Origin of the sequence: Pseudomonas salomonii, from assembly GCF_900107155.1 — a bacterium.
Classification (GTDB): Bacteria; Pseudomonadota; Gammaproteobacteria; order Pseudomonadales; family Pseudomonadaceae; genus Aquipseudomonas; species Aquipseudomonas salomonii.
In genome coordinates this window covers 1-111,598 of sequence record NZ_FNOX01000003.1, presented here as the reverse complement: position 1 = coordinate 111,598, position 111,598 = coordinate 1, and the positions used below count along the sequence as shown (strand labels likewise).

At 60.9% G+C, this 111,598-nt stretch carries 105 protein-coding genes, 4 tRNA genes and 2 pseudogenes (1 of these 111 cut by a window edge); 69 read left to right on the top strand and 42 right to left on the bottom strand.

The genetic code is table 11. The features are described 5' to 3' along the window. On the bottom strand, nt 1-190 hold the 5' portion of the coding sequence (locus BLV67_RS07750) for a DUF6124 family protein (protein WP_065912433.1). 86 nt of this gene lie to the left of the window's left edge; 190 of the gene's 276 nt are visible here — the first part of the coding sequence; the start codon lies at nt 188-190; the stop codon falls past the left edge of the window. Between the two features lie 590 nt (nt 191-780). On the opposite strand from BLV67_RS07750, the gene phnC reads away from it, so the two are divergent. From phnC to phnP, 13 genes are all read left to right on the top strand, one after another. Next, entirely contained in the window at nt 781-1,614 is an 834-nt protein-coding gene (gene phnC / locus BLV67_RS07745) for a phosphonate ABC transporter ATP-binding protein (RefSeq protein ID WP_069788718.1), read from the top strand. A 32-nt stretch (nt 1,615-1,646) separates the two neighbouring features. Beyond that, nucleotides 1,647-2,648, top strand: a complete 1,002-nt coding sequence (gene phnD / locus BLV67_RS07740) for a phosphonate ABC transporter substrate-binding protein (RefSeq protein WP_065912436.1) — start codon at nt 1,647-1,649, stop codon at nt 2,646-2,648. 101 nt (nt 2,649-2,749) lie between these two features. Next, complete coding sequence (phnE, locus tag BLV67_RS07735; RefSeq protein WP_065912438.1) at nt 2,750-3,532, top strand: phosphonate ABC transporter, permease protein PhnE; 783 nt, start codon at nt 2,750-2,752, stop codon at nt 3,530-3,532. A 36-nt stretch (nt 3,533-3,568) separates the two neighbouring features. Then, a complete protein-coding gene (phnF, locus tag BLV67_RS07730) occupies nt 3,569-4,273 on the top strand; it encodes a phosphonate metabolism transcriptional regulator PhnF (protein WP_074854437.1) in 705 nt (234 codons plus the stop codon). 3 nt (nt 4,274-4,276) lie between these two features. Further along, entirely contained in the window at nt 4,277-4,714 is a 438-nt protein-coding gene (gene phnG, locus BLV67_RS07725) for a phosphonate C-P lyase system protein PhnG (RefSeq protein ID WP_065912483.1), read from the top strand. Beyond that, nucleotides 4,714-5,304 (top strand): phosphonate C-P lyase system protein PhnH, encoded by a 591-nt coding sequence (phnH, locus tag BLV67_RS07720; protein WP_065912440.1) that lies wholly within the window; start codon nt 4,714-4,716, stop codon nt 5,302-5,304. The genes phnG and phnH overlap by 1 nt, the downstream gene beginning before the upstream one ends. Beyond that, on the top strand, nt 5,304-6,380 hold the full coding sequence (locus BLV67_RS07715; protein WP_069788719.1) for a carbon-phosphorus lyase complex subunit: 1,077 nt from the start codon (nt 5,304-5,306) through the stop codon (nt 6,378-6,380). The genes phnH and BLV67_RS07715 overlap by 1 nt, the downstream gene beginning before the upstream one ends. Further along, nucleotides 6,373-7,239 carry an alpha-D-ribose 1-methylphosphonate 5-phosphate C-P-lyase PhnJ gene (locus tag BLV67_RS07710; protein WP_069788720.1) on the top strand — a complete coding sequence of 289 codons (867 nt, stop codon included), beginning with the start codon at nt 6,373-6,375 and terminating at the stop codon, nt 7,237-7,239. The genes BLV67_RS07715 and BLV67_RS07710 overlap by 8 nt, the downstream gene beginning before the upstream one ends. Continuing rightward, entirely contained in the window at nt 7,200-8,009 is an 810-nt protein-coding gene (gene phnK / locus BLV67_RS07705; protein ID WP_167365877.1) for a phosphonate C-P lyase system protein PhnK, read from the top strand. Before BLV67_RS07710 ends, phnK begins: the two co-directional genes overlap by 40 nt. Then, nucleotides 8,006-8,728, top strand: coding sequence for a phosphonate C-P lyase system protein PhnL (phnL, locus tag BLV67_RS07700; protein WP_069788722.1), 723 nt, complete (start codon nt 8,006-8,008; stop codon nt 8,726-8,728). The genes phnK and phnL overlap by 4 nt, the downstream gene beginning before the upstream one ends. Next, complete coding sequence (locus BLV67_RS07695) at nt 8,718-9,863, top strand: alpha-D-ribose 1-methylphosphonate 5-triphosphate diphosphatase (protein WP_069788723.1); 1,146 nt, start codon at nt 8,718-8,720, stop codon at nt 9,861-9,863. Before phnL ends, BLV67_RS07695 begins: the two co-directional genes overlap by 11 nt. Continuing rightward, a complete protein-coding gene (phnN, locus tag BLV67_RS07690) occupies nt 9,863-10,435 on the top strand; it encodes a phosphonate metabolism protein/1,5-bisphosphokinase (PRPP-forming) PhnN (RefSeq protein ID WP_069788724.1) in 573 nt (190 codons plus the stop codon). The genes BLV67_RS07695 and phnN overlap by 1 nt, the downstream gene beginning before the upstream one ends. Then, the gene (gene phnP / locus BLV67_RS07685) at nt 10,426-11,175 is read left to right on the top strand and encodes a phosphonate metabolism protein PhnP (protein WP_065912452.1); all 750 of its coding nucleotides are present in this window, start codon (nt 10,426-10,428) and stop codon (nt 11,173-11,175) included. Before phnN ends, phnP begins: the two co-directional genes overlap by 10 nt. 132 nt (nt 11,176-11,307) lie before the next feature. Here phnP and BLV67_RS07680 read toward each other — a convergent pair whose 3' ends face one another. Continuing rightward, nucleotides 11,308-12,039 carry an ArsR/SmtB family transcription factor gene (locus BLV67_RS07680; RefSeq protein WP_069788725.1) on the bottom strand — a complete coding sequence of 244 codons (732 nt, stop codon included), beginning with the start codon at nt 12,037-12,039 and terminating at the stop codon, nt 11,308-11,310. A gap of 74 nt (nt 12,040-12,113) precedes the next feature. Between BLV67_RS07680 and BLV67_RS07675 the strand changes: the two genes are divergently transcribed. The 3 genes from BLV67_RS07675 (at nt 12,114) to BLV67_RS07665 (ending at nt 13,955) form a co-directional block, all read left to right on the top strand. Beyond that, nucleotides 12,114-13,235 carry a cytochrome P450 gene (locus BLV67_RS07675; protein WP_069788726.1) on the top strand — a complete coding sequence of 374 codons (1,122 nt, stop codon included), beginning with the start codon at nt 12,114-12,116 and terminating at the stop codon, nt 13,233-13,235. Between the two features lie 115 nt (nt 13,236-13,350). Beyond that, nucleotides 13,351-13,539 carry a type II toxin-antitoxin system HicA family toxin gene (locus BLV67_RS07670; protein ID WP_065912457.1) on the top strand — a complete coding sequence of 63 codons (189 nt, stop codon included), beginning with the start codon at nt 13,351-13,353 and terminating at the stop codon, nt 13,537-13,539. An 11-nt stretch (nt 13,540-13,550) separates the two neighbouring features. Further along, nucleotides 13,551-13,955, top strand: a complete 405-nt coding sequence (locus BLV67_RS07665; protein WP_065912459.1) for a type II toxin-antitoxin system HicB family antitoxin — start codon at nt 13,551-13,553, stop codon at nt 13,953-13,955. Here BLV67_RS07665 and BLV67_RS07660 read toward each other — a convergent pair. Continuing rightward, nucleotides 13,952-15,148 (bottom strand): MFS transporter, encoded by a 1,197-nt coding sequence (locus tag BLV67_RS07660; protein ID WP_065912461.1) that lies wholly within the window; start codon nt 15,146-15,148, stop codon nt 13,952-13,954. The two genes, BLV67_RS07665 and BLV67_RS07660, sit on opposite strands and share 4 nt — an antisense overlap. A 178-nt stretch (nt 15,149-15,326) precedes the next feature. On the opposite strand from BLV67_RS07660, the gene BLV67_RS07655 reads away from it, so the two are divergent. Beyond that, nucleotides 15,327-15,941, top strand: a complete 615-nt coding sequence (locus BLV67_RS07655) for a DUF5666 domain-containing protein (protein ID WP_056857120.1) — start codon at nt 15,327-15,329, stop codon at nt 15,939-15,941. A gap of 62 nt (nt 15,942-16,003) precedes the next feature. Here BLV67_RS07655 and BLV67_RS07650 read toward each other — a convergent pair whose 3' ends face one another. The 8 genes from BLV67_RS07650 to gcl form a co-directional block, all read right to left on the bottom strand. Beyond that, a complete protein-coding gene (locus BLV67_RS07650; RefSeq protein ID WP_065912463.1) occupies nt 16,004-17,008 on the bottom strand; it encodes a sulfate ABC transporter substrate-binding protein in 1,005 nt (334 codons plus the stop codon). 96 nt (nt 17,009-17,104) lie between these two features. Further along, nucleotides 17,105-17,929, bottom strand: a complete 825-nt coding sequence (locus BLV67_RS07645; RefSeq protein WP_069788727.1) for an ion transporter — start codon at nt 17,927-17,929, stop codon at nt 17,105-17,107. 31 nt (nt 17,930-17,960) lie between these two features. Then, nucleotides 17,961-18,845 (bottom strand): urea transporter, encoded by an 885-nt coding sequence (locus BLV67_RS07640; RefSeq protein ID WP_069788728.1) that lies wholly within the window; start codon nt 18,843-18,845, stop codon nt 17,961-17,963. A gap of 126 nt (nt 18,846-18,971) precedes the next feature. Beyond that, complete coding sequence (gene pyk, locus BLV67_RS07635) at nt 18,972-20,387, bottom strand: pyruvate kinase (protein WP_065912470.1); 1,416 nt, start codon at nt 20,385-20,387, stop codon at nt 18,972-18,974. Further along, complete coding sequence (locus BLV67_RS07630) at nt 20,377-21,657, bottom strand: glycerate kinase type-2 family protein (RefSeq protein WP_069788729.1); 1,281 nt, start codon at nt 21,655-21,657, stop codon at nt 20,377-20,379. The genes pyk and BLV67_RS07630 overlap by 11 nt, the downstream gene beginning before the upstream one ends. Before the next feature lie 167 nt (nt 21,658-21,824). Next, nucleotides 21,825-22,715, bottom strand: coding sequence for a 2-hydroxy-3-oxopropionate reductase (locus BLV67_RS07625; RefSeq protein ID WP_026013623.1), 891 nt, complete (start codon nt 22,713-22,715; stop codon nt 21,825-21,827). Between the two features lie 171 nt (nt 22,716-22,886). Further along, on the bottom strand, nt 22,887-23,669 hold the full coding sequence (hyi, locus tag BLV67_RS07620; protein WP_069788730.1) for a hydroxypyruvate isomerase: 783 nt from the start codon (nt 23,667-23,669) through the stop codon (nt 22,887-22,889). Between the two features lie 10 nt (nt 23,670-23,679). Further along, nucleotides 23,680-25,455, bottom strand: coding sequence for a glyoxylate carboligase (gcl, locus tag BLV67_RS07615; protein ID WP_017136240.1), 1,776 nt, complete (start codon nt 25,453-25,455; stop codon nt 23,680-23,682). Between the two features lie 256 nt (nt 25,456-25,711). On the opposite strand from gcl, the gene BLV67_RS07610 reads away from it, so the two are divergent. Next, on the top strand, nt 25,712-26,152 hold the full coding sequence (locus tag BLV67_RS07610) for a GlcG/HbpS family heme-binding protein (RefSeq protein WP_065912473.1): 441 nt from the start codon (nt 25,712-25,714) through the stop codon (nt 26,150-26,152). A gap of 127 nt (nt 26,153-26,279) precedes the next feature. Here the strand turns inward: BLV67_RS07610 and BLV67_RS07605 are convergent, their stop codons facing one another. Both BLV67_RS07605 and BLV67_RS07600 read right to left on the bottom strand, forming a co-directional pair. Next, entirely contained in the window at nt 26,280-26,738 is a 459-nt protein-coding gene (locus tag BLV67_RS07605; RefSeq protein ID WP_069788731.1) for an REP-associated tyrosine transposase, read from the bottom strand. A gap of 204 nt (nt 26,739-26,942) precedes the next feature. After that, nucleotides 26,943-27,548 carry a TetR/AcrR family transcriptional regulator gene (locus BLV67_RS07600; protein WP_056857111.1) on the bottom strand — a complete coding sequence of 202 codons (606 nt, stop codon included), beginning with the start codon at nt 27,546-27,548 and terminating at the stop codon, nt 26,943-26,945. Nucleotides 27,549-27,681: 133 nt separating this feature from the next. On the opposite strand from BLV67_RS07600, the gene BLV67_RS07595 reads away from it, so the two are divergent. Further along, the gene (locus BLV67_RS07595) at nt 27,682-28,587 is read left to right on the top strand and encodes a DUF808 domain-containing protein (protein WP_069788732.1); all 906 of its coding nucleotides are present in this window, start codon (nt 27,682-27,684) and stop codon (nt 28,585-28,587) included. Between the two features lie 60 nt (nt 28,588-28,647). Here the strand turns inward: BLV67_RS07595 and BLV67_RS07590 are convergent, their stop codons facing one another. Then, the gene (locus tag BLV67_RS07590; RefSeq protein WP_056857109.1) at nt 28,648-29,436 is read right to left on the bottom strand and encodes an MlaA family lipoprotein; all 789 of its coding nucleotides are present in this window, start codon (nt 29,434-29,436) and stop codon (nt 28,648-28,650) included. Further along, complete coding sequence (locus BLV67_RS07585; protein ID WP_065929489.1) at nt 29,429-30,727, bottom strand: serine/threonine protein kinase; 1,299 nt, start codon at nt 30,725-30,727, stop codon at nt 29,429-29,431. The genes BLV67_RS07590 and BLV67_RS07585 overlap by 8 nt, the downstream gene beginning before the upstream one ends. Nucleotides 30,728-30,961: 234 nt before the next feature. Between BLV67_RS07585 and BLV67_RS07580 the strand changes: the two genes are divergently transcribed. Continuing rightward, nucleotides 30,962-31,333 carry a hypothetical protein gene (locus BLV67_RS07580; RefSeq protein WP_065929490.1) on the top strand — a complete coding sequence of 124 codons (372 nt, stop codon included), beginning with the start codon at nt 30,962-30,964 and terminating at the stop codon, nt 31,331-31,333. A 110-nt stretch (nt 31,334-31,443) separates the two neighbouring features. On the opposite strand, the gene BLV67_RS07575 is transcribed toward BLV67_RS07580, so the two are convergent. Further along, complete coding sequence (locus BLV67_RS07575) at nt 31,444-32,997, bottom strand: glycoside hydrolase family 17 protein (protein ID WP_065929491.1); 1,554 nt, start codon at nt 32,995-32,997, stop codon at nt 31,444-31,446. Nucleotides 32,998-33,329: 332 nt separating this feature from the next. Between BLV67_RS07575 and BLV67_RS07570 the strand changes: the two genes are divergently transcribed. The 3 genes from BLV67_RS07570 to BLV67_RS07560 all read left to right on the top strand — a co-directional run bounded on the left by BLV67_RS07570 (nt 33,330) and on the right by BLV67_RS07560 (nt 36,434). Continuing rightward, a complete protein-coding gene (locus BLV67_RS07570; protein ID WP_056859736.1) occupies nt 33,330-34,181 on the top strand; it encodes a glycine betaine ABC transporter substrate-binding protein in 852 nt (283 codons plus the stop codon). Nucleotides 34,182-34,467: 286 nt separating this feature from the next. After that, nucleotides 34,468-34,779, top strand: coding sequence for a DUF485 domain-containing protein (locus BLV67_RS07565; RefSeq protein ID WP_065929492.1), 312 nt, complete (start codon nt 34,468-34,470; stop codon nt 34,777-34,779). Continuing rightward, nucleotides 34,776-36,434: a cation acetate symporter gene (locus BLV67_RS07560; protein WP_065929493.1), complete on the top strand. Its 1,659-nt coding sequence runs from the start codon at nt 34,776-34,778 to the stop codon at nt 36,432-36,434. Before BLV67_RS07565 ends, BLV67_RS07560 begins: the two co-directional genes overlap by 4 nt. 324 nt (nt 36,435-36,758) lie before the next feature. Here the strand turns inward: BLV67_RS07560 and gltA are convergent, their stop codons facing one another. Continuing rightward, nucleotides 36,759-38,048 carry a citrate synthase gene (gene gltA, locus BLV67_RS07555; protein WP_003210575.1) on the bottom strand — a complete coding sequence of 430 codons (1,290 nt, stop codon included), beginning with the start codon at nt 38,046-38,048 and terminating at the stop codon, nt 36,759-36,761. A 365-nt stretch (nt 38,049-38,413) separates the two neighbouring features. Here gltA and sdhC point away from each other — a divergent pair, with 365 nt between their 5' ends. The 11 genes from sdhC (at nt 38,414) to BLV67_RS07500 (ending at nt 52,409) form a co-directional block, all read left to right on the top strand. Beyond that, nucleotides 38,414-38,788, top strand: a complete 375-nt coding sequence (gene sdhC, locus BLV67_RS07550) for a succinate dehydrogenase, cytochrome b556 subunit (RefSeq protein ID WP_016979564.1) — start codon at nt 38,414-38,416, stop codon at nt 38,786-38,788. After that, complete coding sequence (sdhD, locus tag BLV67_RS07545) at nt 38,782-39,150, top strand: succinate dehydrogenase, hydrophobic membrane anchor protein (RefSeq protein WP_003233245.1); 369 nt, start codon at nt 38,782-38,784, stop codon at nt 39,148-39,150. Before sdhC ends, sdhD begins: the two co-directional genes overlap by 7 nt. A 3-nt stretch (nt 39,151-39,153) precedes the next feature. Continuing rightward, a complete protein-coding gene (gene sdhA, locus BLV67_RS07540) occupies nt 39,154-40,926 on the top strand; it encodes a succinate dehydrogenase flavoprotein subunit (RefSeq protein WP_017134444.1) in 1,773 nt (590 codons plus the stop codon). Nucleotides 40,927-40,937: 11 nt separating this feature from the next. Beyond that, nucleotides 40,938-41,642 (top strand): succinate dehydrogenase iron-sulfur subunit, encoded by a 705-nt coding sequence (locus BLV67_RS07535; RefSeq protein WP_003172807.1) that lies wholly within the window; start codon nt 40,938-40,940, stop codon nt 41,640-41,642. A gap of 261 nt (nt 41,643-41,903) precedes the next feature. Beyond that, nucleotides 41,904-44,735 (top strand): 2-oxoglutarate dehydrogenase E1 component, encoded by a 2,832-nt coding sequence (locus BLV67_RS07530; protein WP_069788733.1) that lies wholly within the window; start codon nt 41,904-41,906, stop codon nt 44,733-44,735. 44 nt (nt 44,736-44,779) lie between these two features. Then, nucleotides 44,780-46,006: a 2-oxoglutarate dehydrogenase complex dihydrolipoyllysine-residue succinyltransferase gene (gene odhB, locus BLV67_RS07525; RefSeq protein ID WP_058421396.1), complete on the top strand. Its 1,227-nt coding sequence runs from the start codon at nt 44,780-44,782 to the stop codon at nt 46,004-46,006. A 99-nt stretch (nt 46,007-46,105) separates the two neighbouring features. Then, on the top strand, nt 46,106-47,542 hold the full coding sequence (lpdA, locus tag BLV67_RS07520; protein WP_056859732.1) for a dihydrolipoyl dehydrogenase: 1,437 nt from the start codon (nt 46,106-46,108) through the stop codon (nt 47,540-47,542). 204 nt (nt 47,543-47,746) lie between these two features. Beyond that, nucleotides 47,747-48,913, top strand: a complete 1,167-nt coding sequence (sucC, locus tag BLV67_RS07515) for an ADP-forming succinate--CoA ligase subunit beta (RefSeq protein ID WP_003210567.1) — start codon at nt 47,747-47,749, stop codon at nt 48,911-48,913. Continuing rightward, nucleotides 48,913-49,794 carry a succinate--CoA ligase subunit alpha gene (gene sucD / locus BLV67_RS07510; protein ID WP_065929498.1) on the top strand — a complete coding sequence of 294 codons (882 nt, stop codon included), beginning with the start codon at nt 48,913-48,915 and terminating at the stop codon, nt 49,792-49,794. Before sucC ends, sucD begins: the two co-directional genes overlap by 1 nt. 328 nt (nt 49,795-50,122) lie before the next feature. Next, entirely contained in the window at nt 50,123-51,436 is a 1,314-nt protein-coding gene (gene brnQ / locus BLV67_RS07505) for a branched-chain amino acid transport system II carrier protein (protein WP_056859730.1), read from the top strand. 232 nt (nt 51,437-51,668) lie between these two features. Further along, nucleotides 51,669-52,409, top strand: coding sequence for a DUF599 domain-containing protein (locus BLV67_RS07500; RefSeq protein WP_056859729.1), 741 nt, complete (start codon nt 51,669-51,671; stop codon nt 52,407-52,409). Nucleotides 52,410-52,505: 96 nt separating this feature from the next. Here the strand turns inward: BLV67_RS07500 and BLV67_RS07495 are convergent, their stop codons facing one another. After that, a complete protein-coding gene (locus BLV67_RS07495) occupies nt 52,506-52,763 on the bottom strand; it encodes a hypothetical protein (protein ID WP_056859728.1) in 258 nt (85 codons plus the stop codon). 157 nt (nt 52,764-52,920) lie between these two features. Here BLV67_RS07495 and BLV67_RS07490 point away from each other — a divergent pair, with 157 nt between their 5' ends. From BLV67_RS07490 to BLV67_RS07475, 4 genes are all read left to right on the top strand, one after another. After that, nucleotides 52,921-53,397, top strand: a complete 477-nt coding sequence (locus tag BLV67_RS07490) for a PaaI family thioesterase (RefSeq protein ID WP_065929499.1) — start codon at nt 52,921-52,923, stop codon at nt 53,395-53,397. Then, nucleotides 53,394-53,846, top strand: a complete 453-nt coding sequence (locus tag BLV67_RS07485; protein WP_065929500.1) for a PaaI family thioesterase — start codon at nt 53,394-53,396, stop codon at nt 53,844-53,846. The genes BLV67_RS07490 and BLV67_RS07485 overlap by 4 nt, the downstream gene beginning before the upstream one ends. Nucleotides 53,847-53,935: 89 nt before the next feature. Continuing rightward, complete coding sequence (gene htpG, locus BLV67_RS07480; RefSeq protein WP_065929522.1) at nt 53,936-55,840, top strand: molecular chaperone HtpG; 1,905 nt, start codon at nt 53,936-53,938, stop codon at nt 55,838-55,840. Between the two features lie 66 nt (nt 55,841-55,906). Continuing rightward, complete coding sequence (locus tag BLV67_RS07475; protein WP_069788734.1) at nt 55,907-56,635, top strand: dienelactone hydrolase family protein; 729 nt, start codon at nt 55,907-55,909, stop codon at nt 56,633-56,635. Nucleotides 56,636-56,753: 118 nt separating this feature from the next. On the opposite strand, the gene BLV67_RS07470 is transcribed toward BLV67_RS07475, so the two are convergent. Beyond that, nucleotides 56,754-57,620 (bottom strand): pirin family protein, encoded by an 867-nt coding sequence (locus BLV67_RS07470; RefSeq protein ID WP_065929502.1) that lies wholly within the window; start codon nt 57,618-57,620, stop codon nt 56,754-56,756. Between the two features lie 64 nt (nt 57,621-57,684). Further along, complete coding sequence (locus BLV67_RS07465; protein WP_069788735.1) at nt 57,685-58,101, bottom strand: OsmC family protein; 417 nt, start codon at nt 58,099-58,101, stop codon at nt 57,685-57,687. A gap of 205 nt (nt 58,102-58,306) precedes the next feature. Between BLV67_RS07465 and BLV67_RS33640 the strand changes: the two are divergent. Both BLV67_RS33640 and BLV67_RS33635 read left to right on the top strand, forming a co-directional pair. Then, nucleotides 58,307-59,077: pseudogene (locus BLV67_RS33640) on the top strand (MCP four helix bundle domain-containing protein); the annotation flags it as partial. After that, entirely contained in the window at nt 59,069-59,932 is an 864-nt protein-coding gene (locus BLV67_RS33635; RefSeq protein ID WP_371919102.1) for a methyl-accepting chemotaxis protein, read from the top strand. The pseudogene BLV67_RS33640 and the gene BLV67_RS33635, both read left to right, overlap by 9 nt. 176 nt (nt 59,933-60,108) lie before the next feature. On the opposite strand, the gene fabB is transcribed toward BLV67_RS33635, so the two are convergent. The 5 genes from fabB to BLV67_RS07435 form a co-directional block, all read right to left on the bottom strand. Continuing rightward, on the bottom strand, nt 60,109-61,329 hold the full coding sequence (gene fabB, locus BLV67_RS07455; protein WP_012723103.1) for a beta-ketoacyl-ACP synthase I: 1,221 nt from the start codon (nt 61,327-61,329) through the stop codon (nt 60,109-60,111). An 11-nt stretch (nt 61,330-61,340) separates the two neighbouring features. Next, on the bottom strand, nt 61,341-61,856 hold the full coding sequence (gene fabA / locus BLV67_RS07450; RefSeq protein ID WP_003210552.1) for a 3-hydroxyacyl-[acyl-carrier-protein] dehydratase FabA: 516 nt from the start codon (nt 61,854-61,856) through the stop codon (nt 61,341-61,343). Between the two features lie 249 nt (nt 61,857-62,105). After that, a complete protein-coding gene (locus BLV67_RS07445; protein WP_056859721.1) occupies nt 62,106-64,007 on the bottom strand; it encodes an ATP-binding protein in 1,902 nt (633 codons plus the stop codon). Further along, the gene (locus tag BLV67_RS07440; RefSeq protein ID WP_065929505.1) at nt 64,004-64,933 is read right to left on the bottom strand and encodes an ABC transporter substrate-binding protein; all 930 of its coding nucleotides are present in this window, start codon (nt 64,931-64,933) and stop codon (nt 64,004-64,006) included. The genes BLV67_RS07445 and BLV67_RS07440 overlap by 4 nt, the downstream gene beginning before the upstream one ends. Before the next feature lies 1 nt (nt 64,934). After that, on the bottom strand, nt 64,935-67,055 hold the full coding sequence (locus BLV67_RS07435) for a TonB-dependent receptor plug domain-containing protein (RefSeq protein WP_341865569.1): 2,121 nt from the start codon (nt 67,053-67,055) through the stop codon (nt 64,935-64,937). A gap of 193 nt (nt 67,056-67,248) precedes the next feature. Between BLV67_RS07435 and BLV67_RS07430 the strand changes: the two genes are divergently transcribed. The 9 genes from BLV67_RS07430 to BLV67_RS07390 all read left to right on the top strand — a co-directional run bounded on the left by BLV67_RS07430 (nt 67,249) and on the right by BLV67_RS07390 (nt 75,095). Further along, entirely contained in the window at nt 67,249-68,274 is a 1,026-nt protein-coding gene (locus BLV67_RS07430) for an NAD(P)H-dependent glycerol-3-phosphate dehydrogenase (RefSeq protein ID WP_056859718.1), read from the top strand. Between the two features lie 11 nt (nt 68,275-68,285). Continuing rightward, entirely contained in the window at nt 68,286-68,633 is a 348-nt protein-coding gene (locus tag BLV67_RS07425; RefSeq protein WP_069788738.1) for a DUF4389 domain-containing protein, read from the top strand. After that, nucleotides 68,630-69,079: a phosphohistidine phosphatase SixA gene (gene sixA / locus BLV67_RS07420; RefSeq protein WP_069788739.1), complete on the top strand. Its 450-nt coding sequence runs from the start codon at nt 68,630-68,632 to the stop codon at nt 69,077-69,079. The genes BLV67_RS07425 and sixA overlap by 4 nt, the downstream gene beginning before the upstream one ends. A gap of 85 nt (nt 69,080-69,164) precedes the next feature. After that, complete coding sequence (locus tag BLV67_RS07415) at nt 69,165-70,814, top strand: AMP-binding protein (RefSeq protein WP_069788740.1); 1,650 nt, start codon at nt 69,165-69,167, stop codon at nt 70,812-70,814. Between the two features lie 30 nt (nt 70,815-70,844). Next, a complete protein-coding gene (locus BLV67_RS07410) occupies nt 70,845-71,288 on the top strand; it encodes a hotdog fold thioesterase (protein ID WP_069788741.1) in 444 nt (147 codons plus the stop codon). Between the two features lie 97 nt (nt 71,289-71,385). Continuing rightward, the gene (locus BLV67_RS07405; protein WP_069788742.1) at nt 71,386-72,189 is read left to right on the top strand and encodes an alpha/beta fold hydrolase; all 804 of its coding nucleotides are present in this window, start codon (nt 71,386-71,388) and stop codon (nt 72,187-72,189) included. Beyond that, on the top strand, nt 72,186-73,040 hold the full coding sequence (locus tag BLV67_RS07400; protein ID WP_065929512.1) for an alpha/beta hydrolase: 855 nt from the start codon (nt 72,186-72,188) through the stop codon (nt 73,038-73,040). The genes BLV67_RS07405 and BLV67_RS07400 overlap by 4 nt, the downstream gene beginning before the upstream one ends. Nucleotides 73,041-73,142: 102 nt before the next feature. Further along, nucleotides 73,143-73,961 (top strand): DUF4892 domain-containing protein, encoded by an 819-nt coding sequence (locus BLV67_RS07395; RefSeq protein ID WP_069788743.1) that lies wholly within the window; start codon nt 73,143-73,145, stop codon nt 73,959-73,961. 72 nt (nt 73,962-74,033) lie between these two features. Continuing rightward, a complete protein-coding gene (locus BLV67_RS07390) occupies nt 74,034-75,095 on the top strand; it encodes an AI-2E family transporter (RefSeq protein WP_069788744.1) in 1,062 nt (353 codons plus the stop codon). Here the strand turns inward: BLV67_RS07390 and BLV67_RS07385 are convergent. After that, nucleotides 75,092-76,126 carry a sensor histidine kinase gene (locus tag BLV67_RS07385; protein ID WP_069788745.1) on the bottom strand — a complete coding sequence of 345 codons (1,035 nt, stop codon included), beginning with the start codon at nt 76,124-76,126 and terminating at the stop codon, nt 75,092-75,094. The genes BLV67_RS07390 and BLV67_RS07385 overlap by 4 nt on opposite strands. Continuing rightward, entirely contained in the window at nt 76,126-76,890 is a 765-nt protein-coding gene (locus BLV67_RS07380) for a response regulator (RefSeq protein WP_056859738.1), read from the bottom strand. Before BLV67_RS07380 ends, BLV67_RS07385 begins: the two co-directional genes overlap by 1 nt. Before the next feature lie 261 nt (nt 76,891-77,151). Between BLV67_RS07380 and pyrF the strand changes: the two genes are divergently transcribed. Then, on the top strand, nt 77,152-77,850 hold the full coding sequence (gene pyrF, locus BLV67_RS07375) for an orotidine-5'-phosphate decarboxylase (RefSeq protein WP_065929516.1): 699 nt from the start codon (nt 77,152-77,154) through the stop codon (nt 77,848-77,850). A 111-nt stretch (nt 77,851-77,961) separates the two neighbouring features. Here pyrF and BLV67_RS07370 read toward each other — a convergent pair whose 3' ends face one another. Further along, on the bottom strand, nt 77,962-78,969 hold the full coding sequence (locus BLV67_RS07370) for an NADP-dependent oxidoreductase (RefSeq protein ID WP_065929517.1): 1,008 nt from the start codon (nt 78,967-78,969) through the stop codon (nt 77,962-77,964). 228 nt (nt 78,970-79,197) lie between these two features. Between BLV67_RS07370 and BLV67_RS07365 the strand changes: the two genes are divergently transcribed. From BLV67_RS07365 to BLV67_RS33625, 4 genes and pseudogenes are all read left to right on the top strand, one after another. After that, nucleotides 79,198-79,959 carry an SDR family oxidoreductase gene (locus BLV67_RS07365; RefSeq protein ID WP_065929518.1) on the top strand — a complete coding sequence of 254 codons (762 nt, stop codon included), beginning with the start codon at nt 79,198-79,200 and terminating at the stop codon, nt 79,957-79,959. Nucleotides 79,960-80,162: 203 nt separating this feature from the next. Further along, a complete protein-coding gene (locus BLV67_RS07360; protein ID WP_069788758.1) occupies nt 80,163-81,575 on the top strand; it encodes an aminotransferase-like domain-containing protein in 1,413 nt (470 codons plus the stop codon). Nucleotides 81,576-81,689: 114 nt separating this feature from the next. Continuing rightward, a pseudogene (locus BLV67_RS33630) lies at nt 81,690-82,799 on the top strand (HAMP domain-containing protein); the annotation flags it as partial. Continuing rightward, nucleotides 82,776-83,657, top strand: a complete 882-nt coding sequence (locus tag BLV67_RS33625) for a methyl-accepting chemotaxis protein (RefSeq protein ID WP_425272301.1) — start codon at nt 82,776-82,778, stop codon at nt 83,655-83,657. The pseudogene BLV67_RS33630 and the gene BLV67_RS33625, both read left to right, overlap by 24 nt. Before the next feature lie 27 nt (nt 83,658-83,684). Here BLV67_RS33625 and BLV67_RS07350 read toward each other — a convergent pair whose 3' ends face one another. From BLV67_RS07350 to BLV67_RS07335, 4 genes are all read right to left on the bottom strand, one after another. Beyond that, nucleotides 83,685-84,497, bottom strand: a complete 813-nt coding sequence (locus BLV67_RS07350) for an alpha/beta fold hydrolase (protein ID WP_069788760.1) — start codon at nt 84,495-84,497, stop codon at nt 83,685-83,687. A 315-nt stretch (nt 84,498-84,812) separates the two neighbouring features. Next, nucleotides 84,813-85,070: a hypothetical protein gene (locus BLV67_RS32305; protein ID WP_143039891.1), complete on the bottom strand. Its 258-nt coding sequence runs from the start codon at nt 85,068-85,070 to the stop codon at nt 84,813-84,815. Nucleotides 85,071-85,126: 56 nt separating this feature from the next. Next, a complete protein-coding gene (locus BLV67_RS07340) occupies nt 85,127-85,420 on the bottom strand; it encodes a transposase (RefSeq protein ID WP_064452164.1) in 294 nt (97 codons plus the stop codon). A 182-nt stretch (nt 85,421-85,602) separates the two neighbouring features. Beyond that, on the bottom strand, nt 85,603-86,361 hold the full coding sequence (locus tag BLV67_RS07335) for a hypothetical protein (RefSeq protein WP_244160703.1): 759 nt from the start codon (nt 86,359-86,361) through the stop codon (nt 85,603-85,605). A 383-nt stretch (nt 86,362-86,744) separates the two neighbouring features. Between BLV67_RS07335 and BLV67_RS07330 the strand changes: the two genes are divergently transcribed. The 5 genes from BLV67_RS07330 to gltS all read left to right on the top strand — a co-directional run bounded on the left by BLV67_RS07330 (nt 86,745) and on the right by gltS (nt 88,746). Next, nucleotides 86,745-86,820, top strand: a tRNA-Glu gene (locus BLV67_RS07330). Nucleotides 86,821-86,823: 3 nt separating this feature from the next. Then, nucleotides 86,824-86,899: transfer RNA gene (locus BLV67_RS07325), tRNA-Gly, on the top strand. Between the two features lie 105 nt (nt 86,900-87,004). Then, a tRNA-Glu gene (locus BLV67_RS07320) sits at nt 87,005-87,080 on the top strand. Nucleotides 87,081-87,084: 4 nt separating this feature from the next. Continuing rightward, a tRNA-Gly gene (locus BLV67_RS07315) sits at nt 87,085-87,160 on the top strand. Between the two features lie 374 nt (nt 87,161-87,534). Further along, complete coding sequence (gene gltS, locus BLV67_RS07310; RefSeq protein ID WP_074854436.1) at nt 87,535-88,746, top strand: sodium/glutamate symporter; 1,212 nt, start codon at nt 87,535-87,537, stop codon at nt 88,744-88,746. A 470-nt stretch (nt 88,747-89,216) separates the two neighbouring features. Here gltS and pdxR read toward each other — a convergent pair whose 3' ends face one another. Continuing rightward, nucleotides 89,217-90,698, bottom strand: coding sequence for a MocR-like pyridoxine biosynthesis transcription factor PdxR (gene pdxR / locus BLV67_RS07295; protein ID WP_069788764.1), 1,482 nt, complete (start codon nt 90,696-90,698; stop codon nt 89,217-89,219). A 77-nt stretch (nt 90,699-90,775) separates the two neighbouring features. Here pdxR and BLV67_RS07290 point away from each other — a divergent pair, with 77 nt between their 5' ends. From BLV67_RS07290 to BLV67_RS07280, 3 genes are all read left to right on the top strand, one after another. Continuing rightward, a complete protein-coding gene (locus BLV67_RS07290; RefSeq protein WP_069788765.1) occupies nt 90,776-92,437 on the top strand; it encodes an NAD(P)H dependent flavin oxidoreductase family protein in 1,662 nt (553 codons plus the stop codon). A gap of 126 nt (nt 92,438-92,563) precedes the next feature. Beyond that, nucleotides 92,564-92,818 (top strand): hypothetical protein, encoded by a 255-nt coding sequence (locus BLV67_RS07285; protein WP_065931700.1) that lies wholly within the window; start codon nt 92,564-92,566, stop codon nt 92,816-92,818. Nucleotides 92,819-92,838: 20 nt separating this feature from the next. Then, nucleotides 92,839-93,387, top strand: a complete 549-nt coding sequence (locus tag BLV67_RS07280; RefSeq protein ID WP_069788766.1) for a hypothetical protein — start codon at nt 92,839-92,841, stop codon at nt 93,385-93,387. Between the two features lie 72 nt (nt 93,388-93,459). Here BLV67_RS07280 and BLV67_RS07275 read toward each other — a convergent pair whose 3' ends face one another. The 6 genes from BLV67_RS07275 to BLV67_RS07250 form a co-directional block, all read right to left on the bottom strand. Next, nucleotides 93,460-95,199 (bottom strand): dipeptidase, encoded by a 1,740-nt coding sequence (locus tag BLV67_RS07275; protein ID WP_069788767.1) that lies wholly within the window; start codon nt 95,197-95,199, stop codon nt 93,460-93,462. Nucleotides 95,200-95,381: 182 nt separating this feature from the next. After that, nucleotides 95,382-96,599, bottom strand: a complete 1,218-nt coding sequence (locus BLV67_RS07270; RefSeq protein ID WP_065931703.1) for a phospholipase D-like domain-containing protein — start codon at nt 96,597-96,599, stop codon at nt 95,382-95,384. Nucleotides 96,600-96,654: 55 nt separating this feature from the next. Further along, complete coding sequence (locus tag BLV67_RS07265) at nt 96,655-97,302, bottom strand: MotA/TolQ/ExbB proton channel family protein (protein WP_069788768.1); 648 nt, start codon at nt 97,300-97,302, stop codon at nt 96,655-96,657. 25 nt (nt 97,303-97,327) lie between these two features. Continuing rightward, a complete protein-coding gene (locus BLV67_RS07260; RefSeq protein WP_069788769.1) occupies nt 97,328-99,613 on the bottom strand; it encodes a TonB-dependent receptor in 2,286 nt (761 codons plus the stop codon). A 23-nt stretch (nt 99,614-99,636) separates the two neighbouring features. After that, a complete protein-coding gene (locus tag BLV67_RS07255; protein WP_069788770.1) occupies nt 99,637-100,371 on the bottom strand; it encodes an energy transducer TonB family protein in 735 nt (244 codons plus the stop codon). A gap of 2 nt (nt 100,372-100,373) precedes the next feature. Then, nucleotides 100,374-100,781 (bottom strand): ExbD/TolR family protein, encoded by a 408-nt coding sequence (locus BLV67_RS07250; protein WP_056859640.1) that lies wholly within the window; start codon nt 100,779-100,781, stop codon nt 100,374-100,376. Nucleotides 100,782-100,971: 190 nt separating this feature from the next. Here BLV67_RS07250 and BLV67_RS07245 point away from each other — a divergent pair, with 190 nt between their 5' ends. After that, complete coding sequence (locus BLV67_RS07245; RefSeq protein ID WP_069788771.1) at nt 100,972-101,526, top strand: GNAT family N-acetyltransferase; 555 nt, start codon at nt 100,972-100,974, stop codon at nt 101,524-101,526. Beyond that, nucleotides 101,523-103,097 carry an alkaline phosphatase D family protein gene (locus BLV67_RS07240; RefSeq protein WP_069788772.1) on the top strand — a complete coding sequence of 525 codons (1,575 nt, stop codon included), beginning with the start codon at nt 101,523-101,525 and terminating at the stop codon, nt 103,095-103,097. Before BLV67_RS07245 ends, BLV67_RS07240 begins: the two co-directional genes overlap by 4 nt. A gap of 155 nt (nt 103,098-103,252) precedes the next feature. On the opposite strand, the gene BLV67_RS07235 is transcribed toward BLV67_RS07240, so the two are convergent. Further along, nucleotides 103,253-103,879 (bottom strand): alanyl-tRNA editing protein, encoded by a 627-nt coding sequence (locus BLV67_RS07235; protein WP_069788776.1) that lies wholly within the window; start codon nt 103,877-103,879, stop codon nt 103,253-103,255. 89 nt (nt 103,880-103,968) lie between these two features. Between BLV67_RS07235 and BLV67_RS07230 the strand changes: the two genes are divergently transcribed. Next, complete coding sequence (locus tag BLV67_RS07230; RefSeq protein ID WP_069788773.1) at nt 103,969-104,901, top strand: LysR family transcriptional regulator; 933 nt, start codon at nt 103,969-103,971, stop codon at nt 104,899-104,901. A gap of 57 nt (nt 104,902-104,958) precedes the next feature. Here the strand turns inward: BLV67_RS07230 and BLV67_RS07225 are convergent, their stop codons facing one another. Both BLV67_RS07225 and BLV67_RS07220 read right to left on the bottom strand, forming a co-directional pair. Continuing rightward, the gene (locus tag BLV67_RS07225; RefSeq protein ID WP_065931709.1) at nt 104,959-105,366 is read right to left on the bottom strand and encodes a PA2817 family protein; all 408 of its coding nucleotides are present in this window, start codon (nt 105,364-105,366) and stop codon (nt 104,959-104,961) included. Nucleotides 105,367-105,441: 75 nt separating this feature from the next. Continuing rightward, nucleotides 105,442-107,889 carry an acyl-CoA dehydrogenase gene (locus tag BLV67_RS07220; protein ID WP_069788774.1) on the bottom strand — a complete coding sequence of 816 codons (2,448 nt, stop codon included), beginning with the start codon at nt 107,887-107,889 and terminating at the stop codon, nt 105,442-105,444. A gap of 178 nt (nt 107,890-108,067) precedes the next feature. Here BLV67_RS07220 and BLV67_RS07215 point away from each other — a divergent pair, with 178 nt between their 5' ends. From BLV67_RS07215 to BLV67_RS07200, 4 genes are all read left to right on the top strand, one after another. Then, nucleotides 108,068-108,739, top strand: coding sequence for a transglutaminase-like domain-containing protein (locus tag BLV67_RS07215; protein ID WP_069788775.1), 672 nt, complete (start codon nt 108,068-108,070; stop codon nt 108,737-108,739). Nucleotides 108,740-108,795: 56 nt separating this feature from the next. Next, nucleotides 108,796-109,413: a glutathione S-transferase family protein gene (locus BLV67_RS07210; protein ID WP_065931712.1), complete on the top strand. Its 618-nt coding sequence runs from the start codon at nt 108,796-108,798 to the stop codon at nt 109,411-109,413. 134 nt (nt 109,414-109,547) lie between these two features. Continuing rightward, nucleotides 109,548-110,480 (top strand): ABC transporter ATP-binding protein, encoded by a 933-nt coding sequence (locus tag BLV67_RS07205; protein ID WP_056859647.1) that lies wholly within the window; start codon nt 109,548-109,550, stop codon nt 110,478-110,480. Further along, nucleotides 110,477-111,256, top strand: a complete 780-nt coding sequence (locus BLV67_RS07200) for an ABC transporter permease (protein WP_058420148.1) — start codon at nt 110,477-110,479, stop codon at nt 111,254-111,256. Before BLV67_RS07205 ends, BLV67_RS07200 begins: the two co-directional genes overlap by 4 nt. Nucleotides 111,257-111,598 lie beyond the last annotated feature (342 nt).

The following is a 111,598-nucleotide window of genomic DNA, read 5'->3' as shown; positions in this document are numbered from 1 at the left end:
TGCGGCTTGAGCCATCCAAGTGCTCGGCACAGTCGTAGGCACACACCGTCGCCGATTCCAGCATCTCGCTGGCATTGCTCAAGGCTACTTCAGTGCTGAGGCCGGGGCGGACGGTGAAGATGAGGTTGGGCGGGGTTTGTGGGGTGTCATCCGAGGCGGATGGCGGGGGATTGGGCGTGACTTTTTTCATGGTGAAGCTCCTATGAATGAGCACCTCCATCTCGCTACCACACGATGTAAGGAGGCGACTGTACACGGGGTGGTAGACCGGTCATAGAAACCCGGCAGGCCGAAGCCTCCCGTGCACAGCCGCCACAAAGCAGCCCGCACAAAAAAACGCCCGTAAGCGTTTTGGGGATCTATGAAAGAACCGGGCTACCACACCCGTTCGCTGATTTTGCAGCGACCCGCGAAGGTTAGCGGCGAGGTTGCTCGGACGCAACCCGAAATCTGTGTAGGGCATGTCCTAACAAGAGGGCTGCTAAGAAGAGAGAGCCATACGCAGGCTACCGATCGTTCCCACGCTCTGCGTGGGAATGCATCCCGTGACGCTCTGCGTCACCCCAGCGCAGGGTTCGGGACGCGGAGCGTCCCAGGCGGCATTCCCACGCAGAGCGTGGGAACGATCGGTCAGACAGCATTCCAACCTTTCACAAAACCTTCATCAATCCGCCGCCCGCCAGTCATGTGCAAGTAATAGCACTGACACCTCCCGCGCCTACTGTCGTTTGAACTCAACCGCAGCCCTTGTGTGGCTGTTCAAACCAGACAGAGAAGCCCATGACTCACGCTATCCATGTCGATCACTTGAACAAGACCTTTGCGAAGAAATCCGCATTGGTCGACCTCGAACTCACCATTGCCGCAGGTGAGATGGTCGCGCTGATTGGCGCTTCCGGTTCCGGCAAGTCCACCTTGTTGCGCCATTTGGCGGGCCTGGCCTGTTGCGACAAGAGCAACGGCGGCAGCGTCAAGGTGCTGGGCCGGGAGGTGCAGGCCAGTGGACGCTTGAATGGCAAGGTGCGGCGGTTGCGCGCAGACATCGGCTACATCTTCCAGCAGTTCAACCTGGTCAACCGCCTGAGCGTGATCGACAACGTACTGCTCGGCTGCCTGGGCCGCATGCCGCGCTGGCGCGGCAACCTCGGTTTGTTCAATGCCGAGGAAAAGGCCTTTGCCCACGAATCCCTGGCCCGCGTGGGCTTGGCCGACCTCGCCGGGCAGCGTGCTTCGACCTTGTCCGGCGGCCAGCAGCAGCGTGTGGCGATTGCCCGCGCATTGACCCAGCGCGCCGAAGTCATCCTCGCCGATGAGCCTATTGCCTCGCTGGACCCGGAGTCGGCGCGCAAAGTCATGGAGATCCTCGCCGACATCAACCGCCGCGATGGCAAGACCGTGGTGGTGACCCTGCATCAAGTCGACTACGCCATGCGTTATTGCCCGCGTGCCGTGGCCCTTAAAGGTGGGCGCATTCATTTCGACGGGCAGGGCAGCGCCATGAGCAGCCAGTTCCTCAACGATTTGTACGGTGCCGACGTCGACACCAGCCTGATGTTTTCCGACCAGACCCGCACTGCCGTCGCCACGCCTCGGCTGGCCATGGCGCGCGCTTGAAACCCTACTCACTACCCACAGGAATCCCGTCCATGTTGAACCGTATCGGCCACGTGTTTCTGTCTGCAGTGTTGCTGGCCGGCGCCGCCATGGGCACTGCCCAGGCCGCCGACAAAACCATCAACTTCGGCATCATGTCCACCGAGTCTTCGCAGAACCTCAAGAGCATCTGGCAGCCGTTTCTGGATGACATGCACAAGAAGACCGGCCTGACCATCAACGCCACCTTCGCCTCCGACTACGCCGGGTTGATCCAGGGCATGCGCTTTAACAAGGTCGACGTGGCGTGGCTGGGCAACAAGGCCGCGATGGAGGCGGTGGACCGTTCCAACGGCGAGATCTTCGCCCAGACCGCCGCCGCCAACGGCGCCGCCGGTTACTGGAGCGTGCTGATCGTGCGCAAGGACAGCCCGATCAACAACGTCGACGACATGCTCAAGAACGCCAAGAACCTGACCTTCGGCAACGGTGACCCGAACTCCACCTCGGGTTATCTGGTGCCGGGCTACTACGTGTTCGCCAAGAACCATGTGGACGCCGCCACCGCGTTCAAACGCACGCTCAACTCCAGCCATGAGGTCAACGCACTCAGCGTGGCCAAGGGGCAGTTGGACGTGGCCACCTTCAACACCGAAAGCTGGGACCGCCTGGAAGTCACCCAGCCGGACAAAGCCGCGATGCTCAAGGTGATCTGGAAATCGCCGCTGATCCCGGCCGACCCGATGGTGTGGAGCAAGGCGCTGACGGACAGCGAGAAAACCAAGATCCGCGACTTCTTCGCCCACTACGGCGACACCGATGAAGAGAAGGCGGTGCTCAAGAACATGCAACTGGGCAAGTTCCTCGCCTCCAACGACGACCAACTGCTGCCGATCCGCCAGCTGGAGCTGTTCAAGCAGCGCACCACCATCAGTGCAGACGACAAGCTGGAAGCGGCCGACAAGGCCAAGAAGCTCGCCGACATCGACGCCGACCTGGCCAAGCTGCAACAGCGCATCTCCGAGCTGGACAAGAAAACTGCGGCAAACGGCTAACCCCCTGTAGGCACCGGGTCAATGTGGGAGCGAGCAAGCCCGCTCCCACACAAGCCCGCTCCCACATCAGGTCCAGTTCCAACCTTTACCGAGAGTGACCCATGACTACCTTGCATGCTGAAGCAGTGGGTAAAAGAACCTGGCCGCAATACCTCGGCTGGGGCCTGTTTCTGGTCCTGCTGGCCTGGGCCTGGCACGGTGCCGAGATGAACCCGCTGGCGCTGTACCGCGATTCCGGAAACATGGCGACCTTCGCCGCCGACTTCTTCCCACCCGACTTCCACGAATGGCGCGCCTACCTCAAGGAGATGATCGTCACTGTACAAATCGCCCTGTGGGGCACAGTGCTGGCCATCGTCTGCTCGGTGCCGTTGGGCATCTTGTGCGCCGACAACATCACCCCGTGGTGGGTCCACCAACCGCTGCGCCGGGTGATGGATGCCTTCCGCTCGATCAATGAAATGGTGTTTGCCATGTTGTTTGTGGTCGCCGTCGGCCTCGGTCCTTTCGCCGGTGTTTTGGCCTTGTGGATCAGCACCACCGGCGTGCTCGCCAAGCTGTTTGCCGAAGCCGTCGAAGCCATCGACCCAGGCCCGGTAGAAGGCGTGCGAGCCACCGGCGCAAGTGCCTTGCAGGAAGTGATCTACGGCGTGATCCCGCAAGTGATGCCGCTGTGGGTGAGCTACGCGCTGTACCGCTTCGAAGCCAATGTGCGCTCGGCGACGGTGGTGGGCATGGTCGGCGCGGGCGGTATCGGCGTGATCCTCTGGGAAAACATTCGCGCCTTCCAGTTCGTACAAACCTGCGCGGTGCTGCTGGTGATCATCGTGGTGGTGAGCGGTATCGACGTGCTGTCCCAACGCCTGCGCAAGCAGTTCATCTGACGCCTGAGGGGTGCCCGCGCGGCGCTTTTTTTAAGCATGCAGTTGTCTAGACAAGATGAGCCGGTGTACCGCGAACTCGCGGACATCCTGCGCCGCGAATTGAGCAGCTACCAGGCCGGTGACTTCCTGCCCGGCGAGGTGCACATGGCCGAGCGCTTTGGCGTCAACCGCCACACCTTGCGCCGTGCCATTGACGAACTGGTGTTCGAAGGCAGCCTGTTGCGCCGTCAGGGCAAGGGCACCCAGGTGCTCGACCGCCCGCTGATTTACTCGATGGGCGCCGAGACTTCCTACAGCCAATCGCTGTCGGCCCAGGGCGTGGGCGTTGAGGCGGTGTTGCTCAAGCGCCGCTACTGCTACGCCAGCCGCGACGAAGCCGAGCATTTGGGCATCGCCGAGATGGCGCCGATGATCGAGCTGCAAACCCTGCGCAAGCTCGACCACCAGCCCGTCAGCCTGATCCGCCATCGCTACTGCGCCAGCCGTGCGCCGTTGCTGGCCGATTACACCGGCGGCTCCCTGCGCCAGTACCTGCGTGAACGAGCGCTGCCGCTGACCCGCACCCAAAGCCTGATCGGTGCGCGGTTGCCCAACCGTGATGAAGCCGCGCTGCTGATGATGCCTCGGCACTTGCCGGCCCTCACGGTGTTTACCCTTTCCTGCGATCGCGACGGCCGCCCGGTGGAGCTGGCGCAGTCCACCAGCCGTTCGGATCGCTTTCAGTACCAAGTGGTGACTTGAATGATGAATGTGTCCCCGCGACAACATTGGATCGGCGTATTAGCCCGCGCCCAGCTCAATGAACTGCAACCCCACGCAGCGGCCTTGAAAGACGCCGAATACCAACTGATCCGCGCCCCGGAAATCGGCATGACCCTGGTGCGCGGGCGCATGGGCGGTGACGGCGCGGCCTTCAACGTCGGCGAAATGAGCGTGACCCGCTGCGTGGTGCGCCTGGCCGACGGCCGCACCGGCTACAGCTACCTGGCCGGGCGCGACAAGCTGCATGCCGAGCTGGCCGCATTGGCCGATGCGCATCTGCAAGGCACGCAACCGAACCTGTGGCTCAGCGACTTGATCACCGCATTGGCCACTGCCCAAGCCAAACGCCGCGCCGAAAAACAAGCCGACACCGCTGCCACCAAGGTCGAGTTCTTCACCCTGGTGCGAGGAGAAAACTGATGAACGCTCACCTGTTGCAACCGGCGTTTGTCGAGCCGGTGCTGGATGCCCAACGCGGTTTTCGTGCGGCCCTCAAGGCGCTGGCCGAACCCGGTTTGCTCCAGCATCTGCCGTCCGCCCCACGCCTCGACGGCCTGGCGCCCGCTACTTACGCGCTGTGCCTGGCCCTGCTGGATAGGGACACGCCGCTGTGGCTGGCGCCGAGCTTCGACACGCCGCTGATCCGCGCCAACCTGGCCTTCCACTGCGGTTGCCCGCTCACCGATAAACGCGAAGACGCGGTGTTCGCGCTGCTGGGCGAGCAAGACCTGCTCGACCTCGGCGGCTTTGACCACGGCAACGACCGTTACCCGGATCAGTCCTGCACCTTGCTGGTTCAGCTTACCGACCTGGAATCCGGTCGCGGCCTGCACTGGCGCGGCCCAGGAATCAAAACCCAGCGCCTGGTCAACCTGCCGGTGCCGCAAGCCTTCTGGCCGGAGCGCCAACGCCGCGAAGCCTTCCCGCGTGGCCTGGACCTGTTGTTCACCGCCGGCCACCACCTGATCGGCCTGCCGCGCAGCAGCCGCATAGCACAGGAGCACGCCTGATGTACGTAGCCGTCAAAGGTGGCGAACAGGCCATCGACAATGCCCACCGCCTGCTGGCGAAAAAACGTCGGGGCGATACTGCGATTCCCGAGTTGAGCGTGACGCAAATCCGCGAGCAATTGCCGCTGGCGGTGGCGCGGGTAATGACCGAAGGCTCGTTGTTCGACGAAGAGCTGGCGGCGCTGGCGATCAAGCAGTCGGCAGGGGATTTGGTCGAGGCGATCTTCCTGCTGCGCGCCTACCGCACCACGCTGCCGCGCTTCAGCCCGAGCCTGCCGATTGATACCGCGCAGATGTCCTTGAGTCGGCGCCTGTCAGCCACCTTCAAGGATGTGCCCGGCGGCCAACTGCTCGGCCCGACCTTCGATTACACCCACCGCCTGCTGGATTTTTCGCTGCTGGCCGAAGGTGAATACCCAGGCCCGCAGACCACGGCCGATGCGCAGATTGACGCCTGCCCACGGGTGCTCGGTTTGCTCGCCAAAGAAGGCTTGATCAAAAACGAAGCCGACGACAACGCCAGCGTCGCCGACATCACCCGCGACCCGTTGGAATACCCGGCCAGCCGTGCCGAACGCCTGCAAGCTCTGGCCCGTGGCGACGAGGGTTTTCTGTTGGCGCTGGGCTATTCGACTCAACGCGGTTACGGCCGCAACCACCCGTTTGCCGGTGAGATTCGCATCGGCGACGTCGAGGTGTGGGTCGACCCCGAAGAGCTGGGCTTTCCCATCTGCCTGGGCAGCATCGAAGTCACCGAGTGCGAGATGGTCAACCAGTTTGTCGGCTCGGCCACTGAGCTGGCGCAGTTCACCCGTGGCTACGGTTTGGCGTTCGGGCATGCCGAGCGCAAGGCCATGGGCATGGCGCTGGTCGACCGCTCGCTGCGCGCCGGGGAATACAACGAAGAAATCATCTCACCGGCCCAGCGCGAAGAGTTTGTGCTGGCCCACTGCGACAACGTCGAGGCGGCGGGGTTTGTCTCGCACCTCAAATTGCCTCACTACGTGGACTTCCAGTCCGAGCTGGAACTGATCCGCAAACTGCGCCGACCGGCCGAGGGCAACCGCCATGAATGACTTGACCCAACCGGCTGTGCGCGACCCGGCGTACAACTTCGCCTACCTCGACGAACAGACCAAACGCATGATCCGCCGCGCCTTGCTCAAGGCCGTGGCGATCCCCGGTTACCAAGTGCCGTTTGGCGGCCGCGAAATGCCATTGCCCTATGGCTGGGGCACCGGCGGCATGCAATTGACCGCCGCGATCCTCGGTGATGATGACGTGCTCAAGGTGATCGACCAGGGCGCCGACGACACCACCAACGCCGTGTCGATCCGGCGCTTTTTCGCCCGCACGGCGGGGGTTGCCACCACCGAAGCCACGCCCGACGCCAGCGTGATCCAGACCCGCCACCGCGTCCCGGAAACGCCCTTGCAGGCCGGTCAGATCATGGTTTACCAAGTGCCGATCCCCGAGCCGCTGCGCTTTATCGAACCCTCGGAAACCGAGACCCGCACCATGCACGCCCTGAATGATTACGGGGTGATGCACGTCAAACTCTACGAGGATATCGCCACTTTCGGCCATATCGCCACCAGCTACGCCTACCCGGTGATGGTCGATGAGCGCTACGTGATGGACCCGTCGCCGATCCCCAAATTCGATAACCCCAAACTCGACATGAGCCCGGCGCTGATGCTGTTCGGTGCCGGTCGCGAAAAGCGCCTGTACGCGGTGCCGCCGTACACCCAGGTCACCAGCCTGGACTTTGAAGACCACCCGTTCGAAGTGCAGCAGTGGGCGCACAACTGCGCCATTTGCGGCAGCCACGAATCCTTTCTCGATGAGCTGATTCTCGACGACGCAGGAACCCAGAGTTTTGTGTGTTCCGACACCTGGTATTGCGCCCAACGGGTCAAGGAGAACAACCAGTGAGCCAGCCGTTATTGCAAGTGCGTGACCTGTCGCTTTTGTATGGCCCGGAGAAGGGCTGCCAGGGCGTGAGCTTTGATCTGTACCCCGGCGAAGTGCTGGGCATCGTCGGCGAGTCGGGCTCAGGTAAATCCACCTTGCTCTCGCTGCTGAGCGGACGTTTGCCGCCGCAAGCGGGGAGCATCGGCTACCGCAGCAAGGACGGCGAATGGCTGGATTTGTACAGCGCCAGTGAAGCCGAGCGCCGCACCTTGTTGCGCACCGAATGGGGTTTTGTCGAACAGAACCCACGGGACGGCCTGCGCATGGGCGTGTCAGCCGGTGCGAATATTGGCGAACGCCTGATGGCCCAAGGCGTGCGCAACTATGCGCAACTGCGCGGCGCCGGTTTGGATTGGCTCGGCCAGGTGGAAATCGACCCGCAGCGCATCGACGATTTGCCGCGCACCTTCTCGGGCGGCATGCAGCAGCGCCTGCAAATCGCCCGCAACCTCGTCTCCAGCCCGCGCCTGGTGTTTATGGACGAACCCACCGGCGGCCTGGACGTGTCGGTGCAAGCGCGCCTGCTCGACCTGTTGCGCAGCCTGGTACGTGAGCTGGATCTGGCGGTGGTGATCGTCACCCACGACCTGGCCGTTGCGCGCTTGCTGGCCGACCGCCTGATGGTGATGCGCCGCTCCCGCGTGGTGGAAACCGGGCTCACCGACCAGATCCTCGACGATCCACAGCACCCTTACTCTCAATTGCTGGTGTCCTCGGTATTGCAGCCATGACAAATGCCTTGATCGAGGTCCGTGACCTCTCGAAAACCTTCACCCTGCATCAGCAACACGGCGTGGTGCTCAACGTGCTGCGCGGTGTGAATTTCAGCGTGCGGGGCGGTGAATGCCTGGTGCTGCATGGCCAGTCCGGCGCGGGTAAAAGCACCTTGCTGCGCACGCTGTACGGCAACTATTTACCGGCGGGCGGCAGTATTCGTGTGCAGCATGCCGGTGAGTGGCTGGAACTGGTCGGCGCCGAGCCGCGTGACATTCTTCAGGTGCGCCAGCAGACCCTTGGTTACGTCAGCCAGTTTCTGCGCGTGATCCCCCGCGTGGCCTGCGTGGACGTGGTGATGGAGCCGGCCCTGGCGCGTGGCTGGGCCAAGGCCGATGCGCAAGCCCGTGCCGAACTCCTGCTCACGCGCCTGAACATCCCGCAGCGCTTGTGGCAATTGGCGCCCGGTACGTTCTCCGGTGGCGAACAACAGCGCGTCAATATCGCCCGCGGCTTCATGGTCGCCTGGCCGGTGATGTTGCTGGATGAGCCCACCGCGTCCCTGGACGACAGCAACCGCCAGGTGGTGCTGGAACTGATGAACGAAGCCAAGGCCGCCGGCGCGGCGCTGATCGGCATCTTCCACGACCGCACCGCCCGTGAAGCGGTCGCCGACCGCCATTTCGACATGACCCCTGCAGCCGTTGCCGAAGAGGAGTACGCCCATGCCCGCTGAACAGATCCTCACCAATGCCCAGGTCGTCACGGCTGAGCGCATGTTTCTGGGCACGGTGGTGCTGCGCGACGGCAAGCTTGTCGACCTCGCCGAAGGCCGCAGCCAGTTGCCCCAGGCCCAGGACCTGGGCGGCGATTGCCTGCTGCCGGGCCTGGTAGAGCTGCACACCGACAACCTGGAAAAACACATGACCCCGCGCCCCGGCGTGGACTGGCCGTCGATCTCGGCGGTGCTCAGCCATGATGCGCAAATCATCGCGGCGGGGATCACCACGGTGTTCGACGCGGTGTCGATCGGCGATGTGAACCCCAAGGGCAACCGCATGAAGAAGCTGCCGGCGATGCTCGATGCGATCGCCCAGGCTGAAGACGCCGGCTTGACCCGCGCCGAGCACCATCTGCACCTGCGCTGCGAGCTGTGCCACCCGGACACCCTCAGCGTGTTCCGCGACCTGGTGGAAAACCCGCTGGTGCGTCTGGTGTCGGTGATGGACCATTCGCCGGGCCAGCGCCAGTTCGTGCTCGAATCCAAGTACCGTGAGTACTACATGGGCAAGTACCACCTCAACGACGAAACCATGGATGCATTCATCGTGCTGCAAATGGCCAACTCCAAGGCGTACAGCGACCGCTATCGCGCGGCCATTGTTGCGCATTGCCTGGAGCGCGGCCTGTCGGTGGCCAGCCATGACGACGCGACGCTGGCGCATGTGGAGGAGTCGGCGGGCTATGGCATGACCATTGCTGAATTCCCCACCACGCTGGAGGCGGCCAAGGGCTGCCAGGCGCTGAACATGAAAGTGCTGATGGGCGCGCCGAACGTGGTACGCGGCGGGTCGCACTCGGGTAATGTGGCCGCCGCCGGCCTGGCTGCCGAGGGATTGCTGGATATACTTTCCAGTGATTACTACCCGGCCAGCCTGTTGCAGGCGGCCTTTGTGCTGGCCGATCAACAGGATGGCGGCGACCTGTCGCGGGCCGTCAAGATGATCAGCCTGGCGCCTGCGCACGCGGCGGGCCTGACGGATCGCGGTGAAATTGCGATTGGCCTGCGAGCGGATTTGGTGCAGGCCCGTCGCTGCGAGGGGCTTCCTGTAGTGCAACAAGTCTGGCGACAGGCGAAGAGGGTGTTTTGATGGCAGGCAGGTTGATCTATCTCATCGGGCCATCCGGTTCGGGCAAGGACAGCCTGCTGGATGCCGCACGCCCACGCTTGGCCGAGCGCGGTTGCCGCATTGTGCGCCGCGTCATCACCCGCTCGCCGGAAGCGGTGGGCGAGGCCGCGCAGGGGGTGAGCCCCGAGCAGTTCGCCGCGCTGCTGGCCGAGGGCGCATTTGCCCTCAGTTGGCAGGCCAATGGCTTGTCGTATGGCATTCCCAAGGCCATCGACGAATGGCTGGCGGCGGGGGACGATGTGCTGGTCAATGGTTCGCGTGCGTATCTGGCGCAAACCCGTGAGCGCTATCCAAGCTTGCTGGTGCTGCTGTTGACGGTGGATCAGGCCGTATTGCGCCAGCGCCTGATGGCGCGCGGGCGCGAGTCCCAGGCCGATATCGAGGAACGCCTGGCGCGCAATGCGCGGTTCACCGCCGATTTGATCGCGGGCAATGGCGCCGGCTTGTTCGTGCTTGACAATTCCGGCCCGCTGGAAAACACCGTCGCGCGTTTGCTCTGCTGCCTCGATCATGGGCATACCGCATGCGCCTGACCTTGCTGGGCACTGGTGACGCGCGGCAAGTTCCGGTGTATGGCTGCGAGTGCGCGGCGTGCGGTCTGGCGCGCCGCGATGCCAGCCTGCGCCGCCGCCCGTGCAGCGCGTTGATCGAGTGCGGCGACCAGCGCTGGTTGATCGACAGCGGCTTGCCCGACCTCTGCGAACGCTTCCCGCCGCGCAGTTTCAATGGGATTTTGCAGACCCACTATCACGCCGATCACGCTCAGGGTTTGTTGCACTTGCGCTGGGGCCAGGGCTTGATCATTCCGGTACACGGCCCCGCCGACCCGGAGGGTTTGTCCGACCTTTACAAACATCCGGGCATTCTCGATTTCAGCCAGCCGTTTGCCGAGTTTGAAACACGCACGTTCGGTGAACTGCGCGTCACCGCATTGCCGCTGCAACATTCAAAGCTGACCTTGGGTTATCTGCTGGAAGGCGAGGGGCGGCGCATCGCCTACCTCACCGACACGGTGGGCTTGCCGCCGGCCACGCGGGCCTGGTTGCAACGTGAACCGTTGGACGTGTTGGTACTCGACTGCTCCATGCCGCCGCAGCCGCAAGCGCCGCGTAATCACAATGACCTGACGCTGGCGTTGCAGAGCATCGAAGAAACTGGCGCGCAGTTGGGTGTGCTGACCCATGTGGGGCACACCTTGGATGCGTGGCTGCTGGAGCACCGACGCGAGTTGCCACGGCATGTGACGGTGGCCTGGGATGGCCGGATTATTTGAACAGCGCATAACCCTGTGGGAGCTGGCTTGCCTGCGATAGCATCAACTCGGTGTGCCTGATGTACCGAGGTGCCTGCATCGCAGCGATGCGGCGACCCGACAAGCCCGCTCCCACATTTAGACTGTGTTGCATCAGGTAGATAGGCTTTTGCTTTGCACTTGATCTGGCTCTTGCTTCAACCACTCTACTCCAAAGCGCGCTGCAAACGCCTTGCGCCCCTTGGCCGTGACACCCAGCGCGCGGCTGTCCAGATCCTGGGTGACCCATCCGCGATGGATCGCGCACTGCAAAACCGCTGCGCCCAACGCCCCGGCCAAATGCGGGCGGCGCATGCTCCAGTCCAGGCAGGCGCAGGCGAAACGCCGACGCTGCGCACGCACCGCAGGCAGATCCAGCCCCAACGCGATCATCGCGGTTTCGCCGGGGGCCGTCAGTGCGTAGGTGCCGTCGCCAACTAGCCAACCAGAGGCGATGAAATGGTCGTGCAATTGCACCGCCAGCGTCCCGGCCATGTGGTCGTAGCAGGTGCGTGCGAGCTGCAGGCGGTTGGGCGTGTTGGGCACAAATGCCTGGGCGGTGTTGCGGCTGATCACCATCAACCCTTCGATGGCCTGGGCCACGTGCGCGCCGGCGAGGCTGTAGTAACGATGGCGGCCCTGGGTGTGCAGCTTCAGCAGGCCATCGTCCTTGAGCCTGGCCAAGTGGGCGCTGGCCGTCGAGGTGCTGACGCCGGCGATCACGGCCATCTCGGTGCTGGTGCGCGCATGGCCATCCATCAGCGCGCAGAGCATTTTTGTGCGCGCAGGCTCTGCTATCGCACCGGCGATTTGTGAGAGTGCTGCGTCATCATCAAAGGCGTTCATATTTCGTTCCTGAACGAATCATTGCCGCGTGGGAGCGCCGATAGTATCGCTTCTTCAAGCACAGGACGTCCCGGATGACACCGCTGCAAGCTGCTACTCATGTTGATCCCTACCCGTATTACGCCAGCCTGAGGCGCCATGAAGAACTGCTGTTCGATGCCGAGCTGGGCCTGTGGATCGCCAGCCGCGCCAAGACCGTAGAGGCGGTGCTGGCACACCCGGACTGTCACGTGCGCCCGTTACACGAGCCGGTGCCCAAGGCGATTGCACAGGGCGCGACGGGGCAGGTTTTTGCGCGGTGGATGCGCATGAACGAAGGCCCGGCGCATCGATGCCCACGGGCGGCGATTGAGCCGGCGTTGGCGGTGGTGGAGGCGTCGGCCATCGCCGAGCGGGTCGCTCGGTTGATCGACAGCGTGCAGAGCCTGGATGCGCTGATGTTTACCTTGCCCGTCGCGGTGGTCGCGTCGCTGCTGGGGTGCCCGGCGCCACAGTTGGCGCGTGTCGCTGGGCTAACGCGGGCGTTGGTCGCCGGCCTTTCACCGCTGAGCAGTGAAGCACAGTTGTGCAATGCGCAGTCCGGTGCGTCGCAGTTGCAGCAGATGTTCCGTGATGTCTTGGAGGAAACCGCGCTGCTGGCCCATATCCGCAGCGGCAACTGGGAGGACACGCAGGTATTGGCGGCCAATCTGATCGGGCTGTTGTCGCAGACCTGTGAAGCCAGCGCCGGGTTGATCGGCAACTCGCTGGTGATGCTCGCGCGGCACCCTGAGCGGGTTGCGCAGATTGTGCGCACGCCAGCCCTCGCCACGGCACTCGTGGAGGAGGTGGCGCGTTACGATTCACCGGTGCAAAACACACGGCGATTCGTGGCGGCGCGCTGCACCATTGGCAACCAGGTGTTGGCGACGGGAGAGAGTGTTTTAGTCCTGCTGGCATCGGCCAATCGGGACGCTGAGGCCAACCCCAATCCTGACAGCTTCCTATTGGAGCGCACGCAACGGCGCCTGTTCAGCTTTGGTATAGGGCGCCATCAGTGCCCAGGCCAACAGATGGCGTTGACGATCGCCGCGCAAGCGCTGTTGGCCTTGCTGCGTTATCAGCCCGATTTGCTGGCTGACGCTGGCCGGTTTTGCTACTGGCCCTCGCTTAACGGCCGTATCCCCAGGTTCAGTGCTGCGACGCTAAGCCAGTAACCCTTCTGCATTTCAATATTCAGCAAAACACCCGGCAGTCCGACTAACAAAAACTGTGCTTGAGTAAAGATAACTCTAGGGTTACTTTTATTCAGGCCAAGCCAAGGAGGCAGGGGTGCAAAGCAGGCTATTGATCAAGGAGCTGCAAGAGGCGGGTTGGGTGCTGGATCGAGTCACGGGCAGTCATCCTATTTTTACCCACCGCTATAACCCGTACACGATCCCGGTGCCCCATCCCAAAAAGGACCTGCCTCAGGGCACCGTCCGCAGCATCAGAAAGCGCGCCGGGCTGTTTCAGTTTTAAGGAGAGCATGCATGCAATACCCAATGTGTATCGAATGGGGCGATGACTTCACCGCCACCGGTATCCAGATCCCCGATATTCCAGGCGCGGTCACCGCCGGGGACAGTTTTGAAGAGGCCTACAACGCTGCGGTAGAAATCGCCCACATCATGCTGCAAGAAATCGCGGCCGAAGGCGGGGTGATTCCGATGCCGACATCGGTGGCCAACCACCATGCCCACGAAGACTACGCAGGCATGGGCTGGGGCATGTTGGAGCTGGATATCTCGCCCTATCTGGGCAAGACCGAGAAGGTCAATGTGACCTTGCCCGGTTATGTCATTCAGCGTATCGACCGTTATGTGCGCGAGCACAAGGTCAAAAGCCGCTCGTCATTTCTGGCGGATGCGGCGTTGGAGAAGTTGGTGCGTTCTTAAGCGGTAGCCACCGCAGCCTGGCGCGAAGCGCTCAGGAACCGTACCAATGCCACCAGCGGGAATGCACTGCCCACCAGCATCACACCCAGCCAGCCGCCGTGTTCATACACGCTGCTGGCAATCGCCGAGCCGAAGGCGCCGCCGATGAAAATGCTGGTCATGTACAACGCGTTCAGGCGGCTGCGGCTGTTGGCGTCGAGGGCGTAGATGGCGCGTTGGCCGAGGACCATGTTCATCTGCACGCAGAAGTCCAGGACCACGCCGGTCAACGCCAGGGCGATCACGCTGTACAACGGGTGTACAAAAGCCGGCAGGAAGCTCAACGCGGCAAACACCATGGCCAGCAGCGAGGCGCGGTGCGTGTGCCCGGCATCGGCCAGGCGCCCGGCGATAGGCGCAGCGATGGCGCCCAAGGCACCGACCAGGGCAAACAGGGCTATTTCGCTTTGGCTCAGGCCATGGTTACGCGCCAGCTCCAACGGGACGGCGGTCCAGAACAGGCTGAAGGTGGCGAACATGCAACCTTGGTAGAACGCGCGCTGGCGCAATAGCGGTTGCTTGCGCAGCAAGGTGCCCAGCGACCCTAGCAGTTGGCCATAGCTGGCGTTGTGGTCGGGCTGGCGCTTGGGAATGGTCAGCATCAGCACCGCACTGATAAACACCATCACCGCGGCCGCCGCCATGAACATTGCACGCCAGCCAAAGTGGTCCGCTACCAGGCTGGACACCGGCCGCGCCAGCAGGATGCCCAGCAACAGGCCGCCCATGATGCTGCCGACCACGCGGCCCCGGGACTCGGCGGGCGCCAGGTGCGCGGCCAGCGGGATAAGAATCTGCACCGACACGGAACTGAATCCGATCAGCAACGACACAAGCAGGAACACATTCGGCTGCTCGGCAAACGCTGCACCCAGTAGGCTGGCGATGGCCACCAGGTTGGTGATGATCATCAGCTTGCGGTTTTCCAGCAGGTCGCCCAGCGGCACCAGAAAGAACAGGCCCAGGGCATAGCCGATTTGCGTGAGTGAGACGATCAGGCTCGCCAGTGCCGGAGTCAGGCCGATGTCCGGCGCGATCAACTCGATGATCGGCTGGGCGTAGTAGATGTTGGCAACAATGGCGCCGCAACAGAACGCAAACAGCATCACCATGCCTCGGGTCATGGTGCTTGAAGCGTGTGAGGTAGCCGTCATGGTTTTCTCGTTAAAGCGAAGGAAGGTGGCGTGCGAGAGTAAAGACAACGCCAGCGCCGGTGTAGAGCGCGCGCATTGATATCACTCATGCCGCAAATTAATGACTGAATCGTTAACTTTTGGGGCGAGCGCCAATGATACATTCAGACATAACTGTCGAAACAGGAAATCCATTGCGATGAAAATCACGCTGAACAAGATGCTCCTGGCCTCCACCCTGGCTGCGGCCATGGCCATTGGGCTGGCCAACGCCGCCGAGGCCCCACGGGTTGGCGTACGCGGCGCCATTACCGCGATGGACGGCGACGCGATGCACGTCAAGGTCAACAGTGGTGAAGAGGTTGTGGTGCATCTCACGCCGGCCACCCAGGTACGCGCCGTTACCCTGGCCAAGATCGATGAGATCAAGCCCGGCAGCTACATCGGCTCGGCCGCCATGCCGAACGCCGATGGCACCCTGACTGCGCTGGAAGTCCACGTATTCCCACCGGCCATGGCCGGCACAGGCGACGGGCACCGCGCGTTCGATTTGAAAGAAGGCAGCAGCATGACCAACGGCACGGTGGGCGACCTGGTGGTCAGCAACGGGCGCACCCTGACCGTGAAGTACAAAGGCGGCGAGCAGAAGATTGTGGTGCCGGAAGATGTGCCGATCGTGAACCTGGAGCCGGGCGATCGCAGCTTGCTCAAGGCGGGCGTGAAGGTGGTGTTGTTTGCGGCGCAAGCGCCGGATGGGACCATTACGGCCCAGGCGATCTCGGCCGGCAAGGATGGCGTGACACCGCCGATGTAACCGCCAAACACAAAAACAAATGTGGGAGCCAGCTCCCACATTTTTTTACCGCGTATCTTCAGTTATTGACCCGAATAGATCTGGTCAAAAACCCCACCATCATTGAAGTGGGTCTTCTGCACGGTGCGCCAGTCACCAAAGGTTTTCTCCACCGACAGGAAGTCGACTTTCGGGAAGCGGTCGGTGTACTTGGCCAGCACTTTCGGATCCCGTGGGCGCAGGTAGTTGTTGGCGGCAATTTCCTGGCCTTGCGGCGACCACAGGTACTTCAGGTAGTCCTCGGCTGCGACGCGGGTGCCTTTCTTGTCGACCACTTTGTCGACCACCGACACCGGCGGCTCAGCTTCGGCGGAAACGCTTGGGTAGATCACTTCGAACTGATCACGGCCGAATTCACGGGCGATCATTTCGGCTTCGTTCTCGAAGGTCACCAGCACGTCGCCGATCTGGTTGGTCATGAAGGTGGTGGTGGCGGCACGGCCGCCGGTGTCCAGCACTGGCGCGTGTTTGAACAATTCGCCGACGAATTTCTTGGCCTTGTCTTCATCACCGCCGTTTTTCAGCACATAACCCCAGGCCGACAGGTAGGTGTAGCGGCCATTACCCGAGGTTTTCGGGTTGGGCACGATCACTTGTACGCCATCTTTAAGCAGGTCGGGCCAGTCCTTCAGGGCTTTGGGGTTGCCCTTGCGCACGATAAACACGGTGGCGGAGGTGAACGGCGCGCTGTTGTTCGGCAGGCGGGTCACCCAGTTGTCCGGTACCAGTTTGCCGTTGTCCGCCAGGGCGTTGATGTCGGTGGCCATGTTCATGGTGATCACATCCGCCGGCAGGCCGTCGATCACTGAGCGCGCTTGTTTGCTGGAACCGCCGAACGACATCTGCAGGGTCAGCTTGTCGTTCGGGTGCTCGGCTTCCCAGTGCTTTTGGAAGGCGGCGTTGTAGTCCTTGTAGAAGTCGCGCATCACGTCGTAGGAGACGTTAAGCAGTGTGACCGGTGCCGCTTGCACGGCACCGGCCAGGGCCAGGCCCGCGGCCAGAAGAGAGGCGCTGAGGATTTTTTTCACTGCTCATTCCTTGTTGTTCGAGAGAAGACTGGGGGCAATTTGCCAGCAACTATAGCCGGGCCTGCATAGGCGTTTAAAGATTAAAACGTACTGTGCTTATTCCATTTTATGAAACAGGTTACTGCCGCAGCGCGAGCAAAACGCTGCGTTGGGTTCGTGGCTGTTTTTCTTGCACACCGGGCAATCGTGTTCCAGCTGTTCACCGCGCATGGCGCTGGCCAGTTCAGCGGTAAAAATCCCGGTGGGCACGGCGATGATCGAGTAACCGGTGATCATCACCAGCGACGAAATCACCTGGCCCAGCGGCGTCTTCGGCACGATATCGCCAAAGCCTACGGTGGTGAGGGTCACGATCGCCCAGTAGATGCCCTTGGGAATGCTGGTGAACCCGTGCTCCGGGCCTTCAATCACATACATCAGGGTGCCGAAAACCGTGACCAGGGTGCACACGCTGACCAGGAACACCACGATCTTCTGCTTGCTGCCGCGCAGCGCCGCCATCAGGTAGTTGGCTTGCTTGAGGTACGGGCTGAGCTTGAGCACGCGGAAAATCCGCAGCATCCGAATGATGCGGATAATCAGCAGGTATTGGGCATCGCTGTAATACAGCGCGAGGATGCCGGGCACGATGGCCAGCAAGTCCACCAAGCCATAAAAGCTGAAGGCGTAGCGCAAGGGTTTGGGCGAACAGTACAGCCGCAAGCCGTACTCGATGGCGAAGATCAGCGTGAAGCCCCATTCGATATAGGCCAGCACATTGGCGTAGTTCTGGTGGATTTCGTCGATGCTGTCGAGCATCACGATCACAATGCTGGCAAGGATGATCAGTAGCAGGATGCCGTCAAAGCGCCGCCCGGCTGCGGTGTCGCTTTGGAATACCATCACATAGAGGCGCTGGCGCCAGTCGCTGTTGCTGTCCATAAAACCCGCCTGAATCGAATATCGAGCAAGCCTAGGGGGATTCGAACGGGCTGTCCACGCGGGCTTTGAACATCCGCTGCGTGGCGCGCACCAGCCAACAGGCGAGGATAAACGGCGCCGTCAGCGCAGGCAGGTGCAGGGCGGCGAAACCGGGCGAGAGCATGAGCGCCAGCAGGATGCCCAGCAGGATGCCCAGCAGTGGCAGCCAGGGCTGGCGGCGTGATTGGCTCAAAGCCAGCGCCGCCAGCGCCGGGTTGTAGCTGTGCAAGCCGAGCAGGGCGCTGGCGGGTTCGTCCATCAGGAACGCCATCAGCACGCCGGCCACGGCGCCGATCAGCGCCCACAGCGCGGCGCGACGGTTGGCCAGCAACAGACCGAGCGCAATCAAGACGCCGGCCAGGGGCTGGTCCAGCAGCATGACTTGCGCAAGGCCGGTAAAGGGCGCACTGACCATAGACAGAACGTCGGGCTCCACCAGGGCAAACGCAGGCTGAGGCACGCTGCCGACCAGCAACCAACCCAGGCCGACAAAGGGTGCGGTGTACGCAGACAAGTCATCCGGCTGGCGGGCATGTTTCAACCATTGCCGCGTGAGCATCGCACTCAGGCCGCCGCACGCCAGAATCAGCGGCGGCAGCAACGCCGACCAGGCGAAGTGCTGGCTGATCAATACACCCAGCAGCACGCCGTTGTAGCTGTACAAGCCAGCCTGGCGTTCGGCCTTGGGGTAGCCCCGGCGCTGGGCCGTGAGCAAGCCGGCGAGGCCACCCAGCAACGCCCCACCGAGCAAGGCCGGGGCGCCGATCAGGATGGCCAGCAGGCACAGCAGGCCACACAGCGGCTGGCGCTGCAGGAATATTTGGCTGAAGCCGTTGAGCAGCGCTTCGGCCCAGTCGGGGCAGGTTGGGTTGTGCATGGTGGTTAGTCAGTGAGACCGAGTTGCCCTTATCGCAGGCAAGCCAGCTCCCACACTTGGCTGTGTTCACTGTGAACCCAATCAACTGTGGGAGCTGGCTTGCCTGCGATAAGGCCCTTACAGACGCTAAATCAACGTCTCGATACGCAACGAGTTCGTCGACCCCGGCTGCCCGAACGGCACTCCCGCCGTAATCACCAGGGTGTCCCCACGCTGCGCCATGCCTTGCGCCTGGGCAATTTCCAGCGCCGTGGAACACACCTCATCGACCTGGCGCAGCCGGTCATTGACCACCGAATGCACGCCCCAGGCCACGCTCAAACGCCGCGCCGTGGACAGGTTCGGCGTGAGGTTGAGGATCGGCGCCACCGGCCGTTCCCGCGCCGCGCGCAGGCTGGAGCTGCCGGACTCGCTGTAGTTCACCAGTACCGCCACCGGCAAAATGCTGCTGATGCGCCGGATCGCGCAGCTGATGGCGTCCGACACCGTGGCATCCGCTTTGGGCCGGCTCACGTCCAGTTGCGCCTGGTAATCCGGGCCGTTTTCCACTTGGCGGATGATCTTGCTCATCATCTGCACGGCTTCGAGTGGGTATTCGCCCGAGGCGGTTTCGGCCGAGAGCATCACCGCGTCCGCGCCTTCGGCCACGGCGTTGGCCACGTCGGTCACTTCGGCGCGGGTCGGCGCCGGCGAGAAGCGCATGGATTCGAGCATCTGTGTGGCCACCACCACCGGCTTACCCAATTGACGGCAGGTGCTGATGATGTCTTTCTGGATCTGCGGCACGCTTTCGGCGGGCACTTCCACGCCCAGGTCGCCTCTGGCCACCATGATCGCGTCGCTCAGTTCGGCAATTTCCCGCAAGCGCAGCACGGCTGAGGGCTTTTCGATCTTGGCCATCAGGAAGGCCTTGTCACCGATCAGTTCGCGGGCTTCGCGAATATCTTCCGGGCGTTGCACAAACGACAGCGCCACCCAGTCCACGCCCAGTTCCAGGCCGAAGCTCAGGTCGCGGCGGTCCTTGGCGGTCAACGGGCTGAGCTCCAGCAGCGCTTGCGGCACATTCACGCCTTTGCGGTCGGACAGCTCGCCACCATTGAGCACGGTGGTGTCGATGGCATCGCTATGTTTGGTGACCACGCGCAGGCGCAGTTTGCCGTCGTCCAGCAGCAGGTCCATGCCCGGCTCAAGCGCTGCGATAATTTCCGGGTGAGGCAGGTTGACCCGGCGCTGATCGCCCGGCGTCGGGTCCAGGTCCAGGCGCAAGGCCTGGCCGCGCACCAGTTGTACTTTGCCCTCGGCAAAACGCCCGACCCGCAACTTCGGCCCTTGCAGGTCCATAAGAATGCCCAGCGGGTAATTGAGCTGGCGCTCCACCTGGCGAATCCACTGGTAACGCTGGGCGTGGTCGGCATGCTCGCCGTGGCTGAAGTTGAGGCGGAAGATATTCACGCCGGCTTCCACCAGCTCGCGGATGTCATCGATACCGTCAGTGGCCGGGCCGAGGGTGGCGAGGATTTTGACTTTCTTGTCAGGCGTCATGTTTGGCAGTCTCAAGAATCAGGATGGCGCGCAAGTCATTGACATTGGTGCGGGTCGGCTCGGTGACGATCAAACCGTCGAGCGCGGCGAAGTAGCCATAGCCATTGTTGTTGTCCAGCTCATCGCTGGCCGACAGGCCCAGGGCTTCGGCGCGCCGGTAGCTGCACGGGGTCATGATTGCGCCGGCGTTGTCTTCGGAGCCGTCGATACCGTCGGTGTCACCGGCCAGTGCGTACACGCCGGGCAAACCCTTGAGGCTGTCGGTGAGGCTCAGCAGGAATTCGGCATTGCGCCCGCCACGGCCATTGCCGCGCACGGTGACGGTGGTTTCACCGCCCGAGAGAATCACGCACGGCGCCGCCAAGGGTTGGCCGTGCTGCACGATTTGCCGGGCGATACCGGCGTGCACCTTGGCCACGTCCCGTGCTTCGCCTTCAAGATCGCCAAGGATCAACGGGCTGAACCCGGCCTGGCGGACTTTTACCGCCACCGCTTCCAGCGACTGCTGCGGGCGGGCGATCAATTGGAAGTGACTGCGCGCGAGTACCGGGTCACCGGGTTTGACGGTTTCCGAAGCCGGGTTCTGCAACCAGTTGCGCACCGACGCCGGCGCGTCAATGCCGTAGCGTTTGAGAATCGCCAGGGCTTGCTGCGAGGTGCTCGGGTCGCCGACGGTGGGGCCGGAGGCGATGACGGTGGCCTGGTCGCCCGGCACATCGGAGATGGCGTAGGTGTACACCGTCGCCGGCCATGCGGCCTTGGCCAGCCGGCCGCCCTTGATGGCCGAGAGGTGCTTGCGCACGCAATTCATCTCGCCAATGGTCGCGCCGGATTTGAGCAGGGCTTTATTGAGGGTTTGTTTGTCGGCCAGGGTAATGCCTTCGGCGGGCAGGGCCAGCAAGGCTGAGCCGCCGCCGGAGAGCAGGAAGATTACGCGGTCGTCTTCGGTGAGGTTGCTGATCAGTTCCAGCACACGCTTGGCGACGGCCAGCCCGGCCGCATCAGGCACCGGGTGCGCGGCTTCGACCACTTCGATTTTTTTGCACGGTGCGCCGTGGCCGTAACGGGTGACCACCAGGCCCGAGACTTCGCCCTGCCAGCAGTTTTCGACCACCAGCGCCATGGCGGCTGCGGCTTTGCCGGCGCCGATCACGATCACACGGCCGCTGCGGTCGGCGGGCAGATAAGGTTCAAGGACTTGCCGGGGGTGGGCGGCGTCGATGGCTGTGGCAAACAGCTCGCGAAGCAGGTGTTGCGGATCGACCGACATAAGCGGGCTCCCGGGGGATTCTTGTTATTAGAGGTGCAGCGATCGTTCCCACGCTCCGCGTGGGAATGCCTCATGTGACGCTCTGCGTCATGCTTTGGGACGCAGAGCGTCCTGGGCTGCATTCCCACGCGGAGCGTGGGAACGATCAGTACGATCAGTTGTGTGTGTTACTTATCGCGAATCGAAAAATTCGCCATATGCTCCAACCCTTTGATCAGCGCCGAGTGGTCCCAATTACCGCCACCAATCGCCGTGCAGGTACTGAACACCTGCTGCGTACCGGCCGTGTTCGGCAGGTTGATCCCCAGTTCCTTGGCCCCGGCCAGCGCCAGGTTAAGGTCTTTCTGGTGCAGGTTGATACGGAAGCCCGGATCAAAGGTGCCCTTGATCATGCGCTCGCCATGCACTTCCAGGATTTTCGACGAAGCAAACCCGCCCATCAGCGCTTCACGCACCTTGGCCGGGTCGGCGCCGTTTTTGGAGGCGAACAGCAGCGCTTCGGCCACCGCCTGGATGTTCAGCGCGACGATGATCTGATTCGCCACCTTGGCGGTCTGGCCATCGCCATTGCCGCCGACCAGGGTGATGTTCTTGCCCATGGCCTGGAACAGCGGCAGGGCGCGTTCAAACGTCTGCGGCTCGCCGCCGATCATGATGCTCAGGGTGCCGGCCTTGGCGCCGACCTCACCGCCGGACACCGGCGCGTCGAGGTATTGCGCGCCGGTTGCATTGATCTTGGCGGCAAAGGCTTTGGTGGCGGTGGGCGAGATCGAACTCATGTCGATCACCACTTTGTTGGGTGACAGGCCGGCGGCAACGCCGTCGGCGCGGAACAGCACGTCATCCACCTGTGGGGTGTCGGGCACCATCACAATGATGAACTCGGCTTCCTGGGCGACTTGCTGCGGGTTGGCCAGGGCCACGGCACCGGCCGCGATCAGGGCTTCGGGCGCCTTGCCGTGATGCTCGGACAGGAACAGTTGGTGACCGGCCTTTTGCAGGTTGGCGGCCATGGGTTGGCCCATGATGCCGGTGCCGATAAATCCGATTTTAGCCATGATCAAAATCCTCTTTTTATTCTATGTGCAGTGCGGACAGGGTCCGCCAAACACTGAAGATCCACTGTGGGAGCGGGCTTGCTCGCGAAGGTCTTTCATTCAACATCTTCGTCGACTGACTCACCGCTTTCGCGAGCAAGCCCGCTCCCACATTGGGTCCTGTGTGTTGAGTTAGATGGCGTTATGGGTTTTGAGCCAACCCAGTCCCGCTTCGGTGGTGGTCAGCGGCTTGTACTCGCAGCCGACCCAACCGGCATAACCAATCCGGTCCAGATGCTCGAACAGGAAGCGATAGTTGATCTCCCCGGTCCCCGGCTCGTTACGCCCAGGGTTGTCGGCCAGTTGGATGTGGTTGATCTCACTCAGGTGCGCGGCCATGGTCCGCGCCAGGTCGCCTTCCATGATTTGCATGTGGTAGATGTCGTATTGCAGGAACAGATTGGCGCTGCCCACCTGCTCGCGAATCGACAGGGCCTGCGCCGTGTTGTTCAGGTAGAAACCCGGGATGTCGCGGGTGTTGATCATCTCCATCACCAGCTTGATGCCCGCCGCTTGCAGCTTGTCGGCGGCGTACTTAAGGTTGGCGACAAAAGTCTTTTCCACGGTTTCGTCATCCACACCGGCAGGGCGAATCCCGGCCAGGCAGTTGACTTGGGTGTTGCCCAGCACCTGGGCGTAGGCGATGGCCAGCTTGACCCCGGCGCGGAACTCCTCGACCCGGTCCGGGTGGCACGCCAGGCCGCGCTCGCCCTTGGCCCAGTCACCGGCCGGCAGGTTGAACAGCACTTGGGTCAGGCCGTTGGCATCCAGCTGCGCCTTGATCTCGGCGGAGCTGAACTCGTACGGGAACAGGTATTCCACACCCTGGAAGCCGGCGTCGGCGGCCGCTTTGAAACGGGCGAGAAAGTCCTGCTCGGTAAATAGCATGGACAGGTTGGCGGCAAAACGCGGCATAGGGTTCTCCTTAATCGAGCAGGGAAATGGCAGTCGGCGCATCGTTGCCGACCAGGGCCAGATCTTCGAATTCGTTGACGGCGTTGATCTCGGTGCCCATGGAAATATTGGTCACGCGCTCCAGAATAATCTCAACAATCACCGGAACCTTGAATTCTTCGATCATTTCCTGCGCCTTGCGCAACGCCGGCTGGATCTGGCCCGGCTCGAATACACGCAGGGCCTTGCAACCCAGGCCTTCGGCGACAGCCACGTGGTCGACGCCATACCCGTTGAGTTCCGGCGCGTTGAGGTTGTCGAAGGACAGCTGCACGCAGTAGTCCATCTCAAAGCCGCGCTGGGCCTGGCGAATCAGGCCCAGATAGGAGTTGTTCACCACCACGTGGATGTACGGCAGCTTGAATTGCGCGCCCACCGCCAGCTCTTCGATCATGAACTGGAAGTCATAGTCGCCCGACAGCGCCACCACTTTGCGGCTCGGGTCGGCCTTGACCACGCCGAGTGCCGCCGGAATGGTCCAGCCCAAGGGACCGGCCTGGCCGCAGTTGATCCAGTGGCGTGGCTTGTACACGTGCAGAAATTGCGCGCCGGCAATCTGCGACAGGCCGATGGTGCTGACGTAGCAGGTGTCTTTGCCGAACACCTGGTTCATCTCTTCGTACACGCGCTGCGGCTTGACCGGCACGTTGTCGAAGTGGGTCTTGCGGTGCAGGGTGGCCTTGCGCTGCTGGCAGTCATGCAGCCAGGCGCTGCGGTCCTTGAGCTTGCCGGCGGCTTTCCACTCGCGGGCCACTTCAATGAACATGGTCAGCGCGGAACCGGCGTCGGAAACGATGCCCAGATCCGGCGTGAACACGCGGCCAATCTGCGTCGGTTCGATGTCGACATGGATGAACTTGCGGCCTTCGGTGTACACCTCCACCGAGCCGGTGTGGCGGTTGGCCCAGCGGTTGCCGATGCCCAGCACCACGTCCGACTTGAGCATCGTCGCGTTGCCGTAACGGTGCGAGGTTTGCAGGCCGACCATGCCCACCATCAGCGGGTGATCGTCCGGGATCGTGCCCCAGCCCATCAGGGTCGGGATTACCGGGATGCCGGTGAGTTCAGCAAATTCAACCAGCAACTCGCTGGCGTCGGCATTGATCACGCCGCCGCCGCTGACCAGCAAGGGGCGTTCGGCCGCATCCAGCAAGGCCAGGGCTTTTTCCACCTGGATGCGCGTGGCCAATGGCTTGGCCAGCGGCAGTGGCTGGTAGGCGTCGATGTCGAATTCGATCTCGGCCATCTGCACGTCGAACGGCAGGTCGATCAGCACCGGGCCAGGGCGGCCGGAGCGCATTTCATAGAAGGCTTTCTGGAACGCGTAGGGCACTTGGCCGGGCTCCAGCACGGTGGTCGCCCACTTGGTCACCGGCTTGACGATGCTGGTGATATCCACGGCCTGGAAGTCTTCCTTGTGCATCCGCGCACGCGGGGCCTGGCCGGTGATGCACAGAATCGGGATCGAGTCGGCCGAGGCGCTGTACAGGCCGGTGACCATGTCGGTGCCCGCCGGGCCGGAGGTGCCGATGCACACGCCGATATTGCCGGCCTTGGTGCGGGTGTAGCCCTCGGCCATGTGCGAGGCGCCTTCAACGTGGCGAGCAAGGACGTGATCGATGCCACCGACCTTCTGCAAGGCCGAATACAGCGGGTTGATCGCGGCGCCCGGGATACCGAAGGCGGTGTCCACGCCTTCACGGCGCATGACCAGGACGGCGGCTTCGATTGCTCTCATTTTGCTCATGGTTTTGGTGCCTCTTGCGTTTTGTAATTGTATACAAGTGGTGTCTGGACAAAGTGTATTCACGGCGAGCGCCGCAGGTCAATGCATTTTGCAAAGTGGTCCTGGCGTTCGTCGGAAGCACTTTTTTCGACGTATGGAGCCTTTGTGCGAAAATATTGTATACAAAAATAAATATCATTGTGTTCTATTTGTTTGATCGAGCATCTGATCAAACAGACCTCCACCGCATTCCCAATAACAAAAGAAGGACGGCACCATGAGCGCTTTAACCTTGAAACTCGCCACCCAACTCGCCAGCCAGGCCCTCACCGCAGGCCGCACGATTTCGTCTGCGCCGCTGACCATTGCGGTGCTCGACAGCGGCGGCCACTTGATCACCCTGCAACGCGAAGACGGCGCCAGCCTGTTGCGTCCGCAAATCGCCATCGGCAAGGCCTGGGGCGCGATTGCGCTGGGCAAGGGCTCACGCTTGTTGGCCCTGGACGCCCAACAGCGCCCGGCGTTTATTGCGGCGTTGAACAGCCTGGGGCAGGGCAGCGTGGTGCCGGCACCGGGTGGGGTGTTGATTCGCAACCAAGACGGGCTGGTGCTGGGGGCGATCGGCATCAGCGGCGATACCTCGGATATCGATGAGCAGTGTGCGATTACGGCGATTGAGGGGGTGGGGTTGTTGGCGGATGCGGGGGTTTCGGCTTGATCATGTGGTGACTGCAAGGGCCTCTTCGCGAGCAAGCCCGCTCCCACACTTGACTGCATTCCACAGGTGGAACTCGGTCAAGTGTGGGAGCGGGCTTGCTCGCGAAGGCGGCGACTCGGTCTTGGCCCTAAACCCAAACTGCATCCCACAGCGGGTAGTCGCCAATCCGCTCTACCAACCCGGCTCGCAGTGGATTGGCCACCACATACCTGGCCATTTTTACCAAATCATCCTCCCTGCGCAGTGCTCGATCATGAAAACTGGTTTGCCAAAGCCTGCCTTTGCGCCCGGTTGCACCATTCACTGTTCGGGTACTTTTGGATTTTACCTGACACATTAAATCCCCCAACGAGCCTTTTTGCAGTTCGATCAGCCAGTGGAAGTGGTCTGGCATCACCACCCAGGCCAGTGAATTAGCCAGGCCTTGGTATTGGGCCAGTCTGAACTGCCAGACCACCAGGCGCCCGAGGTGAAAGTCGCCGAACAGTGGGACTCGTTCTTGGGTATTGGTGGTGATCAGGTAGATGCGGTTCGGTTCGCTGAACCGCTCGATGCGCAGGCGGTGTGAAGTCGCTATATCAGGCATTCCATGGCCTCTCTTCAGATGGGGTTCTGAGAGGCTAGATCTCGGTAGCTGATGCTGATTGGCAGGCTTTTGGCAGGATGTGTCTGGGAGGGCGCTTTCGCGAGCAAGCCCGCTCCCACATGGGTTTTGCGATGTTCATACAATGTATGTCTGGCGCGGTTCAAAGTGTGGGAGCGGGCTTGCTCGCACAGGCACCTCGGTCCATCAGCCCAACTCACACCCCTTCAACACCAACCGAATAATCGTCTGCGCCGCCGCCTCATAATCGGCCTCGTCCAGCTTCGCCTTGCCGGTGACCGCCGATATCTGCCAGTCAAAATCAGCATACGTCTGCGTTGCCGCCCAGATGCTGAACATCAGGTGATTGGGGTCAATGTTGGCGATCAGGCCGCGATCTACCCAGCTCTGGATGCAGTTGATGTTGTGCTTGGCCTGGGCGTTGAGCTGTTCGATCTGCTCGGGGCTCAGGTGCGGGGCGCCGTGCATGATTTCGCTGGCAAACACCTTGGAAGCAAAGGGCAGGTCGCGGGAGATGCGGATTTTCGAGCGGATGTAATTGCTCAGCACCACCGCCGGCTCGCCCTCGGGGTTGAACGGTGTGGAGGCGGCCAGGATCGGCTCGATAATGCTCTCGAGCACCTCGCGGTAGAGGTTGTCCTTGGACCTGAAGTAGTAATAGACGTTGGGCTTGGGCAGCCCGGCCTTGGCGGCGATGTCGCTGGTTTTGGTCGCGGCGAAGCCCTTGTCGGCAAACTCCTCGCTTGCCGCCCGCAGGATCTTTTCTTTGTTGCGCTCGCGAATGGTGCTCATAAACCAGGAGTTTCCTTGCCAGATCGGCGGTTGTGCATGGTAGCACCGGCTATCCGCGAGCCTCAAGAATGCGCCCGTAAAGCTTTGCGCCGCGCTATGCTCGGCCTTTCTCATTCTTATGGAAGCCCGATTGATGGCAGGAAGCAGCTTGTTGGTATTGATCGACGATATCGCCGCCGTACTCGATGACGTTGCGCTGATGACCAAAATGGCCGCCAAGAAGACCGCCGGCGTGCTGGGCGATGACTTGGCACTCAACGCCCAGCAGGTTTCCGGCGTGCGCGCCGAGCGGGAAATCCCTGTGGTGTGGGCGGTGGCCAAGGGGTCGTTTGTCAACAAACTGATCCTGGTGCCGGCGGCCTTGCTGATCAGCGCCTTTGCGCCGTGGGCGGTCACGCCGCTGTTGATGCTCGGCGGCGCCTATTTGTGTTTTGAAGGCTTTGAGAAGCTTGCGCATACCTTTTTGCATAAACGCACTGAAGAGCAGGCCCACCTGGTTGAAGCCGTGGCTGATCCGGCGACAGACCTGGTGGCATTTGAGAAGGACAAGATCAAAGGTGCAATTCGCACCGATTTCATCCTCTCGGCCGAGATCATCGCCATCACCCTGGGCACCGTCGCGGATGCGCCTTTGATGCAGCAGGTGGTGGTGCTGTCGGGCATTGCCATCGTCATGACCATCGGCGTGTACGGGCTGGTGGCCGGTATCGTCAAGCTCGATGACCTGGGCCTGTGGCTGACGCAAAAGCCCGGCCAGGCGGCGCGCAGTATCGGTGGGGCGATCTTGCGCGCCGCGCCTTACATGATGAAAAGCCTGTCGGTGATCGGCACAGCGGCGATGTTTATGGTCGGCGGCGGCATTCTCACCCATGGCGTGCCAGCGGTGCATCACTGGATCGAGAGCGTCAGTCAGAGCGTTGGCGGGCTGGCGTGGCTGATGCCGACGTTGCTCAATGCGGTGGCCGGGATTATCGCGGGGGCTGCTGTCTTGGCGGTGGTGAGCGTGGTCGGCAAGGTGTGGAAAACCCTCAAGGCTTGAAGAAATTACACGCAATAAAAAAGGCCATTCAGTCGAATGGCCTTTTTTGTGTCGCCAGATTTACTCGGCAATCTGCAACTTGCGCGATTCGGTATAGATGTAGCGCACCTTCTCATACTCAAACGGCGAGTTCATCTGACCGTAGCGGAAGCTGGTCTGGTAGCGCTTGTCGACGGCGCGCAGGGCCCAGATTTCCGGGTGGTTTTCGCTGACTTTGGAGACGTTGAGGAAGTTGATCTCGGTCTCGGCGCCGTAGTCGACGATCAGGCCGGTGGTGTCGCGCAGGTTCGAAGGGCCGAAGATCGGCAGCACCAGGTAGGCGCCGCCCGGCACACCGTAGAAACCCAGGGTCTGGCCGAAGTCTTCGCTCTGGCGCGGCAGGCCCATGGCGGTGGCCGGGTCCCACAGGCCGGCGATGCCGATGGTGGTGTTGAGCAGCAGGCGCCCGGTGGTTTCCAGGGAGCGGTGGCCCTTGAGTTGCAGCAGGCTGTTCAACAGGTTGGGCACATCGCCCAGGTTGTTGAAGAAGTTGCTCACGCCGGTGCGCAGGAAGCTTGGGGTGACGTAGGTGTAGCCGTTGACCACGGGCAGGAACACCCATTGGTCGAAGCGGTAGTTGAAGTGGTACACGCGGCGGTTCCACGACTCCAGCGGGTCATAGACGTTAAGTGCCGTCAGCGATGAACGCTCGAACTCACGTTGGTCCAGGCCTGGGTTGAACTTGAGTTTGGTCAAGGGCTCCTTGAAACCATCGGAGTCAACCTTGACCGGCTCGTGGGCCTTGCTGTTGTCGGCATTGGCGACGCCTGCGCACATCAGCGCGGCGAGCAGCAAAAGATATTTAGCCACGGAAGAACTCCAGCATGGCGTCGGCGTTGACGCGGTAATTAAGGTTGCCGCAATGGCCGCCCAGCGGGTAGACGGTCAAGCGATCGCCGAAGGTTTTACGCAGGAAGCCCAGATCGCCAGGGCCGAGGATCACGTCGTCGGCGTTGTGCATGACTGCAATTTTCGGGCTGTCGTGCAGGTAGTCCTTGAGTGCGTACAGGCTGACCTGGTCAACCAGTTGCAGCAGGCTGCCGCCGTCGGAGCGGGCGCGCCACATCGGAATCACTTGTTCGGTGAGGTAGCAGTCGAAGTCGCATTGCAGTGCACGCTTGAGGAACGGCGTGAGGCTGGTGCCTTCGGTGATCGGGTATTTCGGCGGGATGATCAGGCCACGGCGGTTGATCAGGTCCGAAGTAAAGGCAATGTCGGCCGCCGAGAAGCGGAACGAGGTGCCGATCAGCATGGCCATCTGTTCGTTGGTCAGGTGCTGCTTGGAGTTCTGGAAGTCGTAGAGCAGGGCGTCATTGAGGTCGATGTAGCCCTTTTGCTGGAAGTAGCGCGTCAGTTTGGCCAGCACCAGCTCATAGAAGGTAGTGGTGTTGTTGATGCCCTTGACCTCGGTCTGTACCAGCTTGTCCAGGTTGGTGATCGAGGTGTAGAGGTTGACCGGCGGGTTGAGCAGCAGCACTTTCTTGAAGTTGAAGCTGCGGCGGGTCTCGTCGAGCTTGCTGACAAACGCTGCATCCAGGGCGCCGAGGCTGTAGCCGGTGAGGTAGTAGTCGGTCACCGGCAGCGAGGCGTTCTGCGCGCGCACCGCTTGCATCACGCGGTACATGTCTTCGGCGTCTTCCTGGGTGATACCCGGCGTGGCGAAGCGCGAGGCGGCGCTGATGAAGTCGAAGCTGGTGGGCGATGACAGCTGCACCACGTGGTAGCCGGCCTGGTAATAGAGCTTTTTCAGGTATTCGTTGATGCTGCTGTCAAACCGGGCGCCCGTGCCGGCGATCAGGAAGATCAGCGGCGCAGCGTGGTCCTGTTTGGCGATGCGGTAGGTGAGTTTCTTCACTGCCCAGAAGTTGTCCGGCAGGCTGAACTCACGCTCTGGGCGCATGTTGAGGGTGTAATCGGACTGGTTGATCTCGTCGTTGCTGGGCAATTTGGGCCGCAGGTCCGGCGGGGTGGTGGCAATGGTCGCCTCGAACGGGTTCGTCAAAGGGAAGCCATAAGTGGCCTGGTCGACATCGACGGCCAGTGCTGACGCACTCAAAAATAGGCTGCCCAGCAAGGCAGCGCAGCGCAAGGAACGGAGCATGACTTAATCCCTAAGAGGAAACGTGCTGAATGAAGTTCGCAGGCTATGACCACCGCGTTGCCACCGAAGTGCCAGCCCTCGGCACTAAAAGTCGGAAAAAACCACGGAATCGGGGTAATAGTAGCGAGAAGATACACTTTGCAGCGCCTTGATGAACAGTTATCTGCGTACACACCTTGCTAACGGCCGCCGTGGGATTAAGCTGAGCGCCGTTTTTGCCTATCGGAGTTCGCCATGTCCCGTCGTTTGCCACTTATCCTGCTGCTTATCGCCTTGCCGTTATGGCTGGCCGCCAGTTATGGCGCCCGTTACGGTTTTATGGAAGACGGCCAGTGGGTGGGGGTCTGCGTCGATGAGGCGAGCCGCTGGGAATGCCAGCTGCGCTCGAACCTGGGGCTGATGATTCACTTCAAGGTGTTGGGCTGGGCGGCGTTGGTGACGTCGGTGCTGGCGTTTTTTGTGCCGGGCCGCGTCGGCTGGGGGTTGGCGGTGCTGGGGATGGTGTTCGGGCTGCCGGCGCTGGCGTTGTATAACACCACGTTTGCGGTGTTTGCGGTGGTGATTGCGGGGTTGCGATTGGTCAGGAAGCCTCGTGTTGTCGGATAGGGCCTATTCGCGAGCAAGCCCGCTCCCACAATTGACCGAGTACATCCCTTGAAATGCGGTCGAATGTGGGAGCTGGCTTGTCGAATCGTCACACCGCTGCGATGGCGATGTCAGCCCTTACGCACCCGCAAGCACCGCCACAAAGCCACCACCATCAACCCGCTGACCACCGCCCAACCCCACGCCTGCTGGTTCAGCAACCCTTCGCGATACAGCTGCGGCGCAATGCCGGCGCCAATAATGAAGGCCAGCAGCGCAATCTCCCGACGCGGGCCGGTGACCGGGCGAACCAGGTAAACCAGAGCCGGCAACACCAGCGCCGCACTTGGGAAGCTGCGATAGCGCGGGTCGAACACCAGCGCCAGCATCATCACTGCCCCTGCGAACCCGGCGATTGCCACCAGCCAGCCGGCGCGCTGTTCCAGCCAGTTGAAGCTCCGTTCACGCCAGCCTTCCCGGGCACTCAGCGCCAGTGCAGCATGGGCCAGCACGAGCAGGTTCAGCATCACCAGCAAGCCTGCCCACACCCATTCATCGTTGAAGCGCGCTGTGACGCGGGTCAGTTCAGCCCAGGTGCCGATGGAGCAGGCCGCCACTGCACCGAGCAGTGGCAGCAACAGCGCGGCACGGGTGCTGCGCGCCCGACCACCCAGCGCCAGGGTGCCCAGCAGGATCAGGCCGCCGACGCCCAGCCACAGCGGCCAATACGGCACGTTGCTCACTGGCCCGGCAAGAATGCCCTTGTCCTGGCGGTCGGCATCAAACAGGCCCCAGTAACCACCGACGGCACCTTCGCTGGCGCGTTTCCAGGGTTGGTCAAACGCTTCGATCAGGTTGTAGCGCCAGCCATTGGCTTCGGCCATGGCCACGAAACCGCGCATGAACTTGGCCTCGTTGACCCGGCTTGGCACCGCGGTTTCGCGCTGGCGGCCTTCGCTGGGCCAGCCGGTCTCGCCGATCAGCACATCTTTAGGCGCGAATTTGTTGCCGAAGGTCTGGCGCACATCACCCACATGCTTGAGGGCTTGATCGATGCCCGACGGGTCGTCTTCCCAGTAGGGCAGCAGGTGAATGGTCAGGAAATCCACCGCCGGGGCGATTTCCGGGTGCTGCAGCCAGAATTCCCACACATCGGCATAAGTGACCGGCTGCTTGATCTGGCTTTTGACCTGATGGATCAGCGTCACCAACTGCTTGGCGGTGACTTCCTTGCGCAGCAGGGCCTCGTTACCGACGATCACCGAAGTGACCACATCGGGGTTGGCATTGGCAGCAGCAATCAGTTCTTTGATTTCTTTTTCGGTGGCCACCGGGTCACTGCTGACCCAGGCGCCGGCCATCAACTTCAAACCATGGGCGCGCGCCATGCCCGGCAGGGCTTCCAGGCCGGTCATGGAGTAAGTGCGGATGCATTCAAAACGGGTGGCCAGCAGTGCCAGGTCGGCGTCCATGCGCTCGGGGCGCAGTTTGAACGGTTGGTCGAACGGCGACTGGTCCTTGTCGAACGGCGTATAGGACGCGCATTGCATCTTGTGGCTGGCACTGGCCACATCCGGCAGCACCACCGGCCGGCCGAGGCCGTACCAGTAGCCGACAAGGGCAAGCACGCCGAGGATCAAGGCGCAGAAATAGGGCAGGGCAGGGAAGCGGGCAGTCGCGGGCATGGTCAGCTTATCTGGGGGAGCAAAGGCGCGCATCTTACCCGGATTTGGCCCGTCCCAGTGGGGCTGCATAATTTAGACATGCAAAGTTCGGGCGGGAAATTGACGCCAAGTCCTAGGAACTATCCTGCTGGCGATGTGATGTCGTTTCTTGCTTACCCGAGGTCGCTGACAGAGCAGGTCCAAGGTCCCGGCAGGTTGATGATCCAAGTGTCAGCACTCCACTGGCGGGGCACCACCGTGATCGACGCGCGTGAAGGGGGCGCGATGCACCCTATAACAACAGGTTGACGTCGCTCGGCATCCGCCGGGCGCAGCACTTTCGGGGAAGTATTATGAAGATGCGACGACTCTTGGGCGCAGCTGCCACTCTGGTAGTTGCGATGGGCTCCACACTGGCCAGCGCCGACAGCAAAACCCTGAGCATCGGCTATGTAGATGGTTGGTCCGACAGCGTTGCCACGACCCATGTGGCGGCCGAGGTGATCAAGCAAAAACTGGGTTACGACGTGAAACTGCAAGCCGTCGCCACCGGGATCATGTGGCAGGGCGTCGCCACCGGCAAGCTCGACGCCATGCTGTCCGCCTGGCTGCCTGTGACCCACGGTGAGTATTGGACCAAGAACAAGGACAAGGTGGTCGACTACGGCCCCAACTTCAAGGATGCGAAGATCGGCTTGATCGTGCCGGAGTACGTCAAGGCCAAGTCCATCGAAGACCTCAAGACCGACACCACCTTCAAAAACAAGATCGTCGGCATCGACGCCGGTTCAGGCGTGATGCTCAAGACCGACGAAGCGATCAAAGCCTATGGCCTGGACTACAAACTGCAAGCCAGCTCGGGCGCCGCGATGATCGCCGAGCTGACCCGCGCCGAAGACAAGCAGGAATCCATTGCCGTGACCGGCTGGGTGCCGCACTGGATGTTTGCCAAGTGGAAACTGCGTTTCCTCGACGACCCCAAAGGGATTTATGGCGCTGCTGAGACCGTCAACAGCATCGGCAGCAAGGGCCTGGAAAAGAAAGCGCCGGAAGTCGCCGCGTTCCTGAAGAAATTCCAGTGGGCCTCCAAGGACGAAATCGGCGAAGTCATGCTGGCGATTCAAGAGGGCGCCAAGCCTGATGCCGCGGCCAAGGATTGGGTCGCCAAGCACCCTGAACGTGTGGCCGAGTGGACCGCCAAATAAAGCACTGACGCTTCACAAGCCCCACCACAACCCAATGTGGGAGCGGGCTTGCCCGCAATTGGGGTGTATCAGTCAGCCTATGCATTGACTGATACGCCGCCTTCGCGAGCAAGCCCGCTCCCACATTTTTTTTGCCTGTATTCAGGCTGTTGTTTATTTGTTGCCCGCAAAACTTGCTAAGTGGCCATCTCGATCTACTACTAAGGTCGTCTGGAACCTGTTCCGCAGCCGCATACAGTGGATATGTTCCAAAATAATAAAAAGCTGTGCTGCGAGGATAAAAACAATGAACGACAGCATTTACCTCTCGATTCAAAACAGCCCGCGTTTCAAGGAGCTGGTCAGAAAAAGGGAAAGGTTCGCCTGGATTCTCTCGGCGATCATGCTAGGGCTTTACTCCGCTTTCATCCTGTTGATTGCCTACGGGCCACAAGTGCTGGGGGCCAAACTCAGCCCCGGCTCATCCATCACCTGGGGCATCCCCATCGGGGTCGGCCTGATTGTCTCGGCCTTTGTCCTCACCGGCATCTATGTACGACGCGCCAACGGCGAATTCGACGACCTGAACAATGCGATTCTCAAGGAGGCTGCGCAATGATCCGTCGTCTATTGGCTGTACTTGGCGCTTCGGTCTTTGCGCCCGCCGTTTGGGCGGCGGATGCATTGACCGGTGAAGTGCACAAACAACCGCTGAACGTTGCAGCGATCCTGATGTTCGTGGTCTTCGTCGGCGCGACGCTGTGCATCACTTACTGGGCATCCAAACGCAACAAGTCGGCGGCCGACTACTATGCGGCCGGCGGCAAGATCACCGGTTTCCAGAACGGCCTGGCGATTGCCGGTGACTATATGTCGGCGGCGTCCTTCCTGGGGATTTCCGCGCTGGTGTTCACCTCCGGCTACGATGGGCTGATCTACTCGATCGGCTTTCTGGTGGGCTGGCCGATCATTCTGTTCCTGATCGCCGAGCGCCTGCGTAACCTGGGCAAGTACACCTTTGCCGACGTGGCGTCCTATCGCCTCGGGCAAACCCAGATCCGCAGCCTGTCGGCCTGTGGTTCGCTGGTGGTGGTGGCGTTTTACCTGATCGCGCAAATGGTGGGGGCGGGCAAGCTGATCCAGCTGCTGTTCGGCCTGGACTACCACGTCGCGGTGATCCTGGTAGGTATCCTGATGTGCATGTACGTGCTGTTCGGCGGCATGCTGGCGACCACTTGGGTGCAGATCATCAAGGCGGTGCTGTTGCTGTCCGGTGCCTCGTTCATGGCGCTGATGGTGATGAAGCACGTCAACTTCGACTTCAACATGCTGTTTTCCGAGGCGATCAAGGTTCACCCTAAAGGTGAGGCGATCATGAGCCCTGGCGGCCTGGTGAAAGATCCGATTTCGGCATTCTCGTTGGGCCTGGCGCTGATGTTCGGTACGGCCGGCCTGCCGCATATCCTGATGCGCTTCTTCACCGTCAGCGACGCCAAGGAAGCGCGTAAGAGCGTGCTGTACGCTACCGGTTTCATTGGCTACTTCTATATCCTGACGTTCATCATCGGCTTCGGCGCGATTCTGCTGGTGAGCACCAACCCGGCGTTCAAGGATGCTGCTGGCGCCTTGCTCGGCGGTAACAACATGGCGGCGGTGCACCTGGCCAACGCGGTGGGTGGCAGTATTTTCCTGGGCTTCATCTCGGCCGTGGCGTTTGCCACTATCCTGGCAGTGGTTGCCGGTTTGACCCTGGCCGGTGCTTCGGCGGTGTCCCATGACCTGTACGCCAGTGTGATCAAGAAGGGCAAGGCCAACGACAAAGATGAGATTCGCGTGTCGAAGATCACCACCGTGGCGTTGGGCGTGTTGGCAATCGGCCTGGGTATCCTGTTCGAAAGCCAGAACATTGCGTTCATGGTCGGCCTGGCATTCTCGATTGCGGCCAGCTGTAACTTCCCGGTACTGCTGCTTTCCATGTACTGGAAAAACCTCACCACCCGTGGCGCCATGATTGGCGGCTGGCTGGGCTTGATCAGCGCCGTCGGCCTGATGATCCTCGGCCCGACCATCTGGGTGTCGATCCTGCACCATGAAAAAGCCATCTTCCCTTACGAGTACCCGGCGCTGTTCTCGATGATCATTGCGTTCGTCGGCATCTGGTTCTTCTCGATCACCGACAAGTCGGCGGCGGCAGAGAAAGAGCGTGCGCTGTACTTCCCGCAGTTTGTGCGTTCGCAGACTGGCCTGGGGGCAAGTGGGGCGGTTAACCACTAATATTTGTAACGGCTACAAAAAATGCCCCGGTCGTGAGATCGGGGCATTTTTTTACTTTTATTGGTAACGGATTTCACAAAACAGTTTCTCAACTCCTGCATCAATAAAATGCCTCTACGCCGATCGTTCCCATGCTCCGCGTGGGAATGCAGCCACGGACGCTCTGCGTCCCGGTTGGCGCTGGCCTCAGGTGTTGCGCAATGGGGCGCGGAGCGTCACGGGAGGCATTCCCACGCAGAGCGTGGGAACGATCATCAGGCTGCACAAATAAAAACGGCCTCCCTGGATAAGGAGGCCGCTTTTTATTACCAAGCCATCAGATGCTTACTTGCGATCTTCCAGTTTGGTGATGTCACGCGACTCGTAGCCGGTGTACAGCTGGCGCGGACGGCCAATCTTGTACGGGCTGGAGAGCATTTCTTTCCAGTGCGAGATCCAGCCGACAGTACGTGCCAGGGCGAAGATCACGGTGAACATGCTGGTTGGAATGCCGATCGCCTTGAGGATGATCCCCGAGTAGAAGTCGACGTTCGGGTACAGCGAGCGTTCGATGAAGTACGGGTCGGTCAGGGCGATCTCTTCCAGGCGCATGGCCAGTTCGAGTTGCGGATCGTTCTTGATGCCCAGTTCCTTCAGCACTTCGTCGCAGGTCTTCTTCATCACGGTGGCGCGCGGGTCACGGTTCTTGTAGACGCGGTGACCGAAGCCCATCAGCTTGAACGGGTCGTTCTTGTCCTTGGCCTTGGCGATGAACTTGTCGATGTTCGAGACATCGCCGATTTCATCCAGCATGGTCAATACGGCTTCGTTCGCACCGCCGTGGGCAGGGCCCCACAGTGCGGCGATACCGGCGGCAATACAGGCGAACGGGTTGGCACCCGAAGAGCCGGCCAGGCGTACGGTAGAGGTGGAGGCGTTCTGTTCGTGGTCGGCGTGGAGGATGAAGATCTTGTCCATCGCAGCGGCCAGCACCGGGCTGATCGGTTTGATCTCGCACGGAGTGTTGAACATCATGTGCAGGAAGTTTTCCGCGTACGTCAGGTCGTTGCGCGGGTACATCATGGGTTGGCCCATGGAGTACTTGTAAACCATTGCGGCCAGGGTGGGCATCTTGGCAACCAGGCGGATCGCGGAAATTTCGCGATGCTGCGGGTTATTGATGTCCAGGGAGTCGTGATAGAAGGCCGACAGGGCGCCGACTACACCGCACATGACGGCCATCGGGTGGGCGTCGCGACGGAAGCCGTTGAAGAAGGTCTTCAACTGCTCGTGAACCATGGTGTGGTTCTTCACGGTGCTGACGAACTGGGCTTTCTGCTCGGCTGTTGGCAATTCGCCATTTAGCAGCAGGTAGCAGGTTTCCAGGTAGTCCGACTGTTCAGCAAGCTGTTCGATCGGGTAGCCGCGGTGCAGCAAAATACCATTGTCACCATCGATGTAGGTGATCTTCGACTCGCAAGAGGCGGTCGACATGAAGCCTGGGTCGAATGTGAAACGGCCCGTGGCCGTCAGGCCCCGTACGTCGATAACATCGGGACCAACGGTGCCGGTTAAAATGGGCAGCTCGACGGGGGCTGCGCCCTCGATGATCAACTGCGCTTTTTTGTCAGCCATGTGGCCTCCTATTTATGCTTCAAATCATCAGACAGACCCCCCACGCAGGGCCCGCACCACTATATTGATATAAATCCAGATGTCAATTTGCCTAAAGTCTTGCTCCAGAAGGCTTTAACCATACTTTTTCGTCGAAATTGACTGCCATTTACGCCTTTTATACCGCCAGCGCAATCAGCTATTAGGGTGAGGAGTGCGCGTTGTCATTAGTAACCTAACTGTCTATACTCGGCCACCGACCGCCAAGGGCTTTTGGGCTTGCTTTCATTGGGGGTCGCACTCCCTGGGTGGTGCTTACCTGACCAGTGCACTCCCCAACAACTTTGCCCTGATTGTTAGGGGCTCTTCAGTGTGAAAAAAAAGCCGTGAATAGCCAACGACCTGTAAACCTAGACCTAAGGACCATCAAACTCCCCATCACCGGCGTTACGTCGTTCCTGCACCGTGTTTCCGGCATCATCCTGTTCCTGGGCTTGGGCATCATGCTTTATGCATTGAGCAAATCCCTGGGTTCCGAGGAAGGATACGCCGAGGTGAAGGCATGCTTGACCAGCCCGCTGGCCAAGTTCGTAGCATGGGGCCTCCTGTCCGCTCTGCTGTATCACCTGGTTGCCGGTGTGCGCCACTTGATCATGGATGCGGGTATCGGTGAGACGCTCGAAGGCGGCCGCCTGGGCTCGAAAATCATCATCGCCATTTCCGTGGTGCTGATCGTTCTGGCAGGAGTTTGGATATGGTAACCAGCGTTACGAACCTTTCGCGTTCGGGCCTCTATGACTGGATGGCACAGCGTGTGTCTGCGGTCGTTCTCGCGGCTTATTTCATTTTCCTGATCGGATACCTCGTCGCAAACCCGGGCATCGGCTATGAGCAATGGCATGGCCTGTTTGCCCACAATGCGATGCGAATCTTCAGCCTGCTGGCCCTTGTAGCCCTGGGCGCTCACGCCTGGGTCGGCATGTGGACCATCGCGACCGACTACCTCACGCCAATGGCGCTGGGCAAGTCCGCGACTGCAGTCCGTTTTCTCTTCCAGGCAGTCTGCGGCATTGCGATGTTCGCTTACTTCGTCTGGGGTGTGCAGATTCTTTGGGGTATCTGATTCATGGCTAACATTCCAACTATTTCCTTCGACGCCATCATTATTGGTGGCGGCGGTGCCGGCATGCGCGCAGCGCTGCAGCTGGCCCAGGGTGGTCACAAGACTGCCGTGATCACCAAGGTGTTCCCGACTCGTTCCCATACCGTATCGGCCCAGGGTGGCATCACTTGCGCCATCGCCTCCGCCGACCCGAACGATGACTGGCGCTGGCACATGTACGATACCGTCAAGGGTTCCGACTATATCGGTGACCAGGACGCTATCGAGTACATGTGTCAGGAAGGCCCGGCCGCGGTGTTCGAGCTGGACCACATGGGTCTGCCGTTCTCCCGTACCGAGCAAGGCCGTATCTACCAGCGTCCATTCGGCGGCCAGTCGAAGGATTACGGTAAAGGCGGGCAGGCTGCCCGTACGTGCGCCGCTTCCGACCGTACCGGTCACGCACTGTTGCACACCCTTTATCAGGGCAACCTGAAAGCCGGTACCACGTTCCTGAACGAGTACTACGCGGTTGACCTGGTGAAGAACGCCGACGGCGCCTTCGTCGGTGTGATCGCCATCTGCATCGAAACCGGTGAAACCACCTACATCCGCGCCAAGGCTACTGTGCTGGCAACCGGCGGTGCAGGTCGTATCTATGCGTCGACCACCAATGCCCTGATCAACACCGGTGACGGCGTCGGCATGGCCCTGCGTGCTGGCGTGCCGGTACAAGACATTGAGATGTGGCAGTTCCACCCGACCGGCATTGCCGGCGCCGGTGTACTGGTTACAGAAGGTTGCCGTGGTGAAGGTGGTTACCTGATCAACAAGCACGGCGAGCGTTTCATGGAGCGTTATGCTCCGAACGCCAAGGACCTTGCCGGTCGTGACGTTGTGGCCCGTTCGATGGTTAAGGAAATCATCGCCGGCAACGGCTGTGGCCCGAACGGCGACCACGTACTGCTCAAACTCGATCACCTCGGTGAGGAAGTGTTGCACAGCCGCCTGCCAGGCATCTGCGAACTGTCCAAGACCTTTGCGCACGTTGACCCGGTGGTTGCTCCGGTGCCGGTTGTTCCAACCTGCCACTACATGATGGGCGGCGTGCCGACCAACATTCATGGCCAGGCGATCACCCAGAACGCCGAAGGCGTGGACGAGATCATCCACGGTCTGTTCGCCGTAGGCGAAGTGGCCTGCGTATCGGTACACGGTGCCAACCGCCTGGGCGGCAACTCGCTGCTCGACCTGGTGGTATTCGGTCGCGCTGCCGGCCTGCACCTGGAAAAAGCCCTGACCGACGGCATCGAATACGATGACGCCACCGACGCCAACATCGAGGCCGCCCTGGCGCGCCTGAACGCTCTGAACGAGCGTACCGATGGCGAAGACGTGGCTACCCTGCGTCGCGAGCTGCAAAGCTGCATGCAGAACTACTTCGGTGTATTCCGTACCGGCGAATACATGCAGAAGGGTATTGCCCAGCTGGCCGACCTGCGCACGCGCATCGCCAACGTCAAGATCAACGATAAGAGCCAGGCGTTCAACACCGCTCGTATCGAAGCCCTTGAGCTGCAAAACCTGCTGGAAGTGGCTGAAGCCACTGCGATCGCCGCCGAGGTTCGTAAAGAATCCCGTGGTGCCCACGCCCGTGAAGACTTTGAAGATCGCGACGACGAAAACTGGTTGTGCCACACCCTGTACTTCCCGGGTGACAAGCGCGTAACCAAACGTGCCGTGAACTTCTCGCCGAAGACGGTGCCGACGTTTGAACCGAAGATTCGGACTTACTAAGGGTGGCTGCCATGTTGAAAGTCAGTGTTTACCGCTACAACCCTGATCAGGACGCCGCGCCGTTCATGCAGGAATTTCAGGTCGATACCGGTGGTAAAGACCTGATGGTGCTGGATGTACTGGCACTGATCAAAGAGCAGGACGAAGGTTTTTCCTACCGTCGCTCGTGCCGTGAGGGCGTTTGTGGCTCCGACGGCATGAACATCAACGGCAAGAACGGCCTGGCGTGCATCACGCCGCTATCTGCTGTTGTTAAGGGTAACAAGCTGATCGTTCGTCCACTGCCAGGTTTGCCGGTTATCCGTGACCTGGTGGTCGATATGAGCATCTTCTACAAGCAATACGAGAAAGTTAAGCCGTTCCTGCAGAACGACACGCCGGCTCCGGCCATCGAGCGTCTGCAGTCCCCTGAAGAGCGTGAAAAGCTCGACGGTCTGTACGAGTGCATCCTGTGCGCTTGCTGCTCGACCTCGTGCCCGTCCTTCTGGTGGAACCCGGACAAGTTCCTGGGTCCAGCTGCCCTGCTGCAAGCGTATCGCTTCCTGGCAGACAGCCGTGACACCAAGACGTCCGAGCGTCTGGCTTCACTGGATGACCCGTTCAGCGTCTTCCGCTGCCGCGGGATCATGAACTGCGTCAACGTATGTCCCAAAGGCCTGAACCCGACTAAGGCCATTGGTCACATCCGTAACATGCTGCTGCAAAGCGGCGTGTAAGCGACGTTGTAGCAAAGCAGGACCGTTGTGCCCGTAAATGCTACGGCGCAGGCTTCAACCGGCGCCGTAGTTTTAACTTGAGCAGCGACTTACAAAGCCGCAGCTCTTATTTTGAAGAAATGAGACAAGCAGGGGCATTCGGGTTGGTACCCGAACTATCAGCGTGATCCTAAGTGGCTTGTTTTGGTCGCTGCACTTGGCCTTTTGCAAGCAAACTCGGTGTTTTCGCCGGTGGTGTCCCCAAATCGAGGGTGACCAAGCATGCAAGAAAGCGTGATGCAGCGCATGTGGAACAGCGGCTATCTTTCAGGTGGTAACGCTGCCTATGTGGAAGAGCTTTATGAGCTCTACCTGCACGACCCTAACGCTGTGCCAGAAGAATGGCGCACCAAATTTCAGACGTTGTCTTCAGACGGCAACGCTGCCACCGATGTATCGCACGCAACAATTCGCGATCAATTTGTGCTGCTGGCAAAGAACCAGCGCCGCGCCCAACCGGTTTCCGCCGGTAGCGTGAGCAGCGAGCATGAGAAGAAGCAAGTTGAAGTATTGCGACTGATCCAGGCTTACCGGATGCGTGGCCACCAGGCGGCCCAGCTTGACCCGCTGGGGCTCTGGAAGCGTCCTGCACCTGCTGACCTGTCGATCAATCATTACGGCTTGACCAATGCCGATCTTGATACGACCTTCCGTGCCGGCGACCTGTTCATCGGCAAAGAGGAAGCGAGCCTACGCGAAATTCACGAAGCGTTGCAGCAGACATATTGCCGCACCATCGGCGCTGAATTCACGCACATCACCGATTCCGAGCAGCGTCACTGGTTCCAGCATCGTCTGGAAGGTGTGCGTGGCCGTCCGGTATTGTCCGCCGACGTGCGCAGCCACTTGCTGGAGCGCGTGACCGCGGCCGAAGGCCTCGAGAAATACCTGGGCACCAAATACCCGGGCACCAAGCGTTTCGGCCTGGAAGGCGGCGAAAGCCTGATTCCAATGCTCGACGAGCTGATCCAGCGTTCCGGTTCCTATGGCACCAAGGAAATCGTGATCGGCATGGCGCACCGTGGTCGCCTGAACGTGTTGGTCAACACCTTCGGCAAGAACCCGCGTGAACTGTTCGACGAGTTCGAAGGCAAGAAGAAAGTCGAGTTGGGTTCCGGTGACGTTAAATACCACCAGGGCTTCTCGTCCAACGTAATGACCACCGGCGGTGAAGTTCACCTGGCCATGGCCTTCAACCCGTCCCACCTGGAAATCGTTTCTCCAGTGGTCGAGGGTTCGGTGCGTGCCCGCCAGGATCGTCGTAACGATTCCACCGGTGAGAAAGTCCTGCCGATTTCCATCCACGGTGACGCGGCATTCGCCGGTCAGGGCGTGGTCCTGGAAACGTTCCAGATGTCGCAGACTCGCGGCTTCAAGACCGGCGGTACGGTTCACATCGTCATCAACAACCAGGTCGGTTTCACCATCAGCAACCCGCTCGACGCGCGCTCGACCGAGTACGCGACCGACGTTGCCAAGATGATCCAGGCGCCGATCCTCCATGTGAATGGTGATGATCCGGAAGCCGTGTTGTTCGTGACCCAGCTCGCCATCGACTACCGCATGCAGTTCAAGCGTGACGTGGTCATCGACCTGGTTTGCTACCGCCGTCGCGGTCACAACGAAGCGGATGAGCCGAGCGGCACCCAGCCGTTGATGTACCAGCAGATCACCAAGCAGCGCACCACCCGTGAACTGTACGCCGACAGCCTGATCACGGCCGGCGTGGTTGACGATGCGCGTGTTCAGGCGAAGATCGATGAATACCGCAACGCGCTGGACAACGGCCTGCATGTAGTGAAAAGCCTGGTTAAAGAGCCGAACAAAGAGCTGTTCGTGGACTGGCGCCCTTACCTGGGCCACGCCTGGACGGCGCGTCACGACACCACGTTCGACCTCAAGACCCTGCAGGAACTGTCCGCCAAGCTGCTGGAAATTCCGGATGGCTTCGTGGTACAGCGCCAGGTTGCGAAGATCTACGAAGACCGTCAGAAGATGCAAGCCGGCGGCCTGCCGATCAACTGGGGTTACGCCGAAACCATGGCGTACGCGACCCTGGCGTTCGAAGGTCACCCGATCCGCATGACCGGCCAGGACATCGGCCGCGGTACGTTCTCGCACCGTCATGCTGTGTTGCACAACCAGAAAGATGCGGGCACCTACATCCCGTTGCAGAACCTGTACGAAGGCCAGCCACGTTTCGACCTGTACGATTCGTTCCTGTCCGAAGAAGCCGTACTGGCGTTCGAATACGGTTACTCGACCACCACGCCACAGGCGCTGGTGATCTGGGAAGCCCAGTTCGGCGACTTCGCCAACGGTGCCCAGGTGGTTATCGACCAGTTCATCACCAGCGGCGAGCACAAGTGGGGCCGTCTGTGCGGTCTGACCATGCTGCTGCCACACGGTTATGAAGGTCAGGGTCCGGAGCACTCCTCGGCCCGTCTGGAGCGTTACCTGCAGCTGTGCGCCGAGCACAACATCCAGGTGTGCGTGCCGACTACGCCGGCCCAGATCTACCACTTGCTGCGTCGCCAGGTGATCCGCCCGCTGCGCAAGCCGCTGGTAGTGCTGACCCCGAAATCGCTGTTGCGTCACAAATTGGCCATCTCGACCCTGGAAGATCTGGCCGACGGTTCGTTCCAGACCGTGATTCCAGAAATCGACACCCTGGACGCAGCCAAGGTCACTCGCCTGATCCTGTGCAGCGGCAAGGTTTACTACGACTTGCTGGAAAAACGCCGTGCCGAAGGCCGCGAAGACATCGCCATCGTGCGTATCGAGCAGCTTTACCCGTTCCCGGAAGACGACCTGATGGAGGCCATCGCGCCTTACACCAACCTCACCCATGCGGTGTGGTGCCAGGAAGAACCGATGAACCAGGGCGCGTGGTACAGCAGCCAGCATCATTTGCGTCGCAGCATCGGTAACCACAAAACAGGCCTGGGCCTGGAGTACGCCGGTCGTGATGCTTCTGCTGCACCTGCGTGTGGTTATGCGTCGATGCACGCCGAGCAGCAGGAAAAACTGCTGCAAGATGCTTTCACTGTTTAACGCCTTCGCGCTGACTGAAACCGAATTTTAAGGACCCACAGATAATGGCTATCGAAATCAAAGCCCCGTCATTCCCGGAATCGGTTGCCGATGGCACCGTTGCCACCTGGCACAAGAAACCAGGCGACGCTGTAAAGCGTGACGACCTGATCGTCGACATCGAGACCGACAAAGTCGTTCTGGAAGTGTTGGCCGAAGCTGACGGCGTGCTGGGCGCGATCGTGGCTGAAGAGGGCGCTACCGTCCTGTCGAACCAGATCCTGGGCTCGATCGAAGCGGGCGGCGCTGCTGCACCTGCTCCGGCCGCCGCTGCTGCTGCTCCAGCTGCCGCACCTGCTGCTGCCGCTCCGGCTGCGGGTGGTGAAGACCCGATCGCTGCACCGGCTGCGCGTCAGCTGGCTGAAGAAAACGGCATCAACCTGGCGTCCCTCAAGGGCACCGGCAAAGACGGCCGCGTGACCAAGGAAGACGTGGTTGCGGCTGTTGAAGCCAAGAAAAACGCTCCGGCTGCCGCACCGGCCAAGGCTGCAGCACCTGCTGCCGCTGCGCCTGTGTTCGCTGCTGGCGACCGCACCGAGAAGCGCGTGCCGATGACCCGCGTGCGTGCCACCGTGGCCAAGCGTCTGGTTGAAGCACAGTCGAACATGGCGATGCTGACCACCTTCAACGAAGTCGACATGACCGAAGTCATGGCCCTGCGTTCGAAGTACAAGGATCTGTTCGAGAAGTCCCACAATGGCGTGCGCCTGGGCTTCATGTCGTTCTTCGTCAAAGCGGCCACCGAAGCGCTGAAACGCTTCCCGGCAGTCAACGCTTCCATCGACGGCAGCGACATCGTTTACCACGGCTATGCAGACGTCGGCGTTGCCGTGTCCAGCGACCGTGGCCTGGTAGTACCGGTTCTGCGTAACGCCGAGCTGATGAGCCTGGCTGAAATCGAAGGCGGCATCGCCGGCTTCGGCAAGAAAGCCCGTGACGGCAAGCTGACCATCGACGAGATGACCGGCGGTACCTTCACCATCACCAACGGTGGTACCTTCGGTTCGATGATGTCGACCCCGATCGTCAACCCGCCGCAAGCTGCGATCCTGGGCATGCACAACATCATCCAGCGTCCGATGGCCATCAACGGCCAAGTCGTGATCCGCCCGATGATGTACCTGGCGCTGTCGTACGATCACCGCCTGATCGATGGTAAAGAAGCCGTGACTTTCCTGGTAACCATCAAGAACCTGCTGGAAGACCCGGCTCGTCTGCTGCTGGATATCTGATAGAAGCAGCTTCACGTTGCGAGCTACAAGCTGTAGGAACAAGCAGCTTGGCTTGCAACGTGTGGCTAGAAGCTTGTCGCAAATAGAGGATCTATTTTCATGACACAGAAATTTGACGTTGTAGTGATTGGTGCAGGTCCTGGCGGCTACGTTGCCGCCATCAAGGCCGCACAACTGGGCCTCTCGACTGCTTGCATCGAAAAATACACCGACAAGGAAGGCAAACTGGCGCTGGGCGGTACTTGCCTGAACGTGGGTTGCATTCCTTCCAAGGCGCTGCTGGACAGCTCCTGGAAATTCCACGAAGCCCAGGACGGTTTCGCGATCCACGGCATCAACCATGCTGGCGTGACCATGGACGTGCCAGCAATGGTCGGCCGTAAAGCCAACATCGTTAAAGGCCTGACTTCCGGCGTTGCCACCTTGTTCAAGGCCAACGGCGTCACTTCCCTGCAAGGCCACGGCAAGCTGCTGGCCGGCAAGAAAGTTGAAATCACCAAGCCGGACGGCTCGGTTGAAGTCATCGAAGCCGAAAACGTGATCCTGGCACCGGGTTCGCGTCCAATCGACATTCCGCCTGCTCCAGTTGACCAGAACGTGATCGTTGATTCGACCGGCGCCCTGGAATTCCAATCGGTTCCCAAGCGTCTGGGCGTGATCGGCGCTGGCGTAATCGGCCTGGAACTGGGTTCGGTATGGTCGCGCCTGGGTTCTGAAGTGACTGTGCTGGAAGCCCTGGACACGTTCCTGCTGGCTGCCGACACCGCCGTGTCCAAAGAAGCGTTGAAAACCCTGACCAAACAAGGTCTGGATATCAAGCTGGGCGCCCGTGTTACCGGTTCCAAGGTCAACGGCGAAGAAGTCGTTGTGACCTACACCGATAAAGAAGGCGAGCAGACCATCACCTTCGACAAGCTGATCGTAGCCGTGGGTCGCCGTCCGGTGACCACCGACCTGCTGGCTTCCGACAGCGGCGTGAACATCGACGAGCGTGGCTTCATTCACGTTGACGATCACTGCGCTACCACCGTGCCAGGCGTGTACGCCATCGGCGACGTGGTTCGCGGCATGATGCTGGCGCACAAGGCTTCCGAAGAAGGCATCATGGTTGTCGAGCGCATCAAGGGTCACAAAACCCAGATGAACTACGACCTGATCCCATCGGTTATCTACACTCACCCGGAAATTGCATGGGTCGGTAAAAACGAACAGCAGTTGAAAGCTGAAGGCGTTGAAGTTAACGTCGGCACCTTCCCGTTTGCCGCTTCTGGCCGTGCCATGGCAGCTAACGACACCGGTGGTTTTGTCAAAGTCATCGCTGATGCCAAGACTGACCGCGTATTGGGCGTCCACGTGATTGGCCCAAGCGCTGCAGAACTGGTTCAGCAAGGCGCGATCGGTATGGAATTCGGCACCAGTGCCGAAGACCTGGGCATGATGGTCTTCTCCCATCCGACCCTGTCCGAAGCGTTGCACGAAGCAGCGTTGGCAGTGAATGGCGGCGCCATCCACATCGCCAACCGCAAGAAGCGCTAAGCGAGATAATAAGAAACCACGGCGGAGTTGCCCGTCGTGAGCCTTGCGCGCAAGACTCACCGCGGAATGTCCGCTGGACGCAGCCTTGCACAGCTTTACGGGTGTTAAGCCCAGCAAGTTGTGCAAGCAGCAGTCACAGGTGGCGCGGCACTCATAATGAGCGCAGCGCCGAATGCGCAGTACCTAACGAAGACGGTAAAAAGCATGAATCTTCACGAGTATCAGGGTAAGCAGCTGTTCGCTGAATACGGCCTGCCAGTATCCAAGGGTTACGCAGTAGACACCCCGGAAGCAGCAGCAGAAGCTTGCGACAAAATCGGTGGTACCGAATGGGTTGTCAAAGCCCAGGTCCACGCTGGTGGTCGCGGTAAAGCGGGCGGCGTTAAGCTGGTTCGCAGCAAAGAAGACGCCAAGGCCTTCGCACAGCAGTGGCTGGGCAAGCGTCTGGTGACTTACCAGACTGATGCCAATGGCCAGCCAGTCACCAAGATCCTGGTTGAATCGTGCACTGATATCGCTAAAGAGCTGTACCTGGGCGCTGTCGTTGACCGTTCGAGCCGTCGCATCGTGTTCATGGCCTCCACCGAAGGTGGCGTGGACATTGAGAAGATCGCCGAAGAAACCCCAGAAAAAATTCTGAAAGCCACTATCGATCCACTGGTTGGCGCTCAGCCATTCCAGGGTCGCGAGCTGGCTTTCCAGCTGGGTCTGGAAGGCAAGCAAGTTGCCCAGTTCGCCAAGATCTTCGTAGGTCTGGCCAAACTGTTCCAGGATCACGATCTGGCCCTGCTGGAAGTGAACCCGCTGGTGATCAAGGCTGACGGCGATCTGCACTGCCTCGACGCCAAGATCAACATCGACGCCAACGCCATGTACCGTCAGCCTAAGCTGAAGACTTTCCACGATCCGTCGCAAGACGATCCGCGCGAAGCGCACGCTGCCAAGTTCGAACTGAACTACGTAGCCCTGGAAGGTAACATCGGTTGCATGGTCAACGGTGCTGGCCTGGCCATGGGTACCATGGACATCGTCAACCTGCATGGCGGCAAACCAGCCAACTTCCTCGACGTAGGCGGTGGTGCTACCAAAGAACGTGTGACCGAAGCGTTCAAGATCATCCTGTCCGACTCCAACGTCGCAGCAGTATTGGTCAACATCTTCGGCGGCATCGTTCGTTGCGACATGATTGCCGAAGGCATCATCGGTGCAGTGAAAGAAGTCGGCGTTAAAATCCCGGTTGTTGTTCGCCTTGAAGGTAACAACGCTGAACTGGGCGCTAAAGTACTGGCAGAAAGCGGTTTGAACATCATCGCGGCTACCAGCCTGACCGACGCTGCTCAACAAGTTGTCAAAGCTGCGGAGGGCAAATAATGAGCGTCCTGATCAATAAAGACACCAAAGTTATCTGCCAGGGTATTACCGGTTCGCAAGGTAGTTTCCACACCCAGCAAGCCATCGAATACGGCACCAAGATGGTTGGCGGCGTAACTCCGGGCAAAGGCGGCACCGAGCACCTGGGCCTGCCAGTGTTCAACACCGTGAAAGAGGCTGTAGCTGCCACTGGCGCCACCGCCAGCGTTATCTACGTTCCCGCGCCTTTCTGCAAGGATTCGATCCTGGAAGCGGCATTGGGCGGTATCAAGCTGATCGTATGCATCACCGAAGGCATTGCTACCCTGGACATGCTGGAAGCTAAAGTTCGGTGCGACGAGCTGGGTGTAGTCCTGATCGGCCCTAACTGCCCAGGCGTGATCACCCCAGGCGAATGCAAGATCGGCATCATGCCAGGTCACATTCACTTGCCAGGCAAAGTCGGTATCGTTTCGCGTTCCGGCACCCTGACCTACGAAGCTGTGAAGCAGACGACTGACGCCGGTTTCGGTCAGTCGACTTGCGTCGGCATCGGCGGTGACCCGATCCCAGGCTCCAACTTCATCGACATCCTGAAGCTGTTCCAGGAAGACCCGAAGACCGAAGCGATCGTCATGATCGGTGAGATCGGCGGTTCGGCTGAAGAAGAAGCGGCTGCCTACATCAAGGCCAATGTGACCAAGCCGGTTGTTTCCTACATCGCTGGTGTGACTGCCCCTGCGGGCAAGCGCATGGGCCATGCTGGCGCAATCATCTCCGGCGGCAAGGGCACTGCAGACGAGAAGTTTGCTGCCCTGGAAGACGCAGGCGTTAAAACCGTGCGTTCGCTGGCAGACATCGGCAAGGCTTTGTCCGAGCTGACCGGTTGGGCTGTCAAGTAAGCCTCGCGCTTAGCTGACGCTTCACCACACAAAGGCCACCTTCGGGTGGCCTTTGTGCATTCTGGAGGTTGGTGAAGATCAAAATGGGCCGGTATTGCCAAATTTAAGTACGAAAACGCGACATTTGAATGTCGCTTATCGGACAGTCCGCCCCGCAACAGTGCGTTTGCCGGCTTAATTCTGTACTCTAGCCGCCTCTTTATGCGTCCGCCTCCCAAAAGGAAGCCGCGCGCTAGACCGGTCGGCCCCCATCAGGGTCGGCAGCAGTTCCCTCATCCACAGGGAATCCCTCTCTAAATTCCGATTCAGTAGTGTGGTATTTCCTGAAATGAAAGTGTTGAAAAGCCAGGACATCCTGGCGTTAGGCTTTATGACGTTTGCCCTGTTCGTGGGCGCCGGCAACATCATCTTCCCGCCTATCGTTGGTTTGCAGTCCGGGCCGCACGTCTGGATGGCAGCGCTGGGCTTTCTGATCACCGCGGTCGGTTTGCCGGTGGTTACCGTGATTGCCCTGGCCAAAGTCGGCGGCGGCATGGACGCGTTGAGCAGCCCGATCGGCAAGATCGCCGGTGGCCTGCTGGCGGCGGCGGCGTACCTGGCGGTAGGTCCGCTGTTCGCCACCCCGCGTACCGCAACCGTTTCGTTTGAAGTGGGCCTGGCGCCGCTGACCGGCGAAAGCCCGCTGGCACTGTTCCTCTACAGCTCGGTGTACTTCCTGCTGGTGTTCTTCATTTCCCTGTACCCGGGGCGTCTGCTGGACACCGTAGGGCGTTTCCTTGCACCGTTGAAGATCATCGCCCTGGCCGTGCTGGGCATCGCTGCGTTTGCCTTGCCGGCCGGTGATGTCGGTGTCGCCACCCCCGAATACGTGGCTGCACCGTTCTCCCAGGGGTTTATCAATGGTTACCTGACCATGGACACCCTCGGCGCGCTGGTATTCGGCATCGTTATCGTCAACGCGATTCGCTCCCGTGGTGTTGAGTCGCCCAAGTTGATTACCCGTTACGCGATCATTGCCGGGCTGATTGCCGGCGTGGGCCTGGCGCTGGTGTACATCAGCCTGTTCCGCCTGGGTTCGGGCAGCCATGCCGTGGCGGCCGGTGCCAGCAATGGTGCAGCCGTGCTGCACGCCTACGTGCAACACACCTTCGGCTCCCTGGGCAGCGGCTTCCTCGCCGTGCTGATCTCCCTGGCGTGCCTGGTCACCGCCGTGGGCCTGACCTGCGCCTGCGCCGAGTACTTCAGCAAGGTCCTGCCACTGTCTTACAAGACGCTGGTGGTGATTCTGGCGCTGTTCTCGCTGTTCGTGTCCAACCTGGGCCTGACCAAGCTGATTGCCTTCTCGATCCCGGTACTCACCGCGATCTACCCGCCGTGCATCGTGCTGGTGGCCCTGAGCTTCTGCAAAGACTTCTGGCAGGAGCAGGGCCGTATTGTTGGCCCGGTGATGCTGGTGTCGTTCATCTTTGGTTGCATCGATGCGCTCAAGGGCGCTGGCCTTGCCGATTGGATGCCTGCGCAGTTGGCGCACCTGCCGCTGAGTGAGCAAGGCCTGGCGTGGCTGGTGCCGTCGGTGATGACGTTGGGCGTGGCGGTAGTGGTTGACCGCATGCTCGGCAAGCGCAGCGAAGCGATCGCCTGACCTGCGCCGCACGCTTCACGGAAATGCCCCGTATCAATCGATACGGGGCATTTTTTATGCCTGCAAGACCACACCCTCTAAAGTGTGGAATACGGTCAGTGTGGGAGCGGGCTTGCGCGCGAATGCGGTGGATCAGTAATGCATCAGGCGACTGACACACCGTATTCGCGAGCAAGCCCGCTCCCACATTTAGATCGCATTAATATCCATATACCGAGCATAAGGCCCGCGCATGTCGTTCATCGAAACCAACCAAATCCATCTGCTGGCCGCCTTCTGGTTCGCCCTGTGCTGGGGTGGTTACACCCGTTATGCCAGCTGGAAAGCCCGTGACACCGCCTGCCTGGCCAGCGTGCTGCACCTGTATCGCGAAGACTGGATGCGCCGCATGCTGCTGCGTGATAACCGGATTGCCGACGCCAGCGTGATCGGCAACCTGGAGCGCAACGCCTCGTTCTTCGCGTCCAGTACGTTGATTATCCTCGCGGGTATTCTCACTGTACTGGGCGCGTCCGAGCGCGCAGTATCGTTACTGGCGGACATTCCCATGGTGCAGCAGGCGTCCCAGGGCATGTCGGAAATCAAGCTGCTGTGCCTGGCGCTGGTGTTCGTCTATGCGTTCTTCACGTTCAGTTGGTGCATGCGCCAATACAATTTTGCCGCCGTGCTGGTGGGGTCGGCGCCGATGATCGGTGAGCGGCATGTGTCGGAGCAGGAACGCAAAGCATTTGCCCTGCGGGCGGCGCGGGTGATTTCGATGGCGGCCAACCAGTTCAACTTTGGTCTGCGTTCGTATTACTTCGGCATGACCATGCTGGCCTGGTTTGTCAGCCCCTGGTTGTTCATGCTGATGAGCAGCGGGGTGGTGCTGGTGCTGTATCGCCGCGAGTTTCATTCCGACGTACTGCAGGTGATGGTCTACACGCCGACCGATATGCCAGTGGCTGAGCCGGCTAAAGACGCCGTGTCTTAACTGGAAGCACCGGTGTTAGTCCGGCTTTATTAAACCGCAGACAAAGAAAAGCCCGCTCTATAAGCGGGCTTTCTTTTTGCAGCAAAGACCAGGCTATTAAGGCTTGGCAGGTGCTGTTGGAGTAGCGGTGCCGTCTTCTTTCGCTTTTTCAGCGTTCGCATCAGCCTGAGCTTTGGCAGCATCGGCGTTTTCTTTTGCCGCGTCGTTCACTTTATCCTGTGCTTTGGCCATGTCTTTCTGAGCTTGCTCAGCATGCGATTGAGCATCTTGGGCTTTGTCTTCGGATTTCTTATCGCAGGCAGCGAGACCGAGGGCAGCGGCCAACATCATGGAAATAGCTAAAGTCTTGCGCATGGGGTGTTTCTCCTTATGGATATATCTACTGGCCTTTCGAGCTTAGACGGCCAGCATTAGTTCCTTTTGTTTCAAAGATATATAAAACACCACCGCCAAGGAACTTTTAGCCCTAACCCCATACTGCGTAAACCCGCACTAATAAGAGTCTGAACACATGACCGAAAATGCCTTGTTAGAGCGTGCCACACGCTTTGTTTCGGCCCTGCGCCATTGCCAGGTGCTGGGCATCATTGTCCATGCCGCCAGCCAGGAGGGCATGACGCTGGCCCTGCCTTACGGCCCGCATATCGTCGGCGACCCTCAAACCGGAGTAATTCACGGCGGCGCGCTGACCTCATTGATGGACACTGCCTGCGGCATGGCCACGCTGTGCGTGCTGCCGGAGTTCGAGGTGTGCCCGACCCTGGATTTGCGCGTCGACTATATGCATCCCGCCGAGCCGCATAAGCCGGTATATGGCTTTGCACAGTGCTACCGGGTGACCACCGACGTGATCTTCACCCGTGGGTTCGCTTACCAGGATGACCCGCAACAGCCCATCGCCCACGTGGTGGGCACCTTCATGCGCATGGGCAAGCGCCTCAAGGGCACGCAAGGGCTCGGCAACTCGATCAAGGGAGACCAGGCATGACGCATCGATTCAAGACCCGCCTCGAACAGGCCCATCAGCGCGGTGACTATGAGGCGCTGCTCAACCTGGTGCCTTACGCCAAGTTGATCGGCATTGAATGCTCAAGGCTCGGGGATGAGCTGCTGTTCCGCCTGCCGGCCAACAAGGACAATATTGGTAACCCGATATTACCGGCGCTGCACGGTGGCGTGATCGCAGGTTTTATGGAGCTGTCGGCGGCGTTACATTTGCTGGTATTTACCGGCGCGCCGGGCTTGCCGAAAATCATCGATTTTTCCCTGGATTACCTGCGCGCCGGGCAGTTTCGCGACACCTACGCCAAATGCCAGGTGTGGCGCCAAGGCCGGCGGGTGGCGAATGTGGCGATCACTGCCTGGCAAAGCACCGCAGCGGAGCCGATTGCCACCGCCCGCGCACATTTCAAAATTGAGGAATGGGTGCGCCCTTGAAATCCTGGTCTTAGCCCCCAACTTTGATGACAACCCGCCGCCAACCCTTTCGGGCGCGGCCATTGCCATCCAATTGGAGTTTGATGACCATGAGTGTGGAAACTCAAAAGGAAACCCTGGGCTTCCAGACCGAGGTGAAGCAACTGCTGCACCTCATGATCCATTCGCTGTATTCCAACAAGGAAATCTTCCTTCGCGAATTGATCTCGAACGCCTCTGACGCTGTCGACAAATTACGTTTCGAAGCCCTTTCCAAGCCTGAGTTGCTGGAAGGTGGCGCCGAACTGAAAATCCGTGTGAGCTTCGACAAGGACGCCAAGACCGTCACCCTCGAAGACAACGGCATCGGCATGAGCCGCGAAGACGCGATTACTCATCTGGGTACCATCGCCAAATCCGGCACCGCAGACTTCATGAAGAACCTGTCGGGCGACCAGAAGAAAGATTCGCACCTGATCGGCCAGTTCGGCGTGGGCTTCTACTCGGCCTTCATCGTCGCCGACAAGGTTGAAGTATTCAGCCGCCGCGCCGGCCTTGACGCCAGCGAAGGCGTGCACTGGGCCTCCAAAGGTGAGGGCGAGTTTGAAATCGCCACTGTCGACAAGGCTGACCGCGGTACGCGTATCGTGCTGCACCTCAAAGCGGCTGAAGATGAATTTGCCGACGGCTACCGCCTGCGCAATATCATCAAGAAATACTCCGACCACATTGCTTTGCCCATCGAACTGCCGAAAGAACAAGCGGCTGTCGAGGGCGAAGAAAAGCCTGCCCAGGAATGGGAAGTGGTCAACCGTGCCAGCGCGTTGTGGACCCGCCCTCGTACCGAAGTCAAAGACGAGGAATACCAGGAGTTCTACAAGCACATCGCTCACGACTACGAAAACCCGCTGAGCTGGAGCCACAACAAGGTCGAAGGCAAGCTGGAATACAGCTCGCTGCTCTACGTGCCGGCCCGCGCTCCGTTCGACCTGTACCAGCGTGAAGCGCCGAAAGGCCTGAAGCTGTACGTGCAGCGCGTGTTCGTGATGGACCAGGCAGAATCCTTCCTGCCGCTGTACCTGCGCTTCATCAAGGGTGTGGTCGACTCCAACGACCTGTCGCTGAACGTGTCGCGGGAAATCCTGCAGAAAGACCCGATCATCGACTCCATGAAGTCGGCGCTGACCAAGCGCGTGCTCGACATGCTGGAAAAACTGGCGAAGAACGAACCTGAGCAATACAAGGGCTTCTGGAAAAACTTCGGCCAGGTCATGAAAGAAGGCCCGGCGGAAGACTTCGCCAATAAGGAAAAAATTGCCGGCCTGCTGCGTTTTGCCTCGACTCAGGGTGACGACGGCGAGCAGGTTGTGTCGCTGGCCGAGTACCTGGCACGCGCCAAGGAAGGTCAGGACAAGATCTACTACCTGACCGGCGAGACCTACGCCCAGGTCAAGAACAGCCCGCACCTGGAAGTCTTCCGCAAGAAAGGCATCGAAGTGCTGCTGTTGACCGACCGTATCGACGAGTGGCTGATGAGCTACCTCAGCGAGTTCGATGGCAAGACCTTCGTCGACGTGGCCCGTGGTGACCTGGACCTGGGTAACCTGGACTCTGAAGAAGAGAAGAAGGAAGCCGAAGAAGTCGCCAAGGCTAAAGAAGGCCTGGTTGAGCGGATCAAGACTGCCTTGGGCGATGCCGTCAGCGAAGTGCGGGTTTCCCACCGTCTGACCGATTCTCCGGCGATTCTGGCCATCGGCGAGCAGGATCTGGGCATGCAGATGCGTCAGATCCTCGAAGCCAGCGGTCAGAAGGTGCCGGATTCCAAGCCGATCTTCGAATTCAACCCGGCTCACCCGCTGATCGAGAAACTCGATGGCGAGCAGAGCGAAGAGCGTTTTGGCGACCTGTCCCATATCCTCTTCGACCAGGCAGCCCTGGCCGCCGGTGACAGCCTTAAGGATCCGGCCGCGTATGTGCGCCGCCTGAACAAGCTGTTGGTTGAACTGTCGGTTTAACACCGTTGTAGAAAAACCCGCTTCGGCGGGTTTTTTCGTTCTAACGCACCTCAACTGGAGTAAATGATGAGCCAAGTCACTGTACGTTCCGTGGTCTATCAGATTGATGGCCAGTCTTATGAAAGCCGCCTGGCGTTCGACGCCAGCCACAACGGCCCGTTGCCGGGCCTGCTGATGGCGCCGAACTGGATGGGTGTGAGTGCGGGTGCCGAAGAAATCGCCAAAAGCGTGGCCAGCCGAGGCTACGTGGTGCTGATCGCCGACCTGTACGGGCAAACCGTGCGCCCGACGAATGGCGATGAAGCCGGCGCTGCGATGATGCCGTTGAAGAACGATAACCCGGCGCTGCTCAAGCGCATGCAGGCGGCCTTTGAGCAGCTGCAAAGCCAGACCGAAGCGGCTGTTGATACCTCGAAGCTGGCCACTTTCGGTTTCTGCTTTGGCGGTTTCTGCTCGCTGGAGCTGGCACGTACCGGTGCGCCGTTGAAGGCAGCCGTGTCGTTCCACGGTACGATCGACACGCACAATCCTGCAGGTGCGAAGCACGTCAAAGGCTCGGTGCTGGTGCTGCACGGCGCTAGCGATCCATTGGTGCCAAAAGAGCAACTGCCGGCGTTTGAGGCGGAAATGAACGCCGCCGGTGTGGATTGGCAGTTGCTGAGCTACGGCGGCGCGGTGCATTCCTTCACCGACCCGCACGCCAATGTGCCGGGCAAGATGATGTACGACGCAAAGACGGCCAAACGGGCGTTCCAGTCGATGCATAACTTGCTGGACGAAGTGTTCAAGGGCTAAAGCTTTAGCGTTGATCGTTCCCACGCTCTGCGTGGGAACGCCTCGCTGGACGCTCAGCGTCCGCTCTTGGTGACGCGGAGCGTCACGGGCTGCATTCCCACGCAGAGCGTGGGAACGATCATCTCACCGGCAACTCAATCCTTTCAGACTCACCCGGCACCGTCGGCCAATCCCCAGCCGCCCAACGCTGTCTGGCCTGTTCAATCACCGCCGGATCGCTCGCGACAAAATTCCAGTTGATCCGCCGTGGCCCATCCAGCGGCGCGCCGCCGAACACCACCACGTGGCAATCGCTTTGAGCAAACAAGGTCATTGCCTGCCCGCTCGGCAACACCACCAGGCTATGCGCCTCGACGGCCTCACCGTCCAGTTGCGCCTCGCCGTCCAGCACATACACCGCCCGTTCTTCATGCTCATCCGGGATCAGCAAGGTGGTGGCCGTGTGCATCTGCACTTCGGCGTACAGCGTGGGTGACAGCACCGGCACCGGCGATTTAAGGCAGAAGCCCGAGCCTGCGATCAGGCGGATCTGCACGCCCAGGTTGTCGCTCACCGGCAGGCTCGCCGCAGGATGATGGCTGTAGTGGCCCGGACCGGTTTCGTGGTCTTTGGGCGAGGCCAGCCACACTTGCAGGCCATGCAGGCTGAAGCCGCTGGCCTTGATGGCATCGGGCGTGCGTTCGACGTGGGCAATTGCGCTGCCGGCGGTCATCCAGCTGACGTCACCGGCTTGCACTACCTGGTCCGAGCCCAGGCTGTCCTTGTGCTGCAAGGCGCCTTCGAACAGATAGGTGAGGGTGGACAGCCCGATATGTGGGTGCTGGCGAATATTCATGCCGGTGCCGGGCGCATAGCGGGTCGGCAACATGTGGTCGAAAAACACAAAAGGCCCGACGCTGCGGCATTCGCGTGACGGCAGCGGGCGCAGGATCGGCTGGCCTTCGACGTCTTCGGCGCGCGGGCGGATCACGGTGAGGGTGGTCATGGGGCGTCCCTGTCTGAGCGGGTTAGGTGCTACTGAGCATAACCCGCTCGACGGGAGGTTGGCGCTACTGGCTGAAGGCGCCTTCGGACAGTTTGGTCTCGATGATGACTTCGGCAGTGGTCATCAGCTTGTGTACCGGGCAGCGATCGGCCACGTGATGCAGGATGTCGCGCTGCTCGTCGGTGAGCACACCTTTGAGCGTCAGCTTGACGTTGAGCTTGTACTTGCCTTTTTGTTCCTCGGCGCTGTCGTGGGTGACTTCCACGGTGACGCCGGTAAGCGGGATGTCTTTTTTCTGGGCGTAGAGCTTCACGGTCAGCGCCTTGCACGAGGCCAGGGCGGCGTCGAAATAGTCGTGGGGCGAGGGCGCCGAGTCGCTACCGCCCAGGCTTTTGGGCAGGTCGGTGAACAGCTCGTGGTTGTCGATGTTCAAGCTGTGGCGAAAGTTATCGTGGTTCAGGGTATTGACGGTAACAGGCATGGCAAACCTCACGAGGGCAGGAAAAGGTCATGCAGTTATAGAGCATGCTGGCACTTCAGTGTTCCGCGTTTTTTGCAATGGCAGCTCGCGCGATTGCAATGGGCGTTGATATCGCGTTTTCGTCTTACGCAAACGGGACAACGGGCCGATACCTTTCAGGAGACCTGCTGCAGGTGGATGCAGCGCATTCGGAAGGAATCCAGGCATGAGTATCCGTAGTTTGAATATCGCCCCGCGCGCCGGTTTGGGCTTTGGCGTGCTGGCATTGATGGTGTTTGCCCTGGGCGGTTTCGCCCTGCTGCAAATGGCCAATATGCGCCAACAGTCCGATCAGGTAGAGAACAATTGGTTGCCCAGCGTGATGGCGGTGGGGGAGATGGCCCAGGACCTGCTGCGGGTGCGTGCGCTCACCCTGCGTTTGCTGGTCAACCGTGACCCGCAGGCGCTGGCGCAGAACGAGCAGAAACTCACTGACCTGAAAAACGGCCTGCACCGGGCGCAGACGCTCTACGAAGGGCTGATCGTACTGCCCGAAGAGCGTGCGCTGTTTGATCGCTTCAAGGCCCAGGAGCAGCAATACCTGCAGCGCCAGGAGCAGGTGATGGGGTTTTCCAAGGCCAATCAGCTGGAAGATGCGATCAGGATCGTCAACGGTGAGATGAATCAACTGGCCGATGAGTTGGCCGCGACCTTGCACCACCTGGTGACCTTGAACAAGGCCAGTGCCAACCAGGCCGCGAACCTGGCGCAGAGCGTATTCACGCAATCGCGCACGTGGGTGGTCGGCATGATAGTGCTTACCGCATTGATCACCATCGGCCTGGCGGTCTGGCTGACCCGCAGCATCGTGCTGCCGTTGGCGCAGTCGCTGAAGGTCGCCCAGGGCGTGGCGGGCGGCGACCTCACCGGTGAGATCAACGTAACCGGCAACGATGAGCCCGCGCGCTTGCAGCAGGCGCTCAAGGGCATGCAGGCGAACCTGCGCGACACCATCCGACGGATTGCCGAGTCTTCGAACCAATTGGCTTCGGCTTCTGAAGAGCTCAGCTGTGTGACTGAAGATGCGACCCGTGGCTTGCACCAGCAGAACCAGGAAATCGAACAGGCGGCCACGGCGGTCAACCAGATGACCGCCGCGGTGGAGGAGGTGGCGAGCAATGCGGTGGCCACGTCCCAGGCGTCCCGCGAGTCTGACCGCATTGCCCAGCGTGGGCGCGAGCAGGTGCATCAGACCGTGGTGTCGATTGAAGCGCTGGCCGATGACGTCACCTCCAACGCCACTCAGGTCGAGGACCTGGCGCAGAAGGTCTATGGCATCAGCAAGGTGCTGGATGTGATTCGCTCGATTGCCGAGCAGACCAACTTGCTGGCGTTGAATGCCGCGATTGAGGCGGCGCGCGCAGGCGATGCCGGGCGTGGCTTTGCGGTGGTGGCCGATGAGGTGCGGGCCTTGGCCCATCGCACGCAGCAGTCGACCCAGGAAATCGAGTTGATGATCAGCGGGATCCAGCAAGGCACTGATCAGGCCGTCAGTTCGATGCAGCAGAGCAACACCCGGGCGCGCTCTACCCTGGATATCGCCAAGTCGGCGGGCACGGCGTTGGAGGAGATTGCGTCGGCCTTTACCTTGATCAACGAGCGCAACCTGGTGATTGCCAGCGCGTCGGAGCAGCAGGCGGCGGTGGCGCGGGAGGTGGATCGCAATTTGATGAACATTCGCGATCTGGCGCATCAGACGTCGACCGGGGCTAACCAGACCAGTGCGGCGAGCCAGGAGCTGTCGCGGTTGGCGGTGGACCTGAATACCATGGTGGCGCGGTTTTCGGTGTAGGGCTTGAGACCTGGGTGACGCTATCGCAGGCAAGCCAGCTCCCACAGTTGACTGTGTTCGCTATTCAAAATGTGGGAGCTGGCTTGCCTGCGATGAAGGCGACTCGGACTCATTCCATTGCCCACAAAAAAGCCCCGAACCAGTCGGGGCTTTTTCAGGTGATCAACCTGCGGGGCTTACTTGCCCTGCCAGCGTTTCAGTACCAGAGTGGCGTTGGTGCCACCGAAGCCGAAGCTGTTGCTCATCACGGTGTCGATCTTGGCGTTTTCGACGGTCTTGGTCAGGATCGGCATGTCGGCGACGACCGGGTCGATCTCGTCGATGTTGGCCGAGCCGGCCATGAAGTTGCCTTCCATCATCAGCAGGCAGTAGATCGCTTCGTGAACGCCGGCGGCGCCCAGGGAGTGACCCGACAGGCTCTTGGTAGAGCTGATGGCCGGTGCCTTGTCGCCGAATACCGCACGCACACCTTCCATTTCCTTGGCATCGCCGACCGGCGTCGAAGTGCCGTGGGTGTTCAGGTAGTCGATTGGGGTGTCCACGGTGGACATGGCCATCTGCATGCAACGGATGGCGCCTTCGCCGCTTGGCGCAACCATGTCGTAGCCGTCGGACGTAGCGCCGTAGCCGACGATTTCCGCGTAGATTTTTGCGCCACGGGCCAGAGCGTGTTCCAGCTCCTCGACCACTACCATGCCGCCACCGCCGGCGATGACGAAACCGTCACGCTTGGCGTCGTAGGCGCGGGAGGCCTTTTCCGGGGTTTCGTTGTACTGGGTGGACAGCGCGCCCATGGCGTCGAACAGGAACGACTGGCTCCAATGTTCTTCTTCGCCGCCGCCGGCGAAGACGATGTCCTGCTTGCCCAACTGGATCTGCTCGACCGCAGTACCGATGCAATGAGCACTGGTGGCGCACGCGGAGGAGATCGAGTAGTTCACGCCCTTGATGGCGAACGGCGTGGCCAGGCAGGCCGAAACGGTGCTGCCCATGGTCCGTGTGACACGGTACGGGCCAACGCGCTTCACGCCTTTTTCGCGCAGGATGTCCAGCGCTTCCATCTGGTTGAGGGTTGATGCGCCGCCGGAGCCGGCGATCAGGCCGGTGCGTACGTTCGAAACCTGGTCTTCGCTCAGGCCCGAGTCGGCGATGGCGTCTTTCATGGCCAGGTAGGCGTAGGCGGCAGCGTGGCCGACGAAGCGATAGATCTTGCGATCAATCAGTTCTTCGAGGGGCAGGTCGATGGAGCCGGAAACCTGGCTACGCAGACCCATTTCGGCATATTCCGGGTTGAAGCGGATGCCAGGGCGACTTGCACGCAGGTTAGCGGTGACGGTCTCTTTGTCATTGCCCAGGCAAGAAACAATACCCAGACCAGTGATAACGACGCGGCGCATGCGGATAACCCTTAAAAGTTGTCAGTGGAAGTGAATACGCCGACCCGAAGGCCTTCGGCAGTATAGATCTCGCGACCGTCGACAGTCACCGAACCGTCGGCGATAGCGAGGTTCAGCTTGCCCTTGAGGACGCGCTTGATTTGAATGTTGTAGGTGACTTTCTTGGCGGTCGGCAGGACCTGGCCAAAGAACTTCACTTCGCCCGAACCCAGGGCACGACCGCGACCTGGCAGGCCTTGCCAGCCCAGGTAGAAACCGACCAGTTGCCACATGGCATCAAGGCCCAGGCAGCCCGGCATCACAGGGTCGCCTTCGAAATGGCAGGCGAAGAACCACAGATCAGGGGTGATATCCAGCTCGGCGACCAATTCACCTTTGCCGTACTTGCCACCCTCTTCGCTGATATGGGTGATGCGATCCACCATCAGCATGTTCGGGGCGGGCAGTTGCGCGTTACCTGGGCCGAACAGCTCACCGCGACTGCAGCGCAGCAGGTCTTCCCGAGTAAAGGCGTTTTGTTTGGTCATGCGAGCTCCTCAATAATCCCATGCGGCAGGGCAGGGTAAATCTTCCCGGACCGAATGAAGCGTTCATGCCTCATATCGGCAGCCTACACATAGACTATTGCGTTGTAGTGAAAGTCACAGCGTCAAGGTACTCAATGTACACTTGTTCACTGAAATTTTAAACCGAGCCTGTTTATCGGCCCGTTTGGGTGCCTAAGACTGCCGCACTTTCGTCTTTCACGCCAGTCGGAGTTGGCTGATGGCGCCGCGCTATTGCACCCAGCGCTGCAGTATTTGCTGCAAATCCGTGCGTTTGAACGGCTTGGCCAGGTAATCGTTCATTCCGGCTGCCAGACAGGCTTCGCGATCACCCTGCAAGGCGTTGGCCGTCAGCGCGATAATCGGCAGGTCGGCGCAGCCGGGCAGTTGGCGAATCCGGCGGGTGGCTTCGTAGCCGTCGATCAAGGGCAGGCGGCAATCCATCAGGATCGCGGTAAAAATCAGGCTCTCGGCACTGCGGATCGCCTCGGCGCCATCGATGGCCAGGCTCACTTCAAACCCCAGGCTGCGCAACATGGCTTCGACCACGGTGCGATTGACCGGGTTGTCCTCCACCAGCAACACATGGCGGCCATCACCCGCGCTGGCCTTGCCCTCGGCGTCCAGGGCGATCGCCGGCAGGCTGTGCTGGTCGATGGCCAGCGGGATTTCCAGAGTAAACACCGAGCCACGGCCTTCCTGGCTTTGCGCGCGCAGCGTGCCGCCCATACGTTCGGCCAGCGTGCGCGCAATGGGCAAGCCCAGGCCGGTGCCGCCGTAACGTCTGGAAATGGAACTGTCAGCCTGCTGGAACGCATCGAACATCAGTTCCAGGCGTTCGGCGGAAATCCCGATGCCACTGTCGCGCACCGTGCAGGTGAACCACACCAGTTCATGGTCGAGGGTTTGCCAATGGGGCTCGACGGTGACGCTGCCGTGCTCGGTGAATTTGAGCGCGTTACCGATCAGGTTCACCAGGATTTGGCGGATACGGGTCGGGTCACCCTGCACGCGCAAGGCGTCCATGCCCGGCGGAATCGGCAACTCCAGGCTCAACCCGCGCTGCTGTGCGCTGTGCTGGAAGGCCTGGGCACAGCTGTTGATCAGGTCGGCGAGGTTGAAGGGGATATGTTCCAGCTCCAGCGCGGCGCGTTCGATGCGTGAGAAGTCGAGGATGTCGTTGATGACTTTAAGCAGGTGCTCGGTGGACTCCGACGCCAGCGCCGCGTATTCGGTCTGCTCCTCGGTCATCTCGGTGGTTTCCAGCAGTTGCAGCATGCCCAGCACGCCGTTCATGGGCGTGCGCAGCTCGTGGCTCATCATCGCCAGGAAGTCCGACTTGGCGTTGTTGGCCCGTTCGGCCTCCTCGCGGGTCTGGATCAACTGGGCCATGGCCTGCTGCTGTTCGCGGCTGGCCTGGTTAAGGCCTTCGGCGAGGTTGTTGATGTGCCGCGACAAGTCGCCCAGCTCCGAGTCATCGACAATCGGCAGCGGTGTCTTGTAGTCGCCTTGCTGGATGGCTTTTACCGCGTGGCCCATGGCGCTGATCGGCTGCGACAGACTGGCGGCCAGGCGCCGGGCGAGCAGGAAGGTAAACAGCAGGGCGAACAGTGCGAGGATGCCGGCCTTGAACAGAATCTCCTGCTGGCGCTGGCTGAAGGCGTCGTTGGACATGCCGACGATCACCCGGCCCAGGTAATCGGCACGCGGCGCCTTGGGTTCGTTGAGGTTGTCCTGGAAAAAGTCATTGCCCAGCTGGATATGCTGCAAGCGGATGGGGGCCTGGAACACTTTCACCGACAGCGAACGGTCGTGTTTCTCCGAGGGTTGCTCGACATACACCAGGATGTTCTCGGTGCTGTCCTGAATCTCCAGAAAGCGCACATGCGGGGTGGCCAGCGTGGCACGCAGCAGGCTTTCGAGCACATCGTTGTTGCCGGAAATAACCCCGTACTCGGTGGCCGGGGCCAGTTGGTTGGCGATCAACTGGCCGGTGTGGTCGAGCTCCTGGCGCAAGTCCTGGATACGCACGAAGGTAAAGAAGCTGATCAACAGCAGGGTCAGCAACAGCGCCGGGCCCAGGGTGATGAGCTGGGTGCGGGTGTTGATGTCCCAGCGACGACGCAAGGTCATGGGCGTTTTTCTCCTTCGGCCAGGCGGGCGGCGACGGCGGCTTCGTCCACCTGTTCGATCCCCAGTGAGCGCGCGACTTGCGGGTTGCCCACGACTTTGAAGTGTTGCGGGTACAGGCTGCGTGGCCAGTTGGCGGGCGGATGATCCAGCAGCCGGTCGAGTACATCCAGCCAGTCGGCCTGGTCGCTGTAGGTGCTGGCCAGGCTGCCGGCCTTGACGAACCCGGCGTTGGGGCCCACCAGCGGCAGTTGCTGGGCATAGCTGCTGAGCAACAGGTTCTTCACGGTTTTCGGGTTGTACAACTGCGGGTCGTCGAGGCCGAGCAGCACGTCACTGTTCTTGAGCAGGTTTTGCAGCGGGCGGCTGTCGCTGATGTTGTCCCAGCGCTGCGGCACGATTTGCAGGCCCATGGGCGCTGCGTACTCGCGCAGCTCCGGCAGCAGGAACTCACTGTCGCTGCCATAGAGCACACCGATGCGTCGGGCCTGCGGCAGGATGTTGGCGATCAGCTTGAGTTGGCGCGCCAGCGGCGGGTCGCTCCACAACAGGCTGATTTTTGCCGGGTGGGTGGTGCCCAGGCGCTGGCGTGCCTGCAGGCGGCTGATACGCAACACCAGGGTCGGCGGGCCCTGGTCATCCTGCAGGCGCCAGTCGAGGCCGGGCAGGTCCAGCAGGATCAGGCGGGTGGCGGGCGGCAACCGGCTCGGCGCGGGCAAGTCTTTGAGCGGGACAAAGCTCACCTGGTCTTCGGGGCGCTGCCGGGCCAGGGCTTGGGTAAATGCCTGAACGCCGGCACCGTCTTCGGCGGCGGTCAACAGGATATCGGCGCTCCACGCCGGCGCGGTCAGCAGCAGGCACACCAGCAGCAAGGCACGGCGCCAGAGCCGAAAGATAAAGAAGGGGGTCATCCGTGACTGAGCGCTCATGTCAGAATTCCAGCTCCGCGCTGAAATAGAGGACATGGCGACTGTCGTAGTGGTTATCGGCCCAGGTGGTGGGCTGGTTATCGAGGCGTTGTTGCAACATGCCGGCCAGCTCCACATTGGCTTTGCCCAGGGCAATGCGCTTGGCCACCCGCAGGTCGACCCGTTCGAAGCGATATTGGTTGAGCGCATCGTCGCCATAGTAGAACAGCGCACTGGACCAGCCGTGGCCCCACTCGCGCAGCCAACCGGCCGAGCCGCTGTTGCGCGCGGTTTGCGCCTTGTCCAGCGGGTTGCTGGATGCGGCGTCGACGTAAGCATAGGTCAGGCGCAGGCGGTCGGTATTGCTCATGCGCCAGTCGAACTGCGATTCGGCGCCGGTGAACCGTGCGCTGTTAGCGTTGCTGGCAATGTATTGGTTGTTGCGCAGCGGTGAGCTGATCATCTCGGTGATTTCGTCGTAGAACAGTTTCACGTCGACATTCAACCCGAAGTCGGCAAAGAAGCCGTTGTAGCCCAGCTCTCGTGAACGCATCAACTCTTTATCGAGGTTGCCGGGGCCCCGCGTCACCACAAAATATTGCCCGGAGTTCTGCCCGTAGGTCGGGGAGCTCAAGTTGGTGACGCGGTAGCTCCAGTTGACGTTGTTCTCGAACATGTCGGGCGAGCGAATCGCCTCGGAGTACACCGCCCGCAGGCCGTGGCGCGGGTTGATCAGGTAGTTGACCGCCACCCGCGGCGTCAGCGAGTTGCCGCTCAAGTGGGTGTCTTCGTACATGGCGCCGCCTTGCAGCAGCCAGTGTTCGCTGGCGCGCCATTCCAGGTGGCCGAACAAGCGCCAGGTGGTGTCGTCAAGGGTGCCGTTGAAGTAGGTGTCGGAGTCGGCGCGGTCGTAACGGTAGTTCATGCCGCTGACCAGGCGCAGGCTGTCGGACAGGCTCAGGGTGTCCTGGATCTCCAAGTCGTAGCGGCTTTCGCGGGTGCTCTGGTCGATATCACCGCAGACGCTCTGGTTGGCGCCGTCGCGCCACTGTTCCAGGACTTGCTTGGCCAGGCCCTGCTCAGTGCTGCTGCCAGGCGGTAAACTGTCTGGTTTGTAACTGTTCATGTGCCGGGCCAGCTGTTCGGCATAGTTGGGGTTCAGTTGCCACAACCGCGTCAGCTCCGGGCTGAACGAGACCTTGGCATCACAGGCTTTCCAGACCTGCTGTCGGTCCCATTGCTGGGCCGAGCCCTGAATGTACAGGCTGTGCTCGGGGTTGAAGTCGACGTTCCAGCGCAACGACCCGGCATAGTCCTTGGCGACGGCATCGGAATTGGTGCCGCCTTCGGTAATCCCGGCAAATACCGGCGTGTAGGTATAAGGACGCTGGTTGGTGCCTTCCTTAGCGTCAAATTGCCAGTCGAGGCTCTGTTGCGCGTTCAGGGTCTGGCTCACCGCCAGGCTGAAGCGGTTGAGGCGGCGGCTGTCACGGCGGTCGGCGCCGACGGCATCGCTGTCAAAGCCATCGTCCTGCTGACCGGACAAGGACAGGCGCAAGTCACCGGTTTCCCAACCCACGCCCTGGCTGGCGTAGTAGTCGTTGATGCCGCGCTGGCCACGGATGACTTTAATCCGCGAACCGTGGCTGTTGGCCGGTGAGCGCGTGAGGATATTGACCACCGCCATCAGCGCGTTGGCGCCGTAGCTGACGGTGTTGGGGCCACGGAACACCTCGATGCGCTCGATATCTTCCATGGCCACCGGGATGTCGCTCCAGTCCACGGTGGCAAGGCCCGCGCGGTACACCGAGCGCCCGTCGATCAACACTTGCATGCGCCGCGCGTCGCTGGCGCTGGTGCCGTGGTAGTTCACCGCGGCCTGGTTGCCGCTGGTGTAGCCGACCATCATACCCGGCACCAGCCGCAGCAGCTCGGCGATGTCGCGTGCGCCGCTGGCCTTGATCAGCTCGCTGTCGATCACCGTCATGCTGCCGGGCACGGCCGCGGCCGATTGCTTGAGGCGTGTGGCGGTCAACACTTGCGGCAGCGGCTGGCTGTCGAGAAACAGGTCATCAGCCAGCGCAGGGGTGCTGCACAGCAACATCAGCAACAGCGATGAGCGAGGAGGAGGGCCCAGATACACGGCACGGCCTTGATAATTACGGATAGCCGCCCATGTTAACTGAGGTGGGGCCATTTGCCAGTCGTGGGACTTGCAATTACTTCACACAAGTGTGGCATTTTCCGACAAGCGCACGAATTGACGCGGGGGCTGGCCGCAAGCGGGTCGCCCCGTATAATGCCGCCATCGCCATGTAAGGATTAACGGATTGCATATGACTGAACAGCGCCCTATTGCGGTCCTGGGAGGCGGAAGTTTTGGTACCGCCGTGGCTAACCTGCTGGCTGAGAATGGCCACGCGGTGCGCCAGTGGATGCGCGATCCCGAGCAGGCCGAGGCCATCCGCGTGCATCGGGAAAACCCCCGTTACCTTAAAGGCATCAAGATTCATCCGGCGGTGGAACCGGTCACCGACCTGTTGGCGACGCTGACCGACTGTGACCTGTGTTTTGTCGCGCTGCCTTCCAGCGCCTTGCGCTCGGTGTTGGCGCCCCACGCTGAGCGCCTGGCCGGCAAGCTGCTGGTCAGCCTGACCAAAGGCATTGAGGCGCAGACCTTCAAGCTGATGAGCGAAATCCTCGCCGAGATCGCCCCGCAGGCGCGCATCGGCGTGCTGTCCGGGCCGAACCTGGCGCGGGAAGTCGCCGAGCACGCGCTGACCGCCACGGTGGTGGCCAGCGAAGACGAGGCGCTGTGCGAACGTGTCCAGGCTGTGCTGCATGGCCGTACCTTTCGCGTCTACGCCAGTGGCGACCGCTTCGGCGTCGAGCTGGGCGGGGCGCTGAAAAACGTCTACGCGATCATCGCCGGCATGGCCGTGGCCCTGGGCATGGGCGAGAACACCAAGAGCATGCTGATCACCCGCGCGCTGGCGGAAATGACCCGATTTGCGGTGAACCAGGGCGCCAACCCGATGACCTTCCTCGGGTTGGCCGGCGTAGGCGACTTGATCGTCACCTGCTCGTCGCCCAAAAGCCGTAACTATCAGGTCGGTTTCGCCCTCGGCCAGGGCCTGAGCCTGGAAGACGCGGTTACGCGCCTGGGCGAAGTCGCCGAAGGCGTCAACACCCTCAAGGTGCTGAAGGCCAAGGCCCAGGAAGTCGGTGTGTACATGCCGCTGGTCGCCGGGCTGCACGCGATCCTGTTTGAAGGGCGCACCTTGAACCAGGTGATCGAGCTGCTGATGCGCGCCGAGCCCAAAACCGACGTCGACTTTATTTCCACCAGTGGTTTCAACTGAGGAACGCGCACATGAACGATCCGAAAGACAGCCCAAAATACGAGTCCATCCTCCTGCGTATCCTGTGGATGCTGGTGTTTGCGCTGGTGTGGCAAGTGGCGCAGTTCCTGCTCGGTGCGCTGGTGGTGGTGCAGCTGATTTATCGCCTGATCTACGGCGCGCCGAACCTGGGCCTGATGAATTTTGGCGACAGCCTCAGCCAGTTCCTGGCGCAGATCGGCCGTTTCGGCAGCTTTCACACCGAGCAGAAACCCTGGCCGTTCGCCGATTGGCCAACCCCACGCGCACCCGAAGGCGAAGCCGCCCACAGCGTGCCGCCCGCGCCGCACCCGGTGCGTGATGAGGAGCCGAAGCTGTGAAGCTATGGATTTTGCGTCACGGTGAAGCCGAAGGGCATGCGCGCACCGACGCCGAGCGCAACCTCACCGAGCATGGTCGTGGCGAAGTGTTGCGCAGTGCCGCGCACCTGATTGGCCAGCCCATCAGTGCCATTATCGCCAGCCCCTATGTGCGGGCGCAGCAAACCGCGCAGTTGGTGCGTGAGGTGCTGGGTTTCGAGCCGCAGGTCCGCACGGTGCCGTGGTTGACGCCTGAGGGCAACCCGCTGCAAGTGCTGGAAAAGCTCGACACCGATGACAACGTGCTGCTGGTCAGCCACCAACCCTTGGTGGGCAGCCTGATCAGCTTTTTGCAGCATGGTCACCCGCGCCAGCCAGAGCCGATGCACACCGCCAGCCTGGCGGAGCTGGAAGGCGATTTTCCGCTGGCAGGGCTGATGAGCCTGGTCAACGTAAAAAACCCATAAGCTGGATCGCTTCTTTTTGTGTGCTATATAGTCAACCAAGCAAGTGCTTGGTTGGCTATCATCGGATCACAAAGGAGCGCGTCCCATGCCTGTCGCTTTTCGTTTGCCGTTGCAGGTCTTCTTCGAACGTGAAGCGCGACACCCGCGCAAACCTTTCCTGGTGCAACCCATCGGCGGCGGCGAGGTGCAGACGCTCACCTGGGGCGATGTCGGCCATCAGGCCCGATGTGCCGCGCATTGGCTGCGCGCCCGGGCATTGCCCCAGGGCTCGCACATTGCCCTGATCTCGAAAAACTGCGCGCACTGGATCATTGCCGACCTGGCGATCTGGATGGCCGGGCATGTGTCGGTGCCGTTGTACCCCAACCTCACGGCGGACTCCGTCAACCATGTGCTCACGCATTCGGAGGCGGCGCTGGTGTTGATCGGCAAGCTGGATGACTGGCCCGCCATGGCGCCCGGCATCCCGGCCGGTTTGCCGACCATCAGCCTGCCGTTGTGCCCGGCCGGCGACTTTGATTTCAGCTGGGCAGACCTGCAAGCCAGTTCACCGATTCAGGACAACCCTTTGCCTGAGGCCGCGAGCCTGGCCACCATTGTCTACACCTCCGGCACCACCGGCTTGCCCAAAGGTGTGATGCAAACCTTCGGTGCCTTGGGGTTTGCCGCCACGCGCGGCACGCAAATATTTGGCTTGGGCGAGGACGACCGGCTGCTGTCCTACCTGCCGTTGTGCCATGTGGCAGAGCGCATGTTTGTCGAGTTGGCGGCGATCTATACCGGGCAAACCGTGTTTTTCGCCGAAAGCCTCGACACCTTCCTGACCGACCTGCGCCGGGCGCGCCCCACGGCCTTGTTCGGCGTCCCGCGTATCTGGACCAAGTTCCAGATGGGCGTCTACGCCAAAATCCCGGAAAAACGCCTCGATACCCTGTTGCGCCTGCCTTTTATCGGCAAGCGCGTCGGCCACAAAGTGTTGGTCGGGTTGGGCCTGGATGCGCTGCGCATCGCGCTGTCCGGCGCCGCCCCGGTGCCGGAAGCCTTGCTGCGCTGGTATCAACGCCTGGGCCTGGACGTGCTGGAGGTGTATGGCATGACCGAAAGCTGCGGCTATTCCCATGTATGCCGCCCTGGCCAGCAAACGCTCGGCTGGATCGGCTTGCCGTGCCCTGGCGTTGAGGTGCGCATCGACCCGATGGGCGAAGTGCAGGTGCGCAGCGGCGCGACCATGCTCGGTTACTTCAAGGACCCGCAGAAAACCGCCGAAACCCTCACCGACGATGGCTTCCTGCGCACCGGCGACAAGGGCGAGCAGGATGCTGACGGCCGCCTGCGCCTGACCGGGCGTCTCAAGGAGATCTTCAAGACCAGCAAGGGCAAGTACGTGGCCCCGGCGCCGATCGAAAACCGCCTGGCTGAACACGCGCGCATCGAACAGGTGTGCGTGGTCGGCGATGGTTTGCTGGCGCCGATGGGCCTGTGCGTGTTGTCGGCCGGCAGCCAGGACCGACAGGCACTGCGCAGCAGCCTGGAACGCTGGCTGGAACAGGTCAACGGCGCGTTGGACAAGCACGAGCGGTTGCGCCAACTGGTGGTGGTCAAAGACAGTTGGGCAGTAGAGAACGGCTTTCTGACGCCGACTTTGAAGATAAAACGCAACGTGATCGAGTCGACTTACGGCGCACAATTTTCGGCCTGGAGCGAACGCAGCGAGCCGATTGTGTGGCAGGATTAGGGTCGTAATAAAACCAATAAGGACGATTTCATGAGCTTGTGGCGCACCCAACCGAATATCGAGCAACTCAACGCCAGCCAGAAAAACACCATCGGTGAATTGCTGGATATCCGTTTCGAAAGCTTCGACGACGAGTCCCTGACCGCGAGCATGGTGGTCGACCAGCGCACCCACCAACCGTACGGCCTGCTGCACGGTGGCGCGTCGGTGGTGCTGGCCGAAAGCGTCGGTTCCATGGCGGCTTACCTGTGCATTGATGCCAGCAAGTTCTATTGCGTGGGCCTTGAGGTCAACGCCAACCACCTGCGTGGTGTGCGCAGCGGGCGGGTGACGGCGGTGGCGCGGGCGATTCATATCGGCCGTACTACGCAGGTCTGGGACATTCGCTTGACCAGCGACGATGGCAAGGCCAGCTGCGTGTCGCGCCTGACCATGGCCGTGGTGCCGTTGGGCGAGAAGCCGCCGGCACGATAGGCGTGGCGTGAGTGTCATCATTCCTGGCGGTTACAGTCATTGCTGTACGGTTAAAGGCTGGTGACAATTCACTTCTGTTCTCGTAGATGGATCCTGTATGTCGCAGCACGTGTTTTTTGCCCATGCCAATGGCTTTCCTTCGGCCACGTACGGCAAGTTGTTTGCCGCCCTGGCCCCGGAATACGCGGTGGCGCATTTGCCGCAGCACGGTCACGACCCCAGGTTTCCGGTGGATGACAACTGGCAGAACCTGGTGGACGAGCTGATCCACCACCTGAAACAGCAACCGGAACCGGTGTGGGGCGTGGGCCATTCCTTGGGCGGCGTACTGCACTTGCACGCCGCCATGCGCTGCCCGCAGCTGTACCGTGGCGTGGTGATGCTCGATTCGCCGGTGTTGACCCGCGCTGACCGCTGGGTGATTCGCGCCGCCAAGCGCTTTGGTTTTATCGACCGTCTGACGCCGGCGGGGCGCACCTTGGGGCGACGGGAAGAATTCAGTGACCTGGCAGCTGCACGCAGCTATTTCGCCGGCAAAACGCTGTTTCGCGGTTTCGACCCGGAGTGCTTTGACGCGTACCTGCAACACGGCCTGCAACAGGTGGGCGATCGCCTGCGCTTGCGCTTTGACCCGGCCACCGAGATCAGTATCTACCGAGGCGTGCCCCACACCAGCCCAGGCCAGGTTCGCCAATTGAAGGTGCCGCTGGCGGTGGTGCGCGGTCGCCAGAGCCGGGTGGTGATGCGTCACCATGCCAGTGGTGTCGACCGCCTGCCCATGGGCGAAATGCTCACCATGCCCGGCGGCCACATGTTTCCCCTCGAACGCCCCCAGGACACCGCGACGTTGATCAAGAACCTGTTTTCCCGCTGGCAAGCCCGCGAGCGCAGCTGCGCATGAGCAACCCGGTCGAAGAAGTGCGCCTGAGCCTGCCGCATATCGAATTGGCCGCGCATCTGTTCGGGCCTGAAGACGGCCTGCCGGTGATCGCTTTGCATGGCTGGCTGGACAACGCCAACAGCTTTGCGCGGCTGGCGCCCAAGCTTGAGGGGTTGCGCATCGTTGCGCTGGACATGGCCGGGCATGGGCATTCGGCCCATCGGCCTGGTGGGGCCGGTTATGCCTTGTGGGATTATGTGTTTGATGTGCTGCAAGTGGCTGAACAACTGGGCTGGAAACGTTTTGCATTACTTGGCCATTCCCTGGGCGCCATCGTTTCCCTGGTGCTGGCCGGGGCGTTGCCGGAACGTGTCACTCACCTGGGGTTGATCGACGGCGTGATCCCGCCGACCGCTGCTGGCGAGAACGCTGCCGAGCGCCTCGGCATGGCGTTGCAGGCGCAATTGAGGTTGCAAGACAAGCGCAAACCGGTCTACAGCACCTTGGACCTCGCGGTGCAAGCGCGCATGAAAGGCGTAGTGGCGGTCAGCCGTGAAGCCGCCGAACTGCTGGCCCAGCGCGGTTTGATGCCCGTGCCGGGCGGCTACACCTGGCGCACCGACGCGCGCTTGACCCTGGCATCGCCGATGCGCCTGACCGATGAGCAGGCGATGGCTTTCGTGCGGCGTGTGGGTTGCCCTACACAGTTGGTCGTCGCGGCTGACGGCCTGTTGGCGAAACATTCCGAATTGCTTTCTCAGCTACCTTTTACGGTGAGCACGCTGCCGGGCGGCCATCATTTACACCTTAATGATGAGCCCGGCGCGATCCTTGTTGCAGACTGTTTCAATCGGTTCTTCTCCACGCCTTGACTTGGCGGGGTCAACTGCCGAGGCTGGGCGGATTGAAAGGGAGTCAACCATGTACGAACTCAACACTGCTGTGCACTTCGATGGCCAGGGCTCACTCATCCGATGAGCCTGCGTAAAGAATGTCTCCGTGCCCTTGGGCTGTGCTGTTTCAGCCCCCTGGTGTTCGCCGCCGATGTGCCAGGCAGCCAGGATCTGCCGGCCGTGGCCCGTCAGGTCGATGCGCAAATCGTCGATTATCGCCCCGCTGAAGAAAAAGAACGCATCTACCCCATGGGCGCGATCCGCAAGATCAGCGGCCAGCTGCGCTACGAAGGCCAGGCCACGGCCCGCGGCCAAACCACTGCCATCACCTATGAACTGCCCGCCGAGCACACCTCCAGCGCCGCCTTTATCGCGACACGTGAAGCGTTGCAGGCCAAGGGCGCGCAGCTGTTGTTCTGGTGCCAGGCGCGTGATTGCGGCGAAAGCAGCCTGTGGGCCAATGAAGTGTTCGGCAATGCCAAGCTGGTCGGCGCCGACGGCCAGCAGGAATACCTGCTGCTGCGCCTGGCAGCCCCGCAGGACCACTCGTTGGTGGCGCTGTATGGCATTACGCGCGGCAACCGCCGTGCTTATCTGCATGTAGAACAACTGGACGCCGACGCGCCCTTGGGCGACTTGCTGCCCACCTCGGCGACCTTGCTGCGCGAGCTGAAAAGCACCGGCGAGCTGGACTTTCCGGCACTCGGCAACGCGCCTGACACCACCTGGCTGACCTTGATTTCCCGTGGTTTGAACCTCGACGCCACCTTGCGCGTGAGCCTCACCGGGCCGACCGCCGAGGCCTGGCGCCAGGGCCTGATCGACAGCGGTGTGCGTGCCGCCCGCCTGGAAACCGGCAGCGGTGACGCTAAGGGTTTGCACCTGCATCTGATACGCTGACCGTTATAAGGCGAACGGACCCGTGCCGTTCGCCTAAGCTCTCTTCCTACAGCCTTATTCTCGAGATACCCGATGCTCAATAACGATCGCCTACTGGTGCAAATCCTGCTGCTGGTGTTGTTTGGTGCCAGCTTCTGGGTGATGGCGCCGTTCTGGTCGGCGCTGTTCTGGGGCGCGGTGCTGGCGTTTGCCAGCTGGCCGCTGATGCGTTTGCTCACGCGCTGGCTGGGTGGCCGCGAATCCCTGGCGGCGGGCATCCTCACGTTGGGCTGGATGTTGCTGGTGGCGGTGCCGCTGGTGTGGCTGGGGTTCAACCTGGCCGACCATGTGCGCGATGCGGTGGGCCTGATCAAGGATATCCAGGTTGACGGCTTGCCCGCCGCCCCTGCCTGGCTGAACTCGATCCCCTTTGTTGGCGAGCGGCTGGTGGCGACCTGGGACAGCATCGACCAACAGGGTGCAGCGCTGATGGTCAGCATCAAGCCGTACCTGGGGCAGGTGGGCAACTGGCTGTTGGCGCGCAGTGCGCAAATTGGTGGCGGTATTCTTGAGCTGACCCTGAGCCTGGTGTTCGTGTTCTTCTTTTACCGTGATGGGCCACGGCTGGCGATGTTTGCCCATCGGTTGCTGGAGCGCCTGATCGGCGAGCGCGCCGGTTACTACATCGAACTGGTGGCCGGCACTGTGCAGCGGGTGGTCAACGGCGTGATTGGTACGGCGGCGGCCCAGGCCCTGCTGGCGCTGATCGGCTTCCTGATTGCCGGCGTGCCGGGCGCGCTGGTGCTGGGCATCGTCACCTTCCTGCTCAGCCTGATCCCCATGGGCCCGCCGCTGGTGTGGATTCCCGCCACGGCCTGGCTGGCATGGAAGGGCGACTACACCTATGCGGTGTTCCTCGGTGTCTGGGGCACGTTCATCATCAGTGGCGTGGACAACGTGCTCAAGCCGTACCTGATCAGCCGAGGCGGCAATCTGCCGCTGGTCATCGTGCTGTTGGGTGTGTTTGGCGGCTTGATTGCCTTTGGCTTCATCGGCCTGTTTATCGGCCCGACCTTGTTGGCGGTGGCCTACAGCCTGCTGACGGATTGGAGCGCGACCCAGTCCCAGGACCGTCGCGAAGATAAAGCGCTTTAAGCCCTCGGCAAGTACATCACGGCCGTCAGGCCACCGCCTGGGGTTTCCTCCAGGCTCAGGTGGCCGCCGAGGCGCTCCACGGCTTCCTTGGAAATGGTCATGCCCAGGCCGACGCCACCGGAGTTGCGGTTGCGTGAGCCTTCGAGGCGAAAGAACGGTTCGAACACCGCCTCGCGTTTATCGGCTGCAATCCCAGGCCCGTGGTCGATCACGCGGATCACCAGGGCGCCACGGCTGTCTGCCAACTCAATACGCGCCGTGCCGGCATACCGCAGGGCGTTGTCGATCAGGTTGTTGAGGCACGAACGCAGTGCCATCGGTTGCACCTGCAACGGCGCGCAAGTGCCGCAAAACTGCACGTCCGCGCCTTGGTCCTGGGCGTTTTCGCTGAGGGACTCGACCAGCGCCTGCACGTCGAGCCAGTGCCGGGTCTCGCTGGTGCGCTGTTCGTGCAGGTAGCTCAAGGTGGCGTCGAGCATGCCGATCATGTCGTCCAGGTCCTGGCGCATCTGGCCTTGCAGCCTGGGGTCTTCGATTTGCTCCAGGCGCAGCTTGAGGCGTGACAGCGGCGTACGCAGATCATGGGAGACGGCGCCGAGCATGCGCGCGCGCTGGCTGACTTGCTCGCGGATGCGCTTTTGCATCAGGTTGAAGGTCGATGCAGCCTGGCGCGCTTCCCGTGGCCCGGACTCGTTGAGCGGCGGGCTGTCGAGGTCAAGACTCAAGCGTTCGGCGGCTGCACTCAGGCGCTGGATCGGCCGGCTCAGCAGTTTGGCGCCGTACCAGGCGGCGATGATCAGCGAGATAAACTGAAAGGTCAGCGGCACCACGGGGCCGCCGTACCACGGCCGGTGATGGCGGGCCAATGGCTTCATCGTGCCGTCCGGTTGCTCGACAAAGGTTTCCTGGGGCGGCGGTGGGGGCGGGCCGTAGTGGCGGAACCAGAAGATCGCCAGCACATGAGCGAGCACAATAGCCACCAGCAATACGCCGAACAGCCTGCCAAACAGCGTATTGAAGGTGGCGCGCATCAACCGATATCCCGGGCGTCGAACAGGTAGCCTTCGCCGCGCACGGTCTTGATCAGTTGCGGGGCTTTCGGGTCATCCCCAAGCTTCTGGCGCAGGCGCGATACGAGCAGATCGATGCTGCGGTCGAAGGCTTCGATGGATCGGCCACGGGCAGCATCCAGCAATTGTTCGCGGCTCAGCACACGGCGCGGGCGCTCGATGAACACCCACAGCAGGCGAAATTCCGCATTGGACAGCGGCACCACCAGGCCATCGTCGGCCACCAGTTGGCGCAGTACGCTGTTGAGGCGCCAGTTGTCGAAACGGATGTTGGCGCGCTGCTCGGTGCGGTCATCGCGCACCCGGCGCAGGATGGTCTGGATACGCGCCACCAGCTCGCGCGGCTCGAACGGCTTGGACATATAGTCATCGGCGCCCAGTTCCAGGCCGATGATGCGGTCGGTGGGTTCGCAGCGTGCGGTGAGCATCAAAATCGGGATGTCCGACTCGGTGCGCAACCAACGGCACAGCGACAGGCCGTCTTCGCCCGGCAGCATCAGGTCGAGTACTACTACATCAAAGGTTTCGGCTTGCATGGCGGTGCGCATGGCCGTGCCGTCGGTGACGCCGGTGGCGAGAATATTGAAGCGGGCCAGGTAGTCGATCAGCAGTTCGCGGATCGGCAGGTCGTCATCGACGATCAGCGCGCGGGTGTTCCACCGCTTGTCTTCGGCGATCACCGCGCCTTTTTGCTCTTCGTTTACAGAGACGGTAGGGGTATGCATAGTGCGATCATCTGCCTGGGTTGTTGCATTGAGCATAGGCGCCCGGTTCCATGGCTGGAAGTGCCGGGCGAGCGGTCATGTGCGCGAGGCTAGTCGCGGGGCGTGTTGAGGGCATGTCGGGAATGTATCGGTCTTGACACAATGACTCGAAATCCCCGGTTATGCGCGCTTGATCAGCATTTTACCGATCATCGGATCCCGCAACGGCGCCGCTTGCGCTACAATCCGCGCCGATTTCGACTTGCCTGAGAGCCCATTCCAATGCCCGTCTGCCAGACTCCTATCATCGTCGCCCTGGATTACCCCACTCGTGACGCCGCACTGAAGCTGGCTGACCAGTTGGACCCCACGCTTTGCCGGGTCAAGGTCGGCAAGGAACTGTTCACCAGCTGCGCCGCCGAAATCGTCGGCACCCTGCGTGACAAAGGCTTCGAAGTATTCCTCGACCTGAAATTCCATGACATCCCCAACACCACGGCCATGGCGGTTAAAGCCGCCGCCGAAATGGGCGTGTGGATGGTCAACGTGCACTGCTCCGGCGGCCTGCGCATGATGAACGCCTGCCGCGAAGTGCTCGAGCAGCGCAGCGGCCCCAAACCCTTGTTGATCGGTGTGACCGTGCTGACCAGCATGGAGCGCGAAGACCTGGCCGGCATCGGCCTGGACATCGAGCCGCAGGAGCAGGTCCTGCGCCTGGCGGCATTGGCGCAGAAGGCTGGCCTGGATGGCCTGGTCTGTTCGGCCCTGGAGGCCCAGGCGCTGAAGACCGCGCACCCGTCGCTGCAACTGGTGACCCCGGGGATACGCCCGGCAGGCAGCGCCCAGGATGACCAGCGTCGTATCCTGACGCCGCGTCAGGCCCTGGATGCCGGCTCGGACTACCTGGTGATCGGTCGCCCGATCAGCCAGGCGGCGGATCCGGCCAAGGCACTGGCGGCAGTTGTCGCCGAAATCGCCTGATGATCGTTCCCACGCTCTGCGTGGGAACGCCTCTTGTGACGCTCTGCGTCACGCTTTGGGACGCAGAGCGTCCCGGGCTGCATTCCCACGCAGAGCGTGGGAACGATCGGGTCAGCTGACTTTAAGCACCAACTTCCCAAAGTTCTCGCCGTTGAACAGCTTCATCAACGTCTCCGGGAACGTCTCCAGCCCCTCGACAATATCTTCCTTGCTCTTGAGCTTGCCCTGGGCCATCCAGCCGGCCATCTCCTGCCCGGCGGCGGCAAAGTTCGCCGCGTGGTCCATCACCACAAACCCTTCCATGCGCGCACGATTGACCAGCAACGACAAATAGTTGGCCGGGCCTTTCACCGCCTCTTTATTGTTGTACTGGCTGATTGCGCCGCAGATCACCACCCGCGCCTTCAGGGCCAGGCGGCTGAGCACGGCGTCGAGAATGTCGCCGCCAACGTTATCAAAATACACATCCACGCCTTTGGGGCACTCGCGCTTGAGGGCGGCTGGCACGTCTTCGCTTTTGTAATCGATGGCTGCGTCAAAGCCCAGTTCATCAATGAGGAATTTGCACTTGTCGGCGCCCCCGGCAATGCCCACCACGTGGCAGCCCTTGAGCTTGGCAATTTGCCCGGCAATGCTGCCCACCGCACCGGCGGCGCCGGAGATCACCACCGTTTCACCGGCCTTGGGCGCGCCGGTGTCAAGCAGGGCGAAGTAGGCGGTCATGCCGGTCATGCCCAGCGCTGACAGGTAGCGCGGCAGCGGTGCCAGTGTTGGGTCCACCTTATAAAAACCGCGCGGCTCGCCCAGGAAATAATCCTGCACGCCCAGGGCGCCGTTCACATAATCACCCACCGCGAATTTCGGGTTGTTCGAGGCAATCACCTTGCCCACGCCCAGCGCCCGCATGACTTCGCCGATGCCGACCGGTGGAATGTAGGATTTTCCCTCGTTCATCCAGCCACGCATGGCCGGGTCCAGGGACAGGTATTCATTGCGCACCAGCACTTGCCCGTCCGCTGGCGTGCCCACCGGCACTTCCTGGTAGGTGAAGGTCTCCCGCGTGGCCGCACCGACCGGGCGTTTGGCGAGCAGGAATTGGCGGTTGGTCTGGGCAGTCATGGCAGGGACTCTTCAAAAAGTGAGCCTTGAGTGATAGACCTTCATCGGCTTGGGGGCAAGGTAAAGGGTGAGTGCGAATGCCCGCCGATAGGTCGGGTTGATAGTTGGCCCCTGCGTCTTATCACTGCCATTCATGCGACCCCAACCGGCCATATGATAGTGCTGACGCGCCCGCCATGCGCTTGGCTAGACTCGGCCCACGGCCATTTCTTGCATAGGACATCCCCCATGAGCATGACGTTTTCCGGCCAGGTCGCCCTGGTGACCGGCGCCGCCGCCGGTATTGGCCGCGCCACTGCGCTGGCATTTGCAGCAGAAGGCTTGAAAGTAGTGGTAGCCGACCTGGATGTGGCGGGCGGCGAGGGCACGGTTGCGTTGATTCAACAAACAGGCGGCGAAGCGCTGTTCGTGCGCTGCAATGTCACGCTGGAGGCCGATGTGCAGCAATTGATGGCACAGACCATCGCCGCCTATGGGCGCCTGGACTATGCCTTCAACAACGCCGGCATCGAGATCGAGAAGGGCAAGCTGGCCGACGGCAGCCTGGATGAGTTCGATGCAATCATGGGCGTCAACGTCAAGGGCGTATGGTTGTGCATGAAGTATCAACTGCCGCTGTTGCTGGCCCAGGGCGGTGGTGCGATCGTCAACACCGCCTCGGTCGCCGGGTTGGGCGCTGCGCCGAAGATGAGCATCTATGCGGCGTCCAAGCACGCCGTGATCGGCCTGACCAAATCGGCCGCCATCGAATATGCAAAGAAGAAAATCCGCGTGAATGCAGTGTGCCCTGCGGTGATCGACACCGACATGTTCCGCCGTGCCTATGAAGCAGATCCGCGCAAAGCCGAGTTCGCCGCCGCCATGCACCCGGTCGGGCGCATTGGCAAGGTCGAGGAAATCGCCAGTGCCGTGCTGTACCTGTGCAGCGATGGGGCAGCGTTTACCACAGGGCAAGCCTTGGCGGTGGATGGTGGCGCGACGGCTATCTAGGACTCAATGCCATGCACTCTTGGAAAAGGATAGGGTCGCTGTGGGGCGTTTCCATGGCTGGCACAAGGCCTCGTCAGAATGTGTATCAGAAGGTAAATAAGTCAATAAAATCAATACTTTAATAAGAGTTTACGGCCGGTTTTAGCGAGCTTCTGTGCTTAACTGTTTGGGGTTGAATAACAGACAGTTGAAGTGAGTGGCTCATGGATTTAGGGATCGATCGACAAGCCCTTGTACCGGTGGTGCAGCAAATCGTCAGCGCGGTGGCGCAATGGATACGCAAGAGCGGCGCGAGCCCCGGTACGCGCTTGCCGTCCATCCGGCAACTGGCCCTCGACAACCTGCTCAGCCAGTCCAGCGTGATAGAGGCTTTCGAGCGAATGGTCGCCCAGGGTTTACTGGCGTCCAGGCAAGGCTCGGGATTTGTGGTCGCCCAGCCGGCTGTTTGCCTTGAAAGCCACTGGTATGAGGGGGCGGAGCTGGGTTGGGGCGACTATGTCGATGGCCCGTTGGGCGAGTTGAAGCTCGGTTGCGGCTGGCTGCCGGACACCTGGCGTGAAAGCGATGACCTGTGCTACGCGATACGGGAAATCAGCCGCACCGACACGGGCGGCCTCTTTAACTACAGCACGCCACTGGGCCTGCCGGCATTGCGCGAGCAGTTACTCAAGCGGCTGACCCAGATAAAGGTGGCCACCTGCCTGGATCGCATCCTGACCACCCATGGTGCCAGCCATGCACAGGACCTGTTGATACGCTCGCTGCTCAAGGCCGGCGATACGGTGGTGGTCGAGACGCCGGGCTACGCCAACCTCTATCGACAGTTGGAGCGTCATGGCGTCACGTTGCTGGAAGTTCCGCGCACCGTGGGCGGCCCGGACATGCCGGTGCTCGAGCAACTGCTGCTGCGCCATCGCCCCAAGTGCCTGTTCATCAACTGCCTGTACCACAACCCCACGGGCACCAGCTTGTGCCGCGCCGTGGCCGAGCGGTTGCTGGAGCTTTCGCACCGTGATGGCTTCCTGATCATTGAAGAGGACGTTTTCGGCGACCTGCAGCACGCCAGTTGCACGCGGCTGTCGGCCTTGCCCCATGATGACCGGGTGATCTACGTATCAAGCTTTTCCAAGACCCTGAGCAGTGCCCTGCGCGTGGGTTACGTCAGTGCCGGCGCGGCCATCGTTGCGCGAATGGCCAGCCTCAAGACCCTGACCGGTATCGGCACGTCACGGTTTGCCGAAACAGTGGTCGCCGCGCTGTTGGCCAATGGTACTTACCGCAAATGGGTGCAACGCCTGCGCAAGCGTTTGAATGCGCAAATGGCAGCCACTCTGGAGGTGCTGGAGGATGAGGAATGGCAGGTGTTTGCCGTGCCTGCCGGCGGTATGTTCGTGTGGGCGCGGCCGGGTCTGGGCGATCATTCCCGGTTGCAGGCGTGCGCGCGCAGGCTTGGCGTCTTGCTGTCATGCGGGGCGCTGTTTACTCCCCGCGGCGAACACAGTGACTGGCTGCGCATCAATGTGGCCTATGCTGCTGATCAGCGGGCGTTGGCGTTGTTCCGCGCCATGGGGCCTGCCAGATCGACCTCGACCATTCTGAAAACGACGAGCATGTAGCTTTTTGCCATTATTGTGGCGCCAACGTCTTGTGCCAATGGCGTCTCGTTGCGAATCTCGCTGCATGGCAACCAGGCTTGCTGGCAGCTGCCCGTGCAAGAGGATTCAAGTGCAATGATTTCGGCCGTGCAACGACGTTTCGCCAACCTCGGTATGGCAAAAAAACTGGGCTTGGGCTTCTCCCTGGTGCTGCTGCTGACGGCGCTGGTGGCGGCCATTGGCGTGTGGTCGCTGCAAACCGTTGGTCAGCGTTTCGAAGGCCTCAATGCGATGTCCTCGCTCAACAGCGGCTTGCTCAAGGTGCGCTTGATCGAGCAGGACTACGCGTTGCATGCCGACCCCAAAGCCGTCGATGCCTTGCATGAAAGCGTCGATGCCCTGGCTGCCCTGGCGGCCTCGCTCAAGGCCCAGTCCGCCGCCAATGTGCCGGTGATGGGCGACGTTGAACAGGCGTTGGCCGCGTATCGCCAGGCGTTCGACGAATTTGTCGAGTTGACCCAGACCAAGGACCTGGCGCTGGAAATGGCCAGTTGGTCGGTCTCCAGCGTGGCCAATAACCTCGATGTGCTGCAAGCCGGCCTGGCCGACGATGGCGCCTACGGCCTCAAGGAAAGCCAGGGCAAAGAGGGCGCCGAGTTTATCGAGCAGGCCGGGCAGGTCAGCCAGGTGTCGCGGTTGATGCTGCAAGCCATGAACGAGGCGCGGGTGCGCCTGGACCAGAGCCGCAGGGCCGATGCCGACAACGCCGAGCAGGGCAAGATCGAACAGGCCGACCAGGCCCTGGCGCAGGTCGAGCAACTGAAAACCGCGGTCAAGGACGCGGGTTACCAGACCGTGCTCAACGAGGTGTCCGGGCATATTGCCGCCTTCAGCGAAAAACTCGGTGAGTACACCGGTTTGCTGGCTCAGGAAAAAATCGTCTACAAGCAATTGCATGACCGCGCCGACCAGGTGGTCAGCCGGGTCAACCAGGCGTATGCCGCCGAAGACCAGTCGATGCAGGCGCAATTGAAGAAAAGCACGTGGCTGATCATCGGTTCCTCGGCGTTGGCGTTGTTGGTGGGGCTGATTGCCGCCTGGTTGATTACCCGCCTGATCGTGGCGCCGCTGCGCAGTGTGATTGCCGTGGCCCAGCAGATTGCTGCCGGTGATCTGAGCGGGCGCATGGAGGTCAGTCGCCGTGATGAAATCGGCCAGCTGATGCAAGCGATGCAACAGATGGGCACTGGCCTGAGCCAGATGGTCAGCGGCTTGCAGGCCGGCATCGAGCAATTGGCCAGCTCTGCACAATCACTCTCCAGCGTCACCGAACAAACCAATCTAGAGGTCAGCAGCCAGAAAGAGGAGACCGAACAGGTTGCCACGGCGATGAACCAGATGACCGCCACGGTGCATGACGTCGCGCGTAACGCCGAAGAAGCTGCGCAAGCGGCGCAGACCGCCGATGCCAAGGTCGACAGCGGCCAGCAGGTGGTGCGTCAGAGCCTGCAACGCATTGAGTTGCTGGCGGCCTCCAGCACCAGCGCCAGCGCCAGCATCGACAGCCTCAGTGCCGAGATCCAGCACATCGGCACGGTGTTGGGGGTGATCAAAAGTGTCGCCGAGCAGACCAACCTGCTGGCCCTTAACGCCGCCATTGAAGCCGCCCGCGCCGGCGAGCAAGGCCGAGGGTTTGCGGTGGTGGCCGATGAGGTGAGGGCGCTGGCCAAGCGTACTCAGCAATCGACCGAGGAGATCGAGCGGTTGGTGAGCACCTTGCGCAGTGCCGCGCAGTCGTCGGTGCAGCAGATTCAGCAAAGCGGCGAGCTGGTGAAGCTGGCCGTCAGCGATGCGTTGGAAACCGAGAGCGCGCTGGGCAGCATCGCCGCTGCCGTGTCCCTGATCCAGCAGATGAACCAGCAGATTGCCGCCGCCGCCGAGGAGCAAAGCTCGGTGGCCGAAGAAATTAATCGCAGTGTCACCAGTATCCGTGCGAGTGCCGACCAATCGGCGCTGAGCATGCAAGGCAACGCCGCGTCGAGCATTCAGTTGGCGCAGTTGGGGGCGCAGCTCAAGGGTATGGTGGGGCACTTCCGCCTTTGATCCACGAGCAAAGGCGGAACCGTGCGATCAGGCGTTGTTGGCGAGGAAGGTCAGCAGGGCTTCGTTGACGAAGTCCGGGTTTTCGCGGCTGGAGATATGCCCGGCGTCTGGAATCAGGGTCAGGCTGCAACCGATCAGCTCGGCCATTGCCCTGGATTCGGCAGGTGGGCGGGGCTTGTCCTGCTCGCCGCACATAATCAGGGTGGTGTCGGTGTCCAGGCGGTGCAGTTGGTCGAGGATATCGGCGCGGCTGAAGATCTGACGACCCAATGGCACGATGCTGTGCAGCAGGCGCTCCTTGGAGAAAGCCTGCAGCGACTGGCGAAAATCCTGGTACAGCGCAGATTCGCGGTCGATGCCTGGCCGGAAGAAGATCGGCGCGACCACATCCAGTAGCGGCTCAGGAATGGCGCCGGCGTCCTCAATCATCTTGAACAGCGAAAAGTAATACTGGCGTGTGGCCTCGGGCTCGGCGCCGAGGTAGGTGTCCATCAGCACCAGGCTGTTGATGCGCTGCGGCGCCAGCAGCGCCAGGCGCGCGCCCCACATGCCGCCTACCGACAAGCCCACCAGGTTGATCTGTGCGATGTCCAGCTGATCCAGCAGGGCCAGGGTCTGGCGCGCCAGGTCGTCGAGGGACTGGGTTTGGGCCGGCAGCGGGCCGGATTCACCATGGCCCCACAACTCGGGGACGATCACGCGGTACTGTTGCGACAGGGCTTCGATTTGCGGCGCCCACATATGGCGGTCCCACAGGTAGCTTGAGCCCAGCAGAACGACCGGGCCGGTGCCCTGGTCGACATAGTGCAGCGGTTGTCCATCAATGACGGCGACAGGCATAGCAGGCCTCTGACTTCACGGAGTTAGGGGCACTTTTTTACGCTAGTCGGGGGCGGGGGGATAGGTGCAAAGTGATGGCACTTGGTGGTGGCGTGGTGGGTTGGGTTGGGTTGGGTTGGGTTGGGTGAATATCCGTTATTTAGGTAACGGCGGCTTATGGTTCCGCTCTTACAGCGGGTCACTTTTGGCAAACGCCCCAAAAGTAAGCAAAAAGTCCTCGCCCCAACACTCGGTGCCTCGCTGTGGCTCGGCATGCCCGCAATCCGACAGTGATTTGGGGGGCCGCCGCGATGGGCCATCCTTGGCCCAGCGCGGCTAAACCGGCATCCCTGCCGGTTTACCCCCCAAATCACAGTCGAATTCCGGCCATCGTGTTTGACGGGGCGATTTCAGATCAAGATCAAGATCAAAAGCGCAGATCAAAAGACCGCTGACTTCGTCATCGAAAAGGATGTAAGAGCCGCGACTGGCATGATGAATCGCACGAATTTCCAGGCGAATCTCAGCGTCTGGATCAGGACGTTCCCGGCGTTTCAAATAGCCGTGAAAGCCCGACACCGAGACTTCCATCACTCGACATAACAACCTGACTGGAAAGCGAGTCCGTTCACGGGCGTCGAAGGCGTATCTCAGTTGGACTCTCTGGCAAAGAACGCCGTCGCTTTTTTTAGGATTTCTCGTTCCATTTTAAGCGTGGCATTTTCAGCTCGAAGCCGGGCCAGCTCGCTTTCTAGGTCAGAAACCGGATGCCGGGCGGGAGAACTGAGAGGACGCCCGTTACGTGCGGCGTCCAGCCAATTACCTAAGGTTTTGACCGAGATATCCAACTGTCGAGCTGCTTCTCCTCGACCAATGCTTTCAGCGAGTGTCACTGCCTGAGCTTTAAAATCATCGGTGTAACTGCGGCGGGTTTGCTGTGACATAGGTGCCTCCAAGGTTGCGATTAAAATATCGCTTCTTGGCGTCCGCTGCGAGGGAACAAGTCCATGGTTACTTCTGCGTCCTTGCAAAAGTGACCCGCCGTAAGGGCGGAACCCTAGGCCGCCGTTACCGCAGCAACGGATATGTACCCACCCCACCCAACCACCGCGCGCCCCCCAAACGATCAATCGTAAATAGCTTTCTTTTTCCACTCCGCATCGGCATCCACAACTTTAAGCCCTTCAGTCAACTCATTGACCTCATCTTCAGCCGGCTTGCTGTTGGTCAATACCGTGGAGTTGGCGCGGGCCAGTTGGCTTTCGAGCAATTGCAGCTGCGCGCTGTAGAGCGCCGGCTCCGGCTGTTTGTGCAGGTACTGCACGCCGCGCTCGAAGGCCAGGCGTGCCTGGCCGGGTTGGTTCTGTTGCAGGGCGTGCTGGCCGAGGTTGTTGAAGAACTCGATGTGCAGCAGCACCAGGATATGGCGAATTTCCTTGATCCAGTGCTTGGCCTCGTTGGTCGGCAGAAAACCGTCCTGAGCCGCACGGGTCACTTGACCATGCAGGGCTTCGAGGAGGAAGCGCACGTCCTTGGCCTTGGCTTCGGTCTGGATCGGCGCCGGTGGGTTGGTCACCGGAATCGATTCGCCCTGGGCGATCAGCGCATTCAACTCAGTGATACGCGCCTTGAGAGCTGCACTGGACTTGTTGAGGTGCAACAGGCGCTGGTTGACGTTGAGCTCAAGGCGGGTGAGCAGCAGCTTGAGCGCCGGGGTCATCAATTGGCCAGGAAAGGTCTCGGTGATTTCACCGCACCGACGCAGCCGATCATTGAGCTCGATCTCGGTACGTTTTTTTTCCAGTTTGTTGTTTTCCACCACGTGGTTCATGTAGCCAATGGCGATCAGTATTACGATCCCGGCTATTACCAGCAGGGTGATCATGAGTGGTGTCACCGGTGTGACCTCTTTTATAGGGTTTGCTGTGGAGTGTAGTGACTGGGCCATCCGGCGGATAGGGCTGTTCGACCAGTTGCCCAGGTAGTTTCTTCTATATAGGCAAGCGTGACAGAGCGGGCTCCCTGCATAGATGCACATTGCCATCATTTACTCGGGCGAACTATAGCGTCTTGTCGGGCGCCAGAATATAGGCGTCAAAGCCCCCACGGGCAGAATGTCCGCAAAGGCCTGGAAAGCAGGGCGAAGTCATTGATTTAAATAAATTTATCCTTGGGGGTTGACGACCTTTCAATCCATCCATAGAATGCGCGCCACTTACAGCGTAAAGCACACAGCGAAACGCGGTAGGGAGTGAATGTTGTACGTGTGTCCCCTTCGTCTAGTGGCCTAGGACACCGCCCTTTCACGGCGGTAACAGGGGTTCGAGTCCCCTAGGGGACGCCATATGCGGGAATAGCTCAGTTGGTAGAGCACGACCTTGCCAAGGTCGGGGTCGCGAGTTCGAGTCTCGTTTCCCGCTCCAATTTACAAGCAATGTGGCCATCGGGCGGCATTGAGTGAAACCAGGGCATAATCTTCGGATTTAACCTCTGGGCACTGAAACACACACCATGTGTTTCAGTTGTGTGTCCCCTTCGTCTAGTGGCCTAGGACACCGCCCTTTCACGGCGGTAACAGGGGTTCGAGTCCCCTAGGGGACGCCATTTTGCGGGAATAGCTCAGTTGGTAGAGCACGACCTTGCCAAGGTCGGGGTCGCGAGTTCGAGTCTCGTTTCCCGCTCCATATTCAACAAAAACGCCGATCAGCAATGATCGGCGTTTTTGTTTGCGCTGAATTTAATCCGCCGGGTCAGAAACAGGCCTAACCACAGCGTTTTGCCGATCGATATACGCTCTGCGTCGACAGTGCTGCTCACAGTGGATGCTTTACGTGGCGCCTGGTGACAGTGCCTGGCGTGTGCTGGGTGGGGAATAGGCCGTTTCCATCACTTTTAGTTTTTCTAAAGGTTTTGCAGCGAGTGAACATCTCAACTGTGTAGGTCTTGTTGTTAAGTGTATGGGAATAGTCCGTAGTTAATCGCGGGTGGGTGTGTGCTGGTGCTGCTGTCTCTACTCTGGCCAGCCCAGTGTGCCTGTTCACTTCGGAGAACTGCCCAGATGTTCCAACTCGATTTTTACTCAACCCTGGTCGCCGCCTCTCTGGTGCTGCTGTTGGGGCGCTGGCTGGTCGCCCGCATTGGCTTTTTACGCGCCTACAGTATTCCGGAACCGGTGGTCGGCGGCTTATTGGTGGCTGCATTGCTGCTATTGCTGCGCGTATTGACGGACATCGGAGTTCGATTCGACGCTTCATTGCAAGCCCCTTTGATGCTGGCGTTCTTTGCCACCATCGGCCTGAATGCGGACTTTGCCAGCTTGAAGAAAGGCGGGCGCATCCTCGGCATCTTCCTGTTGATCGTGACGGCCCTGCTGGTGGTGCAAAATGCCATGGGCATCGCCTTGGCCAAGGCGCTTGGGCTCGATCCGTTGATGGGGCTGTTGGCCGGTTCCGTCACCTTGTCCGGCGGGCACGGCACTGGCGCAGCCTGGGGCGCGGTGTTCAGCGAAAAATATGGTGTGGCCTCGGCGTCCGAACTGGCGATTGCCTCGGCGACCTTCGGTTTGGTATTGGGTGGGCTGATTGGCGGTCCGGTCGCACGTTTGCTGATCAAGCGTGTGCAGGTGCCCGGCGTTGAGCTGGCGCTACCACCTCAGCCCAAAGGCTTTGAGCAGCCCAATCAGGAGCGCATGATCACCTCGTTTTCATTTATCGAAACCCTGGCGCTGTTGGCGATCAGCTTGCAGGTCGGCACCTTCCTGTATGGCTTTATTAAAGGCACGGCTTTCGAGTTGCCGACGTTTGTCTGCGTGCTGTTTGTGGGCGTGGTATTGCGCAACGGCTTGTCGGCGCTGGGCTGGCATCAGGTGTTTGAGCGTGAAGTGTCGCTGCTGGGTAATGTCAGCTTGTCGTTGTTCCTGGCGATTGCGCTGATGTCGCTCAAGCTCTGGGACTTGGCGGCGCTGGCTTTGCCGATAGTGATTCTGTTGTCGGCCCAGGCATTACTGATGGCCCTGTTCGCCATCTTCGTGACGTTCCGGGTCATGGGCCGCAACTACGACGCGGCTGTACTGGCGGCGGGGCACTGCGGTTTTGGCTTGGGTGCCACGCCGACCGCCATTGCCAATATGCAGGCGGTCACGCAGCGTTTCGGGCCTTCGCCGATTGCGTTTCTGGTGGTGCCGATGGTGGGGGCGTTCTTTATCGACATTACCAATGCGGTGGTGATCAAGCTGTACCTGGCGCTGCCGTTCCTGGGCACTGCGGGGTAGCGCGGCGAACTCAGTTGAGCGCGTGAACGTCCTGTTTAGGCATGAAAAAAACGCGAAAACAGCTCGGACTGGACTTGATGTTGAGCTTGTCTGTGTGGTGGCCAGCACGCCAGCAACGGCGGCAGAACCCCAGGTTAACCTGTACAACTGGTTCGGGTTGATCGCACCAGAAACGCCGAAGGACTTCGAGAGCCCAGGCGTACAAGGAGATTGAGGAACAGATCGGTCACTGTACGCCGGAGCAAGCCTGGGCCATGTATTACGTCTCGACCGGGAGGGTGCGTGAACACGTTACGCGGGCGGTCATGGAGCATATCGGTAGGGGCAACCGCGCGTTGCTGCTGGAGTTTCCCGAGTTGGCTCGGGTGCAAGAGCGGTCTCGTTTGATGCTGCCTCTTTGAGTGCCACTGCGTTTGGATCCGGATCGGCACCTGCTTTTCTGTGGGCAGCTTCAGTGATCAGGTCGGCTTTCAACCGCTCTTCCTGGCCCGCGCCAAGCGCAGCGTACCTTGGTGAATCTCATCCCGATTGAGCGAAGCAAACCCCAGCCGCAACGCGTTCTCCGCCAAGCCCGCAGGCGAAAACTGACGCGCACTACGCACCACAACCCCTTGGCCCAGCGCATTCTCCACTAACCGATCAACATCGGTCTCATCCTGGAAACGTACCCAGAGCGCCAGCCCGCCCTCGGGCGTGCGCACGTTGATACGCTCGCCGAACGCCTCGTGCAGGCAGCTCTGCAACACCTCCCGGCGCGCGGCGTATTCTTTCGAAACACGGCGCAAGTGCTTCTTTAATTCACCCTCGTTGATCAGGTCCGCCAACATCTTTTGCGCGACGGCGTCGGTGTCGCCGACCACCAGTGCGGCGCTCTGTTGCAGCACTTCAATCACATTGGCCGGCGCCACCACATAGCTGCAGCGAAATGTCGATCCCAATGCCTTGGATAACGAGCCTATATAGATCACATGGCGTTGCGCGCTGTCACTGGCCAGTGGCAAGTAGGGCCGCCCGTTGAAGTGATACTCGTGGTCGTAGTCTTCTTCGATCACACAAAAATCGTGCAGCGCCGCCAAGGCCAGCAACTGTTGCCGACGTGCCGCATGCAGGCTTACGGTGGTGGGGAATTGATGGTGCGGTGTGAGGTAGATCATGCGCACCTTATGCGCTTGGCAGAGTTGCTCGATATGGTCGGTGCGACAGCCTTCATCGTCCATGTCGACGGTGATCAAGCGCGCGCCGAGTTTGCGAAAAATTTCCCACGCCGGCGGGTAACTCAGGCGCTCCACCAACACCACGTCACCGGGTTGGATCAGCAGGCTGGCGGTGAGGTACAGCGACACCTGGGTGCCTGGCGTCAGGCAGATGTTCTCGGCACTGATCATCAGCCCGCGATTGTTGCGCAACATGTCGGCCAGCGCGCAGCGCAGGTAATAGCCGGTGCCTTCGCTGCCGTAGCGCACCGTGTTGGTGGTAAAGCTGCTGCGCAAGGCGTTGCGGTAGTAGCGATGCAGCACGGCTTGCGGCAACAAGCGGTGATCGCACGCGCCGTTATCGAAAAACAGCGCGTCATGGCGATGCTCCAGGGCAATCACCTGGGCGTTCTGGCTGAAGTAGGGCACGACCGCCTGCGGCATTAGTGCCGGGGCGAAGGACGGCTTGGTGTGACGGGGTGCGGGCTTGGGTGCCAGCTGCGCATTGACGAATGTCCCGCGCCGCGGCTCGCTGATCAGCCAGCCTTTGGTCAGGGCTTCTTCATAGGCCAGGATCACGGTCTTGCGGTTGACGTCGAGCAACTGCGCCATCTCCCGCGTACCCGGCAGCAATGTGCCGGGCGGCAGCCGCCCTTCGAGGATGGCCGCGACGAGGCCTTCGGCAATCTTGCGATAGGAGGCTTGGCTTGTGCCGTCATCAAGCTTGAGCAGGGGGCGCCATTTACGCATCTGGACCATCTGAAGTATCCAAAACTGGAGGTTTTAATGGGCCTAGTCTAGCGCAACAATCAGGCCTCACTCACTCCGAGGTCTTTATGAACACACGCCATGTAATCGAACTCTCTCCCTTGGGGAAAACCTTTGAAGCCGGTGACGAGCTGCTGCTGGACGCCATGCTCGCCAGCGGTTTGTCGGTGCCGTTTTCGTGCCGACGCGGTGCCTGTGGGTCGTGCAAGGTGGTGGTCACCCAAGGTGAATACCGCGCCAGGCAACTGGCCCCAGGCGCACCCGCGCCCAGCTACCCGTTGGCGGCCAATGAAATGCTGCTGTGCCAGAGCCATGCCTGCGCCGACATGCGCCTGGAAATTCCCGGCTGGTCGCTGGACACGCCCGCGCTGGTCGTCGAAGCCACGGTGCTGAGCAAGCGCGCATTGAGCGCCGACATCATCGAGTTGGTGCTGATGCCGGATATGCCGTTGGCCGTGAGGGCGGGCCAGTACCTCAAGGTCCGCCTGGTCGATGGCGATTCGCGGTGCTTCTCGATCGCCAACCTGCCGGCCGAAGGCGATGGGCGCCTGGTGTTTCAGATTCGCCGGGTGAGCGGTGGGCTGTTTTCCGAGACCCTGCTGGGCAGCCTGGAGGCCGGCGATCTGTTGCAACTGGAAGGGCCTTTTGGTGCCTGCACCTGGCAGGACGATGACGCGGCGCCGGTCGTGCTGTTCGCCACCGGCACCGGCTACGCGGGTATCAAGCCGATCCTGCTGACCGCCTTGAAGCGGGATGTGGACGTGACGTTTTACTGGGGCGGCGCGCAGGCAACGGATTTTTACGACCGTGCATTCCTCGACCAGGCGGTACTCGACCACCCGCGTTTTCACTGGCACCCGGTATTGGCTTCCCAGGGCAAGGTGCAGGAAGTCGCGCTCAGCCACGGGCACCGCTGGGAAGCGGCGCAGGTGTATGCCTGCGGCAACGGCGGCATGATCAGCCAGACGCGTGCCGAGTGCCTGGAAGCGGGTTTGCCCAGCCATCGTTTTATCGCCGAAGCCTTTGTGCCCAGTGGCCGATCGAGCGCCGACACGCTGCTCAAGACTCTGGATGACACCTGGGAAAAAGTCGGCCCGAGGTATTCGCTGGACGGCATGCTCGCCGCCCGTGAAAAAACCATCCGCGCCCTGGCGGCGATTGCCAGCCACCTTAAAGTCGGCATGACCACCGGAGCAGCCCTCGACATGGCCTCCGAACAATTGCAGGCCATGGGTGCCTCCCACACCTGGCACCCGACGTACATCCGGTTTGGCGACGACACGGTTCGCCCGCCGAGAGAAGGCATTGACCCCCTGCGCACGCTGCGTGCCAGCGATATCGTGGTGGTCGACCTCGGCCCGGTGTGGGACGGCTACGAAGGTGACTACGGCGATACTTTCATTTTTGGCGAGGCGCCGCTGCATCGCGATTGCTTCAAGGCTGTGCATGAAGTCTTCGATGAAACCCGCGAGGCCTGGAAACGTGGCATGACTGGCTGTGAGCTTTATGACTTTGCCGAGGCGCGGGCCGTTTCCAAGGGCTGGCGGCTGTCCCGTAACCTGGCAGGCCACCGTATTGCGGATTTCCCCCACGCGTTGTTCGGCAACCAGGAATTGGCCGCGCTTGAGATCACGCCAAGTGAAATGGTGTGGGTGCTGGAGATCCAGCTCTGCCACCCCAGCGAGCCGGTGGGCGGGTTCTTTGAAGATATCCTGATGCTTGAAGCTTGAAGGGCTGAGGCACTCCAGGTGTTATGCAGGAGGTTTCCCGAGTTTCCCTGAACTATATGGGCGCAGTCGGCTCATACAGCCATTGCCAATCAAGGCAATTATTTCTATGCGATAGGGACATCACCTGTGAAATATGCAATCTGCGCCACCTTGCTGCTCTCACTGAGCGGCTGCCTGACCATGTCGGGTGAATACACCGTAACGGCTCAGGACGCCTCCGGCGCACCGTTAACCAAGCTCGGCACCTTCACCGCCGAGGGCCATAACATTTACCCCATACGCAATGCGTTCTGCCTCAATGCGCCGGGGGCGACGGTCATCATTCGCGATGCCCGGACCGGCGAGGAACTGCGCAGCGAAAGCCCTTATCACTGCCGTTAAGCCTCAAAAAAAGGATTTCCATGCGAGTGTTTCTGGTAGCAGGCCTGGCCCTGGCCGTGAGTGGCTGCGGCAATATTTCCAATATCCGTGCTTACAATACGGCCTATGTTGAACCCACCTCAGGGGATACCGCACGCTTGCGTGTGATCACCAATGGCATGGCGCGCGGCGTGCCGGGCCGTGACTGCATCGACTGGCGTGTGCCTGGCGCCGGGGTGATGGCCGTGTCCGAATCCGGCTTTGCGGGGCAGAATAATGGTCGCAGCCTGGGCATGCCCGAGAGCAACCGCCGGGTGGAGGCGCAAGGCTCGGCGCGTAGCGAACTGAAGGTGCCGGCGAACACGCCTTTTGCCATGAACTTCCAGAGTGAGGGCTATGTTTCCGGTGGCAATTCCTATAGCTGCAGGCAAAGCTTTCACTTCACCCCCACGGCCGGGCAAGATTACGAACTGATCCTGCTGGACGGTGGCCAGTGCCTGATTGCTTTGCAGCGCCTGAACCCGACGGGGAAACCGGAGAATGTGGCGGTGCAGAAGGCCAAGCTGTGCAATGCGATGGATATGTTTTAGGCCGCAAGCAAGACCTGGTTAACCACAACGCCGATCACGATTGATCGGCGTTGTGGTTTATCCCTTCGCCTGTCAGAGCTTCGGCAGTTGCCCCACACGGCCGATCATTTCCGTGACGATCTGCAGGTCCAGCAGGAACTGCTCGACGGTCTTGAATTCACCGTCGGTGTGCCCGGTGTACTTCACGCCCGGCTTCGCCAGGCCGAATTGCACGCCATTGGGCAGCTCATGCACGGAGGTCGCACCGGCTGAGGCGCCGAATTTGTGCTCCATGCCGAGGTTTTCGCTGGCCACGGCCAACAGCGCTTTGACCCACTCACCTTCCGGGTTGCGGTACATCGGCTCGGCTACCGAGTAGGTGACGCTCATGGCCACCTGGGTGCGCTTGTCCCAGGCGCTGATTTTCTCTTCGATCTCTGCCTTGAGTTTTTCCGGCGACTTGCCCTTGGGAATGCGCAGGTTCACTGCCAGTTTGAAGGCTTTATCGTCTTGGCCGACAAAGGTCAGCGAAGTGGTCAGCGGCCCCATGAACGCATCGGAGAAGCCCACGCCCAGCTTGCCGCCCAGGTAATCCAGGCCCCAGTTGTCGGCGGCGTACTGCGCAGCGTCGGTGATGTGGTTGTGCCTGAGGGCGATCTTGCCGTCGACGCTGTGGATCAGCTCCAGCATGCGTGCGACCGGGTTGACGCCGGTTTCCGGCTTGGACGAGTGCGCGGATACACCGGTGACCGTCAGCTTGACCTCTGTGCCCACCACCTTGGCCGCCACTGTGAAGTCGCCACCGTGCTGCCTGGCATATTCATCACCGGCTTGTTGCAGGCTGGCCGCCAGCTCGGCGGGTTTATCACCGACTAAAGTAGCCACTGACACGGAAGGAATCTGATTGGTGGCCGCGCCGCCGGTCATCGAGATGATTTGTGCACCTTTGCCGTCACCTTTGCGCAACGGGAAGCTTGCCATGACGGTGCCGTAGCCTTTCTCGGCAATCACCACCGGGTAGCCGCCATCGAGCGCCAGGTTGTATTGCGGCGTAGGGTTACGCTCGAAGTAGTACGGGATGGCGTCCCCGGACGTTTCCTCGGTGGTGTCCACCAGCAGCTTGAAGTTGCGCGCCAGTGGCAGTTTTTCTTCCTTGATGACCTTCATCGCATACATCGTTACTACGATGCCGTTCTTGTCATCCTCGGTGCCACGGCCGTACATGCGGTCGCCGATCAGCGTGATTTTGAACGGGTCAAGTCGGGTGCCGTCCTTGAGTACCCAGTTTTCCGGGGTCACCGGCACCACGTCGGCGTGGGCGTGAATGCCGACGATTTCATCGCCGCTGCCTTGCAGGGAGATTTCGTACACGCGGTTGTCGACGTTACGGAAGTTCAGGTTGAAGGCTTTGGCCAGGCCCTGGATCTTGTCGGCGATCTTGAGGAATTCGGGGTTCTTGTACTGCGGCAGGCCGTCGATGTTGAAAGTTGGGATCTCGACCAGCTCGCGCAGGGTTTCCAGGGCGGCCTTGCCGTACTTCACGCGGGTGTAAATCCCCAGCAGGCGGTTGATTTCGTTCTGTTGGTCGGCGCTCAGGGGTTTGTTGGCGAGGAAGGCTGTAATGGCCGGGCCGACGTCGTCGGTTTTTGCCAGGTCGCTCTTGGCCAGTGTGGCTAGGAAACCACGGAAATCGGCGGCCGGGGTTTCGCCAAAGTGCTTGATGATGGCTGTGCTTTGTTCGACGCTGATAGTGGCGGACACAGGCGTGGCGACGGCCACGAAGCTGGCGGCGAACAGGGTGGCAGCCAGCCGTTTCTTGAGTGGAAAGTGCATGGTTAGAAGCATTCCTTTGCAGGCGGTGAGTAAGAGGTTTCTGATCGATCTGTCAGAAACATTTCCACACACTACCATCACCAAGGCCGGGGTAGGGAGCCTCGGCCAGGGAAATATCCTACTCAAGTATCAGGGTTGCCCAAGCTCCCACACACAGGGGATTACAGTGAAGTAACGGGCGCTCAAGGCTTGTCCGGATGCGGCTCCGGATACGCTGCCATCACGTCCAAAGCCTTGGCATACGGCCCATCCCACAACTGCTCGTGCAGCTCGCCAATGCGCTTGGCCATCGCCGCGTCATGCATCACCACCTCCAAATTGCGCGAGTTATCCAGATACCCGCCCAGCCAATTGCTGGTGCCTACCCAGGCCACTTGCCCGTCGATCTCCAGGGTCTTGCTGTGGATCACCCGCGCATAGGGAATAAACCCTTGTTTGGCGGCAGGCAGGGTGACGATCTTGACCTCGACGTTGGGCAGCACGGCCAGGCTTTTGAGGTAGGGCAGTTCCAGCTTGTCGGTGTTCCAGTTGGACACCATCAGCTTGACCGACACCCCACGCGCAGCGGCAGCGCGCACGGCGTTGTCGATCACTGCGTAGTAGGGGCGGGTTTTGTCCGGCCCGTAGGACAGCGGTGCATAGTCGAGCAATTGCACGCGCACTTCTTTCTTGGCTTCGCTCAGCAGGCGCGGCAGTTCCAGTTGTGAGTCGCCCACGCCGGGCGGGTTGTAGCGTTGCGGGCTGGCCACCAGATAGTTACCGGTGCGCGCAGGTGCCTGGCCCGCAGCGGGCAGTGGCACCGGTTGCTTATCCGCCAAGGCTGCCTGGGCTTGCCAGTCCTGGTTGAAGATGGCCTGCACCTGGCTGACTACCGTGGCATCGCTGATGCGCAAGCCGGTCTCGTGGATATGCTCCAGCGAGCGCCAATCGAAATTCTGACTGCCGACAAACGCCTGCTTGCCGTCCACCACCATGTATTTGGCGTGGATGATCCCGCCGCTCAACTGCCCATAGGCCAGCACGCGAAAGGTCAGGTTGGGAATCGCCCGCAAGCGTTCCAGGGTAGACGCCTGCGACAGCCGAATGCCTTTCTCCTCCAGCAGAAAGCGAATCTTCACACCCCGTTTGCCGGCAGCTTCCAGATGCTCGATCACCTTGTCCATCACCGAACCAGGGTGGTCGGCGGCGTAGAACTGGCCGATATCAATGCTGCTTTTGGCGCCATCAAACAACTCGATCCACACCGGCCCCGGCTGGCGCAGGTCGGCAGTGCCCAGCGCGGTGTCCACCGGCACGGTGTGTACCAGTTCAAACCCTGGAATTGAAAAGTCCGCCTGGGCTAGCGGACTCAACAGAAGGCCGGTCAGGCCGGCGATACGCAACTTCATCGAGAGGGACATAAGCGTCTCATCGGGCAAAAAGAAAGGCGGGCGCATCACGCGCCCGCCCTGAAGGTCATGCCGTGCGGGTGTGCAACGGCGTCGGCACCAGGTGCGGCACTTCACCCTGAACACGGGCGCCGGTCGCCGCGCGGATCAGCAGGATTTTCAGCTGGTCGTTGATGCGCTCCAGGCTGTCCTGGAAAAAGTTGTGAAACACCACGCAGAACAGCGCAATGGCGATACCCAGGCCGGTGGCAAACAAGGCCGTGCCGATACCACCGGAGATCTGGCCCGGGTCGGACACGCCGGCACTGGCCAGCGCCTTGAAGGTGTCGATGATGCCGAGGATGGTGCCCAGCAGGCCCAGCAATGGCGCGGCGGTGGTGATGGTCTCGATGATCCACAGGCTGCGCGACAGCGGCGCGCGGGTCTTGAGGTACTGGGTTTCGATTTCATCGTCCAGGTCCTTGCGCGAGCCGTTGGAGGCCTTCTGCGCCAGGATCGGCAGCACCATGTTCAGCGGCAGGCTGTCGCGGCGGGTGAGGCTTTGCGGCAGGTCGCGCTCGCTGTGTACGTTGGCGCCCAGCACGTCGGTCAAGGCGCGGGCCTGGCGGCGCACGTAGGCGAAGTAGATGCCCCGTTCGATGGTGATGAAGATCGCGATCGCCATCGCGGCGTACATCACATAAAAGGTGATCTGGTGCAGCAGGTCCATGTCCATGAGTGTGTTCCTCTCAGGTGATTAATCAGAAATTCGCTTCCAGGGAAACCGTGACGGTACGGTCCAGGCCGACGATGTAAGCCGGGTCGCCATCGCGGAAACCGCTGTAGCTCGCCGCGTTGGTCTTGGTGGTGTACACGCCGTCCAGGTACTTCTTGTCAAACAGGTTGTCGACGTTCAGGCGCAGGGTGGCGTCCTTGACCACTTTCTTGTCCACGGGCAGGTAGATACCGGCGCCGAGGTTGAAAATGGTGCGTGCCGAGATGGCCTCGTCGTTGGTCAGGTCGCCGTAGAGCTTGCTGGTGAACTTGCCGCCGAAGGTGCCGTAGAAACGCCCGTCGTCGTAGCCGATGTTGGCTGCCAGCATGTTGGCCGGTACGTTGGCGAACTGCTTGCCGCTGGTGGGCAATACGATCGGTTTGCCGGCGCTGAAGACGGTCAGGTCATCCTGCTGCTTGGAGCTGGTGTAGGTGTAGGAGGTGTAGTAGTTGAAGTTGTGCGGCAGCTTGCCGCTCCACTCCAGTTCCAGGCCTTTGTTGATCACGGTGCCGGCGTTGATGTCGGCCGAATCGCCGTTGCTGTCCAGGGACGTGAGCTGGCGGTTCTTGAACTGCATGTAGAACAGGGTCGCGGCGAGGGTCATGTCTTCGCCGGTGTAGCGCCAGCCCAATTCCTGGTTCCAGCTCAGTTCCGGCTTGGAGTCCAGCGAGCCCACGCCTTTGTCGTACAGCACGTAGTTCTGCGGGATACGCATGTTGCGCGAGAGGCTGTAGAACAACTGGTCACGCTCGTCGAGCTGGTATTTCAGACCGGCGTTGGGCAGCAGCTTGTTGTAGGTCTGGTTGGCCTTGCCCGGTTGCTCGGTGAGGCTGCCGTGGTTGGTGCCCTCACGCTCGACATTCATGTAGGCAAGGCCGGCGATCAGGGTCCAGTCCGAGTTGATGTACCAGGTGTCCTGCGCCCAGACTTTTTGCGCCGGGGTCACGGTGTAGCGGTCGCGACCCTGTACGGTGTTGCCGTTGGCGTCGACCACGGAGCTGGCGTCCGGCCAGGTGTCGCTGGGCTTGCCGCTGTTTTTGAGGGCAATGAACGGTTGGGTCTGGCTTTGGCGGGCGCGTTCGTACCAGTAGCCGAATTGCAGGCTGTGGTCGCCCAAGTCCCAGTTCAGCTTGGTGGTGATGCCCGGACGCCAGGTCTGGGTGCGCGAAGGGCGGTAGTAGACGCCCGTCGTCGCGGAGCCGTCGGCGTTGTATTGGGCCTGCGTCGGCAGGTTGCCAAGGTCGAACACGCCGCCTTTGTTGGAGCCGCTGTTGAGTGCATAGGCGGAGGAGCCCACGCCACTGCCGTTGCCGTAGTAGTAATACGGGATCACCGAGAGCGACAGATTATCGCTCAGCTTGTACTGAGTGTTGAGCACGGCGGTGAAGGTCTGGAACGGGTTTTGTGCCAGGTCGTAATAGCTGCTGATCTTGCCGTTGGAGCCCAGCGCCGGCTTGGCCGGGTAGGGGTCATACTTGCGGCCGAACTGCTGGAACTGCGCCTTGGTCAGTTGGCTGTAACTGTTGTTGTCCTGCTCGTGGTACTTGAGGATCAGGTTGGCGGTGTTGCCGTTGCCGGCGTCGAAAAAGCTGTTCCACTCCACCTTGTCCGCACGCACCGCGCCCGAGCCGCGCCACATCTGGCCCTCGGTGTGGGACGCCGACAGCCAGTTGGAGAGGCCGTTGACTTCACCGGTGTTCAGGCGCGCGAAGGTCTTGCGGGTGGCGTTGCTGCCCACCACTTGTTTGACGAACGCACCGGTTTCCTTGGTGGGGCGAATGGTCACGATACCGATGTTGCCGCCGCTGGAACCGATGTGCGGGCCGTCGGCTTCCGACGAGCCCTGGGTGACGAAGATCTGGTCGATGTTTTCCGGATCGCCCAATAAGTTGGAATACAGCGCGTAGTTGCCGGAGTCGTTGATCGGCATGCCATCCACCGACATACCGACCTGGTCGGAGTTCATGCCGCGCATGGTGAAGCGAAAGCCCGACAGACCGGTGTTGTCCTCACTGGAGATGTTCAGGCCCGGCGTGTACTTGAGCTTGTCGATGGCGTTGCCGGTGGCGGTTTGCTTGTCCAGCGCCTCCTTGGTAATGGTCGAGCGGCCCTTGGCGCTCTCTTCCTGGACCATGTAACCGCCCCCCGCGGTCGCCTTGCCGCCTTGAACTCCGATGGTGCCGACGTCACTGTCGCTGGTAGCTGCCATGACCACTGCGTGGGTCATGCTCGTCGCGGCAACAAGTGCCAGATGAATACGTGTGAACCTCATCACTGTCGTCCTGGTGTCGGTGCTTATTGCACGCTGTAGTTGAAGGTGGCGGTGAAGCGTTGTTCGTTACGTCCACCGAAGGCTTGTTCGGGGAACGGCTTGACTTGCTTGATGCGGCGCAGGCTATTGGTGGCGGCCCGATTGAGCAGCATGCTCGGCGCCGGGGTCTGGATCCCGGCATCAAGGACACGGCCTTGTCGATCCACCATCAACCACACCACCACCTCGCCACTGGGGCGTTCGAGGGACGCCTGGCGCCCGGTGGGGTATTGCTTGTACGTGTCCAGCTCGTTGCGCAGCCCCTTGAGGTAACCGCCTTCCAGTGCCTGGCCATCCACTTTGGGTGGTGCCGGTGGCGCTGGCGGCGCAGGTGTCGGCGCAACGGCGGCCTGCACCGGCTTGGCCGCGACGGGTGCGACTGGCGCAGGCGTGGGCGTCGGTTTGGCGGCCACCACGGGCTTGGGTTTGGGCACCGGCTTGGGCTTGGGTTCAGGTTTTGGCAAGGGCTTGGGCGGTGGCGGCGGCGGGGCGGGTTCGGCCTCTTCGTCCTCGATCACCGGCGGTGGCGGCTCTTGCTCGACCACAGGCTCGGGCACCACTTCAGGTTCGGGCTCGACCAGCGCCAGCTCGACCGCCGACTCGTCGTACTGCGGCTGGATTTTCAACGGTTGCGACTGGATACCCAGTGCAATCAGCACCAGGGCGATCAGGGCCGGGACACTGCCCAGCAGCTGACGCGCACGAAACAGTACATACATGATCAAGACTTACGCGTGGCAATGGACACGGAGGTAAAGCCACCCAGGCGCAGGGTGTCCATGACTTCCACCAGGCGCGAAACCTCCACACCTTTGTCGCTGTTGACGATGATGGTCGACTTGGTATCAGGCTTTTCTGCGGCCTTCAGCGTCGGCACCAGAGCGTCGACCGTGAGGTCCTTGCCGTCGAGTTGCAGCTGGCCTTGCAGGCCCAGGGTCAGAATGAATTTATTCTGCGGTTTGAGTTGTTGCGAGCTGCTGGCGCTGGGCAATTGGGTCTTCATGCCGAGTGCCGGGATCACGTTCAAACTCACCAGTACGAAAAACACCAGGAGGAACATCATCACGTCGATCATGGGGATCAACTCGATGTGTGCCTTGCGTTTCTTGGGTTCATCCCAGGTTCTCATTCTGTTACCCCGTCGTTGAATTAGGGGCGACACGCTAACAACCAAAAATGACCGAATGGTTAACTTTAATTGACGTTTTAAAGGCTCTAGGACGCGTCTTTCAGAGTTTTTACCGGGCCCTTTCATGACGTAATGCAATTGACACGAAGGCAGTACATTCTTGGAAAATTTACCTGAAGAGCTGCCGCGTATGCCCACTACATTGCCTCAATTGTCGACCCCGCGACTCCTATTGCGGGCGCTGGAAATGGACCAGGCCGAGGTACTTTTCATGCTCGCCAACGGGCCGAAGATTGCTGACAACACGGCCAACATTCCGTCGCCCTATACCTTGGAAACTGCGCAGGGTTTTATTGCCGCGGCCGCCGACAACTATCGGGCGGGCGAGTTGTTGAACCTGGGAATGCATGTGCGTGAAACCGCTGAGTTGGTTGGCATAGTCAGCCTGCGCCTTAACGCGCGTCATCACGCAGGGCATTTGGGCGGCTGGGTCGCGGCGCATGCGCGTAACCTGGGGTATGCCGCTGAGGCGGCGAGCGCGATGATGGGCTTTGGCTTCACCGAGCTTGGGCTGCAGCGGGTAGGCAGCCAATGCTTTGGCCGCAACCAGGAATCGGCGCGAGTCATGCAGAAAATCGGCCTGCGCTATGAAGGTTGCCTGCGTCGGGCGTTTCTCAAAAATGGCGTGTACGAAGACCTGCTGGGCTTTGCCACCGTGCGTGAGGACTGGGAGCGCGCGTTGTGAGTGACGCAGTGGACCACGGCAGGCGGCGAGTCCTGACCGGGCTGGCGGTCGCTACCGCGTTTTCAATCCTCAGCCCGTTTGCGTGCAGTGCCGGGGTGGATTACCCATTCACCCTCGGCGTGGCCTCGGGCGACCCGCTGCCGGATGGTTTTGTGATCTGGACGCGCCTGGCGCCGTTGTTCAATGCAGCCGATGGCAGCGGTGGGCTGAAGCGCGCGGTGCCGGTGCGCTGGCGGGTGGCCAGTGATGCGGCGATGACGCGCATCGTGAAGCAGGGCGAAGTCTTGGCGACTGAGCGGTTCGCCCATTCGGTGCATGTTGAAGTGGCCGGGCTTGCGGCGGGCCGACCGTATTGGTACCAGTTCGAAGGCCTCGGCGCGCAGAGCCCGGTGGGCCAGGCACGTACCACGCCACCCTTGCAGGCGATGGCCTCGGCTCGGCTGGGATTTGTTTCCTGCTCGCATTGGGAGCGTGGATACTTCAGTGCCTATCGTCATTTAGCTGCAGAGCAGCCCGACCTGGTGTTTTTCCTCGGCGATTATATTTACGACAGCTCTTACGCAGCCGACTCGGGAAAAGTCATTCGGTGCCATGGCAGCGGCAACGCCAAGAGCTTGAGCGACTACCGCAATCGCTACGCGCTGTACAAAACCGATCCGGACCTGCAAGCCCTGCACGCGGCCGCGCCCAGCGTGGCGACCTGGGATGACCACGAAGTGCAGAATGACTACGCCAACCGCTGGTCCCAGGACCCGAAGATTCCCGTAGCGCAATTTCTCCAGCAGCGGGCGGCGGCCTACCAGGCGTATTACGAGCACATGCCGCTGCGCGCCAGCAGCGTGCCGAAGGGGCCGGACATGCGTATTTACCGGCGCCTGGACTACGGCCGCCTGGCGCGTTTTCATGTGCTGGATGGGCGCCAGTATCGCTCCGAACAACCCTGCATCCAGGTCAACGGCAGCCATCAGGGGCATATCGCCGCCAACACCTGCAGCGACCTGCGCGACCTCGGTCGCACCATGCTCGGCTGGCAGCAGGAGGCCTGGCTGGACCAGGGCTTTGCCCAGTCGCAGGCGCAGTGGAATGTGATCGCCCAGGACTTGCTGGTAGCGCCCTTGATCCAGCGCGACCTGACCAGCCACAAGGTCGGCCATTGGACCGATGGCTGGGACGGCTACATGGCCAACCGTTCACGGATGCTGGCGTCCATCGAGCGTCACAAGCTCAGCAACCCGGTGTTCTGGGGCGGTGATATCCATTCCTTCTGGACCACCGACCTGCATGCCGACGCCAACAACCCGGATTCGCCAGTGATCGCCACTGAGTTTGTCGGCAGTTCGGTGACCTCTGACGGGCCTCCCTTTGAGGCGTTCAGCAAGATCCTGCCGCTTAATCCGCATGTGAAGTTTTTCGACAGTCGCCAGCGTGGGTATGTGTCAGTAGAGCTTGCGGCTCAGAAGATGCTGACGAACTTTCGGGTGATAACTGACCCGCGCGATCCCAGCGCCACGGTGTCGACCCTCAAGTCGTTTGTGGTGGAGCCGGGGCGGGCGGGGGCGATTGCGGTTTAGCGCACTTGTCGGTTGTAAATACTCAATGTGGCGAGCGCGGGGGGATTTGTGGCGAGCAGGCTGTTGTGGCAAGCCCGCCCGCCACACCAAGCCCGCTCGCCACAACAGCCTGCTCATCACAACAAGCCCGGTGACCACAAAAACCGCGTGGTCTGTCAGTTGATTTCGTAACGCACCGACAGCGCGCCTTTTTTCTCCGACAGGGCCAGGATGGTCACCTGGCCCAGTTCGCTCAACGCTTGCACATGGGTGCCGCCGCAGGCGTAGGCGGGCAGTTCGCCGAAACCCACTTCGCGGGCGCCGTCTTGCAAGGTCATATGGCGCGGGTAATCGGCGGCGATCCATTGGTTGACCTGTTGCTGGATTGCCTCGGCGTCGATGGCCTGGGCCATTTCGCCACGGATAAAGGTGATTTTGCATTCGCCGGGCCAATGGTGGGCTTTGATCGGCATCCAACCGAAGCTTTCCCCCGCATTGCCGATCAGGTGCCCGGCCGAATGCAGGCGCGTGTACAGGGCGCGGCGTTGTGCGTCGACCCGTGCCGTAATCGGACCAGGCTCCAGAGGCTGGTCAACATAATGCACCACTCGGTCGGCTTCCTGGGTGACGCGCAGCACCTGGCTGTCGCCCAGCCAACCGGTATCAAAGGGTTGCCCGCCGCCTTGGGGATGGAAAATAGTCGACTGCAAGGTGACGGCAAACAGGCCTTCGTGCGGCGTGCAGCTCAGCACTTCAACCTCGGCAGTCAGGTGGTCGTGGGTAAAAAACAGGCGCTCGGTCATCATTTACATCCGCATCAGGGTTCTACGGGCAGTATAAATAGTGCGTGGATGGGTGATAATCCGTTCAATTATCAATGGACCTGTGCGTCATGAGCATCAATCTTCCTTTGCCACTGCTGGGTGAAATGGCGATGTTCGTCAAAGTCGTGGAGACCGGCAGTTTCTCCGAAGCGGCGCGCCAATTGAGCGTTTCACCCTCGGCGGTGAGCCGCAGTATCTCGCGCCTCGAACAGGCGCTGGCCACACGCTTGCTGCAACGCACCACGCGTAAATTGCGCTTGAGCGAGGGCGGTGAAGAAGTGTTCAAGCGTTGCCAGGAGATGGTCAATGCGGCGCGTTCGGTGATGGAAATCAGTGGCCAGTTCACCCATGAAGCCGAAGGCCTGGTGCGGGTCAGCGTGCCCAAGGCGGTGGGCCGGTTTGTGGTGCACCCGCATATGCCGGAGTTCTTGCGGCGCTACCCCAAGGTGGATGTGCAGTTGATCCTGGAAGACCGGCATGTGGACTTGATCGACGACAATGTCGACCTCAGCATCCGCATCACCGACAGCCCGCCGCCGGGCTTGGTCGGCCGCCAACTGTTGCCCATCGAGCACTTGCTGTGTGCCACGCCGCAGTACCTGGCCGCGCAGGGTACGCCTGAACATCCCCATGATTTGCTGGAACACAGTTGCATCTACCTGGGGGAAACGCCGGGGGATTCACGCTGGAAGTTTCGTCAGGGCGCCAAGGCGGTGACCGTGGGCGTGCGCGGGCGCTACGCCGCGAACCACACCGGCGTGCGCCTGGATGCGGTGTTGCAGCATGTGGGGATCGGCAGCTTGCCTTACTTCACGGCGCGCCACGCCCTGGAGGCGGGGAACCTGGTGCAGGTGTTGCCCGAGTGGGATTTTATTGCGTCCTACCATGGCGAGGCGTGGTTGCTGCATTCGCCCACGCGGTATCTGCCACCGAAGTTGCGGGTGTTTATTGATTGTCTGGTGGAGTGTATGGCGAAGGAGCCGACATTGCGCCGAAGGTAGGAGTGCGGTTCAACTGTGGGAGCTGGCTCCCACACAAGCCAGCTCCCACATTTAAAATCAGTGCTTGCTCTGATCCTGCGGCATGGCCAGCAGTTGTTTTTCCTGGTTCCAGTCGAACGGCTCGTCGTTCTGTTCGGCTTCGTAGCGACGTTCTTCCAGGGACTGATACAGGTCCAGTTCTTCATCGGGCATGAAGTGCAGGCAGTCACCGCCGAAGAACCACAGCAGGTCGCGGGGCACCAGATGGGCGATTTGCGGGTAACGCAGGATCACCTGGCTCATCAGGTCCTGGCCCAGGTACTGGCTTTCGATCGGGTCGATCGGCAGCAGGGCGCGCAATTCGTCGAAGCGCTCCAGGAACAGGGTATGGCTTTCCTCGGGCACCTGTTCGGCTTCGCCGACGGCAACCAGGATGCTGCGCAAGTGGTCGAGCAAGACGAGATGATCGGCAACGACGTTGGACACGAGATAAGTCCTCTAAAGCAAAAACGGGCGCGAGAGTATATAGCTCACGCGCCCGTTTTTATATGACCGCCTGACTCAGCGGATTTTACCCTCAGCCTGGGTCAGCTCTTCCTTGCTGAAATCATCCACATCGATCACCTTGCGGCGCGCGGCTTCGGCATCGCGCAGGGTTTGCGCTTCGGCCGGTTGCAATACGCCCGCGTGCAGCGCCGCGTCGATGGCATGCTCGCCGGCGGCCGGTTTGACCTGGCCGCTCTTGAGCGCGGTGTGGAGTTTTTTCTGCAAGGGGTGGCTGGCACTCAGCAGGTCGTAGGCATGTTGCAGGGCGCCCACCGGGTCTTCTGCCGATTGCGGGCGATAGCAACCCGCCAGCAACTCTTCCAGGGTCGGGTCGCCTTTGGCACGGCCGATCACCGCAGCCACTTCGGCGTCCAGCGCATCGGACGGCCCGGTGTGGCGACGGCCGAACGGGAACACGATCACCCGCAGCAGGCAACCGAGCACCTTGTTCGGGAAGTTGCTGAGCAGTTCATCCAGGGCACGTTCCGATTCACCGAGGCTTTCTTCCATGGCCCAGGCGAACAGCGGCTCCAGGTGATCCGGCGAGTCCAGGTCGTGATAACGCTTGAGCGCCGCCGAGGCCAGGTACATATGGCTCAGCACATCACCCAGGCGCGCCGACAGGCGTTCGCGGCGTTTCAGCTCGCCGCCCAGCAGCATCATGCTCAAGTCAGCGAGCAGGGCGAATGCGGCGGCCTGACGGTTCAATGCACGGAAATAACCCTGGCTCAAACGGTTGCCCGGGGCTTTCTCGAAGTGCCCGATGCCGAGGTTCAGCACCAAGGTGCTGGCAGCGTTACTGACGGCGAAGCCGATATGTTGCATCAGCAGGCCATCAAATTCCTTGAGCGCCTGGTCATGGTCTTCACGACCGGCCAGGGCCATTTCCTTAAGCACGAACGGGTGGCAGCGGATCGCGCCCTGGCCAAAGATCATCAGGTTGCGCGACAGGATATTCGCGCCTTCCACCGTAATGAAGATCGGCGCGCCTTGCCAGTTGCGGCCCAGGTAATTGTTGGGGCCCATGATGATGCCTTTGCCGCCATGCACATCCATGGCGTGGCTGATGCACTCGCGGCCGCGCTCGGTGAGGTGGTACTTGAGGATCGCCGACAACACCGAGGGTTTTTCGCCCAAGTCGACGGCATTGGCGGTGAGCATGCGTGCGCTGTCCATCAGCCAGGCGTTGCCGCCGATGCGCGCCAGGGCTTCCTGGATACCTTCGAAGGCCGACAGCGGCACGTTGAACTGCTCACGGACTTGAGCGTATTGGCCGGTGACCAAACTGGTGAACTTGGCCGCGCCGGTGCCGACCGCAGGCAGCGAGATCGAACGGCCGACCGACAGGCAGTTCATCAGCATCATCCAGCCCTTGCCGAGCATTTCCTGGCCACCGATAAGGAATTCCAGAGGGATGAACACGTCCTTGCCGGAGTTGGGGCCGTTCATGAACGCGGCGCCCAACGGCAGGTGGCGACGGCCGATTTCGACGCCGGGCGTGTCGGTGGGGATCAGCGCCAGGCTGATGCCCAGGTCTTCTTCCTCACCCAATAAGTGGTCCGGGTCATGGGCCTTGAAGGCCAGGCCGAGCAGGGTCGCGACCGGGCCAAGGGTGATGTAGCGTTTTTCCCAGTTCAGGCGCAGGCCAAGGGTTTCCTTGCCTTCCCATTCACCTTTGCAGATCACGCCGGTGTCGGGCATGGCGCCGGCGTCGGAGCCGGCCAGCGGGCCGGTGAGGGCGAAGCAGGGGATGTCGTCGCCACGGGCCAGGCGCGGCAGGTAGTGGTTGCGTTGTTCGTCGGTGCCGTAATGCAGCAGCAACTCGGCCGGGCCGAGGGAGTTGGGGACCATCACGGTGGAGGCGAGGTCGCCGCTGCGGGTGGCGAGTTTCATCGCGACCTGGGAGTGGGCATACGCCGAGAACCCCTTGCCGCCATACTCCTTGGGGATGATCAGGGCGAAGAAACCGTGGGTCTTGATGTGCTCCCAGGCAGCGGGCGGCAGGTCCATGGCCTGGCCGATTTCCCAGTCGCTGACCATCGCGCAGAGCTCTTCGGTAGGGCCGTCGATAAACGCTTGTTCTTCTTCGGTCAGTTGCACCTTGGGGTAGGCCAGCAACTTGTCCCAGTCGGGGCGACCGCTGAACAGTTCGCCGTCCCACCACACGGTGCCGGCGTCGATGGCGTCGCGCTCGGTCTCGGACATCGGCGGCAGGACTTTCTGGAACCAGCTGAACAGCGGCTTGGTGAAGTATTGGCGGCGCAGGTCGGGCAGCAACAGGGGCACGGCCACGGCGGCGATCAGCACCCAGAGGATGACCAGCAGCCAACCCGGTGCATGGCTCCAGGCCCCCATCGCCAGCAGGTAGACGGCAACCACGCCCAGCGCAGGCAGGGGCGCGGTGCGGCGGTGTGCCAGGTAGGCAATGCCGACCACCAGAACCAGTATCCACAACAACAGCATATTCAATCCTCCGTGAAACCAAGGGCGAAACCACCATGGAGCTTAGTCGGCATCCGAAAAAGCGCGGTAGCGAGGGTGTAACGAGTTGTGCTGGCGCACGCCGACATTTGGCCGAATCGTCGTTATCTCCACGGCAGACCTGTCGTTAGACTCAAGGCTTCCCTTGGAGATAAAGCTCATGGATACGTACCTGAGTCCCAGCCGCTTCATCGATAGTGACCACCTTGCGGTGGTGGAGTTCGCCGAAAAACATCGCGGAACCGGCCCGGATTTAAGTGACCAGGCGGTCAGTCTTTACTACGCCGTGCGTGAGGCGATTCGCTACAACCCGTACACCTTCAGCCGTGACCCGAACACCCTCAGTGCCAGCTTTGCCCTGGCCACCGGCGAGAGCTACTGCGTGCCCAAGGCCACCTTATTGGCCGCCTGCGCTCGCCATTGCGGGATCCCGGCGCGCATCGGCCTGGCGGATGTGCGCAATCATTTGTCGACACCGCGCCTGCTCGCGCTGCTTAAAAGTGATGTGTTCGCCATGCATGGCTATACCGAGTTGTACCTGCACGGTCGCTGGGTCAAGGCCACGCCGGCGTTCAACAGCCAACTGTGCGAGTTGTTCGACGTGCCGCCGCTGGCGTTCGATGGGGTTAACGACAGCGTGTTCCACGCCTTCAACCGCCAGGGGCGGCGCTCGATGGAATACGTGCTGGACCACGGCCAGTTCAGCGATGTGCCCGAAGCGTTTTTCTTCGCGCATATTCAGCAGTGTTACCCGCACCTGTTTGTCGGCGACATGCCGATCTCGCTGAAGGACATGCACAGCGACATGCAGAGCGATTTAAGCCGCGCGTGAACCGGCGTATGCTGCTGCGTTCATCAAGCCATGTTCATCAACGATAAGGCGCGGTCATGCTGAAAATCTGGGGTCGTAAAAATTCATCAAACGTCAGGAAGGCACTGTGGTGCGCCGAGGAGCTCGGCCTGGACTATGAGGCAATTGATGCGGGCGGAGCTTTTGGTGTGGTCGACACCCCGCAATACCGGGCCTTGAACCCCAATGGCCGGGTGCCGATGATCGAAGACGGCGACTTTGTGTTGTGGGAATCCAACACCATCGTGCGTTACCTGTGCGCCAAGAGCGCGTCGGATTTTTACCCTGATGATCTGCAAGCCCGGGCCAGCGCCGAGAAGTGGATGGACTGGACCACGTCCACCCTCGCCGATCCGTTCAAGGCCGTGTTCTGGGGCATCCTGCGCACCCCGGCAGAAAAACAGAACTGGGACAGCATCAACGCCGGGCGCCAAGCCTGCATCGATGCGCTTAACACCGTTGACCAGGCACTCGCCGAGCAACCCTACCTGTCCGGCGAGCATTTCGGCATGGGCGACATCCCCTTGGGTTGCTTTGCCTACGCCTGGTTCGAGATGCCCATCGAGCGCCCGGCAATGCCCCATCTAGAGGCCTGGTACCAGCGCCTTAAAGACCGCCCGGCCTACCGCAAGGCCGTGATGACCGCGTTGACTTAATACTGACTATTAATACAGGTGACTGTACTTGTGCGGCGCGGGCAAGCACCATGCTTGTCATGCGCCGCCGTTGAACTACGTGCGCTGCGCGCTTATCTACTCTTTCTATTCCCTTCTCTGGTGCGTAATCCGATATGAGTTCCGCTCTGTCCATCCGGCAGCTAACCAAAACCTACGGCAACGGTTTCCAGGCCCTGAGTGGTATCGATCTGGACGTTGCCGAAGGTGACTTCTTCGCCTTGCTCGGTCCCAACGGTGCCGGCAAATCCACCACCATCGGCATCCTCTCCACCCTGGTCAACAAAACCAGCGGCTCGGTGAATATCTTTGGCCATGACCTGGACAAATCCCCTGCGGCGCTCAAGCGCTCCATCGGCGTGGTGCCCCAGGAATTCAACTTCAACCAGTTTGAAAAGACCTTCGACATCGTCGTGACCCAGGCGGGCTACTACGGCATCCCGGCGAAAATCGCCAAGGAGCGTGCCGAGCAGTACCTGACTCAGTTGGGCCTGTGGGACAAGCGTGACGTGCCGTCGCGTTCGTTGTCGGGCGGCATGAAGCGCCGCCTGATGATCGCCCGCGCGCTGGTGCATGAGCCGCGTCTGCTGATCCTCGATGAGCCAACGGCCGGTGTGGACATCGAGCTGCGCCGTTCGATGTGGACGTTCCTCACCGAGCTGAACGAGAAGGGCATCACCATCATCCTCACCACCCATTACCTGGAAGAGGCTGAGCAGCTGTGCCGCAACATCGGCATCATCGACCACGGCACCATTGTCGAGAACACCAGCATGCGCAACCTGCTGGGCCAGCTGCATGTGGAAACTTTCCTGCTGGACCTGAAAAACAACCTGTCGGTGGCGCCGCAACTGCTCGGCTACCCAAGCCGTCTGGTCGATGGCCACACCCTGGAAGTGCAGGTGGACAAGGCCATGGGCATCACCGCGTTGTTCACCCAGCTGGCGGCCCAGAGCATCGAAGTGCTGAGCCTGCGTAACAAAACCAATCGCCTTGAGGAGTTGTTTGTGTCCCTGGTGGAGAAAAATCTGGCGAAGGTGGCGGTATGAGTTCCGAACTGCAACCCAACCTCGTCGCGCTGCAGACCATTGTTTACCGCGAAGTGAAGCGCTTTACCCGGATCTGGCCGCAGACCCTGCTGCCGCCGGCGATCACCATGGTTTTGTACTTCGTGATCTTCGGTAACCTGATCGGCCGCCAAATTGGCGACATGGGTGGCTTCACCTACATGGAGTACATTGTGCCGGGCCTGATCATGATGTCGGTGATCACCAACTCCTACGGCAACGTGGTCTCGAGCTTTTTCGGCAGCAAGTTCCAGCGCTCCATCGAAGAACTGATGGTCTCGCCGGTGTCGCCGCACACCATCCTGATCGGCTACACCCTGGGCGGCGTGCTGCGCGGCTTGATGGTGGGTGTGATCGTGACCTTGCTGTCGCTGTTCTTCACCCACCTGCAGGTGCATCACCTGGGGGTCACCATTCTGGTGGTGGTACTGACGGCGACGATCTTCTCGTTGCTGGGGTTTATAAACGCCGTATTTGCACGCAACTTCGATGATATTTCGATCATCCCGACGTTCGTGCTGACGCCGCTGACTTACCTGGGCGGGGTGTTCTACTCCATCACCTTGCTGCCGCCGTTCTGGCAGACCGTGTCGCTGGCCAACCCGGTGTTGCACATGGTTAACGCCTTCCGCTACGGCATTCTGGGCGTGTCGGATATCAAAATCAGCGTGGCGATCACCTTCATGCTGGTGGCGACCGTGGTGCTGTATGTGGGATGCGCGCGGTTGCTGGTGAGTGGGCGCGGGATGCGTACCTAAGCAGCAGTCATACGCGGTCAAAATGTGGGAGGACCCGCCACCTCTTCGATGTAGCGCTGTCGCGCATCAAACTGGTTCATCGTAAGGTTGAAGAACGCGGGCGGGGCAAAGGCCGTAACCAGCACTGGTGTGTCAGCACCCGAGTGGGAGAGTGGCCTGCACGGTATCGGCGTGGAGTCATTGTCGGCACAGCAAGCTGTGACCACGTATAAGAGAGTGAATCCGCTCGCCACCGTGTACCCCGCCCGCGTCATTCAATCCTGCGAGGAATTGTCATGACGCGCAAGAACCAAAAACGTTTTGAGGTCATCCACCCTGACTGCGCTGCCGTTGATGTTGGAG

What these genes read in the sequence shown, in the direction of transcription:
- BLV67_RS07250 (WP_056859640.1), bottom strand. Translation starts at nt 100,781, where the DNA reads ATGAGAACCTGGGATGAACCCAAGAAACGCAAGGCACACATCGAGTTG.
- BLV67_RS07245 (WP_069788771.1), top strand. Translation starts at nt 100,972, where the DNA reads ATGCCCACTACATTGCCTCAATTGTCGACCCCGCGACTCCTATTGCGG.
- BLV67_RS07710 (WP_069788720.1), top strand. Translation starts at nt 6,373, where the DNA reads ATGAATGACTTGACCCAACCGGCTGTGCGCGACCCGGCGTACAACTTC.
- gcl (WP_017136240.1), bottom strand. Translation starts at nt 25,455, where the DNA reads ATGAGCAAAATGAGAGCAATCGAAGCCGCCGTCCTGGTCATGCGCCGT.
- BLV67_RS07475 (WP_069788734.1), top strand. Translation starts at nt 55,907, where the DNA reads ATGAGCCAAGTCACTGTACGTTCCGTGGTCTATCAGATTGATGGCCAG.
- BLV67_RS07485 (WP_065929500.1), top strand. Translation starts at nt 53,394, where the DNA reads ATGACGCATCGATTCAAGACCCGCCTCGAACAGGCCCATCAGCGCGGT.
- BLV67_RS07220 (WP_069788774.1), bottom strand. Translation starts at nt 107,889, where the DNA reads ATGCTGTTGTTGTGGATACTGGTTCTGGTGGTCGGCATTGCCTACCTG.
- gltS (WP_074854436.1), top strand. Translation starts at nt 87,535, where the DNA reads ATGTTCCAACTCGATTTTTACTCAACCCTGGTCGCCGCCTCTCTGGTG.
- BLV67_RS07280 (WP_069788766.1), top strand. Translation starts at nt 92,839, where the DNA reads ATGCGAGTGTTTCTGGTAGCAGGCCTGGCCCTGGCCGTGAGTGGCTGC.
- BLV67_RS07395 (WP_069788743.1), top strand. Translation starts at nt 73,143, where the DNA reads ATGAGCCTGCGTAAAGAATGTCTCCGTGCCCTTGGGCTGTGCTGTTTC.
- BLV67_RS07200 (WP_058420148.1), top strand. Translation starts at nt 110,477, where the DNA reads ATGAGTTCCGAACTGCAACCCAACCTCGTCGCGCTGCAGACCATTGTT.
- BLV67_RS33625 (WP_425272301.1), top strand. Translation starts at nt 82,776, where the DNA reads ATGCAAGCGATGCAACAGATGGGCACTGGCCTGAGCCAGATGGTCAGC.
- BLV67_RS07645 (WP_069788727.1), bottom strand. Translation starts at nt 17,929, where the DNA reads ATGGACAGCAACAGCGACTGGCGCCAGCGCCTCTATGTGATGGTATTC.
- BLV67_RS07605 (WP_069788731.1), bottom strand. Translation starts at nt 26,738, where the DNA reads ATGCCTGATATAGCGACTTCACACCGCCTGCGCATCGAGCGGTTCAGC.
- BLV67_RS07495 (WP_056859728.1), bottom strand. Translation starts at nt 52,763, where the DNA reads ATGCGCAAGACTTTAGCTATTTCCATGATGTTGGCCGCTGCCCTCGGT.
- BLV67_RS07665 (WP_065912459.1), top strand. Translation starts at nt 13,551, where the DNA reads ATGCAATACCCAATGTGTATCGAATGGGGCGATGACTTCACCGCCACC.
- BLV67_RS07470 (WP_065929502.1), bottom strand. Translation starts at nt 57,620, where the DNA reads ATGACCACCCTCACCGTGATCCGCCCGCGCGCCGAAGACGTCGAAGGC.
- BLV67_RS07530 (WP_069788733.1), top strand. Translation starts at nt 41,904, where the DNA reads ATGCAAGAAAGCGTGATGCAGCGCATGTGGAACAGCGGCTATCTTTCA.
- BLV67_RS07260 (WP_069788769.1), bottom strand. Translation starts at nt 99,613, where the DNA reads ATGAGGTTCACACGTATTCATCTGGCACTTGTTGCCGCGACGAGCATG.
- htpG (WP_065929522.1), top strand. Translation starts at nt 53,936, where the DNA reads ATGAGTGTGGAAACTCAAAAGGAAACCCTGGGCTTCCAGACCGAGGTG.
- BLV67_RS07500 (WP_056859729.1), top strand. Translation starts at nt 51,669, where the DNA reads ATGTCGTTCATCGAAACCAACCAAATCCATCTGCTGGCCGCCTTCTGG.
- phnF (WP_074854437.1), top strand. Translation starts at nt 3,569, where the DNA reads ATGCAGTTGTCTAGACAAGATGAGCCGGTGTACCGCGAACTCGCGGAC.
- sdhA (WP_017134444.1), top strand. Translation starts at nt 39,154, where the DNA reads ATGGCTAACATTCCAACTATTTCCTTCGACGCCATCATTATTGGTGGC.
- BLV67_RS07270 (WP_065931703.1), bottom strand. Translation starts at nt 96,599, where the DNA reads ATGTCCCTCTCGATGAAGTTGCGTATCGCCGGCCTGACCGGCCTTCTG.
- BLV67_RS07640 (WP_069788728.1), bottom strand. Translation starts at nt 18,845, where the DNA reads ATGCACAACCCAACCTGCCCCGACTGGGCCGAAGCGCTGCTCAACGGC.
- pyrF (WP_065929516.1), top strand. Translation starts at nt 77,152, where the DNA reads ATGCCCGTCTGCCAGACTCCTATCATCGTCGCCCTGGATTACCCCACT.
- BLV67_RS07430 (WP_056859718.1), top strand. Translation starts at nt 67,249, where the DNA reads ATGACTGAACAGCGCCCTATTGCGGTCCTGGGAGGCGGAAGTTTTGGT.
- BLV67_RS07275 (WP_069788767.1), bottom strand. Translation starts at nt 95,199, where the DNA reads ATGCACTTTCCACTCAAGAAACGGCTGGCTGCCACCCTGTTCGCCGCC.
- BLV67_RS07535 (WP_003172807.1), top strand. Translation starts at nt 40,938, where the DNA reads ATGTTGAAAGTCAGTGTTTACCGCTACAACCCTGATCAGGACGCCGCG.
- pyk (WP_065912470.1), bottom strand. Translation starts at nt 20,387, where the DNA reads ATGACGCCTGACAAGAAAGTCAAAATCCTCGCCACCCTCGGCCCGGCC.
- BLV67_RS07625 (WP_026013623.1), bottom strand. Translation starts at nt 22,715, where the DNA reads ATGGCTAAAATCGGATTTATCGGCACCGGCATCATGGGCCAACCCATG.
- BLV67_RS07215 (WP_069788775.1), top strand. Translation starts at nt 108,068, where the DNA reads ATGGATACGTACCTGAGTCCCAGCCGCTTCATCGATAGTGACCACCTT.
- BLV67_RS07335 (WP_244160703.1), bottom strand. Translation starts at nt 86,361, where the DNA reads ATGATCACCCTGCTGGTAATAGCCGGGATCGTAATACTGATCGCCATT.
- BLV67_RS07655 (WP_056857120.1), top strand. Translation starts at nt 15,327, where the DNA reads ATGAAAATCACGCTGAACAAGATGCTCCTGGCCTCCACCCTGGCTGCG.
- BLV67_RS07235 (WP_069788776.1), bottom strand. Translation starts at nt 103,879, where the DNA reads ATGACCGAGCGCCTGTTTTTTACCCACGACCACCTGACTGCCGAGGTT.
- BLV67_RS07695 (WP_069788723.1), top strand. Translation starts at nt 8,718, where the DNA reads ATGCCCGCTGAACAGATCCTCACCAATGCCCAGGTCGTCACGGCTGAG.
- BLV67_RS07445 (WP_056859721.1), bottom strand. Translation starts at nt 64,007, where the DNA reads ATGACCTTGCGTCGTCGCTGGGACATCAACACCCGCACCCAGCTCATC.
- phnC (WP_069788718.1), top strand. Translation starts at nt 781, where the DNA reads ATGACTCACGCTATCCATGTCGATCACTTGAACAAGACCTTTGCGAAG.
- phnN (WP_069788724.1), top strand. Translation starts at nt 9,863, where the DNA reads ATGGCAGGCAGGTTGATCTATCTCATCGGGCCATCCGGTTCGGGCAAG.
- BLV67_RS07675 (WP_069788726.1), top strand. Translation starts at nt 12,114, where the DNA reads ATGACACCGCTGCAAGCTGCTACTCATGTTGATCCCTACCCGTATTAC.
- BLV67_RS07575 (WP_065929491.1), bottom strand. Translation starts at nt 32,997, where the DNA reads ATGCCCGCGACTGCCCGCTTCCCTGCCCTGCCCTATTTCTGCGCCTTG.
- BLV67_RS07465 (WP_069788735.1), bottom strand. Translation starts at nt 58,101, where the DNA reads ATGCCTGTTACCGTCAATACCCTGAACCACGATAACTTTCGCCACAGC.
- BLV67_RS07570 (WP_056859736.1), top strand. Translation starts at nt 33,330, where the DNA reads ATGAAGATGCGACGACTCTTGGGCGCAGCTGCCACTCTGGTAGTTGCG.
- BLV67_RS07405 (WP_069788742.1), top strand. Translation starts at nt 71,386, where the DNA reads ATGTCGCAGCACGTGTTTTTTGCCCATGCCAATGGCTTTCCTTCGGCC.
- BLV67_RS07440 (WP_065929505.1), bottom strand. Translation starts at nt 64,933, where the DNA reads ATGAGCGCTCAGTCACGGATGACCCCCTTCTTTATCTTTCGGCTCTGG.
- BLV67_RS07380 (WP_056859738.1), bottom strand. Translation starts at nt 76,890, where the DNA reads ATGCATACCCCTACCGTCTCTGTAAACGAAGAGCAAAAAGGCGCGGTG.
- BLV67_RS07360 (WP_069788758.1), top strand. Translation starts at nt 80,163, where the DNA reads ATGGATTTAGGGATCGATCGACAAGCCCTTGTACCGGTGGTGCAGCAA.
- phnP (WP_065912452.1), top strand. Translation starts at nt 10,426, where the DNA reads ATGCGCCTGACCTTGCTGGGCACTGGTGACGCGCGGCAAGTTCCGGTG.
- pdxR (WP_069788764.1), bottom strand. Translation starts at nt 90,698, where the DNA reads ATGGTCCAGATGCGTAAATGGCGCCCCCTGCTCAAGCTTGATGACGGC.
- BLV67_RS07410 (WP_069788741.1), top strand. Translation starts at nt 70,845, where the DNA reads ATGAGCTTGTGGCGCACCCAACCGAATATCGAGCAACTCAACGCCAGC.
- BLV67_RS07370 (WP_065929517.1), bottom strand. Translation starts at nt 78,969, where the DNA reads ATGACTGCCCAGACCAACCGCCAATTCCTGCTCGCCAAACGCCCGGTC.
- lpdA (WP_056859732.1), top strand. Translation starts at nt 46,106, where the DNA reads ATGACACAGAAATTTGACGTTGTAGTGATTGGTGCAGGTCCTGGCGGC.
- BLV67_RS07490 (WP_065929499.1), top strand. Translation starts at nt 52,921, where the DNA reads ATGACCGAAAATGCCTTGTTAGAGCGTGCCACACGCTTTGTTTCGGCC.
- BLV67_RS07390 (WP_069788744.1), top strand. Translation starts at nt 74,034, where the DNA reads ATGCTCAATAACGATCGCCTACTGGTGCAAATCCTGCTGCTGGTGTTG.
- sucC (WP_003210567.1), top strand. Translation starts at nt 47,747, where the DNA reads ATGAATCTTCACGAGTATCAGGGTAAGCAGCTGTTCGCTGAATACGGC.
- BLV67_RS07565 (WP_065929492.1), top strand. Translation starts at nt 34,468, where the DNA reads ATGAACGACAGCATTTACCTCTCGATTCAAAACAGCCCGCGTTTCAAG.
- BLV67_RS07385 (WP_069788745.1), bottom strand. Translation starts at nt 76,126, where the DNA reads ATGCGCGCCACCTTCAATACGCTGTTTGGCAGGCTGTTCGGCGTATTG.
- BLV67_RS07585 (WP_065929489.1), bottom strand. Translation starts at nt 30,727, where the DNA reads ATGCTCCGTTCCTTGCGCTGCGCTGCCTTGCTGGGCAGCCTATTTTTG.
- BLV67_RS07580 (WP_065929490.1), top strand. Translation starts at nt 30,962, where the DNA reads ATGTCCCGTCGTTTGCCACTTATCCTGCTGCTTATCGCCTTGCCGTTA.
- hyi (WP_069788730.1), bottom strand. Translation starts at nt 23,669, where the DNA reads ATGCCGCGTTTTGCCGCCAACCTGTCCATGCTATTTACCGAGCAGGAC.
- BLV67_RS07610 (WP_065912473.1), top strand. Translation starts at nt 25,712, where the DNA reads ATGAGCGCTTTAACCTTGAAACTCGCCACCCAACTCGCCAGCCAGGCC.
- BLV67_RS07365 (WP_065929518.1), top strand. Translation starts at nt 79,198, where the DNA reads ATGAGCATGACGTTTTCCGGCCAGGTCGCCCTGGTGACCGGCGCCGCC.
- phnH (WP_065912440.1), top strand. Translation starts at nt 4,714, where the DNA reads ATGAACGCTCACCTGTTGCAACCGGCGTTTGTCGAGCCGGTGCTGGAT.
- phnL (WP_069788722.1), top strand. Translation starts at nt 8,006, where the DNA reads ATGACAAATGCCTTGATCGAGGTCCGTGACCTCTCGAAAACCTTCACC.
- BLV67_RS07600 (WP_056857111.1), bottom strand. Translation starts at nt 27,548, where the DNA reads ATGAGCACCATTCGCGAGCGCAACAAAGAAAAGATCCTGCGGGCGGCA.
- odhB (WP_058421396.1), top strand. Translation starts at nt 44,780, where the DNA reads ATGGCTATCGAAATCAAAGCCCCGTCATTCCCGGAATCGGTTGCCGAT.
- BLV67_RS07340 (WP_064452164.1), bottom strand. Translation starts at nt 85,420, where the DNA reads ATGTCACAGCAAACCCGCCGCAGTTACACCGATGATTTTAAAGCTCAG.
- brnQ (WP_056859730.1), top strand. Translation starts at nt 50,123, where the DNA reads ATGAAAGTGTTGAAAAGCCAGGACATCCTGGCGTTAGGCTTTATGACG.
- BLV67_RS07660 (WP_065912461.1), bottom strand. Translation starts at nt 15,148, where the DNA reads ATGACGGCTACCTCACACGCTTCAAGCACCATGACCCGAGGCATGGTG.
- fabA (WP_003210552.1), bottom strand. Translation starts at nt 61,856, where the DNA reads ATGACCAAACAAAACGCCTTTACTCGGGAAGACCTGCTGCGCTGCAGT.
- fabB (WP_012723103.1), bottom strand. Translation starts at nt 61,329, where the DNA reads ATGCGCCGCGTCGTTATCACTGGTCTGGGTATTGTTTCTTGCCTGGGC.
- gltA (WP_003210575.1), bottom strand. Translation starts at nt 38,048, where the DNA reads ATGGCTGACAAAAAAGCGCAGTTGATCATCGAGGGCGCAGCCCCCGTC.
- sdhD (WP_003233245.1), top strand. Translation starts at nt 38,782, where the DNA reads ATGGTAACCAGCGTTACGAACCTTTCGCGTTCGGGCCTCTATGACTGG.
- BLV67_RS07630 (WP_069788729.1), bottom strand. Translation starts at nt 21,657, where the DNA reads ATGTCGGTCGATCCGCAACACCTGCTTCGCGAGCTGTTTGCCACAGCC.
- BLV67_RS07205 (WP_056859647.1), top strand. Translation starts at nt 109,548, where the DNA reads ATGAGTTCCGCTCTGTCCATCCGGCAGCTAACCAAAACCTACGGCAAC.
- sucD (WP_065929498.1), top strand. Translation starts at nt 48,913, where the DNA reads ATGAGCGTCCTGATCAATAAAGACACCAAAGTTATCTGCCAGGGTATT.
- BLV67_RS07415 (WP_069788740.1), top strand. Translation starts at nt 69,165, where the DNA reads ATGCCTGTCGCTTTTCGTTTGCCGTTGCAGGTCTTCTTCGAACGTGAA.
- BLV67_RS07400 (WP_065929512.1), top strand. Translation starts at nt 72,186, where the DNA reads ATGAGCAACCCGGTCGAAGAAGTGCGCCTGAGCCTGCCGCATATCGAA.
- BLV67_RS07425 (WP_069788738.1), top strand. Translation starts at nt 68,286, where the DNA reads ATGAACGATCCGAAAGACAGCCCAAAATACGAGTCCATCCTCCTGCGT.
- BLV67_RS07715 (WP_069788719.1), top strand. Translation starts at nt 5,304, where the DNA reads ATGTACGTAGCCGTCAAAGGTGGCGAACAGGCCATCGACAATGCCCAC.
- phnG (WP_065912483.1), top strand. Translation starts at nt 4,277, where the DNA reads ATGAATGTGTCCCCGCGACAACATTGGATCGGCGTATTAGCCCGCGCC.
- BLV67_RS07265 (WP_069788768.1), bottom strand. Translation starts at nt 97,302, where the DNA reads ATGGACATGGACCTGCTGCACCAGATCACCTTTTATGTGATGTACGCC.
- BLV67_RS07210 (WP_065931712.1), top strand. Translation starts at nt 108,796, where the DNA reads ATGCTGAAAATCTGGGGTCGTAAAAATTCATCAAACGTCAGGAAGGCA.
- phnD (WP_065912436.1), top strand. Translation starts at nt 1,647, where the DNA reads ATGTTGAACCGTATCGGCCACGTGTTTCTGTCTGCAGTGTTGCTGGCC.
- phnE (WP_065912438.1), top strand. Translation starts at nt 2,750, where the DNA reads ATGACTACCTTGCATGCTGAAGCAGTGGGTAAAAGAACCTGGCCGCAA.
- BLV67_RS33635 (WP_371919102.1), top strand. Translation starts at nt 59,069, where the DNA reads ATGCAGGCGAACCTGCGCGACACCATCCGACGGATTGCCGAGTCTTCG.
- BLV67_RS07595 (WP_069788732.1), top strand. Translation starts at nt 27,682, where the DNA reads ATGGCAGGAAGCAGCTTGTTGGTATTGATCGACGATATCGCCGCCGTA.
- BLV67_RS07560 (WP_065929493.1), top strand. Translation starts at nt 34,776, where the DNA reads ATGATCCGTCGTCTATTGGCTGTACTTGGCGCTTCGGTCTTTGCGCCC.
- BLV67_RS07680 (WP_069788725.1), bottom strand. Translation starts at nt 12,039, where the DNA reads ATGAACGCCTTTGATGATGACGCAGCACTCTCACAAATCGCCGGTGCG.
- BLV67_RS07230 (WP_069788773.1), top strand. Translation starts at nt 103,969, where the DNA reads ATGAGCATCAATCTTCCTTTGCCACTGCTGGGTGAAATGGCGATGTTC.
- BLV67_RS07290 (WP_069788765.1), top strand. Translation starts at nt 90,776, where the DNA reads ATGAACACACGCCATGTAATCGAACTCTCTCCCTTGGGGAAAACCTTT.
- BLV67_RS07255 (WP_069788770.1), bottom strand. Translation starts at nt 100,371, where the DNA reads ATGTATGTACTGTTTCGTGCGCGTCAGCTGCTGGGCAGTGTCCCGGCC.
- BLV67_RS07350 (WP_069788760.1), bottom strand. Translation starts at nt 84,497, where the DNA reads ATGCCTGTCGCCGTCATTGATGGACAACCGCTGCACTATGTCGACCAG.